The sequence below is a fragment of the Vibrio sp. KUL80 genome (assembly GCF_059725495.1).
Map to the genome: position 1 here is coordinate 519,044 of NZ_AP045841.1, position 115,343 is coordinate 634,386.

Genomic DNA, 115,343 nt, shown 5'->3' on the forward strand with positions numbered 1-115,343 from the left:
GTTGCGTAAGTCGAGAACTTGTAACCGCGACGGTATTCAAACTTATCTACCGCTTTCATCAGACCGATGTTACCTTCTTGGATCAGATCCAAGAACTGTAGGCCACGGTTGGTGTACTTCTTCGCAATAGAGATAACAAGACGTAAGTTCGCTTCAACCATCTCTTTCTTCGCACGGCGAGCTTTCGCTTCACCGATAGACATGCGGCGGCTGATATCTTTGATGTTTTGTACAGAAAGCGAAGTTTCTTCTTCGATGATGTCCAGCTTCTGGATAGAGCGGCGGATATCATCTTCGTAACGCTTGATTTTTTCTGCGTATGGCTTGTCAGAAGCAAGAACTTCGTCTAGCCACGCATCACTTGATTCGTTACCTGTGAACAGTGCGATGAACGATTTCTTCGGCATTTTGCCGTACTCAACCGCTTGACGCATGATCAGGCGCTCTTGAGTACGTACGCGGTCCATAGACGTGCGCAGTTCGTTTACCAGGTGATCGAATTGCTTAGGCGTTAGACGGAACTCACGGAATACTTCTTGTACTAGCTCGTGCGACTTAGCCACTTGTGGGCTGTCGTAACCGAATTCGTTTACAGCTAGTTGAAGATCTTGGTAGGTGTTACGAAGCGCAGTGAATTTTTCAAGAGCAAGCTCAGGATCGATACCTGTATCCTCCTCTTCCTCATCTTCTGAGTCGTCATCACTCTCTGCGTCTTCTTCATCTTCGTCTTCAAGATCTGCTTCAGACAGTTCAGAACCGATGTGCGTAGCAGTAGGTGCCGCGGTTTCTTCTTCGTTTGGATCAACAAAGCCAGTGATAACGTCAGTTAAGCGAAGTTCTTCCGCCTGCACCTTATCAAACTGTTCAAGAATGTATGGGATGGTACCAGGGTATTCTGCCACTGAGCTTTGAACTTGGTTGATACCGTCTTCAATGCGCTTAGCAATGTCAATCTCGCCTTCGCGAGTCAATAGCTCAACAGTACCCATCTCACGCATGTACATGCGGACAGGGTCGGTAGTACGACCGATTTCACTTTCAACGCTGGAAAGTGCAGCTGCAGCGGCTTCAGCTGCATCTTCATCAGTAATGTTGTTGTCATCATTCAGAGCAAGATCATCAGCATCAGGAGCAGTCTCTACTACCTTAATACCCATGTCATTAATCATCTGAATAATATCTTCTACCTGTTCTGAATCGACGATTTCTTCAGGTAGGTGGTCATTTACTTCTGCGTAGGTCAGATAGCCTTGTTCCTTGCCCTTAATGACAAGTAGCTTCAGCTGTGACTGCGGATTTTGGTCCATAGACGATATCCAACTTAAGATCTGGTGAAGGAATTTTAGTATGCGAAATGCAAACCACTAATATTAACAAATTTATTCGTTGCTGACTAACTGAATTGGGTTACGCTTTTAAGTCTAGCATCAAGGCTAGCAGCTCCCGTTTTTCTTCGACTGATAAGCCGACACTTCTTTCTTTGGCCTGCAGGTTTTCAATTTGCTTTTCAATGCATTGGGATAAAATTTTGTCCAATGAATCGATAAATACGTCTTCTTGGTTGTCGTCGTCAAGTGGAATGACCCAACTTGCGAGACGAGACAGAAGTGCCTCATTACTACTTCCACGCCATTGTTCTAATAGCTGGCCTGTAGTCATATGGGGATGTGCTTGACATTTATCAACCACTTCCACAAATAAATTCAGCCCAGGCAGTGACAAATCTCTCACTGTGGACAAATCAGGTACCATTTCAGCATAGCTCGGATTTTGTAAAAGGAGAGCTATGACTTCACGCATTGGTGTGCGTTTAATTTCTTTATGAGGCTGAGCTCGCGTTTCTTGCTGACCTTGCTTATCGATCAGCTGTTGCAGTTGCCTTTCATCGACAAGGCCCAGTTTACGTCCTAGAAGCTCCCTCAAGTATAGTCGCAATGTGCCGCCGGGCACTTTGTCGATCAATGGAACCGCTAGAGTGCTAAGCTTTGCCATTCCTTCTTTCGTGCGGGCGTCGACCTGCTGCATGAGTGAAGAAAACATAAACTCAGACAATGGCATGGCATTTTGTACTTCGGCTTCGAACGCCTCTTTGCCGTTTTGGCGAATGAATGAATCAGGGTCTTCGCCGTCTGGCAAGAACATGAATTTAAGCTGCCTACCATCATTCAAGTAAGGCAGGGCATTCTCCATGGCGCGCCAAGCAGCATCTCGACCCGCACGGTCACCATCGTAACAGCACACGACAGTACTGGTTTGGCGAAACAGCACCTGAAGGTGATCGCCCGTCGTTGAGGTGCCCAAAGAGGCGACAGAGTAGTCAACGCCATATTGTGCCAGCGCCACGACGTCCATATAGCCTTCTACGACAAGTACCTGTGGTGGTTCACGATAGGCTTGCAGCACTTCGTAAAGGCCATAAAGCTCTTTGCCTTTATGGAAGATTGGCGTTTCAGGAGAGTTTAGGTACTTGGGCGTACCATCGCCTAAAACACGTCCACCAAAACCAATCACACGACCACGTCGGTCACGAATAGGGAACATGATACGACCTCTAAAGCGGTCATATCGGTTACCCTTGTCATTTTCTATCAACATACCACCAGACACCAACATGTCTTGGGTGGCTTTCTGTTGACCGAAGTTCTTACGCACGCTATCCCATTCATCAGGGACATAGCCAATGCCAAACTTCTGAACAATCTCTCCAGAGAGTCCACGGCCCTTTAGATACTCTATAGCGACTTTGTTTGCAGAAACTTTAAGCTGATCTCGGTAGTATTGACCTATGGTCCCCATGAGATCATAGAGAGATCGTTTCTGTTCGCTACTAGCGGTAGGTCCTTTGGAGAAATTACCCGATTGCCCACTGCGCTGTTCTCTTGGAACATCTAATCCTAATGACGAAGCTAACTCTTCAATCGCTTCAACAAACTCGAGGCGTTCATATTCCATGAGAAAGTCGATAGCATTACCGTGTACGCCACAGCCGAAGCAATGATAGAACTGCTTTTCTTGGCTTACGCTGAAAGAAGGGGTTTTTTCGTTATGGAATGGGCAGCAAGCACCGTAGTTCTTACCTTGTTTCTTCAGTTTTACGCGTGCGTCAATGACGTCGACAATATCAAGTCGAGCGAGTAGGTCATCGATAAAGCTACGAGGGATGATTCCTGCCATAAAACCTTTTTACAAGAGTTAGATACAAACAAGCCGTGCGTTCCAAAGGATAGCACGGCTTGTTGCAATTTTGGTTGAGTAATTAAGCGAGTTTAGAGCGAACTAAACCACTTACTTTACCCATATCTGCACGACCTTGAATTTGTGGCTTAAGCACACCCATTACCTTACCCATGTCTTGCATGCCCGCTGCACCAGATTCGGTAATGGCACTGTCAATCAGTGCTGCAACTTCATCATCGGTCAGTGGTTGAGGCATAAAATCCTCAAGTACGGCAATTTCAGCTTGCTCAGCTTCAGCAAGATCTTGACGACCCGCTGCTTCAAATTGCGTAACAGAATCGCGACGTTGTTTAACCATTTTAGTCAGCACGGCAAGAATGTCGTCTTCGCCCAGAGTAATCTGTTCGTCTACTTCACGTTGCTTGATGGCTGCTAAGGCTAAACGAATAGTACCAAGGCGCAATTTGTCCTTGGCTTTCATCGCTAATTTTTGCTCTTCTTTGAGTTTATCAATCAGAGCCATAACTAAAATCCTATCTGGACCTAGTTATTAGTACAGGCGAACGCGACGAGCGTTTTCGCGAGCTAGCTTCTTAGCGTGACGCTTTTGAGCTGCTGCTTTAGCGCGTTTGCGAACTGTAGTTGGTTTTTCATAGTGCTCACGACGACGCACTTCAGAAAGGATACCTGCTTTTTCGCAAGAGCGCTTGAAACGACGTAGTGCAACGTCGAACGGTTCGTTTTCACGTACTTTAACTACTGGCATATGCCTTTCACCTCAGGGGTTAACTGTTCATTAATGCTGGCGCTTGTTGGTTAGTACTAAGAACTCTCAATGGAACTCTCTGTTCTAAGCGTAAAACCAGCTAGATCAAAAATGGTGCGGAATTTTAATCCGATCACATGCCCTTTGTAAAGTACTTTGTCGTCTATCTCTTGTACAAAATTTGTTTGCAAGCTCGTGACGAGGTAATATTGCGCCAATTTCGAAATATGTCGAGAACAATATGCGCATTCTAGGTATTGAAACCTCTTGTGATGAAACAGGCATCGCAATCTATGATGATGAAAAAGGACTGCTGTCCCATCAACTATATAGTCAGGTAAAACTGCACGCTGATTACGGCGGTGTTGTCCCTGAATTGGCGTCACGTGATCACGTGAAGAAAACGATCCCGTTGATCAAAGCAGCATTAGCAGAAGCAAATCTGACACCAAAAGATATTGACGGTGTGGCCTATACCGCTGGTCCAGGTCTGGTGGGTGCGCTGCTGGTTGGTACGACGATTGGACGTAGCATGGCTTACGCGTGGGGTGTGCCTGCTGTGCCCGTGCATCATATGGAAGGACACTTGCTGGCACCAATGCTGGAAGACAATCCACCACCATTCCCGTTTATTGCTCTGTTGGTCTCAGGCGGACACAGCATGATCGTTGAAGTAAAAGGCATTGGTGAGTATCAGATCCTTGGTGAGTCTATTGATGATGCCGCCGGGGAAGCATTCGATAAGACGGCGAAACTAATGGGCCTTGATTACCCAGGTGGGCCGCTGCTTTCTAAGCTTGCTGATAAAGGCACGCCGGGTCGCTTTAAGTTCCCACGTCCAATGACGGATCGTCCGGGTCTTGATATGAGCTTTTCGGGTCTTAAAACGTTTGCAGCGAATACCATCGCGGCGAACGATGATAGTGAGCAGACTCGCGCAGACATTGCTTACGCATTCCAAGAGGCGGTGTGTGAAACTCTAGCAATTAAATGTAAGCGTGCCCTAAAGCAAACGGGTATGAAGCGTATCGTTATCGCGGGTGGTGTGAGTGCTAACCGTTTCCTGCGTAAAGAGTTAGAGGCGCTGGCGAGCAAAATCGGTGGTGAGGTGTATTACCCACGCACTGAGTTTTGTACCGACAACGGGGCGATGATTGCATACGCGGGCATGCAGCGCCTTAAAAATGGTGAAGCGGCCGAACTTTCGGTTGAGGCGACACCACGCTGGCCAATTGATCAGCTAAGTCCGATAAAAGGTTAACAATGAAGGTCACGCAAGTGGCCTTTTTTAATGACATTTCTGCACAAAACTCCTAAAGTCCGAGACTGGCTTATCGTGCTACAGTCTTGAATAGCAAAGTAATGGTTATTAATTAGGGAATACGACAACATGAAGCAGTTTACCGTTGAAGGACAAGTCATGACGTATCAGGATGTCGGCGAAGGGCCGGTCGTCCTATTTGGTCACAGCTATTTGTGGGATAGCCAAATGTGGCAGCCGCAAGTAGAAGCGCTGAGTCAGCACTATCGTTGTATCGTTCCTGATTTGTGGGCTCATGGACAGTCGCAAGCTGCACCTGCATCAATGAGTAATCTTGCCGATTATGCCAAGCACTTGTTGGCGTTAATGGATGAGCTTGGGGTTGAGACGTTTTCAATCGTCGGCTTGTCGGTTGGCGGCATGTGGGGCTCGGAGTTAACGGCTCTGGCTCCAGCTCGAGTAAAAAGTTTAGTGTTGATGGATACCTTCGTTGGTTTAGAACCAGAGGTTGCGCATGCCAAGTACTTCTCAATGCTAGCGACGATCTCTGAGCTTAAGATGGTACCCGCACCCATTGTCGACGCGGTTGTGCCGTTGTTTTTTGCCAATAATGCCAAGCAAGACAATGCAGAGTTGGTTTCAGGTTTCGAAACCAAACTTGCCGCTTTGTCAGGTGAGCAGGCAGATCAAGTTGCTCGAATCGGTCGAATGGTGTTTGGTCGCCGTGACCTCTGTGATGAGATTGAAAAATTTGCATTGCCGACCTTGATTGCCGTTGGTGCAGAAGATAAGCCTCGCCCAGTGCTTGAGTCTTACCTAATGAATGATCTGATCACTGGAAGCTCGATCAACGTGATCCCTTCTGCAGGTCATATTAGTAACTTAGAGCAGCCAGAGTATGTGACGGGGATGCTGAGCGAGTTTTTATCTCAGCATGCGTAAGCAGCAAACATCGCGCGCACAAAAAAGGGCAGCTTAGGCTGCTCTTTTTTGTTAGGAAGATAGGTAACTAGGAGGTCTTTTTCTTACCTAGCTTTGGCTCTGTCCCTTCAAATAGCCTGCGAATATTTTGATGGTGCCTTAATAGGATAAGACAGCTAAGCATGGCAACTGGCAGGGTAAATAGTGGGCGTGCCATCCAGGTATATACAGGTGCCATGAGAACCGTCACAATCGCCGCTAAAGAAGAATAGCGAAACAGAGCGGCAACCAATAACCATGTCCCGGTGATTAATCCCGTTAAGTCCCAGCCAATGGGTGCGATGGCTCCCAGCGCTGTCGCCACTCCTTTTCCACCTTTAAAATGGAAAAACAGTGGGTACATGTGACCTAAACATGCAGCAATCGCAATGACACCCAACACGACAGCATCGATGCCGAGGTAATAGCCACTCCAGACAGGAATCGTCCCTTTCAGCATGTCACAAAGAAGCACAGCAACAGCAGCCCCTTTTCCGCCAGTACGTAAGACATTGGTCGCTCCGGGGTTGTTGGACCCGACCGTTCTTGGATCGGGCAGTCTGAGTAGACGACAGATCAGTACAGCACTCGACACAGAGCCAAGCAGGTAAGCTGCAATAATCATAGCGAGTGCTATTGGTGTCATTGGAACCCTTTTCGCAAGAAATTATCCATAGGGACTGATATCATAACGAAAATAGTACGTTTTTTCCCGATAAATGGGTATCCGACCTCTAATCAAAGGACAAATCATGGCATTGGATAAAGTATTCATTGAGCAGCTTGAAGTGATCACCACCATTGGTGTGTATGACTGGGAACAAGAGATTAAACAAAAGCTTATTCTTGATATTGAAATGGCTCATGATAATGCGCCAGCAGGAAAAAGTGATGATGTTGCTGATGCCTTGGATTATTCAAAAGTAAGTGAAGCAGTACTCAACCATATCCAGAATGGGCGCTTCCTCCTGGTAGAGCGTGTTGCCGAAGAGGTTGCCGCTATCATTCAAAATCAATTCAATGTGCCTTGGGTTAAGATACGTCTTGCTAAACCTGGCGCTGTTCCTCAAGCAAAAAGCGTTGGTGTCGTTATTGAGCGAGGCCAAGCATGATCACTACTTACATTGGCATCGGTACCAATGTGGAGCGTGAAAAGCACATCAGAGCGGCATTCGTAGAACTGACATCTCTAGGACGCAATCTTGCACTCTCGCCCGTTTATGCCTGTGAGTCATTCGGCTTCGATGGCAGTGAGTTTTATAACATGGTGGTGCGAGTTGATACCGATCTCAATTTGTTTGAGCTTTCCCAAGTGTTAAAACAGATTGAGATAAAGTGGGGCAGGGCGGCAGATGCGGCGAAGTTTCAGGATCGCACGCTTGATCTTGATATCTTGTTGTATGGAAATGAAATCTCACAAAAAAAGCCGTTAGTTCCGCGTGAAGATATCTTTAAGTATTCCTTTGTCACACAGCCACTGTATGATCTCGACCCGCAGCTTGTTATTCCTAATGATGGGCGAACGGTAGAACAGATTTTAGAGACTATGTCCGATGTAGACTCGCTGAAAAAAATCGATTTTCAATTTTAGTTGGTAGTTATTAATCATGAGTTATTTTGAAGCCTTTATACTGGCCTTGGTGCAAGGATTTACCGAATTTTTGCCAATCTCTAGCTCCGCGCACCTTATTTTGCCTTCGGCTATTTTGGGCTGGGAAGATCAAGGCCTGGCATTTGATGTTGCTGTACACGTAGGCACACTGGCTGCGGTGGTGATCTATTTCCGAAAAGAGGTGGTTACTCTTTTTAGTGCTCTATTTGGGTCCATTTTCAAGGGAGAGCGAAGCAAAGAGTCGAAACTGGCGTGGATGATCGTTCTAGCAACGATTCCGGCATGTATCTTCGGTTTGCTGATGAAGGACATTATTGAGCTTTATCTGCGCAGCGCTTATGTGATTGCGACGACAACAATCGTATTTGGTTTGTTGCTGTGGTGGGTGGATAAAAACGCTAAGCTGGCGGACGACGAATATCAAGCGGGCTGGAAGAAAGCGTTATTCATTGGCCTAGCTCAGGCAGCGGCAATCATTCCTGGTACTTCTCGCTCTGGTGCGACGATTACTGCAGCGTTATACCTTGGATTTACTCGAGAAGCGGCAGCGCGTTTCTCGTTCTTAATGTCGATTCCAATTATCACGCTTGCGGGGGCGTATCTTGGTCTAAAATTAGCCACTGGCAGCGAGCCGATTCACTTTGGTTTCTTGTTAACGGGCATCATTGTTTCGTTCGTTAGTGCGTATATCTGTATTCACTTCTTCTTGAAACTTATCTCACGTATGGGCATGACGCCGTTTGTGATTTATCGCTTGATCTTAGGTGTGGGTCTGTTTGCTTTTCTGCTAATGAGCTAATTTCACTTGATGGTGGCTCAGAGCTTTTCCTTTGAGCCACTATTCATCCTCACTCGCTTTAGTTTCCCTCAGCTAATGCCAATTCAACAGCTTTACTGCGGCGTTTATCCAGCTCTTCCTTTATCGCCTGTCCTTTAAATCCATCAGCAATAATGGTTTGGACATTAACACCAACTGCGGCTCGATATGCATTCATAAAGCGCTCTGCTTGGGGGTAAGGTTCCTTCTCCAATCCCTTTCGACCCTTATGGTCTGCCTCGCAGCATACTAATACCTGCTCAAGTTTTTCAGGTTTTCGCCAGACGTCGAGTTGGCCGAATATTTTCACAAAGGTGCTGGCGCGCAGTTCAAATGCGCGATGAACATTCGAATGCTGAGCGCACACGGCGATAGCAAGATCTCGGTAGTCATTGGGGACGCGTACACGTGCGCACAATGCCTTAATGATCTTCTGTCCTGTGTGCGTGTGTCGCTTGTGACTTGGCCACTCTTCTTTGGGGGTGACCGCTTTTCCTAAGTCATGAACTTGGGCTGCGAATCGTACGGTTGGCAGTGCGCTTAATCGTGAGACCTGTTTAGCCACCATTAAGGTATGGACGCCAGAATCAATTTCTGGGTGCCATTTTTCTGGTTGCGGGACGCCAAACAGCGCATCTATCTCTGGCAATACGACCTCTAGGGCACCGCAGTCTCTAAGAACTTGTAAGAAAACCTCAGGCGATTGTGTGGTTAACGACTTATGCCACTCTTGCCACACGCGCTCGGCCGTTAGGTATTCGAGCTCCCCTGCGTAGACCATAGTGCGCATGAGCGCCATTGTTTCGGGAGCTACCTGAAAACCAAGATGAGCAAGTTTTGCGGCAAATCTTGCAACGCGAAGGACACGAAGTGGATCTTCACTGAATGCTGGTGAGACATGCCTCAACACTCGCTGTTCGAGGTCTTGCTGCCCGTTGTAGGGGTCGATAAGTTTGCCTGTTTCATCTTGGGCAATAGCATTGATGGTGAGATCGCGGCGCATTAAGTCTTGCTCTAGCGTGACATCCGGCGATGAGAAACATTCGAAACCGGTATAACCCTTACCAGATTTTCGTTCAGTTCGAGCTAATGCGTGCTCTTCTTTAGAATCTGGATGCAAAAATACCGGGAAGTCTTTGCCCACGGCTTGAAAGCCGAGCTCAAGCATCGCCTCTGGTGTGGCTCCGACGACCACCCAATCTCTGTCGTAGACATCAATATTTAATAATTGGTCGCGTACTGCGCCTCCAACAAGAAAGACTTGCAAATTGGCTCCCCTTTTTACTACTTAGCCGTTGGCATTACTGAGCGCCAATGGTACTTTGCTTTGAGTGATATTGTAAGGTTAACCCATGTACAAGGATTATTTTGGTTTTCGCGAGGTACCGTTCTCGATAGTACCGAGTTCGCGCTACTTGTTTTTAAGTCAACGCCACCGAGAAGCGATGCAGCATTTGCAAGCTGGACTCGGTCAGGGTGGCGGCTTTGCCATGCTTACTGGTGAGGTGGGGACCGGGAAAACCACGGTTGCCAAAGCCATGCTGGCTTCGCTTGATGATAAGACGGCGTCAGGGCTCATTTTAAATCCAACGTTTTCAAGCCAGGATCTGCTTGAAGCGATTTGTGATGAATTCTCTATCTCTTATCCTGAGCAAGCCTCACTCAAGCAGTTAAGCCAAGCTATCTATCAGTATTTGCAACACAATGAGCAGCAAGGTATCAATACGCTGGTGGTCATTGATGAAGCTCAGCACCTTTCTGCAGAAGTGCTTGAGCAACTGCGCCTTTTAACCAATCTGGAAACCGATGACCGTAAGCTTCTGAAAGTACTTCTGATTGGCCAGCCTGAGTTGCAACAGAAGCTAAGAACGACGCAATTACGCCAGTTAGCACAGCGTATTACGGGTCGATATCATTTACTGCCACTATCAGAAGGTGAGGCTCGTCAGTATATCGAGTTTCGCTTATCGACAGCAGGTGGCGAGACTTCGTTATTTAACAAGTCGGCGGTAGCGGCGATTAACAATGCGAGTCAGGGTATTCCAAGGCTGATTAACCTAATTGGGGACAAAGCCTTGCAGTACGCTTACCATTCAGGTGAGAAGCGAGTGTCAAAATCTATCGCTCTCAAAGCGTGTGAAGATATTCTCTCGTTTCAGGCTCCCGGTGTTGGTAATACAGCCAAATCAACATCTAGCTCTTGGCGTCAAGCCATAGGTCAATATGCTCTGCCTGCCGTCCTGGGTGTGTGTGTCGCGGCGGGCTTGTATTGGAAGGGGGCTGATGCCTTGTCTTGGGTTCAGCACTCATGGGCGTCGCTGCAGGCGATTGATGTTCCCAATGAAACGGCACCTGTCGAGACACCCGTGGATGCGCTAGCGGTGATTGCCGAAGAGCCTCAGCCGCAACAGACTCTATACCCTGCCGAATTGATTCCGCAACTGCTAAATCGTGACGACAAAATTGCTGCGATCCAGGAGCTTTATGCCGTTTGGGGGTATAGAGCAAGCGTGTTAGATGGCATGTGCGATTCTGAGACTAATGGTTTGTTTCAATGCCAGAAGTACCTTGGTACGTTAGAGCAGATCACCGCACAAAACCTCCCTGTTGTTATGCCTTTGTATCATAAAGGGCGAGAAGGCTATGTGGTGCTCTACAGAGTGGCAGGTGATGAGGTTGAGGTGCTCAATGGTACTCAACGTATTGCCATGCCGAAAGCGTGGCTAGAGTCATTATGGACCGGTGAGTACTACTCGATTTGGCAACGTGAGATCTACTCGACACTGCGCTTGAATCAACAAGGCGAGCAGGTGTTGCTGCTGGATAGCAAACTGTCTCAAGTGTTGGGTGACCAGCCAACTGGCAGTGATGTGTTCGATAAAACACTAGAGCGTAAAGTTGAGATCTTCCAACGCTGGCAAAATATGGATGTCGATGGTATTGCTGGAAGAAACACACTCCGACAGCTAGAGCTTATGACTCAGACCGATGCACCTAGCCTTGTTTGGAATAACCCTGAGGAGGCTTTGCAATGAGTCAGGTTACGTCTATGAGCCTACTTCTGTTAGCGTTGACGAGCAGTGCAGCACTTGCTGAAAACCCATCTAATGGTCCAGTTGATAGCGAAGGATACTCAGTATTAACGTATCCGACGTTTTCTGAGTTAAAGCCGCTCCCTAAAAGAACTTATGTAGCGCCGCTGCCAATACCTGAACCAACGGCCGCTATACAAGCTTCATCAAACATCGATCGAGAGTTGCCTAGTGTTTCAGAGCCAGCTCTTAACGCCCCAAAACCAGCAAACACGTCTAATGAACCTTTTGGGTTGGATGATCTTGATTTGAGCGGCCTTGATCCAGATATCGCGAGAAAAGTGGCGGCGGCGATGAGTAATGAGCCGGAAAACCCTCTGCTCCGCAATGCTGACCATATCGCACTAGAGAGCAACGAGGCCCGCTATCGAGGCCGTTTGCCAGCCCTTAATTTACAGACCCACATGTACTCGTCGGATTCGAACCGAAGGTGGATCAAGGTAAATGGACAAGAGCTGAAAGAGGGTGATCGACTCAACTCGATTCAGTTACTGGCGATTGAGCCGCAGTCGATAACAATTCGATTCGACAATGACATTATCGATATCCCAGCGCTTTATGAATGGGGTGGGTAATAAACAAAAAGGAGGCTCGCCGATGTGGCGAGCCTCATTTTTTAACGAACGAATTCTATCGAGCCTACTCTTGCAAGGTCAGCTTTTTAGAGAGTGGTAGACGTAGAACTTACGGCCTCACTGGGACTGTTGGTTGGCGTGGAAATAGGTGCCAGTGCAAACGTGTGATCCGGGAATAGATATTGCGCCTCAGCGAGCACCTGCTGGGCCTTACTTACCTCACCACTACCTTGATACGCCAAAATCAAGTTTCGATAGAAGGCTGGTCTGGGTTTACTCTTAATCACCTCGACTGACCAATCAATATAAGGCTGAATATACTCTGGGTTTCCGGTTGCGAGTCCAAGTTTTAAGTAGGTGCTGTATAGATCCCAGTGATACCTGTCTTTCCAAACCACAGGATTCGTCACTTGCTCTAGTAGACTTGCGTCGACTGGTTGCGACTTTTCAAATTTGGTCAGTACATAGTTGGTGTGCAGCGCCGCGACCATATACACGCTGACCAAGATAGGGATGAGCAGCGACAGAACTCTAGAGAGCGTTTTGGTAAACGAAGTAAAAGAGAGCTGTTTGATCCTTGGCGTACGTTGATCGACCCAGTAGATAAGAATAATGAATGTGATCCAGTGGATCAGTGAATGGTAAAACGGGTACTCAAGTTGACTGTGCAAAGCGATGGGCAGAAACAGTGCAAATATAGCGAGTCGAGTCCCTTTTTTCGCGGTGTAGATTCGACTCAAGACAAATAGAGCAGCCAGTAGAATGCCGAGCATTGGGAGTAGACCACCTTCTATTCCCCAAAACAGCATTTCGTTGTGTGGATGATCAAGTGCTGGTATCCCCGGTGCAAAGCTTTCATTTAGCTGGTGCTGTCTCGCGGTATAAATCAGATACTCCGATTCAAACTTACCCAGTCCGTAGCCTGTGAATGGCTTTTCAATCAACATATCTAAAGACTGGCTATAGATGGTTGAACGCACATCTTCGAGACTCGACTTTTGCGTGATCAGATTCTGACTTCCTGAGTTACCGAACCCTAAAAGCAGTCCTAGAGCTAAACCAGCAAGAGTGGCGAGAGTCCAGCCTCTAAAGCGTTTTCTGGTCGAGTGGCGGTAAAGATATGGAACAAGAAATACAAACCCGAGCGCTGCGCCAAGCCAACCTGTTCGAGAGCCCAGTACTACAACTAAAGGTATGGTAATCATGGGGGTGACATAGAGGATAGAGACGTCACTGATTCGCCAGTTGTACTTATGCTTTTGCCTAGCGAGTAAGTAGCCAGAGAGCACGAAACCTGTAGCGAGAAAGCTTGCCATGACGTTGGGCTGCTGAAAAATGCCATAGGGACGGTTAGTCGATACATCGTAGCCGAACCAATTGTTAGGCGTGAGCAGCAGGACCTGAGCATAACCGATTGAGGCTTCAATGAGAGAAGCGAGTACGACGAGCCACAGCAAGCGCTGCTTCTGTTTGTTGGTAAATTGAAATTGCTGCAGCAATACAAAAAATAAAAAACCAAACCATAGGGCGACATATCGAGGTGCTACAGACGCGATATCTGGACCGCTGTAGAGTAACGGAAGCGTCATCAATACACAGGAAAGCCCAAGCCCTACGGTTAGTTTGCTAAATTTTAGCACTCGATTAGTGCCTAGCTGGTAAAGCCCTAAGCCAATGGCTATCGAGAAAACGACCCATGCAGTGTTATTGAACGACAGTGCAAGACCGGTTCCCCCAGGGTTCGGCCAAAATAGATGCGTCGCAATAAGGAATAGCACCGCCATGGCGGTCATAAACTTGCGATTAAGAGGAGGGCGAACCTTTACTGGTTCGAGTTCCGTTCCATTGGTATGAATGATTGCCATGTTCGCGACTAGTTAAACTCAAGAAAATCATAGGAGGTCAAACTGACCTCCTATGTATGATGCTCTAATTTAACCTTTTAGCATAGGTTTTAGGAAGCGTGCTGTGTGAGAACCTTCGACTTGGGACACAGTTTCTGGCGTGCCTTCTGCGATGATTTCACCGCCGCCTTGTCCGCCTTCTGGACCTAAATCGATGATCCAATCAGAGGTCTTGATGACATCAAGGTTGTGTTCAATGACTACAACGGTGTTACCGTGGTCGCGTAAACGGTGCAGTACTGACAGCAATAATTCGATATCGTGGAAGTGCAGACCCGTTGTCGGCTCATCCAAGATATACAAGGTTTTACCCGTATCGCGTTTAGACAGCTCTCTCGCTAGCTTCACACGTTGTGCTTCACCACCAGACAGCGTGGTTGCTGCTTGACCTAAACGGATGTACGACAGGCCCACATCCATCAAGGTTTGTAGTTTTCTGGCAATAACTGGAACAGGGTCGAAGAACTCTCTTGCGTCCTCGACGGTCATCTGTAGAACTTCGTCAATCGTTTTGCCTTTATAGCGAACTTCCAGTGTTTCACGGTTGTATCGCTTGCCTTTACACACATCACAAGGCACGTATACATCAGGAAGGAAGTGCATCTCTACCTTGATGACGCCATCACCCTGACATGCTTCGCAGCGGCCACCGCGCACGTTAAAGCTAAAGCGCCCTGGCTTATAGCCGCGTGAGCGAGCTTCTTGTGTGCCTGCAAACAGCTCACGGATTGGCGTGAAGATACCGGTGTAGGTTGCTGGGTTTGAACGTGGCGTTCGACCGATAGGGCTTTGGTCGATATCAATGACCTTGTCAAAATGCTCAAGCCCTTCAATTTTCTTGTATGGTGAAGGCTCTGCAGTCGTAGCACCATTGAGTTGGGTATGGGCGATCTTAAAGAAGGTATCGTTAATCAGCGTAGATTTACCTGAACCCGACACCCCAGTAATACAGCTAAACAGACCGACAGGTACCGTAAGGTCGACATTTTTCAGGTTGTTACCCGTCGCGCCTTGTAGCGTAACTACTTTTTTCGGGTCCATCGGGGTGCGATTTTCAGGGATAGCGATCTCGCGTTTACCACTCAGATATTGACCCGTAAGGGATTGCTCTGATGCAATGATGTCGTCAATCGTGCCTTCAGCAACCACTGAGCCGCCATGAACCCCAGCACCTGGACCGATATCAATCACGTGATCGGCTGTGCGAATGGCATCTTCATCATGCTCAACCACGAGAACTGTGTTTCCGAGATCCCTTAGGTGGGTTAGGGTATTAAGCAGGCGTTCGTTATCACGCTGGTGGAGACCAATGGAGGGTTCATCCAGTACATACATTACCCCAACCAGACCCGCACCAATTTGGCTGGCCAAACGAATACGCTGAGCTTCACCACCAGATAAGGTTTCAGCACTGCGAGATAGGTTAAGGTAGTTCAAGCCGACGTTGACAAGGAAGTGGAGTCTATCGTTAATCTCCTTCATCACCTTTTCGGCGATTTGAGCTCGCTGACCCTCTAACTTGAGTGACTGGAAGAAAGCCATCGCTTCACTGATGCTCATCTCAACGATTTCTGGCAGAGTCGTATCGTCGACAAAGACATTCCGCGCCTCTTCACGCAAGCGAGTTCCGCCACACGTTCCACAAGATTTGGTAGAGATGTACTTAGCCAGATCCTCACGAACCGAGTTCGATTCTGTATCGCGATAGCGACGCTCTAGGGTGTTCAAGATGCCTTCAAATGGATGACGTTTGACGCGAATATCACCGCGGTCATTGACGTAGTTGAACTCGATCTCAGTGCGTCCAGAGCCGGTTAATACGACGTCTTTAATTTTCTTTGGGAGTGATTTAAACGGCGCAAACAGGTCAAAGTCATAATGCTTTGCCAGCGAAGTTAACATTTGGAAATAGTAGTAGTTTTTCTGATCCCATCCACGGATTGCCCCATCTGCAATGCTGAGAGTTTCATCTACGATGACTCGGTCAGGATCGAAATACTGCTGTACACCGAGCCCGTCACAGGTGTGACAAGCGCCCGCTGGATTGTTGAACGAGAACAATCTAGGTTCTAGTTCTTGTAAGCTGTAGCCACAATATGGACATGCAAAGTTCGCTGAGAAGATGATGTCTTCTTTCTCCGGCTCATCCATCCAAGCGACGCCAACGATGCCACCAGAAAGCTCAAGTGCCGTCTCGAAAGATTCAGCCAGACGTTGCTGCAGGTTATCGCGTACCTTGAAGCGATCCACAACGACTTCGATGGTGTGCTTTTTATGGAGCTCTAGAGTCGGCGGATCGGAGAGATCGCAGGTTTCACCATCGATACGTGCACGAATAAAGCCCTGAGCGGCAAGGTTCTCTAAGGTTTTAATGTGTTCCCCTTTACGCTCCTTAACAATCGGAGCAAGCAACATCATCTTGGAGCCTTCAGGAAGCTCCAACACCTTATCAACCATCTGGCTTACAGTCTGAGCAGCCAGTGGTACCTTGTGGGTAGGACAACGCGGTTCGCCAACTCGAGCGTACAGCAATCGCAAATAGTCATAGACCTCAGTAATGGTACCCACGGTTGAGCGTGGATTATGAGAGGTGGACTTTTGCTCAATGGAAATAGCGGGTGATAGACCTTCGATGTGGTCAACATCCGGTTTTTCCATGAGCGAAAGGAACTGTCTTGCATAAGCGGACAAGGACTCTACATAGCGACGCTGACCTTCTGCATATAGGGTATCAAAAGCAAGAGATGATTTGCCTGAGCCAGAGAGGCCTGTGATAACGGTAAGTTTGTCGCGAGGAATTGTGAGATTGACGTTTTTAAGGTTATGGGTGCGAGCGCCCCTAACTTCGATCTTGTCCATTGTTGCCACTCATGTAATACGTAGTGTGACAAGTATTACATAGTGTGAAGTTTGTGCAAAGAAGTACTGGATAAAAAAACAGGATTTGAAAGAAAAATGGCCACTACTAAGCAGTGGCCATTTTCATGATTCAGTGAGCTTAAACGCGCTTAAGCTTTTTTGGTCGCGTGCTTACCCAGCTCTGAGGCTTTTTCGTCTTTTAGGTAAAGATTTTCGAAACAGTAGTTGGTTGCTTCGATATAACCTTCCACGCTTCCGCAGTCAAAACGCTTGCCCTTAAACTTGTAGGCGAGAACACAGCCCGCTTTGGCTTGTTTAAGAAGGGCGTCAGTGATTTGGATTTCACCGCCTTTGCCAGGTTCCGTTTGCTCAATAAGCTCAAAGATATCTGGGGTTAGGATGTAGCGACCGATGATCGCTAGGTTGCTTGGCGCTGTGCCTTGCTCTGGTTTTTCAACCATGTCGTCAACACGGAATAAATCGTCTTTGATCATCTCACCAGAGATAACGCCGTACTTGTGTGTTTCATCTTCTGGCACTTCTTGCACGGCAACAATAGAGCAGCGGAACTGCTTATATAGCGCAACCATTTGTGCGAGTACGCCTTGGTCCTCATTAACACATAAGTCATCGGCAAGGACTACAGCAAACGGTTCGTCACCAACCAGTTCACGACCTGTAAGGATCGCGTGACCAAGGCCTTTCATTTCGCGTTGGCGAATGTAGGTGAAATGCGCAGAGTCGATGATGTCGCGAATATCGACCAGCAGTTCTTCTTTATTGGTACCACTGATCTGGTGTTCAAGCTCGTAGTTCTTGTCAAAGTGATCCATGATCGAGTGTTTGCCACGTCCAGTAACGATACACATACCGTCCATACCAGCTTGAATGGCTTCTTCCACACCATATTCAATCAAAGGTTTGTTAACGACTGGCATCATTTCCTTAGGCATCGATTTAGTTGCCGGTAGGAAGCGTGTTCCATAGCCCGCTGCTGGGAATAGGCACTTTTTGATCATGATAAGACCCTTTATCTTTATAAGTTTTAATTCACTGCCAACGATGGCGAATACGTCATAGTCTACAGAGTAACGTTGGGTTATGACAGTAGAAATATTGTGAAGTTCGATTCACATGCAAGTGATAAAGATGCTTGTAAAATAAAGAGTAATGGGTCTGATTTTTGTAGAAGAGAGATTGCTTATGACAGCAAGTGTTGGTTTGCCCACGCAATAGCTTGGAGCCTGTTTTTGACCGATAGCTTTCTAAAAACCTGATACAAATGAGACTTTACCGTCGACTCCGTTATGTATAAATCTTCAGAAATTTCGAGATTACTCGCACCTGATTGCAAGCAGCGTAATATTTCTATCTCTCGTGAGGTTAAGTCTACCACTGTGGTAGAGGTATTCGCCGAAACAACATAGCGATAGTGATGCAAAAGCTGGCTCGCAACGTCTCTTGGTAGCCAATTTTTTCCATTGATGATCTCGCCAAACCCATAGGTAATCTTACTCGCATCCTCATGGGTATAAAAAAGTCCTTTGATGTGACCATATCTGAGAATCTCTTCAGTCGTTAGCCTGTGAGGAACGTTGATGAGAATCGTCTCAAAATTTTTGCTAGCAAGGGGCAGATTTAGCACTTGTTTGAATAGGTCTAGGGATTCTTCATAATCAAAGAGAAGGATGCGATTTCTGGGGCCCGACGCGACATTGAGCAAGTCGTTTGGAGTGATGGTTTCGATACTGTTGATGCATAGGTTGGATAGCTCACTCACACGCTGCGTGACTTCTAGGTCTTTCCCAAAACTGACGTGTTGTATGGTTCGCTTATAGCTATTTTTTCTCATAATCATTATTAATTTTGCCACTGAACTAGCGTGCATATTGAAGTTTATAAAATTTGGCTTCCAGCGTTTACAACGTAAAATGGGAGAGAGTTAAAGCAAATCAAGTAACTGATATGTATATAAGGTGGGCGCATTTTGTAGAAGGTCTGAAGTTTCAACGCTAGACTTATATTCAGACACGTGCGCTGGATTGTAGGATAGTTCACATAAGCGCTGTTGCTGTCTGGTTGGTTCGTGGTATCCTACTGGGCTATTTTAAAACACACTGTGGTTACGGAGCAAAACATGGCAAGCCGTGGAGTAAACAAAGTCATTCTAGTGGGTAACTTAGGTAACGACCCAGAAATTCGTTACATGCCAAACGGCGGTGCCGTGGCGAATATTACAATCGCGACTTCTGAATCGTGGCGTGATAAGGCGACTGGCGAACAGCGCGAAAAAACTGAGTGGCACCGTGTTGCACTATTCGGCAAGCTGGCAGAAGTGGCTGGCGAGTACTTGAGAAAAGGTTCTCAAGTGTACATCGAAGGTCAACTTCAGACTCGTAAGTGGCAAGACCAAAATGGTCAAGACCGCTACACAACAGAGGTTGTGGTTCAAGGCTTTAACGGTGTTATGCAGATGCTAGGCGGCCGTCAAGGTGGCGGTGCTCCAATGCAGGGTGGTATGAACCAAGGTGGTATGCAGCAGCAAGCTCCACAACAACAAGGTTGGGGCCAGCCACAGCAGCCTGCAGTTCAGCAGCCAGCACAGCAAAAACCTGCTCAACAGCAGCCACAATACAATGAACCACCAATGGATTTCGACGACGACATCCCGTTCTAGCCACCCCAATAATTAAAAAACTTGATTTATAATTGAGTAGCTAGTTTAAGGCCCCGTTTTTACGGGGCTTTTTTGTTTTCTGATTAAAAAATAAACTTGATTTAAGTTTGCCACCTAACTACAATAAATAAAACTTGATTTATGGTGGTGGTATGGAACTTCATCGAGAACAACTCATTTTTCAAAACGGAGAGCGTTTCTCCTGTTTATCGGATGTTAATGGTGTACCTGATTTCTGGACGACTTTGTTCCTTACAACTCACTATAGAGGGTCAACTCAAGAGACAATGAGGAACATTTCGAATGTTCTCGTTCATTTCCTACTTTGGGATGAAATGCAGGAGCAACCTTTCTTTGAAAAGGTTGTTAGTATTGCGGATGCAGATGAAACGGCTCCAGCAAGCCAATTTTCACTGCCTGAATTCCTTTCAACGCTTGAAGCTAGATCTCTAGCTCACCATTGCAAACTTCAGACGAAAGCTGTACGGCGTAAGCATACGCAGAAAACTGAAAGCAACGTAATTTCTATGAGAGCACAGTTACCTTCATCTGTGGTTCCAGATGAGGTAGTAGGAGTGAAGCTACACCGCCATCGCCTGAAGGTCGTAGCTGAATTTCTCCACTTTATCGTAGATGTAGGTCTACGCCATTACCCCCATTACGCTTATTACCTAGATGCTGCTGAAAAAGTTAAGCAAGTGATAATTAAACAGCGGCCAAAACGACAAGGCGCTCGTGCAAAACGAAATGATCCTGACAAGAAGGCACCACCGCCCGAAGTTTTTGAAGAGATTATGCGAATTGCTGAGCCTGAATGTATCGATAACCCTTTTACAGCTTTAGTTCGCGAAAGAAACTATCTAATTATCAGAGTGCTGTATGACACTGGTATGCGTGTGGGAGAACTACTTCAGTTAAAAGTTGCTGATGTAAATTTCGCGGCGCAAACCATTTCAATAGTTCGTCGTCATGATGATCCTGAGGACATTTGGAGGGGGCTTGAACCAAATGCCAAAACACTGGAACGCGATCTACCAATATCTCTGGAGCTGACCGATTTGTTGCGCGATTACGTGACAAGAGAAAGGAGACATATGGTACAAGCGCTTCCCGCAAGTCAAAGCCATGGTTTCTTGTTTGTTTCTAGTAAGAATACTGTCGGGCAACCGTTGAGTATCAAGCAATGCTCCAAGCTACTATTGAAGATTGCTCGTGATAAAGGTCTGGCTTCGTTTATAGAAGCGGAAGGTATCAAGGTAGATAAGTTGGCTGGTGCTCACGCATATCGACATAACCGAAACAATTTAATTTCCAGAATTATCGATATAAATAACCGTTTAGCGCGTGAGGAAGGTCGAATGGATGACATTATATCTGAAAAGAAAGAGATACAGATACGCATGTACCTAATGGGGCATAGTAATCAGAAATCTGCTGAAGTTTACAACCTTCGGCATACAAAAGAGTCCGCCGAAAAAATTAGTATGGCTTTGATGAAGGATGAGGCGGCGAAGATGCGGAAATCTATTGGTAAAGGCGAGTCGGAGATTTCAGAAGAAGAGCTTAAGAGGCTTATCCCTAGTGTTTTGGGAGTTGCTTATGAGCTTACTGATAATGTAGAAAAGGACAAAAAACTATGAGCGCTGCTGTCGCATTTAAACTCCCTAAACATGAAAAACAAGTGCGCGTGTCTAAGGAAGGTTATCCGTTCAATGTCTCATCCGACAAATGGAAAGTCAGCCATGAAATTGAAATGACTTTTCACCTCTTGCCAGATTCAGTGTCAAGTGATGTTGAAATGGGTTTGCGGTTAACTCTAGCTAGAATGGCGGAAGAAGTATCACCATATTATGCTAGAAACTGTCTTCACTATATTCGCTCGTTTTTCTTGCAATCAGAGCACTACACAGGTGGTGAAATCACTGAAATTCAGATTTTGAACTTGAAAGGAAGTCTTTCTAGAGAAGACGAGTATAAGTTGGGCACTATTCGTGCGTTACTCCGCAACTGGATTGACTGGGAGTATCCTGGCGTTCAAAAAGGCATAACGCCATTCTTAGATAGTCTCAAGCTTCATGGGAATGTTAAAGGTAAGGCTGTCTTACATAGCTGTCCCCACTCTGGGCCTTGGACTGTTACCGAGCAGCAATTACTTATGAGTTGGGCAGCTAATGCATTCTTAACTGAGCAGCTAACCCTACGTGAATACGCATGGTTCATGATTTGCTATCAGACGGCACGACGTCCGATTCAACTTCGCCAGTTACGGATCCGTGATCTCAATGTTGAAGTCGTCAAAGGAAAACAAATCTACTCTGTTTCTGTGCCTAGAGCCAAAAAACGTGGTGAAGATGGTGGCTTTCGTAAGAGCTTTCGCTCACTCAATATTACTGAAGATTTGTTTCTAATTTTGATTAACTTAGCAGAGCAAGTTCAGAGTCTGGCGAAGAAAAAATTGCCCAAATTGACGAAAGCAGATCTTACAGAATTGCCTCTTTTTGTTGGTAAAGAAGAGCAATTCGATGAGATTTGTACTGTAGATGAGTTTCGTAGTTCTCTAAAAGATGAGCCTGCGAAACTTCACATGAATGTACAGGGTTCATCAGATTTAACCAGAGTTGTTAGCAGAAAATGCAGTGCAATCTCAGAGCGAACTGGTGACACTATTCACTTCACACCCACTCGTTGTCGCCGCACTCGCGCAACCAATTTAGTTCGTCACGGTATTAGTGGGGTTCAGCTTGCTTACCTGTTAGATCACGAAGATACCCAGAATATAGGTGTTTATACTGGGTATACCCCAGAACTAGCTCTTCGAATTTTTGCCAAAATGAATGAAGCTATGAGCTTTTTAGCTGCAATGTTTGAAGACCGTCTGATAACTGATGAGTCAGAAGCTGTTCATTCGGGGGATCCTGCGAGCAGAAGACACATTAGTGGAATGAAGCATGTCGGAAACTGTGCTGGTAGTGCTTGTGATAGTGGCGTCAAAATATGTGTGTCATGTGCTCGTTTTCAGCCGCTTTTACATGCGCCATGGGATGAGCTTTTGGTTGATTTAACTGAGGAAATGGAAGACCGCCGAGAGAATGGTGCTAGTGATTTAGTTCTTCAGTCCTATGACCTAGCGATTGTTCATGTCGCTGCAATTATGAAAGCTTGTGATAATAAAATTCAAGCGATGAATGAGGGGGCTGCATGAGTGTCATTCCTTTTAAATCCAGAAAAGAACTCACCTGTGAACAGAACCTCAAAGCTTTTACAGACCGAGCTAAATTCGAGCTAACACTGTATGAAGAGCAAGGTGGTTTTAAGTCAGTTAACTGGAAAACAGCTAAGAACCTTGGTATGCAATTTACAGAATATGAGTCTTCTGCTGGAAAGGGTGATGGCAAACCATTTGAACAGCCTTTCTTAGATTTTGCTCGTGCATATGTTCGAGAGCAACAGAGTATAAAGGAAATTGCTCCTAGTCATATGATGCGGGCGCTCAAAGCAACATATTGTGGATTGAAGGAAGTTCATGGCATTGCTGACATACTGTTACTTGATGAACCTACAATTACTAAGGCTAGAGAATCTGTAGAAGCTCGACTGACGCCACAGGCTCGCTATGGCACTGGCGGTCATATGAAAAAGCTCTTTAAATGGTTAAAAGATAATAGAATATGTTTGCGCCACACCCCTTGGAAGAAAAGTCCGTGGCCTAGGCAAAAAGATCGTGCCGAAGGAACGTCAAAAGATGATCGGGATTGGCAAGAAGAGCGCTTACTCGAAAGTCATGAATTGGCTGCTTTAGCTGATGCGTTTACCAAGGCAAAGAAGCCCTATGAAGTTTATTGGTCGAGCTGTGCTGTTTTACTTATGTTTGCGCCAAGCCGCGCTGGTGAGCTGTATTTTCTGACCACGGACTGTCTATTCGAGACCACTGCTATTGAGACCACTCAAAATCCAGATACGGGTGAAGTCGAAGAGAAAGAAACTGTAGTTTTAAACCTACGATGGAAAGCAGCTAAGGGCGGAGGGACAATCCCCAAGCCAGTTCATCCTAAGTTAGAGCAGACCGTGAGAGAGGCCGTTGCTCGACTCACAGAGCTTGGTAAGCCAGCGCGAGAGGCAGCGGCTTGGGCAATTGAACATCCCAACAAATTCTTTCGTCATTCAGAGTGCATTACCAGTTTGAACCACGGAGAAAACGATCCTCTGAGTTATGCAGAACTATGTGCAGCCATGGGACTGACTCCAAGCAATCGGTTCTCATCTGATACGATGGATGTTCAGGAAATGGCACTTGCGTTGAGTAGTCCTAAATGGTTCTTGAACTTGATAAAAGATAAGACTCAAATCACCTATAGCGATCTTGCTGAATATTCAGTGAAAAAGTATTCCAAGCAGTACCCTAAATGGCCAAATATAGAAGAGGTTGACGCTCACGTTAGCAAAGCACTATGTCTTTTGAGAGATAATGAATTTCATAAAGATTTCATGGCTAAAGAGTATAGCTGGGTTACTCCGAGCGTAAATGAGTTCAATACTGCTTTAGGATCTTCTGATAGCCGAATAGAAGTTAAAGATTCAATATTTGAAAAATTGAATATCCGCAATGAAGATGGATCTCCAATCGCTATTTCTACTCACCAAATTCGAACATGGTTATCTACAATGGCTGAGCGCGGAGAAATGGACTCTCTGGATCTCGCGATGTTTGCAGGTCGCATACGAATTCAAGACAACAAAGCATATGATTTGCGTACACCTGAAGAGAGGGAAACGACTGCTCGTGCAGTTCTCAATATCCCTAAAGATAGTGTTCTGAGTCTCTCTAAAGACAATGGATTAAGAGCCATTGAAGCAGTGAAGGTGGGTGTACCAATTACGTATGAAATGTTAGGGAATAGGAATCGTGTTGGAGCAGCGCAACCTACAGGGTGGGGAGTATGTGAGCACGATTGGACGATGGCTCCATGTACAAAAGCGGGTGATTGCGTGGCCTGTAAAGATCATGCCTGCATTAAAGGGCTGCCTAAAAGCTTGGAACGACTTCGAAAACTAGAAGTAGCCCAAACCAAAGAGTTTGAAATATCGGTAGACGCTTGCCGTCGCGGTGAATATGGAGCTGAAGCTTGGCTGAAATTCAATGGTAGACGATTAGCGATCACACGCACTGTGATCAAAATGTATGAAGACGGAAATATTCCAGAAGGAACCGTAATTCGAATTCCGAAAGAGTTAGATCCCACTGAGACACAAATAGCTCTCATCGAAAACGGTTTGAAAGTCGATATTAATGTTCAGGATTCCGTTAGCCAAAGTGTGATTGATCGTACTCAGAACGAACTACTAGCACTGTTTGGAGGTGAGGCATGAAAAAGAAGATTATTACAGACAAAGAGCTTCCAATCGTAGAGGACGTGCTAGCAAAATGGTCGGGTAAACTCACTTGGCCTGCGTTTGCAGATACGCTTGCCAAGCGCCTAAATCGCGACTCAATATCGACATTTACTCTTATGGGAGACGATGGGATCAAGCAGGCTTTTAAGCGTCGAAAGCAGGCGCTGAAAGATAAACCTCAAGTGATGACTGAGACTGGGGACGTCACCATTGATGCTCTTCTTAAGGAAAATGCTGAACTCAAGGGGCAAATTGAGCACCTGAAAGCAGAGCATTCCGTGAAAGAAAAAATCTGGAAAGAGACATTTATTCGCTGGCAATACAACCTATCTCAAATGCCCAATGTAGATATGTCCAAGCTACAGCAAAAGATTAATGAACCCCTTCCTCAAACAGACAGGGATGCTTGAGGAAGGCCGCTATGAGTCAATTGAAAGCACAAGAAACGATTAACCGCCTTATAAGCTGGATTGCTGAACGGGACGAGTTGAATGACTTCGGAGAGTACCGTAATGGAGATAAGGTTAACCGAGCAAATCTTATTGATGAAGGTGTGTTGAAGCGGTCTCAACTAAGTGTCAATGGAAACCCTAAGCTCAGAGAGCTTCTAGTTGAAGCAGAGAGGCGTTGGTATGGGGAGTCTAATGAATCCATTGCTTCTCATAAAGATGCGCGTGAGAGAGCGGAGAGGCGCTCTAATCAGAATTCAGCGGAAGTGAGTAGGTTGAGGAAAGAATTGGCTGAAGTTAAGGCTGAATTAAGTCCTCTTAAATCTGAACTTGCTTCGCTCAGGTCTGAGAACCAAGAGTTACGTCAAGAACTAGGTATTCAGAAGTCGCGAGAAGCTGCGGTGGTTCGTAATTATGGGGAGTTGTCTGGATGGGATTGATGACAGTCCAAGTAACGAACATTCGTCAATTTCATCAGGCGACAGCGATAGCTGTCTCGCCTGATGGCTCCCAAGTGCCGAGAACTAGAACTTTAGCCATTAGTTTTCCCAAAAACGTTTTTTCTGAGGTGAAAGTTGGCACTCTTTGGGAGGTTCAAGGAGAGTTGACCAGTCAGACGTATGAAATTGAAGGATGGCGTCATACAGAAGATCTGCTAGTCGCTAAAAGTGCTTTGTTTAAAAGGCTTTCTGGAGAAGTGTTGGCTTTCTATTTGGCTAAGAACGTCGAAGGTGTAGGCAGTGTCATAGCAAGTAGAGTCGCTCGTACCGAGAATATTGAGCAAATTATCCTCGACAAAGACATCGAACGGCTTTGTTTGATAAAAGGCGTGGATAAACAACGGGCCTATTCACTTGTCCACCACTGGCCTGATCGTCAAATGATGGAAGCGATTGAATGGGTTCAGAAGGCAAATATGAATCCGCACCTTGGCCGAAGAATGATCGAAGTGTTTGGGCCTAAAGCTATTCAAACGGTCAAACAAAACCCTTTTCTACTATTGGCGCTGGGCGCAACATGGAAAGAAGCTCTGGCTTTGGCTGAGTCGTTGGATATGAGCCTCGATAGCCCCCAAGTGCTTTGTGCTGTTGCTGAACAGGCTGCTGCAAATTTGACTCTTAAAACGGGAGATATTGTTGTTCACGAAGAAGCCTTGGGGGCTGCTGCTTTTAAGCTCATAAGACGCAAGAAAGCTTTGAAATCCATCGTTGATGTCGCCTTAGAACACAACATGTTAGTCAGAGTGGGCGATAAAGGATTAGTTCCGATAGGAAGCGCACTAATCGAAGACAAAGTTGCTCGAACGATCACTGACAAAATTAATAGAAAACGGGGCGAAGGGTCACTCTTAGCTATATGGGAACGATTAGTTACTGAAACAAATGTTCGCGACGCTTTATCTCAATTCGAGAATACTCTGCCGTTTGAGCTGACAGAAGAGCAACGAGAGGCGGTAATTGGTGCAGTTTTTGCCCCAGTTACTTGTATTTCAGGTGGAGCTGGTACTGGAAAAACGACGATTCTTCAGGCTGTTCTGGCTGTTTATCGAGCCGTCGCTGATGGGATTACCATAAAGCAGGTTGCTCTAAGTGGGCGAGCTTCTCAGCGTATGTCCGAGAGTACAGGGTATGAAGCTTGCACTATTGCGAAATTGATTTCTGACCACTTGGGAGAAGGTAAGAAGCGATTGCCAGAGCATATTCTTCTTATTATCGATGAAGCATCAATGATCGATATTTTCTCAATGTATCGGCTGTGTGGAATCTTGCCTGAAGCTACGCGCATTTTATTTGTCGGTGATGTAGCGCAGCTACCACCTATTGGTGCTGGGTTAGTGTTTCATAGTTTAACTAAGTCTCATATGCCCTTGCCAACATTTAAGCTTTCGCAAGTGAAGAGACAGGCTTCGGAGTCAGGTATTTATCGCTTTGCGACTGCAATCAGGAATAGTGAAATCTTTCAATTGCCACTAACAAACAGGCTATTGTCAGAGAGTGAAGATGCAAGTCTGGAAACAGAGATGACTCTGGATAGGGCTTATGACCTTTGGTGTCAGGCGGGAGGAAGAGATAATACTGTTCTGTTATCGCCAGTGCGTAAGGGAATACTCGGTATAGACAGCATTAACTCTGATTTCCAGGAACGTGTAGGTGGGAATCGTAAGTTAGTGAAGAATCCGCTTATTCCTCATTTTGAGTGGCGTAATACTAAGGGACAGTGGCTGTTAGAAGGTGATCCTGTGATGGTTAATCAAAATGACTATGCATTGGACGTTCGCAATGGAGACTTGGGCTACATTAGCGAAGTGTTCGACACGGTTTTTGAAGACGGCTCAGTGGGTTCTTTGATGTTAGATAGCGGCTTGATACCACTCACAATCGAACTCTTAGAAAAGCTTGAATTAGCGTATGCAATTACTGTTCATAAAAGCCAAGGGTCACAGTGGACAACCACGATTATGACCTTACCTGAAGAAGCCAGTCATATGATCGATCAAACTCTTCTCTACACAGGAGCTACTCGCCCAAAACAACAACTCGTGGTTATGGGAACACAGGCTTCAGTCGAGACAGCAGTGCGCAAAGGGAATATCGCTCTCAAGCGGAAGGTTTGCCTTGGTGGTTTAATTAAAAATTTGCTAAAAGATAACTGAAGAAAAGCCTCACCGACTCAATTACGCTAAAGGAAGAATTGGACAGAATGGCTTTCTAATCAATAAAAGGAATAACAATGGCAAAAACAGAGATTTACGATTTTATCGGTGAGCTGGCAATTGCTCTTTACTCAAAGAAAATCACGATTAGCCTTACTGCGCTGAATGCTATTTTAGATGATAAAGGCGCAGCGTATGGTAATAATAGAGGTTTAGCATCTGGTGTAGCTGCTGCATACCGTCATTGGGAACTAAAAGATCCTGTCATTTATCACGCTATTGCTTTCACTTTCAGAGATAAACACGGAAATATACCTTGGGAATAGTTGTATCGTGTGATTAAAGTCAAGATTTCATCCGCCCCAGACTAGGTTCCCAACCCCTATAGGGAGTATTTTGTAAAATCAGTAGGGAAATATAATGGGATATATCGTTTTTAAACCTTGGGTTGGACGTAACTACACGACAAACAACTTCGGTGCAAGAATCTTAGTTCTTGGTGAATCTCACTATGGTTCACCAGAAGATGAGTATGAAGATTACACTATTGATGTAGTGAAAATGTGGGGACAGGAAAACCGATTAGCCTTTTTTACAAAAATCGCTAAAACATTGCTCAACTATGATTGCTCAGACTATCTTAACGAACATGAGCGATATGCTTTGTGGGAAAACGTTAGTTTTTACAACTATGTACAAGCTATTGTTGGTGAAGAAGCAAGAATTAGACCTTCTAGTGAAATGTGGAAGAAGTCAGAGATGGCATTTCAAGAAGTAATTCAAAGGCTTGAACCGCAAATCATCATAGTTCTTGGTAAGGAATTGGCTGATAATTTGCCAATAATCCCAGAAGAAATTGAAGTTTGTTTTCTGAATCATCCCTCTTCTGGCAGTTATAGTTATGCGGTAAACAATCAGTTGGTACAGAACTCAATTGAAACGGTTAAGAGTAATGACGACTTACTGCTTGTAGAGCTTCTGCAAGAGAATAAATTGAGCAAATATTTTAATGTAGCAAACGTTCAGCGAAATTTACTGTGGGGAAGCTGGAGAGCGAGAAAGGTTTGTTCAAGGGCTGTTTCAAAAGGTTTACTTTCCTTCAGTGAGAATGATGGTGAGATTGTATATACAGTGAAGTAATCTCATAAAGAAAGGTCAGGTCTTTACTTTTTCCCTATCTAACCTTATCCGAAAGTGAACCAATACCGTGAAGTTGTAAGAAGCTTTTGTCCAAATTTTTTTCAGCAGAAATAGTGCTTACACCCCAAAAAGTGACAAAAATTATTGTCAGAGTTTCGATCTTAGTTGTTCCACCGACAATAACATTACAGTTGGATCTCACGCTTAGTAATCTAAGTATCCCATCAGTGTCTATTCCTGCCACCTCACACTTAAGTTAGCGGGCTTTGACAAGCTTATGCTTCAAGGGTAATTATTGTATCAATAGTCCTTGGTTAACCAACATCTTATGAGCTTAAGAATATCAACTCAAAATGTAGATACGTGGAAAAAACGGATTCAGAAAGATGAACTCAATGGTTCAACTTATTTTTGTCAACAGAGTGGTAAGGTCTGGGTATCTGCATCTGCGGATCATCAAATTATTTGTAGGGCGGTGTTAGGAAAGGATTCTGGTACTAGTTCGTTAGATAGCTACCTGCGGTGGGATGATGTTTCTGCTGTCAATCTTGTTGAGCTACTACATCGATTAGAACAAGGTAAATGAAAATGAATGATTTTGATTCTATAGATTGGCTAGTTGAAAAAGGGTCAAGTGCAAATCTTCGAGTGGCGAAACAAATAATCGATGCTGCACTACGTCGCAAGCTTGAATCAGAAGCTAAAGCCAGTAGATGCTTCGAATATGGGGTTGCCATAAAAAACAAAGGTTTCGGTTACGTAACGCTTGAAGTTCCTGCATTAGCCATTAAGAAAGGTGTTCAGCTTAGTGATAGTGACAATATCGAAGAGATAGCCATAGAGCTTATACAGCAACACTTTGAGGAGGATGTATTTAATCTTTATGACGAAAATTACGAGCCTCCAAGCCCTAAATGGGCGATTGATTTCCCTGAGTATGTAGAACATGCGTGGAAGTTTGTAACCGTTTATACCCCAGTATCTTCAAAGATTGAAGACATGTGGGAAGATGAAACAAAGTAACAGATTTAACATAGTTACCCCTCTAGCTTATATGAACTTAAAATACTTGATTTACTAACAGTAGATGTTTAGATAACGCTTTAAATAAAGTTTTTTGTCTTTTTGCTTGATTTTTAAAAGGGTGACCATTGATGCTTTTATTCTGTGGGCCTTGTTATTGGTGGTTTTTACTCACCCACCCATCATCAACGGCTTGGATTATTGTCGCGGTTTCCGTTCTAAATCGAGGTTTGGTGAGATCAGTATGTAGCACTGATGGTATTGAACATAAGAAGCCGCGATGATCATCGCGGTTTTTTTGTGTTTCTTAGAACCTTGCCATAGCCTGTTACTTAAAGGTTTTGGTTAAATTTGATATAACAAACATTAATATAGCTGGCTATTTCTCTGTTCAAAAAGGACTTTGACAACCTATGAGGCAAACTCCCACTCTCAAGCTGAGCACGCGCTTGGTCGCTTTTGTCACGGTGATCGTGATGAGTGCGGTTTTTATTCTCTTTGTCGGTGGCACTTTGTCGATTAAGCGAATGGGACAAGAGTACTTAAATCACCACTTAGCAGGGATTGTTAAGGTGATAGATAAAGAGCTTGAAGACCCAGATGCTGCGTACATGATGCAGCGCTGGATGCCCAAAATGCTTCAGGCAAGTAATATCATAGAGATGCAGCTACTCTCATCAGCCGGTATTGTCTACCGATATAAGAACACCTCACCAACCATAGACAGAACCATTGTCTACAAACAAAGCTTTGAACTCGAGAGAAATGAAGGCTACCGCGTAGAATTTGTCGCCTTACCCCCTTATTTAGATGTTCGCTATTCGATAGAAGCCATGTGGTCGGTGACGCTGGCATTTGGCTTGATTGTATTTTGCTTAATGCAAGGCGTGAAATGGCTGCGGCAGCAGTTAGTCGGCTCTGAGCTTCTCGAAGAGCGCGGGCGTATGATCCTCGGTGGGCGTGTTGAACAATACGCTAAAGGTGATGAGCGAGAGTGGCCATACACCGCCAGTGAAGCGCTGGATATCTTAATTGAAGAGCTTCAGGATGCGCGCCAAGAGCGTAGTCGTTTTGATACCTTCATCAGGACTCAAACCTTCCTCGACCCATTGACTGGCAGCGCCAATCGGATGCTTTTTGATAGCAAGCTAGAGTCAGCTTTGCAAGAAAGTGGCGCCCAGGGTGGTGTCATCTTATTCCGTATTGAGGACTGGGAACAGGCGCAGGAAAAGTTGAGTAAGTCCGCTGCCGATGACTTCTTAATTGAGGTCGGCGAGGTATTGTCTCAGTCGATTCAAAAATACCCAGATGCCATATTCTCTCGTTACTACGATGCAGACTTTGCCATATTTATTCCACATCAAAGCAGTAAAGACGTTGCGAATTTGGCGAGCCAGTGTATTCGCCAAATGGAGAAGGCACCGCCGCCTGCGCCTCTTGATGAAGATAATTGGTGTCATATCGGGGTGAGCATGTACTCCGAAGGGGAGCGTCGAGGACGCATCATGGAAGAGGCGGAAACGGCTCTTAAGAGCGCTCAACTGCAGCGAGTCAATAACTGGAGTCGATTCCAAAAGCAGGCTCAACCGTTTGATGAGCGTGGTAGCGTCCGCTGGAGAACCTTATTCGATAAAGCCTTGTTGCCAGAGAACTTGTTGATCTATGCTCAGCCTTGCTATCTGTACGAGAAAGGCAAAGAGCTGAATACGATTCACAAGGAGCTGTTTGCCAGAATCGATGATCCAGAGAGAGGAACGGTGAAGGCATCCCGGTTCCACTCGGCTCTGCTTCAAGTCGGTTATGAGGCAAACTTTGATAGAGCAGTACTGGGCAAGCTATTTAGAAGTATCAAGCAAGGCCAGATTACGTTACCCGTTTCGATTAATGTCTACGTGGTGCCGTTTGCCAACAAGAACTACTTCAAGTGGTTCAGAGATGAATTGCTGCAACTACCGGTTGGCGTCAGAAAGCAATTGAGCTTTGAGTTCTCAGAGGCTCGCTTAGTGCAGCATCTCGACTATATTCGCCCTGTGGTTAAAATGCTCTCTGGTCTCGGGTGCACCGTGATCGTAGGGCAGGCCGGACGTTCAATTGTCAGCACGCACTACATAAAAGATTTAAAAGTCGATTACCTCAAATTGCATCGCAGCCTAGTGAAACGCATTGATCAGCGAGATGAAAACCAGCTCTTCGTGCGAAGTATGGTTGGTGCGTGTGGTGATGCCCCAACCAAGGTGATTGCGGTTGGTGTGGAAACTAAGAAAGAGTGGCACACATTGATAGATCTGGGCGTTACTGGGGGGCAGGGGCGTTATTTCGCTGCTGAGACTCAGTTGCTGCCAGAAGCGCAAGCGAAAGCAACACAGATCAAGCCAGGACGACGTAATCGCTGGAAGCGAACTTAACTATAAGTAATGGCAATTGATTTGGTAACTAGCCTGTTGGTTTGAAAGCGTGTTTAAGCCTCATCACTCTAGCTGGGTTTTATGTAAGAAATTGACTACAGTGTCCTTACTTCTTTAATTTGACAGTAGTAAATGCTAAAGCCACTATAAATATGTGATCCGCAGCTAAAAGCTCGGCTTGTTAAGAGGTGTTAGCTAAGAGGTGCTCGCTCTCTTGCATAGCTAGGTTTCGAAAAGCCTATTAAAGCATCTCTTCGCATACTAAACTGCCTCTCGCGATCGTTACACTGGGTGAGAACGATCGGTTGTTAGCAAGAACGGTGATATATGACTATTCAGATAATCGGTAATGTTCCAGAAATATTAAGGGACGCGAAAATTGAGACAGAGCTAGTAAATCTAGATGATGTTCTTCTGTCTCAGCTCGGGGTTGTCGTAGTTATTAACAAATATGGTGAAGAGTTAGATGAGCTGCTAAAAAAAATACATCAGTCAGATGTGGGGTGGAGTTGGCGTATCTTTGTCTGCAATGAGTCAACTCTTAGCGTTAGCTTATCTGATGGTACAGTCGATTCTGACTGGATTGAAGATGATAGCAAACACACCCAGTTTGCAAAGCTGCATCGAGTTGCCGAAAACCCTAAAGATAAATTGCTTGCTTACTTATGGTTAGATGAATCACGTCAAATTCGGCCAATCAAATTCATAAACCATCATGACATATACCGCTATCCTTTGCTCGATATCTACCACAATCAAGAGCATACCCCCTTTCGCTATATTCATCGTTTACTGGAAGCGGATTTAATTGAAAAGAAAAGATGTATTGATAGAGTCCGTTACTGTCAGTCATGTCATTCTGGTCACTTAAACTTCGTTGATACCTGCCCCTCTTGTCGCTCTATTGATATAGAGACATTTGACGCCTTGCATTGCTTTACCTGTGGCCACGTCGATGATTCGAAGGCGTTTTTATCAAGACGCTCAATGAGTTGTCCAAAGTGTCACACTGAGCTTAAGCACATTGGTGTTGATTATGATCGACCATTAGAGTTATACAACTGCAACAGCTGCTATCAAGAGTTTGTTGAGCCTGAAGTTGTTGCCAGTTGCATGTCATGCGATCATGTTAATGCGACCAGCGACTTAAGCGCTAAAAGCTTTTACAGCTTCAAATCTGGAGAAAATCTCCAGCGCTACCTTCTTGACCAAAACATTGAGTCCAGGCGAAGCGTGTTACTCAGTGGTACAGTAACATCAGAAGTATTCGAAGCAGCACTTGGTTGGAAGAACCAATTGTCGATTCGACACAAACACCAAGACCTATTAATTGGGATCAAGATACATAACGTACCTTCTTATATTGAAAAGCATGGAGACATCGCTTTTATAGAGTTTGTTAGCAACTTTTCTGAACAGCTAGATTCCTTATTTCGCACGACGGATCTTAGCTGTCAGTTCTCCGATGATGTGGTTTTTGTTTTACTGCCTCATTGTGATTCAAACTTCGTATCTATTATTCAGAATAGAGTTCAGGGCTTTGCAGATAAGATTGATACTGAGCTACTAGCATTAACTGTAAATAGTTGGATATTGCCTAGTCATAATATGAAAGAAGTATCAAGGTGGCTTCGAGAAAGGGTGTCAGAACTCAATGATTGAGTCGATAATTATTATAAGTAAGTCTATAGTCTCGCAGGTTCTCGCCAATACCGGACTACTAGTGGCCTTTCTTCCCGTTATTTTAACAATAGAGCTGCCACTTATACTATTGGTTGTCATTGGTATTTTTAGGTGGCACTGGAAGAATAAAAAGCCGATTACTACGCATACTCCCAATATCAGTTTTATCATTACCTGTTATGGAGAGGGAAAAGGAATAGAGGTCACGGTCAGTACACTGGTAGAGCAGATCTACCCGGGTAATATAGAAATTTTGGTTGTCGTTGATGGGGCAGTTCAAAATTCAGATACTTATAAAGCGGCCATGGATTCACAAAAGCGTTACGCTCATACAAGAGGACGGGTTGTACGTGTAATACCCAAATGGCAGAGAGGCGGGAGGGTGTCAACACTAAACTCCGGCTTGTACAAAGCGAAGCATGATATTGTCATTAATGTGGATGGAGATACCTCTTTTGATAATGACATGGCACTGAAGATGATGAGGGAGTTTGTTGACCCCAGAGTTATCGCTAGTGGTGGTGCATTACGCGTAAGAAACTGGGATAAAAATATCCTAACTAGGATGCAGGCACTCGAATATATGATGTCTATGCAAGGAGGTAAAACCGGAACTAGTGAGTTTGGATTGCTTAATAATATCTCTGGTGCATTTGGCGCATTTAGAAAGGCACAGTTAAAGCGCGTTGGTGGATGGGATACTCATACTGCAGAGGACCTTGATCTAACTATGCGACTTAAGCAGTACAAGAGTAGATATAAACAAACTAGGTTGGCTTTTACACCACTTGCAGTTGGGCACACTGATGCTCCAGATACGATGAGAAACTTTGTACTTCAACGTTTACGATGGGATGGTGATCTGCTGTTTCTTTACATGAGGAAACATATTAAAGGCCTGACCCCTTCTCTTCTAGGTTGGAAAGTGTTCTTTTATACCCTCATATATGGCGTGCTTCAAAATGTTGTGCTGCCACTGTTCATTACTATGTTTACGATTTATATGTTCGTGTCGTATCCGATTCTATTTTCCATTTCGGTATCTGTTATCGTCTATGGTATATATCTCATGTTTGTTGTATTGAAATTCTCTGTGTATGTTGCCTTAATTTCTGAACGTAAAAAAACTGATTTAGCATTGTGTGGTTGGTTGTTGCTTTATCCACTGTATGCAATATTTGCTCGTTTCGTTACAGCATTTTCGATTCTCAATGAAACTGTGCGGCGCTCGCATGAGGAATCAAGCATGGCACCTTGGTGGGTATTGAAGAGAGGAAGGAAGTTTTGAAAGTTAAGTTTCAAATGAGTAAACAAAAAGAGCCTCAAAAAGAAAAAGGTATCCAGGTAGCCTACGGAGAGGCAAAGCGCAGCGGCTATAGACTTCGCTGGTTTGCATTGTTGATGGTAGTGACGTTACCCATTGTACTGGTTGGCTACTATTTACTCAAACCCCGAGTATTTACCATAGCCCAAGGAATCGTGACTTATGAGCCTATATCGTTAAATGTGCCCAGAGATAGCGTTCTTGAAGGCATGTTGCTCAATGTCGGTGATTCGTTCTTTCAAGGGCAATTTATCGTCCAGCTCCGAAACACCGTTTTGGAGGATGAAATCGCGTTTTTGCAGAAAGAAATAAGGGGGCTTGAGGCTTACTCAGCGCAGCGAGGGTTCGGTATAAGTAGCACCTACGCCGAAACTGAAAGGCAAGCTGAACGTAACCTTCAAGAGATTGCCAAAATAAAAGCAGAGTTTGAAAAGCTTAACAAAGAGGGATTGGTGAGTACCGGAGACTATGCCTCAATTTTAAATAACTATTACTCAGCGCAGACTATGAAATCAAGGGCCTCGCTAGATTTTGAGTTAGCGAGAAGAGATGCTGAAGATGAAACCCATGTTGGTGACGTTGCCAACATCATCCGAAGTTTAAAGCAGGATTTGAGCTTAAAATTGAGTCATCAACGAGAGTTGTTAATATCTGCGCCGTTTGACGGTTATGTTATCGATGTATTGGCCGAGAGAGGGCAAAGGTTGGTATCGAACATGCCTGTAGTAACAATTGCTCCAAATACAGGTCAGGTTAAGGTGGTAGCGTATTTGGACGCTAAGCACAGTGATAAGGCCCTATTGGATCGGAAAGTAACTATTAAGCTACCTAATGGGATTAAATTGAACGCTCATGTCTCTAGCCCTACTGAACTTGCCTCTAAGCTTCCTATTCAATTAAGCAAACCTTTTGAGGGACAAAAAGCATTGCTAGAAGTGTTTCTGACTATTGATGCTCCTGTTCCACCTCGTGAAAAGCTGATCCAGGGGATGCCAGTTGAAGTGTACTTTTGAACGGCTCTCGATTAGCGGGTTTTTTCAAAGTGTTTGGGCATGAGGTTTTAGCGATCAATCGAAGTAATCGAGTCGTTCGCAAGCTGCTAGTTCGACCAAGTAGAAATATGAAGGAACCTTGTGGGAGCCGACAGAACACTTCCAAAAGGATTACTACCACCACCTGATGGGTGGTAAACATGGTTAACTCGCCAATAAATCCTGTGAATTTTTTGCGTTAAGTAAGGAAACTGTAAGAAAATGGGGGTTTCCTCCAATGTTTCTGCTTCAATGCCTTGCTGTGATGGCGCGGCATTGGTACATTTAGTGCAATTTTTGTCTTCTAATTCTTGCAGGACGAGCGAAGAATATGTTTAAAAAACTGCGTGGCATGTTTTCTAACGACCTATCGATTGATTTAGGTACTGCCAACACACTGATTTATGTAAAAGGACAGGGTATCGTCCTAGACGAGCCTTCTGTTGTAGCGATCCGTCAAGACCGTGCGGGTTCAGCAAAGAGCGTTGCGGCCGTCGGTCATGCAGCGAAACAGATGCTAGGTCGTACACCTGGTAACATTTCTGCCATTCGTCCGATGAAAGATGGCGTAATCGCTGACTTCTACGTGACTGAGAAAATGCTTCAGCACTTCATCAAGCAAGTGCATGACAACAGCGTACTTAAGCCAAGCCCGCGTGTACTTGTCTGTGTCCCTTGTGGTTCTACTCAAGTTGAACGTCGTGCGATTCGCGAATCGGCACTGGGTGCGGGTGCGCGTGAAGTTTACCTAATTGATGAGCCAATGGCGGCGGCAATTGGTGCTGGTCTTCGCGTTTCTGAGCCGACGGGTTCAATGGTGGTCGATATCGGTGGTGGTACGACTGAAGTTGCGGTTATCTCGCTAAACGGCGTTGTTTATTCATCGTCTGTTCGTATCGGTGGTGACCGTTTCGACGAAGCGATCATCAACTACGTTCGCCGTAACTACGGTAGCTTGATTGGTGAAGCTACGGCTGAAAAGATCAAACACGAGATTGGCTCTGCGTATCCAGGTGATACTGTTGAAGAGATCGAGGTTCGTGGTCGTAACCTTGCAGAGGGTGTGCCACGTAGCTTTAGCTTAAACTCAAACGAGATCCTAGAGGCGCTTCAAGAGCCACTAACGGGTATCGTATCTGCTGTGATGGTTGCGCTAGAGCAATGTCCACCAGAGCTAGCATCGGACATCTCTGAAAATGGTATGGTACTAACAGGTGGCGGTGCATTGCTTCGTGACCTTGACCGCCTGCTGACAGAAGAGACGGGTATCCCAGTTGTTATCGCTGAAGATCCACTAACGTGTGTGGCTCGTGGTGGCGGTAAAGCGCTAGAAATGATCGACATGCACGGTGGCGATCTATTTACAGAAGAATAATGGTTTCTCTCTAGTTTTGGTGTGGCACTAAAACTAGAGTCCACATCAAGGTTATGCGTACATGAAACCAATATTTGGTCGAGGTCCTTCTTTACAACTTCGGTTATTTCTTGCTGTTACATTGTCAGCCGGCTTAATGCTGGCTGATAGTCGTTTAGACACATTCTCAAATTTTCGCTACTTGTTGAACAGTGCCGTGGCACCGATTCAATATGCAGCTAACCTTCCTCGTTCGATGTTTGACGGCGTTTATGAACGCTTAAACACTCGTCAGGGCTTGGCAGAGCAAAACATTAACCTCAAACGAGAGGTGCTTCGCTTGAAAAGCGATTTGATTTTGCTTGACCAATATCGTGAAGAAAACCAACGCTTTAGAGAGCTTCTGGGCTCATCATTTGTCCGAGACGAGAAGAAGGTGGTGACCGAAGTAATGGCAGTCGATACCTCTCCGTATCGCCATCAAGTGGTGATCGATAAAGGTCGCATTGACGGCGTTTATGAAGGTCAGCCGGTGATCAATGAGAACGGTATTGTCGGTCAGGTCACCTTTGTCGGTGCTCACAACAGCCGAATTATGTTGCTCACGGATTCGAACAGCGCGATTCCAGTTCAAGTTATCCGAAATGACATTCGTGTTATTGGTTCAGGTAACGGATCCATTGACGAAATCCAGTTGGAACACATTCCAACCAGTACGGATATTCAGCCTGACGATCTACTCGTCACCTCTGGTCTTGGTGGCATCTATCCTGAAGGGTACCCAGTAGCGCATGTCAAATCGGTTCAACGTGACAATCGCCGAGAGTTCGCCAATATCGTCGCGGAGCCTGTAGTAGATTTTGACCGCTTACGTTACCTACTGCTGATCTGGCCAAATAACGACAGGCAGCAGCAAGAAGTGGAAGATATCCTCAATGCAGAATAAAGGATTAACACACAATCATGGCTAACAGTTCTTTTCGCAGTCATATGGTGATTGGCACATCGTTGTTGGTCGCACTCGTTCTGCAAACTATCCCTTGGCCTGGCGTATTGGATTTCATTCGTCCTTCATGGCTGTTTTTAGTACTTGGATATTGGGTGCTGGCCTTGCCGCATCGTGTCAATGTAGGTACCGCACTGTTTGTCGGGTTAGTCTGGGATCTGCTTGTCGGTTCTACGCTAGGTATCCGCGGTATGATGATGTCGATAGTCGTCTACGTCATAGCGTTAAACTTCTTAGTACTCAGAAACATGGCGCTATGGCAGCAGGCCACCATCATGGCATTGCTTTCTATGGTGCTCGAGGTGTGCATCTTTTTCGGTGAGTATTTGATCCAAGACGTGACTTTTAATCCGATGTCGCTGTGGAGCGGTCTGATTAACTGTATACTTTGGCCATGGATGTTTTTACTGCTGCGCCGTGTAAGAAGGCATTGGCATGTTAGATAGGGCTCTCTCTTTGAATATTGTATTGGCGTCGACGTCACCAAGGCGCCGTGAATTACTGACTCAGTTGGGTTACGATTTTTCGATTGTCAGCCCAGACATTGAAGAGCAAAAGCAGGTGAGTGAGTCACCTGAGCAATATGTTGAGCGCCTATCACTAGAAAAAGCGCAAGCCGGGTTAGCATTAAGCAAGCCCAATAGTGTTGTTGTGGGCTCAGATACGGTCGTCGTGCTTGACGAGACGGTATTAGAGAAACCGAGTGATTTCAGTCACTCTAGAGCTATGCTCAGCAGCATGTCTGGCCGAAAACACCAAGTACTGACAGCGGTCAGTGTAGTAAACAAATTAAAGCAAGCATCGGTGGTTGTGACGACCGATGTGTGGTTCAAACCCCTTAGCGAACAAGAAATAGAACAATACTGGCAAAGCGGCGAACCAAAAGATAAAGCTGGCAGTTATGGTATCCAAGGATTAGGTGGGCGTTTTGTCACTCGTATCGAGGGCAGTTATTACGCTGTTATGGGACTGCCACTGTATGAAACTGACCAGCTCTTGCAAGAATTTATAAATAATTAAAAATATTGAGGTGCGCTCATGAGTGCAGAGCTGTTGATAAACGTAACTCCTAGTGAAACAAGAGTTGCGATGATTGAAAGTGGAATTCTACAAGAAGTCCATATTGAGCGTGAAGCAAAGCGTGGCATCGTTGGTAATATCTACAAGGGTAAAGTAAGTCGCGTTTTACCGGGTATGCAGGCGGCGTTCGTCGACATTGGCCTAGAAAAAGCGGCTTTCTTGCACGCCTCTGATATCGTTCCTCACACTGAGTGTGTTGCCGAGAACGAGAAAAAACAATTCCAAGTTCGCGATATTTCTGAGCTGGTTCGCCAGGGGCAGGATATTGTTGTGCAAGTCGTTAAAGACCCGCTGGGTACCAAAGGCGCACGTCTCACTACCGACATTACCCTACCATCTCGTTATTTAGTCTTTATGCCGGGAGCCAGTCATGTTGGCGTATCTCAGCGTATTGAGAGTGAAGAAGAGCGTTTACGTCTCAAGCAGGTTGTCGCCGAGTATTGCGATGAAAATGGTGGCTTTATTATCCGCACAGCAGCAGAGGGTGCTAATGAAAAAGAGCTTGCCCAAGATGCTGCTTTTCTAAAGCGACTTTGGCTCAAAATTAACGAGCGCCGCACTAAATACAAAACACGCTCGACGTTATATGGTGAATTGGGCTTAGCTCATCGTATCTTGCGTGATTTTGTCGGCACAGAGATCACCCGCATTCAAGTCGACTCTCGCCTTATCTACGAGAGCCTAAAAGAGTTCACTAGTGAGTTCGTACCTGAGCTGGAATCTTTGCTCGAGCTGTACGAAGGTGATAAGCCTATCTTCGATATGTTTGACACTGAGAATGAGATTCAGCGCTCACTGGAACGCAAAGTCGATCTTAAATCTGGTGGCTACCTGATCATCGACCAGACCGAAGCCATGACCACGGTGGATATCAACACGGGTGCATTTGTAGGAAGGCGCAATCTAGAAGAGACCATCTTCAATACTAATGTTGAAGCGACGCAAGCCATTGCTCGTCAGCTGCGACTTCGCAACCTTGGTGGCATCATTATTATCGATTTCATTGATATGGGGCTTGATGAGCACCGTCAGCGTGTTTTGACGTCATTGGAAGCCGCACTAGCCAAAGACCGAGTAAAGACCAACATCAATGGCTTTACTCAGCTTGGTTTAGTTGAGATGACTCGTAAGCGCACACGCGAAAGTATTGAACATGTCCTGTGCAGTGGTTGTCCAACATGTGAGGGGCGTGGTTCAGTGAAGACGGTCGAGACAGTCTGTTACGAGATCCTAAGAGAAATCACGCGCGTTAACCGTGCTTACGATGCTGACAACTTTGTGGTTTATGCCGCGCCAGCTGTGGCGGATGCGCTTGAGGGTGATGAGTCACATGCGCTAGCTGAGCTTGAAGTCTTTATTGGTAAGCAAGTGCGTATTCAAGCAGAGCCTTTGTATATTCAAGAACAATTTGACGTTGTTATGATGTGATGAGAAGTTTGTGAGTCCTCGCGTTAATCAAATCGTGCGCCTATTTCTTTGGCTTTTACTGACCGTGTTGGTGCTGCTTGCCTCCACGGTCACAGTGCTGCGTGTGGGCTTGCCACAACTCAATAAAATCCAGCCTGAGATTGTCACTTGGATCAATCAAGGGACCGGACTTAACGTCTCGCTTAAAGATGTTCGCGGTTTTTGGCGAAATACCCACCCCTCCATCTCACTTCAAGGGGTCTCCGTTGGCCTGCCTGATAGCCCTGAAACTGAGTTCAAGGTGGCGAACCTAGAACTAGAATTTGACCTCATACAAACCCTATTGCAGCAGCAACCTGTACTTGCCGACATGGTCATCAATGACATGGTGCTTGATGTTCGTTCGGTGGATTTGCTAAAAGCAACGGAGAGTACGGATTCAGAGCAAGATAAAACGCCAGCCAAAAGTGGCGAGCAGTTAATTCAGCGACTCGACAACTTGTTGCTACGTCAATTGGACCGCTTTACCGTCGCTAACTCAAGCATTCATTACACCTCGATCTCGGGCGAAGCGCGTCAACTTGAAATCGAAAATCTTCAATGGCGCAATGAACAGCGTCGCCACCTTGCGCAGGGGGTGGTATCGATTGCCGATGTGAACCTCAATGCGCTCGAGGTGCGTGCCGACTTTGTTGATAATGGTTCTTTAACGAGTGTCAGTGGCGATTTTTATGTCTCTGTCGAGCAGATGTCATTGACGCCATGGTTGTCAAAAGAGCAAAGAGAGCAAACTGGCATCGAAACGGGGTCAGTCAGTTCACGAGCTTGGTTAAAGCTTGAGGGGAGCAAAGCAAAAGAAGCGTATCTTGAAGTATTGCCCTCAGAACTCTCGTGGTCAAAAGCTAACACGCAGCATGATCTCATTGTCGAGTCGGCGGTATTGCACCTATTGCCCTCTGAATCTGGTTGGCAACTGAATGTTCACCAAGTCAACGCTCGAACCGATGATATTGCTTGGCCAGAGCTCGATGTCGCGGTGGATTGGAATCGTGATAATCAGTGGCAGGTGAATGTCTCTCAATTGGACGTTAATGCACTTAAGCCATTAACCACATTGAGTAACAATGAAGCTCTAAATGACTGGCTAACTAAGCTGAACCCTGGTGGTCGTATTGAGGACATACGTGTCTCCCAACTTGATGGTGAGGGTTCACTGAAATACTCGGCCAAGTTGCAGCAAGTATCCATGTCACAATGGGCTCTGTTGCCTGGCTTTTCGCAGGTTTCTGGTCAGGTTCGCGGTAATACTGAGCGAGCTTATGCTCGCGTATCAGTGATTGATGACAGATTCCCATACGGTGATGTGTTCCAAGCGCCGCTGAATATCAAACAAGGTCTTGTTGATATCCATTGGGAGAACCATGGTGAGCAAGGTTGGTCACTCTGGTCAGATAAAGTGACGGCGGCAACGCCCGATCTTCAGGTGCTTGGTGCATTTAGGCTCGACTTTCCGAAAGACGACAGCCCATTTCTATCTTTTTACGCTGAAGCAGACTTGTACAATGCCGGTGAAGTCTGGCGTTATCTCCCAACGCTGGCGATGGGGCAAAGCCTGACGGATTACTTGTCTGCTGCCATTCAAGCGGGTCGCGTAAACACCTCAAAACTGCTTTGGTATGGCAGATTGTCTGATTTCCCGTACCGAGAAAACAACGGTATGTTCCAAGCTTTTGTCGGCTTGAGAGATGCGAAGTTTAGTTTTGATACCAATTGGCCGCCGCTTACAGACTTGCAACTCGATCTGCTGTTCCAAAATGAAAGCATGCACCTAGATTCTCGTGCTGCAACTCTAATGAACGTTAAGGGGCAACGCATCACAGGTCGTATTCCTGTGCTTAGCGGAGATGGCCACCTAGAGATTGAAGCGAAAGCGAAAGGCAAAGGCAGTGCGGTACGCGATTATATGACGGCATCGCCATTAGTCGACTCAGTCGGTGCGGCGCTGACGGCCGTGCAGGTGAGTGGTGATGTCAATGCCGATTTCCAGCTTTACATTCCGTTTTCAGGCGATAGCACGCCATCACGAGCGTGGGGTTTTGCTGAGCTGAGTAATAACCATGTCGAAATCGATGCACCACCCATGACGTTAGAACAGGTGTCTGGTCGAGTTGAGTTCGATAATGATGTGGTCAAAGCAACAGGATTGTCGGCAAACTTACTCGATCAGCCAATCAACCTTGATTTCCAAGGTCAGAATGCGGGCAAGGGCTATGCGGTGAACATTGATGCCGTGGGTGATTGGAAAACGGCGCCATTAGAGCCATATATCGGTGATAAAGTGGTTAGCCGATTAGCAGGACACTCACCTTGGCATTTGGATGTTGATATTCAGCTCAATGACGTTGGCTTTACTTATCAATTGGATCTCGATGCCAACCTAACGACCATTGCTAGCCAGTATCCCTATCCGCTTAGCAAGGCTTTCGGAGAAAAGGGTAAGGCACGACTTCAGGCATCGGGAAATCAAGAAAGCATCTCTGCTCGACTGCAGTTGCCGTCCGTTAAGTATCAGACAGAAATTGATATCACTAAAGACGTCCCTGTTTTAGAAGCGACGAATTTAGTACTTGGTGAGGGCGGCTTTAAGATTAGCCCGATTGTTGGTCACTACGTGCAAGTACGCTCGGATAAATTGAATCTCGACCAATGGAGTGAAGTGTTCAAAGAGCCGCCGAGCGATAAAAAAGCGGTACTTGATGATTTACCTAAGCCAGAACTTCCGTTGCCAAGAAGAGCAACCGTTGAGGCGAAGGAACTGACTTTAGGTGGCATCGAATGGCACGATGTGGACTTCGATGCTAGATATAAGAAAGGGGGCTGGCAGTTCTCTTTAGATAGCCAAGAGGCGAAAGGGGAAGCGAGTTATAGCGACAATAACGAGCTGCACTTAGCGCTTAATCGTCTGCACGTCTATGTTCCAGAGCTCGATGTGCTTGCTGAAGAAGATGAATCGATCATCACGCAAGATAACCCACAAGCACCATTAGTGACCGACTTTGAGCGCTCACTATTTGACGTATTGCCTGATACACAACTAACGATCGATAACTTTTGGTTCCAAGGCTATAAAGTGGGCAAAGTGGATATGGATGTGGAACGCTCCGGCAACAAGCTCGTTTGGAACAAGCTCAACCTATCTAGCGGAACCAACCAGGTTAATATCGACGGCAGTTGGCTGGTGTCCGGTGACCAGAATAAGACTAAGGTGAACTTTAAGGTCAAGGGTGAGAACAACAGCGACCTAATGGAGCGATTTGGCATCACCTCTGGTATTCAGCGTGCACCATTTGAGATGGACGCTAAGTTAGATTGGGAAGGTGCGCCTTGGTCAATGCGCCTTAGTACCGTGAACGGCGAGATGGACACCAAACTTGGGAAAGGGGTTATCTCAGATGTCAGTGGCGCTGCTCGATTATTAGGCCTGTTCAGTTTAGACTCAATCATACGCAAGATGCAGCTCGATTTTACCGATGTGTTTGATAAAGGTATGGCATTCAACTCCATCACAGGTACCGGTAAGGTTCGTGACGGTGTGTTTGTGACCAATGACATCATGATGGATGCCGTTGCAGGTGAAATGACGATCAAAGGCTTGGCTGAGCTGCCGACACAAACTGTGGATGCAGAAGTGAGTTTCACACCGGATATGACCTCGGGTATTCCAATTATCACCGCCTTTGCTGTGACACCCCAAACCGCGTTGGTCGTTTTGGCAGTGACGACGGTTATCTCTCCGGTTGTTGAGGTTGTTACGCAGGTTAATTATTCGGTCAAAGGACCACTAGATTCGCCAACGGTTAGCGAGATCTCCCGAAGTAAAGGGGAATACAAGCTGCCAGAGGATCTAAAGCAGGAGAAATAGGAATTCGATGAGCAAGGAACGCTTTGGAATCATTCAAATGACCTCTGGGCCCGATCCTGAGAGCAACTTTCAACATATTAAGGAGAAAGTCGCTTTTTTGGTCGGTAAAGGGATGCGTTGGATATTAACGCCTGAAAATGCTCTGGTGTTTGGGCAAAGAGAAGACTATCACCAGCACGCAGAGTATTTAGGTCAAGGGACGTATCAAACAAAATTGGCTGAGCTTGCTAAGCAATACAAAGTGAATCTGATCATCGGCAGTTTCCCTATTCGGGTGTCTGATGAAGAAGTCTCTACTACAACATTAGTTTTTGATGTGAACGGTCAGCGAATGAATCACTATGACAAGCTGCATATGTTTGATGTTGACGTCGACGACGGTCATAGAAAATATCGAGAATCCGAGACGTTTAAGGCGGGAGGTAACATTGCCATGGTACCCACCGATTTTGGCGCGATAGGTCTATCTATTTGTTATGATTTGCGTTTTCCTCACCTATACTGTGCGTTGAGAGCACAAGGTGCAAACGTCATCGTCGTGCCCGCCGCCTTCACAGCGGTGACGGGCAAAGCACACTGGGAAGTGCTTTTACGTGCAAGAGCGATAGAAAACCAGTGCTGGATCATTGCCGCCAACCAATGTGGTACGCACCCTTGTGGAAGAGAAACCTGGGGGCGCTCTATGGTGATATCTCCATGGGGGGAGATTCAAGGCCAACTTGAACAGCAAGCCGGCACCATTACCGCCGAACTGAATTTTGATGTGGTCGAAGAAGTGAGACAGAGTATGCCTGTCGCAAAACATATCCGCTTCGAACAGCATCTACACTAATTATACTTACAAAAGAGTAATCAAATATGGAACGCATAGAAGACGCGCTATTGGGCCCAACTGGTCTTTCTGAGCAAGACATTGAAGCGACACTGGCAAGTATTGCGACCCGCCAAATAGACTATGCGGATATCTACTTTCAATCCAGCTGGCACGAATCACTCGTTCTGGAAGACAGCATCATTAAAGATGGTTCGTTCAACATCGACCGAGGTGTGGGTGTTCGAGCTGTAACGGGAGAGAAAACTGGATTTGCCTATTCCGACCAAATTACACTCGAAGGTTTGAAGCAAAGCGCGATTGCCGCTCGTGGCATCGCACAGCAAGGTCAAAGCGCGCATGTGAAAGCACTGACGCGTAGCGATAACCAAGCTTACTATGCCGCGGTAAACCCGCTAGAGAGCTGGGAGAAACAGCAGAAGACAGAACTGTTGAAACAGCTCGATGCCTATATCCGAACCAAAGAGCCGTTGGTAAAAGAAGTGTCTGTGAGCCTCAGTGGCGTCTACGAGCAGATGCTAGTCGCTGCAACAGATGGCACGTTTGCTGGTGACGTTCGCCCGCTTGTTCGCTTATCTATTAGCGTATTAGCGCAAAAGGGTGAGCGACGTGAGCGCGGTAGCGCTGGTGGTGGCGGTCGATATGGCTATGATTTCTTCCTATCTACGGAAGAAGGCCAGCAGGTTGCCTACAACTATGCAGACGAGGCGATTCGTCAGGCCTTGGTTAATCTAGAAGCGATTGATGCTCCTGCTGGCACGATGCCGGTTGTACTGGGCTCGGGCTGGCCGGGTGTGCTGCTTCATGAGGCGGTGGGCCATGGCTTGGAAGGCGATTTCAACCGTAAAGAGTCCTCGGTATTCTCTGGTAAGCTTGGTGAGCAGGTGACTTCTAATCTTTGCACTATTGTCGATGACGGCACACTGCAAGATCTTCGCGGCTCACTCAATGTCGATGATGAAGGTGTTCATGGGCAGTACAATACGCTTATCGAGAACGGCGTACTTAAGGGCTACATGCAGGACAAGCTTAATGCTCGCTTAATGGGTGTGAACCCAACTGGTAATGCACGTCGTGAATCATACGCACACTTGCCAATGCCGCGCATGACCAATACCTATATGTTGCCAGGTGAGCACTCGCCAGAAGAGATTATCTCAACGGTTAAAAAAGGTCTTTATGCACCTAACTTTGGCGGTGGCCAGGTCGATATTACGTCTGGCAAGTTCGTATTCTCGGCTTCAGAAGCTTATCTTATTGAAGATGGTAAGATCACGGCCCCAGTAAAAGGCGCTACCTTGATTGGCTCGGGTATTGAAGCCATGCAGCAGGTTTCCATGGTTGGTAATGACCTGAGCATTGACCGTGGCGTTGGTGTTTGTGGTAAAGCTGGTCAGAGTGTACCTGTTGGCGTTGGTCAGCCAAGCTTGAAGTTGGATGCACTAACCGTGGGTGGCACGGACTAGCTTTCCTCGTTCTACAACAAATACATTCGATAACCCGTCATCCTCGCGAAAGCGAGGATCTCCCACAGCGCGTTATACGCTTAAAGAGATCCCCTTTTTCAAGGGGATGACGAATATTCCTATGACGAAGCATTGCCATTCTGCGAAATATTTACAAATTCTCCTCAGCAAACTCTGCTAAGCGACTGCGTACTACACCGTTGAGGTGGATGTTGGCACTGCCGCCAAAGTTCTTAAAGCGTTCTACCATATAAGTCAGCCCTGATGTGACAGGGGTTAAGTAGGGGGAGTCAATCTGCGCTAAGTTACCAGAGCAGACAATCTTAGTGCCTTCACCACAGCGCGTGATAATGGTCTTGATCTGTGATGCCGTTAGGTTTTGACATTCATCAAGCAGTACAAACGCGTTTTGAATCGAACGACCTCGCATAAAGTTAATCGATTTGAACTGAATATTGGCTTTATCACAAATGTACTTCAGAGAACCTTCTGTACAGTGATCATTTTTATGCAGCGCCTCTAAGGTATCGGTGATCGCAGCAAGCCAAGGCATCATCTTCTCTTCTTCTGTGCCCGGTAAGAAGCCGATGGATTCACCTATGTCTGGCGTGTTTCGGGTGACGATGATCTTATCGAACATACCTCGCTCAATCGTCATCTCCAACGCCGCCGCCATGGCAAGTAGCGTTTTACCACTACCGGCTGCACCAGTCAGGATAACCAGATCGATGTCGGGATCGAGTAGCGCATCCATCGCCATGCCTTGATAAATGTTTTTAGGTCGAATATCCCAGGCTTGGCGACACAGCATCCGTTCTTGGCTCAAGTCGCGGATTGTGACTTTTTCGCCATCAATATCGGCAACACGGCCTGCAAAATCACTCGATTCATCAATTAAGTATTGGTTAATAAAGGTTGGGTCGATAGCCTCTCGGTCGAAGGTGTGATACGTCTTGCTCGCTAAGGTTTTCGTTTCCACTTCATCGATGTTCTCCCAAAAAGCCCCTTCTGATTTTTGGAAACCTTTGGTGAGGTATTGAACATCGTCGATCAATTGGTCGGTTCGGTAGTCTTCGACAAAACGTACGCCCGCCCCTTTGGCACGTAAGCGCATGTTGATGTCTTTGGTCACCAACACGACTTCACGTGGTGAGCGCTTGTTCTGTAGATACAATACGGCATTAAGAATGCGGTTATCACCCTCTTTGTCGGCAAACGCTTTGACCGTTTCTTGCAAGACATAGTCTGCCAAGATAGAGATGGTTCCAGTTGCATCTAGGTTGCTCGAAAAAGGAATCCCCTCAGAAATTTCATCTGGAGTGGCGTCTTTGAAAATATCTTCAAGTGCTCGTATGGCGACCCGAGCATCTCGCGCTACGTCTCGCTTACTGTCTTTTATGCGATCGAGCTCTTCGAGTACCGTCATTGGAATGACGACGTCGTGTTCTTTGAATGAAAAAATGGCGTGAGGTTCGTGGAGAAGAATATTGGTGTCGAGAACGAAAATTTTACGGTCGGTATCGCCCATAGAGTCTCCTTGCCGCAACTGGCGCTGGTCCTTTGCGGTTAACTCGGATGGGGATCGAGTCAGACTGTCCTTCCGTGTTGCATTCGTTTACTGCGCTAATCGCTCGTAAATGATGCTGGGGATCTACGCTGGCTCTGATTTCCTATCCTAGTGAGTCAACCGTGATGCGTTCAATCTGACAAAGCCGATTGAACCTGATTCCCTGTAAACCATGCGAGAGATGCCACTATCAGGGCTTGGCGAGTAGTGGCATATCGCTCAGGTTCACAATCTGAGTATAAGTGAAAAATCTCACTTAGGTTCTCAGAAATGACACTCTTTTTTTGCAGTTTGATGTCAACCACGACAATTCAAAAAAAACTCAGGTTTTCCTTGTAATTGGCGTGACCTGTATCACGCCTTCGAGTAAGATTAGCGACCTTTCATCCAAGGGATGGCGCGAGCAAAATTTGCGCGATCACCTACTATTATTTGGGCGGAGTTTGGAGCGCAGTTTGTAGGCAATTGCAAGCTGAGCTACCGCCGAAATAAAAAAGAAATCGATACGAATTGAGGTAGTCTCTCTATGACATTTGCTTTAGGGCAGCGCTGGATTAGCGATACGGAAAGTGATTTAGGTTTAGGTACGGTCGTCGCATTGGATGCGAGAACAGTATCACTTATGTTTGCAGCATCAGAAGAGAATCGCGTCTACGCACGTAATGATGCGCCTGTTACCCGAGTTACGTTTAATGTCGGTGATGTCATAGAGTGCCAAGAAGGTTGGTCACTAGAGGTTGAAGAGGTCATTGAAGACCAGGGTGTGTTTACTTATATAGGTACACGTCAGGATACTGAAGAGACCAATGTCGCGCTGCGCGAGATTTTCTTAAGCCACCAAATTCGTTTTAACAAACCTCAGGACAAGTTGTTCGCTGGTCAGATTGATCGTATGGACAACTTTGTGCTGCGTTATCGAGCCCTCAGTAACCAGTATGAGCAGCACAAGAGTCCAATGCGTGGACTATGTGGTATGCGTGCTGGTCTGATTCCGCATCAGTTATTCATCGCACACGAAGTCGGTCGCCGTTTTGCGCCTCGCGTACTGCTAGCGGATGAAGTGGGTCTGGGTAAGACCATTGAAGCGGGTATGATCATTCACCAACAAGTACTTTCAGGACGTGCTCAGCGCATTTTGATTGTGTTACCAGAGACGCTTCAGCACCAATGGTTAGTTGAGATGATGCGTCGCTTTAACCTGCACTTCTCTATCTTTGATGAAGAGCGCTGTATTGAAGCCTACGCCGAGTCAGATAACCCATTTGATACTCAACAACTTGTATTGTGTTCTCTGGACTTCCTGCGTAAGAGCCGCAAGCGTTTCGAGCAAGCACTAGAAGGGGAATGGGATCTATTGGTTGTCGATGAAGCTCACCACCTAGAATGGAGCCAAGAGCAGCCAAGCCGACAATATCAAGTTGTTGAAGCGCTAGCGGAAAAGACACCAGGTGTCCTTCTACTGACTGCAACGCCAGAGCAGCTTGGTCGCGAAAGTCACTTTGCCCGCTTGCGTCTTCTCGATGCTGACCGATTCTTTGATTACGAAGCTTTTGTTAAAGAAGAAGACCAGTACGCCCCCGTCGCAGATGCAGTAACGGCTTTGTTCTCTGGTCAAGCCTTGGCTGATGATGCGAAAAACCAGATCACTGAACTTCTTTCAGAGCAAGACGTTGAGCCACTGTTCAATGTACTTGAGAGCAACGCAAGTGATGAAGAGAGGGCGACGGCGCGCCAAGAGCTTATCGATAACCTGATGGACCGCCACGGTACGGGGCGTGTTTTGTTCAGAAACACCCGAGCAGCAATCAAAGGGTTTCCTACCCGTAACGTAAATCTGATTCCGATGCCGATCCCTCAGCAGTACACTACATCAATGCGTGTCTCTGGCATGATCGGTGGCAAGATGACGCCTGAAGCGCGCGCGATGAAAATGCTCTATCCAGAGGAGATCTTCCAAGAATTTGAAGGGGAAGATTCAAGCTGGTGGCAATTCGATTCTCGTGTGAATTGGTTGATTGAAAAGATTACCGCGAAGCGCAGTGAAAAGGTGTTGGTGATTGCTTCACGCGCCAGTACTGCCTTGCAACTCGAACAGGCTCTACGTGAGCGTGAAGGTATTCGTGCCACTGTGTTCCACGAAGGCATGTCGATTCTTGAACGTGATAAAGCCGCGGCTTACTTTGCGCAGGAAGAGGGCGGTGCTCAGGTGCTGATCTGTAGTGAAATTGGCTCTGAAGGTCGTAACTTCCAATTTGCTAACCAGTTGGTCATGTTCGATCTCCCATTTAACCCAGATCTACTGGAGCAGCGCATTGGTCGTTTGGACCGTATTGGTCAAAAACGTGATATTGATGTGCATGTTCCTTATCTTGAAGGCACCTCTCAGGGCATTCTTGCGCGCTGGTTCAATGAGGGTCTCAATGCGTTCGCAGAAACCTGCCCAACGGGGCGTATGGTGTATGACCGTTATGAAGAGAGCATCATTAACATGCTGGCAAGCGGTGATACGAGCGAGCTCGATGATGTCATTGAGGGCTCACGACAGTACAACCAAGAACTCAAGCATGAGTTGGAGCAAGGTCGTGACCGTCTGCTCGAAATGCATTCTAACGGTGGTGAGGCCGCACAAGAAATTGTTGAGAAGATCTCGGCAACGGATGGCGACACTAACCTAGTGACGTTTGCCCTTAGCTTATTTGACACCATAGGTCTTAACCAAGACGACAAAGGTGAGAATGCCCTCGTCGTGACGCCATCTGAGCATATGATGGTACCAAGCTATCCAGGTCTCCCATATGAAGGGGCAACCATCACCTTTGACCGTGATACCGCGCTATCTCGCGAAGATATGAACTTTATCAGCTGGGAACACCCAATGATTCAAGGTGGTATCGACTTGGTGATGAGCGAAGGCGTTGGAACCTGTGCCGTGTCACTTCTAAAGAATAAAGCACTACCAGTAGGAACCATCTTGCTTGAGTTGGTTTACGTTGTCGATGCTCAGGCACCAAAGAAGAGTGGTATTAGTCGCTTCCTGCCACCAACACCAATTCGCATGATGATGGACGGGCGTGGCAATGACCTCTCAGCACAGGTCGAGTTTGAAGGCTTTAATCGCCAGCTAAGCCCAGTAAACCGCCATCTAGCAAGTAAGCTCGTTACCTCGGTTCAAGCGGATGTACATCGTTTGATTGAAGCGGGTAATGGTGCTGTAGAAGAGAAGCTAACCGTAGTTCGTGAAGAGGCTCATAAAGCCATGTATGCGAGCCTAAATGGTGAGCTTGAGCGTCTACAAGCCCTCAAGGCGGTTAACCCAAATATTCGTGATGAAGAGATTGATGCCATTGAATCTCAAATCTCTGAGCTAGATGAGTACATCAACAAGGCTCAGGTTCAGTTGGATTCGCTTCGCTTGATTGTGGTCAGTCATAATTAAGCGTTTCGCTGACACATTATTTAACTGATAGAATGGCGCAGCGAAAGTTGCGCCTTTTGTTTTTCTCACTTTTTACCCAGCTATACAGCGCGAGACCTATATATGGCCATGCTAAGTTACACTCCGCCAACTGATCCTTGGATTGATATCGTCTATGAGGATGAGACCATCCTTGCGGTTAACAAGCCATCAGGGCTGTTGTCCGTTCCAGGGAAAGCGGCTGAGCATTACGACAGTATGTGGAGTCGACTGGTTGTCGACTATCCGGAGATTCAGGTGGTACATAGATTAGACATGTCGACCTCTGGACTTATGCTTTTAGCAAAGACGAAGGAAGCCGAGCGTTCACTCAAGAAGCAGTTCCAATACCGTCTGACTCATAAGATCTACTACGCGCGAGTGTGGGGGACGCCTTCCGAGCGCGAAGGGCTTATCGATTTGCCCTTGATCTGTGATTGGCCAAACCGTCCACGTCAAAAGGTATGTTACGAGCATGGCAAACCCTCGCAGACTTATTATCAGGTCGTTAAGCAAGAAGAGCAAACCAGTGTTGTTCGATTGTTTCCTATCACGGGGCGCTCACATCAACTGCGAGTGCATTTGCTTGAGTTAGGGCACCCTATTGTTGGCGATGAATTTTACGCTCATGAAGACGCGATGAATTACGCTCAGCGACTTGAGCTGCACGCTTCAGAGCTGTGTTTCTATCATCCGCAATCAGAGCAGTTACAATCGATTTTTGTTCCTTGTGATTTCTACGAACAGACTGAACAACTTGTGATTGAGCACTTTGACCCCGCGCCACATTTACCCGATTATAAGAGCCTGCCTCGGCCATAAATTGTTTGTCGGCCGTGAATATCAAAGGAGACATCATGGCCGCCAAAAAGATTGTGTTTTTAGACCGAGACACGATTCCTGCACATATTCTTATTCCCCAACCGGCTTTTGACCACCAATGGGTCAATTACTCTGAGACAGCGCCGCACGAGGTCGCGCAACGGATCTCCGATGCCGATATTGTGATTAGCAATAAGGTGTACCTTGGAGAAGAAGCGCTAAATACAGCATCTCGACTGGAGCACATCGCCGTGGCTGCGACGGGAGTCAATAATATTGATTTAGACTACTGCCGCAAACATCAGATCCGAGTCACTAATATTCAAGGTTACGCGACCCAGTCGGTCCCGGAGCACATCATCGGGCTGCTATTTGCCCTTAAACGAAACCTGTTTGCTTATCACAAAGACATTGCTGATGGGGAATGGCAGCGTCAGAACAAGTTTTGCTTCTTTACTCACCCTATTCAAGATATGGCGGGTTCGACCCTCGGCATCATTGGCAGTGGCACACTAGGTCAAGCTACCGCCGCGCTAGCACGCGCTATTGGTGTTAAGGTGCAGTTTGCCGAGCGTCGGGGCGTAAGCGAGTGCAGATCAGGGTACGTTTCATTTGAGGACTGCCTCGAGACGAGTGATGCGATAGCTCTGCTGTGTCCGTTAACGGATGAAACCCGCAACCTTATTGATGCGAATGCACTCAGCAAGATGAAGTCGACGGCTTTACTCATCAACACGGGTCGAGGTGGCTTGGTTGATGAGAGCGCATTAGTCAGTGCGTTGGAACGTGGTGAAATTGCTGGTGCTGGTGTCGATGTATTTACAAAAGAGCCGGCACCGATGGATAACCCATTGGTAGCGAATCAACACCTGCCAAACTTGATTCTAACACCTCATGTTGCGTGGGGGAGTGACTCATCGATTACTAGACTGTGTGAGATATTGGTCAGTAATCTAGAGGCTACCAGCCAAGGTGTTGAGCAGAATCGAGTCGTGTAGAACATTCCAAGCGAGTGCATTAAAAGTAAAAAGTCCCACGCAGGGTGGGACTTGTCTAACAGAGCTAATTCGAAACAGGCAGAGGTAGCCGCGGTGTCTAATTGGCTTGTGGTTTCACCACCAGTACATTGATTGGGGAATTCTGCACTACCTTACTTGCCACTGAACCCAAGACCACTTTATCGATCTTCGAACGTTTATGGCTTGGCATGACAATAAGATCAGCGCCAAGACGCTCAGCGTAGTCTAGGATGGTCGCGTACGGCTTGCCTTCTGCGACATGCACCTTATACACCACGTCATCGGAGATATGTTGCTCAGCGAACGCTTTAAGCTGCGCCTTAACATCATTCTTCATTTGCGCAGCAGCGTCCTTAGGAAAGTAGGTCGCGACCATAGACATGTGAATGCCAGGAAGCACATTCAGTAGATGGACTTCTGCGTTTGAGTGTTTGGCGTGCCAAACCGCAATTTCGACGGCTTTGTCAGAAAAGCCTTTGTCATTCAGATCGACAGGAACAAGGATTTGCTTGTACATGTTATTTCTCTTTTTGGTTCCTACCCTACTAGCATAGGGTAAAGCATAAGCTTGGCTAGTATTATCCGTTCCGTTTTAAGGTAGAGGGCCCCAAGCTTAAATACTTGGGGCCAAAATTACCTTAGGCGCTCAAATTCTCACGACGAGCGCGGCGCTTTTGATTCATCGCCATAACGAGAAGCAAAAGTAGGGCAGGTACAAAGACCCACTCTTTCATTGGTCTATCTGCTTCCTGCACGATAGATTTGATTTCCCAGTCGAAGTCCAGACCAGATGCTTCAGCAGGGCTACCAAACTCCACCATATCGACAATCATCTTGCCGTCGGTCTCGTTAAGCATTAGACCCATAGAAGCAATACGGTCGTCTGCGCTGACAGCATCATCCTCAAATGGTAGGCGAACTGTCTTCTCAACGTATTTGCCTTCAAGGGTTTCGCCCGCGACTCTCAACTCGAGGGATTGTCCAACATTTAAGTTTTCAGTAACTTGAGCTATCTCAACCCCAGGTGAAAGAACTTTCGCTGGATAGACCATATCCCACCAGAAACCTGGTCGGAAGAAGGTGAACGTTAGCGCGAGTAGCAGCACGGTTTCCCACCATTTGTTCTTAGTGAACCACCACCCTTGCGTCGCTGCAGAGAAGATCAACATTGCGATGACCGCAGAGATAACGGTGAGGGCTAAGTGCCACCATGAGTCGATGCCCATCATCAATAGCTGCGTATTGAAGATAAACATAAACGGCAGAATCGCGGTACGAATATCGTAGGTGAAGCCTTGGATACCGGTACGGATAGGGTCTGACTTAGCAATGGCTGCCGCAGCGAAGGCTGCAAGACCTACCGGTGGCGTATCATCAGCCAGAATACCGAAATAGAATACGAACAGGTGAACCGCAATCAGAGGAATAATCAGACCGTGTGCTGCGCCAAGTGTCACAATAACAGGTGCCATCAAGGTTGATACCACGATGTAGTTCGCTGTCGTCGGCAGGCCCATACCTAAGATAAGCGAGATAACAGCGGTAAATAGCAGCATCAAGATGATGCTTCCGCCTGAGATGAACTCAACAAAGTCGGTCATTACAAGACCGATACCTGTTAGGGTAACAACACCCACAACCGTGCCCGCTGCAGCAGTAGCTACACCGATACCAATCATGTTTCGAGCGCCGGAAACAAGACTTTCGGCTAGGTCCACAAACCCCGCTTTGAGCTCCTCAGTGACGTCACTGGTTTTTGCCATCAAGGCAATGAGCGGACGTTGGGTGATTAGGATGAAGATCATAAACACCGTTGCCCAGAATGCAGATAGGCCTGGAGAGAAGCGCTCAACAGTCAAACACCAAACAAGGACGACGATAGGCAGTAGGAAGTGCAGACCAGATTTAATGGTTGGACCTGGATCAGGGACTTCATTGAGTTCAGCATCGATCTCCATACCACCTTCTTTGGCGTATTTAGCGGAGACGCGTAATAAACCAATGTATGAAAGGAGTAGAGCGACACCAACGATTGGGGTGGCGGCATCACCAAACACATCTTTAGTCCAACCGATACCGTAGTAAACCACAGCACTAATCACGCAAAGCCCTAAGATGGTGCCTGTAAACGACAGCAGACTTTGTACTAGCGTTGGGTTATGGCGACGCGGTAGTCCCGTCATGCCCGCTTTACAGGCTTCAAGGTGCACGATGTAAATAAGCGCAATGTATGAGATAAGCGCAGGCAGCAAGGCTGCTTTGATAACCTCAACATAAGAGATACCCACGTACTCAACCATCAAGAAGGCCGCGGCACCCATGATTGGTGGAGTGAGCTGACCATTAGTTGATGCTGCGACCTCTACCGCACCAGCCTTGGTGCCAGGGAAGCCGACTCGTTTCATCAGCGGGATTGTAAATGTACCGGTCGTTACTACGTTAGCGATGGAAGAACCAGAAACAAGACCAGACAGGCCGGATGCGACAACGGCCGCTTTTGCTGGGCCGCCACGCATGTGACCAAGCAGTGAAAACGCAACTTTAATGAAGTATGCACCCGCACCAGCACGTTCAAGCATGGCGCCGAATAGTACGAACAGGAATACAAACGACGTCGATACGCCAAGAGCCACACCAAACACACCTTCAGTGGTTAGCCACAGGTGTGACATCGCTTTATTTAGGCTCGCACCTTTATGCGCGATGACGTCCGGCATGTATGGGCCGCCAAAGGTATACAACAAGAATACCGCAGCAACCACCATCAGCGGTGGACCGAGTGCACGGCGTGTTGCTTCTAGTAAAAGAATCATACCCGTTACGGCAGCGACGATATCCATTGTCGTTGGTGCGCCAGATCGACCAGCGAGCTGGGTATAGAATAGATAGATATAAGCGGCAGAAAAACTGCCCGCAAGCGCTAAAATCCAGTCAATGGCAGGAATTCGGTCACGAGGAGAATTCTTCATTGCTGGGTAAGCAGTAAACGCTAAAAAGATAGCAAATGTCAGGTGGATAGAACGCGCTTCAGTGTCGTTCAGTACGCCAAAATTGAACACAAATGGTAGTGGTGATGCGTACCAAAGTTGAAATAGCGACCAACAAAGCGGAACAAACCAAAGGATCTTGGCGGGTATCCCTTTCGGGCTTCTTGCTCCAGTATCGGCTTGTGCGACCATGTCTTGCACATCTTGCGACGGTTGTGTTGTCTGCGTCATGTACGTTGTCCTTTATTATTTTTAGGTCTGTGACTTTAGAACAAAGGCACAGAACCGTATTTCGCATTTAACATTGTAGTCAATGGATGCAAACGTGTAGTTTTCGTTGTGTTTTTTTAGGGCTCTAAATGACGGGCTTGGAAAGAGAGCCCAAATAGCCACACCAGTTGGGTGTACTAGTGTTTGTTGTTCTGAGTGTTACTCATGATAGAAAGAGGCAGGGGAAGCGGTGCTTCCCCTGCGAAGTGGTCTTATTTTAGAAGGCCAACTTCTTTGTAGTACTTCTCAGCACCTGGGTGAAGAGGGATAGAAAGACCAGCTTTCACCATGTCTTCTTTCTTCAGGTTTGCAAATGCTGGGTGTAGGCGTTTGAATGTGTCGAAGTTTTCAAACACAGCCTTAGCAACGTTGTAAGCTGTTTCGTCAGAAACGTCTGACGTGGTTACCATAGTTGCCGCTACACCGAAGCTGTTTACGTCACCCTCTGTACCACGGTACATGCCAGCAGGTACTGTGCTGTAAGCGTAGTATGGGTTTGCTGATACGATGCCATCAATTTTCTCACCAGTCGCTGAGATTAGCTTCGCGTCACAAGACGTTGTTGCTTCTTTGATTGATCCGTTTGGATGACCAACAACATACACAAATGCGTCAATTTTGTTGTCACAAAGTGCTTGAGAACGCTCAGAACCTTTTAGCTCAGAAGCCAGTTTGAAGTCGTCGTTGGTCCAACCCATTGCATCCATAACCACGCCCATAGTTGCGCGGTCACCAGAGCCTGGGTTACCGATATTGACGCGCTTACCTTTAAGGTCTGTTACGTTTTCAATACCTGCATCAGCACGAGCGATGATGTTGAACGGTTCGGTGTGTAGAGAGAACATTGCACGAAGCTTTTTGTAAGGGCCTTGCTCTTCAAATTTGCTTGTGCCGTTGTAGCCGTGATATTGCCAGTCAGATTGAACGATACCGAAATCTAACTCACCAGCACGGATAGTGTTGACATTGTAGATAGAACCACCAGTGGACTCTACTGAACAACGAATGTTGTGTTCCTTACGGCCTTTATTCACAAGTTTACAGATTGCGCCACCTGTTGGGTAATAAACACCCGTAACAGAACCAGTACCAATTGTGATGAACTCTTGAGCATTAACAGCGCCCGCGCCCATTACTGCAGCGGCAATAGCACCGATTTTAACAAGTTTCTTAAATGCCATGAATTTCCCTTCCTTATTCATTATTAGCCCTGAATAACTATAGTTGTCTTCAGAGGTTTCCTATGTGGAAACGGCATCTTTTTCAATCCATATGTTGAAAAAGTGGCGCAATCATACCAAATAATTTGGAAGAAAATTACTGGATTGTTAATAGAAATAGGGGAATTGTCTGTGCTAGAGATGAAAGGGGATGTATATATTTTGGAATATAAATCAACAAAAACAAACAATTAAGGTTTATTTTTGGTCAATTCTTTGATTTTTCAAGATGTGATTCAAATCACGGAACACCGAGGTTCCGTGATAGATTGTTCTAAATGTTAATGTTTAAAACTTAACCAGCGTATTCAAATAGGTCGCACACCGAATCAAACAGCTGCTTGGTCGAAACGGTTAACGTTGGAGTGATGAAGATAGTGTCATCACCAGCTACGACCCCAAGGATGCCCTCAGCCTTACCTAGGGAGTCCAACAGTCGAGCAATGAGCTGTGCGGCGCCTGGGCCCGTGTGAATCACAACGAGCGCATTATTATGGTCAATATCAAGAACCAACTCTCGAAGTGAGCTTGAGACAGTTGGGACGCCAAGTTCTGCTGGTAAGCAGTAAACCATCTCCATTTTGGCGTTGCGGGTTCTCACTGCGCCAAACTTAGTCAACATACGTGACACTTTGGATTGGTTAATATTTTCAAACCCTTCGTGTTTTAATGCATCGACAATCTCACCTTGAGAACCAAATCGTTCTTCTTTTAATAGCGCTTTAAAGGCGCGAACCAGATTGTCTTGTTTGTCGTTATTGCGCATATACGCCTCTTATTCTTCGTTCTACTCGCAGTGATCGCCGTATTGTGGCACAGAACCCGTATCTTAACCAACTTATCCATGGTTTCTGCCAACGATATCACTTTAAACCATACTTGTTGTAGGTGCTATAACCTCATAATTACCAAGGGGAAAAGTGGGTTTTATCGGCGGACTTTACGTGCTAGTTTAGTGGCACGTATTTGGCGAGTTGCGCGAGCTCGCAAAGCTGAGGTTAATTGATTGTAATCGATTAGTGATTACTATAGCTTTTTACTAACTGATGAAAAATTACCCTACAAGACTATTAATAAGAGATACCAATCTCAAGGAGAACTACCATGAAAGTAGCTGTTATTGGTGCCGCGGGTGGCATCGGTCAAGCCCTAGCTCTACTACTTAAAAACCGTCTTCCTGCCGGTTCTGATTTAGCCCTATATGATATTGCCCCTGTGACTCCTGGTGTTGCTGCTGATCTAAGTCACATCCCGACACCTGTCTCTATTAAGGGATATGCAGGTGAAGACCCAACACCGGCACTAGAAGGTGCAGATGTTGTGCTTATCTCTGCTGGCGTTGCTCGTAAGCCTGGTATGGATCGTTCAGATCTATTTAATGTTAACGCGGGTATCGTAAAATCATTAGCAGAGAGAATCGCGGTAGTTTGTCCAACAGCGTGTATCGGTATCATCACTAACCCAGTAAATACGACTGTGCCAATTGCAGCTGAAGTTCTGAAAAAAGCAGGTGTTTATGACAAGCGCAAGCTATTCGGTGTCACTACACTGGATGTTATCCGTTCAGAAACGTTCGTTGCTGACCTAAAAGCAAAAGATCCAGGTGACATTCGTGTACCCGTGATCGGTGGTCACTCAGGTGTGACAATTCTTCCACTACTATCTCAAGTTGAAGGTGTTGAGTTCACTGCTGAAGAAGTTGAAGCTCTGACTAAACGTATTCAAAATGCTGGTACAGAAGTCGTTGAAGCGAAAGCGGGTGGCGGCTCAGCAACGTTATCTATGGGACAAGCAGCTTGCCGCTTTGGTCTTGCTCTTGTTAAGGGCCTACAAGGCGAAGAGAGCGTTATTGAATGTGCTTACGTGGAAGGTGACGGTGAACATGCCCCATTCTTCGCTCAGCCTGTGAAACTGGGTAAAGATGGCGCAGAAGCTATTCTTAGCTACGGTGAGTTAAGCGACTACGAGAAAGCAGCGCTTGATGGCATGCTAGAGACGCTAAACAAAGATATCGAAATCGGTGTCGAGTTCGCTAAATAATTTCGCTTAGACGCATTAAGCGTCGTTAGAACGTGATTAAAAGATAAACCCAGCTTTCATAAGCTGGGTTTTTTGATCTATACCCTATATAAGCGCGTAAGCATTGGCGTTAGGGGAGGGGATAAAATGGAAATTAAAAACGTTCGTAAGGGCATGTGGGTTGAGTCCCAGCATGGCGTAGGAAAAGTGTTGGTGATTGACGAAGTGTCAAACTCTGTGCTTGTGGAGCCGCTAGGCAGCGACATTCAGTGGGCGCTCGGCGCTGAGGAAATTGAGGAAGACCAGCAACTGCATAATGGATGCGAACAATATTACTGAGTCGCATCCAAGGGTTAACTGCAAAAAGGGGTAGCAACTCGAGCCGCTACCTCTTTTTTATGCCGTACGTTTAACAGCCATGTAAGCAAGCGCTACCAGCGCTTCTTTATACTCACTCTCCGGAAGGACAGAAATCGCCTCTACAGCCTTGTCCGCTTCTCTAAATGCGATGTCTTCAGTGTATTTCAGTGAGCCGACACGCGTCATTGTGGCCATGATGTCTTCTATCTTATCGAGACCATTGCCTTTCTCAATCGCTTCACGAATCATTTCAGCTTCGTGGGCTTCACCATGTTGCATCGCGTGGATAAGCGGAAGTGTTGGTTTACCTTCTGCCAAATCATCACCGACGTTTTTGCCCATGTCCTCACCTGATGAGGTGTAGTCCATCACGTCGTCGATGAGCTGGAACGCGGTGCCTAAGAACTTGCCGTAGTTTTGTAGTGCGGCTTCTACTTCTGGCTCGGCATCATTGAGAATGGCACCTACCTGAGTTGCCGCTTCAAACAGGCGGGCGGTCTTAGAGTAGATGACCTGCATGTAACTCTCTTCAGTGGTGTTTGGATCATTACAGTTCATTAACTGCTGAACTTCACCTTCTGCGATTACGTTAACGGCGTCACTCATGAGCTCTAAAATGCGTAAAGAGCCAAGACCAGTCATCATTTGGAAGGAACGAGTATAGATGTAATCTCCGACCAGAACGCTCGCGGCATTGCCAAATGCTGCGTTTGCGGTGGCTTTACCACGGCGCATGTCAGACTCATCAACGACGTCATCGTGCAGTAGGGTTGCCGTGTGAATAAACTCAATAAAGGCTGCAGCAGTCGTATGAGCGTTTCCTTGGTAGCCGAGCGCTTTGGCCGACAATAGAGCAAGCAGTGGTCTTATGCGCTTTCCACCACTGTTCACGATATAAAAACCAAGTTGATTGATTAGACTAACTTCTGAGTTTAATTGTGCTTGTATTGTTTCATTCACTTTTGCCATATCGTCGGCAGTCAGTGCTTGGATAGCTTTAAAATCCATTACATACCCGGTTGAGCTTAGAGCCAGTAAGGCTTAGTCATTAGTTATAATCTGTGAATAATACACTAAAAAACGTTGATTAATACATGGTGAAAGGGCATTATTGCCGCACTTTTCATTGGCGATTAGTGTTTCGCCAATTTTTTCAAAATATGGCTTGTCATAGGGTAATCATTCGCGTAGAATCTGCGCCCTATTGATGATTAGTTTAGCGCACACCCTATTTGTTGAAATAACAATCAAAAGGCTGTGCGGAAAAAGCGGAGTAAAATATGTACGCTGTTTTCCAATCTGGTGGTAAACAACACCGTGTAAGCGAAGGTCAAACTCTTCGTTTAGAGAAATTAGACGTTGAAACTGGTGCAACTGTTGAATTTGATAAAGTTCTTCTTGTTGCTAACGGTGAAGACATTCAAGTTGGCGCTCCTCTAGTAGAGGGCGGCAAGGTAGTTGCTGAAGTAGTACAACACGGTCGTGGCGATAAAGTTAAAATCGTTAAGTTCCGTCGTCGTAAGCACTCTCGTAAGCAACAAGGTCACCGTCAGTGGTTCACGGAAGTGAAAATCACTGGCATCAACGCTTAATTCGATTAGGAGAGTTTAACAATGGCACACAAAAAAGCTGGTGGTTCTACTCGTAACGGCCGCGATTCAGAAAGCAAACGTCTAGGTGTTAAGCGTTTCGGTGGTGAGTCTGTTCTTGCAGGTAACATCATCGTACGTCAACGTGGTACTAAGTTCCACGCTGGTACTAACGTTGGTATCGGTAAAGACCATACTCTTTTCGCTCTTACTGAAGGTAAAGTGAAATTCGAAGTTAAAGGTCCTAAGAACCGTAAATTCGTTAGCATCGAAGCTGAGTAATTAAGCGTCTCGCTAAATTACACAATGCTTTCAAGCTGAATTCAAAAGCCCTGCCGAGTCGGCGGGGTTTTTTATTTGTATTGAAATGAAGGCAGTCGATAGAGACGAATCTCTAGGTTTAGATAAGGTCTAGCTTGGTGGGGAGTCGTCTCTGTCATCTGCTAAAATGTAGTGATAATCGAATGAAGCCATAAGGCGCGTCGTGATGACGCTTTATCCTTTTGGTGGGTAAGCGAAGAAGTAGTCGGAGTAAGAGATGAAGTTCGTTGATGAAGCGGTAGTAAAAGTCCAAGCGGGCGACGGCGGTAACGGTGTTGTTAGCTTTTGGCGTGAGAAATTTGTAGCGAAAGGTGGTCCAGATGGTGGCGACGGCGGCGACGGCGGCGATATCTATATCGAGGCAGATGAAAACCTAAATACACTAATCGACTACCGTTTCCAGCGTTTCTACGAAGCGGAACGTGGCGAAAATGGCCGTGGTGGTAACTGTACTGGTAAGCGTGGCAAAGACAAAGTCATGAAGGTGCCAGTGGGTACTCGCGCGGTTGATATTCACACCAATGAAATCGTGGCAGAAGTGGCTGAGCATGGCAAAAAGGTCATGGTTGCCAAAGGCGGTTGGCACGGTCTTGGTAACACACGTTTTAAATCATCGGTTAACCGTGCACCTCGTCAAAAGACACTCGGTACAAAAGGTGAGGTTCGTGAGCTTCGCCTAGAGCTACTTCTTCTTGCAGATGTTGGTATGCTTGGTTTGCCAAACGCGGGTAAATCTACCTTTATTCGCGCGGTATCAGCGGCGAAACCTAAGGTTGCGGACTATCCGTTTACCACTCTGATCCCAAGTCTTGGTGTTGTGAGTGTAGTACCTGAGAAGAGTTTCGTCGTGGCTGACATCCCAGGTCTAATTGAAGGTGCTGCGGATGGTGCCGGTCTAGGTATTCGCTTCTTGAAGCACCTAGAACGTTGTCGCGTGCTACTACACATGATCGATATCATGCCTATTGATCAATCTAGTCCAATTGAAAATGCACTGACTATCATTGATGAGCTTGAGCAGTACAGTGAAAAGCTTGCTGATAAGCCTCGCTGGTTGGTATTCAACAAAGTGGATCTGATGCCAGAAGACGAAGCGAATGAAGTGATCCAAGAGATCCTTGATGCGCTGGGTTGGGAAGATGAATACTTTAAGATCTCTGCAGTCAACAAGAACGGCACCAAAGAGCTTTGCTACAAGCTAGCAGACTTTATGGAGACCTTACCGCGTGCTGAAGAAGAGATCTCTGAAGAAGAAAAAGTCGACTTCATGTGGGATGACTACCATAAAGACGCTATGTCAGGTAAAGACGTTATCACTGAAGATGATGACTGGGATGATTGGGACGACGAAGAAGATGACGGTCACGTTGTCTACGTTCGCGACTAAATCGCCATTGATTTTGAAAAACCGCAATTGTTATTGCGGTTTTTTTGTGCCTAAATCATTTCTCTGATACGTAATCTGAGGCAAACTAACCCGCTTAAACGTTTGCATTATTGTGATACAGAACCTTACAGGTACTAAGCACTGCAAGATACCAAGCAGTGCGATAAGAATTATTGCTAGGAAGGAAACATGGCACCAAATCAAAGAGCGGTCTCTCGACTGATTGCTCAAGCAGGTCAGATGCTTCTAGCCCATGGCGCTGAAAGCACCTTAGTTGGACACATTACTCACCGCATAGGGAAAGCGGCGGGGATGGATGAGGTTGAAGTCTCGCTGTCAGCCAGTTCGCTAGTCGTGACCACAGTTTACAAAGAACATTGTGTGACTACCGCGAGACGAAGCCCAGATCGTGGCTTGAATATGCGTGTTGTGACGCAGATACAGCGTATCTGTATCATGATGGAGAAGGGCATTCTAGACTATCAACTCGCTCAAAAGAAGATCGATCAAATTAGCCCCGAAAGATATAACCGCTGGCTAGTGGTGGTGATGATCGGACTGTCTTGTGCGGCATTTAGCCGGTTAGCAGGTGGTGATTGGGCGGTATTCGCCATGACCTTTCTTGCATCAGCGTGTGGCATGATCGTTAGGCAAGAGTTTGGTCACCGTCATTTCAACCCTTTACTGAACTTTGCGATTACCGCGTTTGTGACAACGCTAATCTCCGCTCAAGCCGTGATTTATGGTATTGGTGCACAGCCGCAGCTTGTAATGGCCTCTTCGGTCCTTATGCTGGTTCCGGGCTTTCCGCTCATCAACTCTGTAGCAGATATGATCAAAGGTTACGTCAATATGGGTATCGCTCGCTTTGTTATGGCGAGTCTGCTGACGCTCGCAACCTGTTTAGGGATCGTTGGCGCAATGAGTATTACCAATGTACTAGGGTGGGTGCAATGATATCCGTATTTGAACTTTTACTTGCACTGCTAAACGATATGTTTTTTGCGGCGATTCCTGCCGTGGGTTTTGCTTTGGTATTCAATGTTCCCCAGAATGCGTTAGCGTATTGTGCTATCGGCGGTGCAATTGGTCATGGCTCTCGCTTTCTCATGATGCATTATGGCGTGCCTATCGAGTGGGCGACCTTTTTTGCCGCAACCATAGTAGGGATGATTGGCGTGCATTGGTCTCATAAGTTTTTGGCGCATCCTAAGGTGTTTACCGTGGCCGCTTTAATCCCTATGGTGCCGGGTGTATTTGCCTTTAAAGCCATGATTGCTATGGTGGAAATCAACCATTTAGGCTTCACGCCAGAGCTTTTGGCCACTCTTATGGAAAACTTTTTAAAGGCCATGTTCATTATCGCTGGTCTTGCCGTTGGTCTTGCCATGCCTGGGCTGTTATTCTACCGCCGACGACCAATTGTTTAACTAGGAATACATTTTCATGATCATCAGTATGATAGCCGCGATGGCAAACAATCGAATTATTGGCAAAGACAATCAGATGCCTTGGCATTTGCCCGCGGATTTCGCTTGGTTCAAACGTTGTACCATGGGAAAGCCAGTTATCATGGGCCGTAAAACCTATGAGTCGATTGGTCGCCCATTACCTGGTCGTCGTAATATCGTGGTAAGTCGTAATGCAGAGCTTGAGATCGAAGGCGTCGATGCTGTGACTTCATTGGATGAGGCACTATCGCTGGTTAGTGATGCTGAAGAGGCCATGATCATTGGTGGTGGGAGCTTCTATACCCATTGTCTACCGATGGCACACAAACTCTATCTAACCCATATTAATGCTGAGATCGATGGTGACACTCAGTTCCCTGAATGGGGAGAGGGCTGGAAACAGACTCATAACGAGCACTATAGCTCTGATGAGAAAAACGCTTATGACATGGAGTTTGTCATTTTAGAGCGTTAACGCTGATATTGACTCCAAAGCTAGCAGGCTTTGGAGTCATTGGTTTTATATTCTATCGAAAGATTAAAGAGCTTGTTGGCTGAATAGCTTTTTGTCTTCCCAACGAATCATGGTCAGTGCGCCACCCCAAACACATCCGGTATCTAGACCTATGACCTCATCGCTCACGTATCCTCCGAGCGCTGCCCAATGACCGAATAAAACCGCTTTGCTGAGCGGTTGTCGCTCGGGCAATTGAAACCAAGGAACATACTCATTTGCGTTGACATCGTTTGGTGGCAGTTTACAACCCATATCCAAACGCCCGTCAGGGAAGCAAAATCGCATTCTAGTGAATGCATTAATGGTGTAACGAAACCGCTCTATGCCGGAGAGTGACTCTGACCACAGATCCGGTTCATTGCTGTACATCTTTTTGATCAGCTTTTTCCAGTTAGCGCCTTTCAGTACCGTTTCAACCTCTGCTGCACAGGCTCTCGCTTGCTCTAGCGTCCATTGTGGTGAGACACCAGCATGGCACACAACAAACTCATCGTGTTCAAGCAGGAGTGGTTGATGCCTCAACCAATCAAGCAGTTCGTCACGGTCGCGTGCATCTAGAATGGGGGAGGTTTTGTCTTTTGGCTTCGCTTTGTGAATACCTAATGATACCGCTAAAAGGTGAAGGTCGTGGTTTCCCAGGCATACCTTTGCTGATAACCCTAACGAGCGCACAAACCTTAAAGTCTCCAGTGACTTTGGTCCTCTAGCAACAAGGTCACCAGCGAACCAAACAGTGTCGTGCTCTGGGTTGAATTGAGCGCTCGATAAAAGAAGTTGCAGTTCATCAAGACAGCCTTGAATGTCTCCGACAATATAATTTGCCACAGTGTTCCTTAATTCAAAATATTGGGGATAGCGAGGCGAAAGGGCTCGATCTCTGCGATAAACTCTTTGCCTGCTTCGTCAAGCATGATGTAGTGACCTTGCATGACGCCTAGCGGTGTTTCGATGGCTGTGCCACTGGTATAGGTGTATTCGTCATTTTTTTCGATCACAGGCTGCTGACCAACAACACCTTCACCTTCTACGGTAAGTTGTTTGCCGTTGGCGTCGGTAATGAGCCAGCGACGACTGATGAGTTGCACGGTTTCTTGGCTGAGGTTTTTGATGGTAATGATGTAGGCAAACACATAACGATTGTTGTCTGGATCGGATTGCTCTTCTACGTACTTAGTATGTACTTGGCATTTTACGCATGGCGTAGTCGACTCCATGTCTCTCTCCTGGCAGCTTATGGTGTTCATCCATCAGATATGACAAAAAAAACGCTCAATAGCAAGCTAGTGAGCGTTTTTTCTATTATTGGTGATTGGCGTCGAGCCAGTTCGCCATGTCGACAAACTGTTGCAGTGTCAGGTTCTCTGGTCGCATTGATGGATTCACACCAAGCTCTTCCAAGGTTTCTGCGGACATCAGTGCTTTATAACAGTTGCGCACGGTCTTACGACGTTGGTTAAAACCTTCGCGACACACACGATCAAGCCACTTAAGACTGGTTGCTGGGTAAGGCAGTTCTTCGTAAGGAACGAGACGCACAACCGCAGAGTCTACTTTTGGCGGCGGTACGAATGCCGTTGGTGGCACTTCAAGTACGGGTACCACTTTGCAGTAGTATTGTGCCATGACCGTCAGACGTCCATACGCTTTGCTACCAGGCCCTGCTGCTAGACGGTTAACCACTTCTTTTTGAAGCATAAAGTGCATATCTTGAATGTCTTTATGAAATTCAAACAAGTGGAACATCAAAGGTGTAGAGATGTTATATGGCAGGTTGCCAAAGATACGCAGTTTGTTGTTTGGCTTCACCAGTTGAGTGAAGTCAAAACGCATTGCGTCGCCTTCGTGAATCGTTAATTTATCGGCTAGATCTGGGTGATTACGCAGACGCTCCGCCAAGTCACGGTCTAGCTCGATTACCGTGAACTTATCGACTTCCTTGCCCACTGGCTCAGTGATAGCACCAAGACCCGGGCCGATCTCAACGAGGTTTTGACCCGGTTTTGGGTTAATCGAGGATACGATGCCATCGATAATGTAAGGATCGTTCAGGAAGTTCTGACCAAAGCGTTTTCTGGCCTTGTGCCCTAAATGGACATCATTTCTCATTGTCTGCTCTCTACTAAGTCTATTGCGTACGCCAGCGCTGTCTCAAAGCTGCCAAAGTCTGCTTGGCCTGTGCCAGCAAGATCAATCGCGGTGCCATGATCAACCGATGTCCTTATAAAAGGTAGACCAAGTGTGATGTTTACTGAACGACCAAAGCCTTTGTATTTCAATACAGGGAGTACTTGATCGTGATACATGCCTAAGACAGCATCCGCTTCGCGTAAGTATTTGTCATTAAATATCGTGTCGGCGGGTAATGGGCCAACAAGCTGATAATTTTTCTCTGTGCGAAGTTTTTCTAGGGTAGGAGTGATGGTTTCAATCTCTTCCATTCCTAGGCAGCCATCTTCACCCGCGTGAGGGTTTAGGCCGCAGACATAGATGTTTGGTGTCTTGATACCAAACTTGGTGACCAAATCATGATGCAGTATGTCGACGATTCGCGTTACGCGATCTTCGGTGATGGCATTAGGCACTTCCGATAAGGGAAGGTGAGTCGTAACCAGTGCAGTTCTTAACCCTTCCGTTGCGAGCATCATCACCACAAGTGGTGTATTTGATACCTCGGCAAAGAACTCTGTATGACCACTAAAGCTAACGCCTGCGCGATTGATCACCCCTTTGTGCACAGGGCCGGTGACAATAGCATCAAATTCACCTTTCATACAGCCTTTTGCGGCTTTTTCTAGGGTATTTAATACGTATTGCCCGTTTCGCTCATCCAGAACACCAGCTTTAGCAGGCACTGTAAGTGGTTCATGCAAAATAACCAATCGACCAGGTGTATGAGAATCGAAATTCTGTGGATCGAAATCAGTGAGTTCGACGCTTTTACCGAGCTGCTGTGCTCGTTCTGCGATCAAAGATTTGTCGGCGCAAATGACCACTTGATGTGGCCATTCCTTTTGCGATAGTGCGACCGCTAAGTCAGGGCCTATTCCCGCAGGCTCGCCTGCCGTAACAATAACGCGCTTAATTGGTTGCATTCTCTTCGTCCTCATCGATCACCATTTCGACGAAGGCACTTGCTCGCAGTTCTTGGATCCAAGCAGACGCTTCCTCGTTAAACTTACGATTGAACAAGATACGATAAGCACGGTTTTGCATTGCAGAACCTGTCTTATCCACATCGCGTCGATCTAGGACTTCGACGATGTGCCAGCCGTGTACGGTCTTAAACGGTTCGCTGATCTGGTTAACTGGCAGTGTTTCGACCTGATGTTTAAACTCAGGAACGTAAAGCTCTGGCGTTTGATAACCAAGTTCGCCGCCTTGCACTGCAGAACCCGGGTCTTGACTGAGCTGCTCGGCCATTTCAGCAAAGCTTGCCTCACCAGACTGAACCTTTTGAATGATTTCGTTAAGTTGGCGCTTCACCCCTTCGTCACTAAGAATGACAGTAGGCTTGATCAGGATATGGCGAGCGTTAACTTCAGTGACAGAAACTGTCTCTAATCCTTTAACATCTTCAATTTTCAGAATGTGGAAACCAACACCACTTCTGAATGGACCGATCACAGTGCCTTTGGTTTGCATATTGATTTGATCAGCGAAAATGGTTGGCATTTCCTCTTTACGCATCCAGCCCCAGTCACCACCTTCCAGTGCTTTAGGGCCTTTCGAGAAGGTATAAGCCAATGTTGCGAAGTCTTCACCTTTGTTCAGGCGATCGATAATCGTTTCGGCTTGCTTCTCTTGGACGCTCTTGTCTTCACCATCATTGAAGCGAAGCTGAATGTGGCGGATTTTGTAGGTCACCGTAGCGTCGCTCTCTTTAGCGAGAAGCTCAGATAGGTTGTTTACTTCTGCTGGTAGAATATTGATGCGCTGTCTTACCATGGCGTTGCGAGCTTCGCTGGCGGCAATTTCGTCACGAATCTGTTCACGGAACGCTTCCCAAGACAGCCCTTCAGCAGCAACCGTTTGACGAAGCTGATCTAGAGTTTGTTCATTGTTTGCTGCGATATCAGAAAGAGATTGAGAGAGACGGTTATCGTCGATACGAACACCAATACGATCAGCCTCTTGAAGCTGAAGTTTCTCTAGGATGAGTTTATCTAGAATTTGCTCTAGCAAGATATCATCCGACGGCAGCTCTTGATTGTTCTTACGAGCGTTCGCGGTCAGAGTTTTGGTCGCTGAGTCGATATCGCTCTGCAAAATCACCCCGTCATTAACGATAACGCGCACGCGATCGAGCTCAACAGGCTCGGCTGTGACTTGAAACGACAGTACGGCCAATAAACAGGTTGAAAAAAGTGTACTAATAAATTTCATTGATATTCCCAGTGAAAAACTTCACAGACTGAGAGTCTGTGAAGTGAATTAAGTTCCTTGCGTGATGTCTTGGTGTGAGCCACGTACGTTCTATTCGTTAAGTATAAACGGTCGACCGTATTTCAGCGCATTGCCATTTGGCGGCTCAGGTGCTTTCGAGCTGCCACCTAGCCCCGTAATACCAAAGCTAAATCGAACATTGTCCTCAAAGTTGGCACCACCGATGCCGACGATCCCTGATTCCCAGCTTCGCAGTTGGCGGCTGTAGTCGAGCCCAAAATACCAACAATCGGAGTGGTACTCCAGTTTTGCCAGCCATTCGATCGATACTCTTTCGGTCATATCGTAATAGTATTGACCTGTGGCGATCCAGTTTCGGTTGATTTGATACCCACCCATTAGACCAACTTGGTTGATACCATTTCTTGTCAGCTTAGAAAGTTCATCATTGCTGTAGGCATTGATGCTCTCAATGTATTCCTTTGTGACGTAGCGATAGTTGGCTTGAATGAAGTCATCGTCGACTCGATATTCAATGGCACTGTTTGATAATGACACTGACGAGGAGTCGATATCGTACTGGATTCCGCCGTGATAAAAGACGCGATCGTCGTAGTTAAAGTCGGTCTCAATGGCCCATGAAGAGTAATTTGACGAATCTGCGTCAGATACGTTGTTTGGATTCTTACTCGCCGGATCTAGGTAGTAAATTTGACCGAATGAGATTGCTAGGCGTTCTTTTTGTCCACCATCATAGAAACGAGACGTCGCACCGTAGCTTATTTGGTTGGCAGCAGCGATTTTATCTACACCACTAAAACGACGACTTCGGAACAAACCGTAGTAATCGGTCTGAAGTAGGGTTGTATCATAATTATAGATGTTGCTTTGATCGACTTCTGGAACGTATAGATACTGAACCTGTGGCTCGAGAGTTTGAGTGTAACCGCTGAAAAGCGCAGTATCACGTTCAAATACCATACCCGCATGAGTTCTAAATTCAGGCAGCGTCCTAGTGACGCGCTCCTCGAGTGGGCCGAGCTCAGTGAGGTTTAATCCATCAATATTTTGCTCGTACTGCGTTAGCATATAACGCGCTTCTGTCGTCCAGGTACCCCAAGTATTTGAGAGTGGCAAGACCACACCAGGCTCTAAATGAAGGCGCGTTGCCGATGGTTTATCTTGGTCTTCGGTCTCAAAGCGCGAGACATGACTGATAAAGTCAAAGTTGAGGTGCTTATATATCTCTGGTCGATAGTAGTTGAACTCAAACTGAGGCATCAACTGATATGGGTTGGTATCGTCAACTAAGATCTGGAAGTCTTGCACAGTAAGGGATGCATCCCAAAACTCTTCACGATAGGCAACCGTTCCCTTTTGAGAAAGTTGACCTTCCGAACGACTACCAATGCTTGAGTCAAGATCTTGGAAGTAGTCATTATCACTGACTTGGGAGTAATCTAAATCTAGCTTCCAGTGCTGGTTGAAGTTACTGCTATTTTTGTATTGAAATGCCCAGCGTTGTCCTTTTTCCGGGTATTTCTGGTCGTCAGCTAGATATTCGGCATTGAAATTACCATTGCTGGTACCAGTTAAATAGCGGAAATCGCCTTTTAGCTGCAAGCCACGTGATTGCATATAGTGAAACGTGGTCAGCAAGTCATAGTTTGGGGCGAGATTCCAATAAACAGGAATTTGTAGTTCTAAACCGTTTTTTGAACCAAGAGATAGAGAAGGGAACAACACACCAGTTTTTCGTTTGTTGCTGGTCGGCATGGTCATATACGGCATATAAAAAATCGGCACGTCTTTGACTTCTACACGGCTTCCGTAAAGTGTCGCGGTTTCTTTTTCTTGATCAACTTTGATGTCATCGGCTAGGAAGCGCCAAGAGTTATCATCTTCAGGACAAGTGGTAATCGAACCATCACTAATCTGGTACATGGATTTGCCAGTCTTAGAAATATACACCGCATCACCACGTCCGCCACCGCAAAGCATCTTATACTGGGTATTTTCGGCGGTGATCTCGTCTTTGTTTAGATCGTTGGTGATTTTGTCAGACACAGCATTAAACTGACCGTCATCCAAGGTGACGTTACCTTCTGCGACGACGACATTGTCGTCTTGGTGCAAAGTAACACTGTCAGCTGTAATGGTTTTGTTGCCCTGAATAACAACAACATCGCCTTTGTACGTGGCTCTTTGTCCATTGATCGCCTCTAAAGAGTCCGCTTCAATGTTGATTGGCTCTTGATTGGAATCTGAACTTTGTGCAGTATCAACGGAGCATTGCTCTGCTGGTGGCATAGGTTGCCCACTGTTTTTCGATGTTTCTTCGGCATGTGCGTAAGACGCTAGCAGCGCAGCACCAATAGAGGCCGCTAGATAGGTGCGGGAAAAACGTGACATCGAGTTGTACTATCCTGTTTAACTTGATTCATTCAGTTGAATTCGATTGATATTGAATCGTTTATAAGACGGTCTCTATCATAAAGGAAATTGACCTCAACGACACTAGTAGACTGCGAATCAGCGCAAAAATTCATAAATAAAGAGCACATACATCACATGATAGGTAAAATTTTAGGCGTATTTTTCGGCATGTTGTTTGGCGGACCGTTAGGGGCGCTGTTTGGGTTGTTTTTAGGGCATCAGTTTGACAAAGCTCGACGTTTAAATCAGTCCGGTTTTGCACGTGGCGGTTTTGGTGGCGCAGATCAGGCGCAGCGCCAAGAAGAGTTTCTCAATGCGGCGTATGCTGTTATGGGCCATGTGGCGAAGGCGAAAGGTCAGGTAACACGCGAAGAGATCCAGCTTGCGACCATCATGATGGATCGCATGAACCTTAACAGCGAGCAAAAACGTGCCGCACAAGAGGCCTTCCGTGAGGGTAAGTCTGCAGATTTTCCGCTTGAGCGAGTCCTAGATAAAGTACGTATTTCATCTGGCGGTCGCCATGACCTTTTGCAGTTCTTCCTTGAGCTTCAAATCTCAGCTGCGTTCGCAGATGGCAGTGTTCACCCAACAGAGCGCGAAGTACTGCACCGCATAGCACAAGGCCTTGGTTTTTCGGCGCAACAACTCGAGCAGCGCCTGCGTATGCAAGAAGCCGCGTTTCGATTCCAACAGGGCGGTGGCAACTTTGGTGGGGGTCACTATCAAGGTGGACAGCAAAGTGGTGGCAGTTGGCAACAAGCAAGCAGTGCGTCACAGCTCTCTGATGCCTATGATGTTCTCGGGATTTCTGAAGATGCGGATGCCAAAGCTGTTAAACGCGCTTATCGTAAGTTAATGAACGAGCACCACCCAGATAAACTCATGGCGAAAGGTCTGCCGCCAGAGATGATGAACATGGCGAAAGAGAAATCTCAAGAGATCCAAAACGCTTATGATCTCATTAAAAAAGTGAAAGGATTCAAGTAATACTAGCGGACAAGGATGTACTCGATTTTTGGTTTCAAGAGTTATCGCCAAAGGATTGGTTTTCTGGGGACAAAGCACTGGATGAGGTGATTACTCAAAGGTTTGGTGCGCTTCATGAACAAGCGCGCCAAGGGGAGCTCTATCATTGGCGCTCATCGGCTGAAGGCAGGCTTGCAGAAGTGATTGTGCTCGATCAGTTTTCTCGAAACCTGCATAGAGGCACGCCCGAGTCTTTTGCTTCGGATCCTATGGCTTTGGCATTGGCACAAGAGGCTGTCTTGAGCGGCGCTGACGAAATACTTTCAGCTGAACAGCGCACCTTTCTTTATATGCCCTACATGCACAGCGAATCGTTGAAAATACATGAGGAAGCGGTGCGCCTGTTTAAAAGTAATGGAATCGAAAACAACCTGGAATTTGAGTATCGCCACAAAGCGATTATTGAACGCTTTGGACGATACCCTCACCGAAATGAGATTTTAGATAGAAAGTCTACCGCAGAAGAGATTGAGTTCTTAAAACAGCCCGGCTCAAGCTTTTAACCCTTACTTCTTGTTCAAGTCCCAATCGTAATCGTATTTGATCTTGCCATCGAAACCGGCAAGATCAGGGCGATACTTCGCCATATGCTTCAATGCTCCACCATCTTGCACAAAGTCTGCCTCAAACCATTCATAAATCGACGACAAAGTGATGGTATTTCCTGAAATGCTCGCGCCTTTCGATGAGTTCACAAATGCACTAGCAGCACCTTCTAGCAGTGCTTTGGTGTTATCGGCCGTGAATGCCTGGGTTTGCAGATTCGGGCAACCTAGGCTGGCACAGTTGACCGCATAATGCGTTCTAGGATCGTTCCAAATCGGGCGCAGGATGCGGTGCTCGATATCGTTCAAGGTAAGAGTTTGCCCTGTAATAGTAATTACCTCATCACCCCATGGGCCAAAGCTAAATAAGCCGCCAAGCTTAGTGATGGATTTCACAGGGTACTCATCTAGGATCAAATCAACCGTGATGGCGTTATAGAGGTTCACCCAGTAGGCGTACTGCTCAGCGCGGCTAAGTTGTCTTGGATCGATTCGAGCTAGATCATTAATGTAGGTTTTAAGCGCTTGCTTATCGTTGGGAGATACGCGGACATAGCGCACTAGGGTATTCTCGCCTTCAGTGACCAAGTATCGGTCTAGAAAGCTCTGCCACGCTTGGTGCGAAACACTTTGCGTGTTGCTGTCATTACTTTTATCCCAATACGACCAAAGCTCAGATTTTGGTGCCGCAAAAGCACTGGTGGCAAAGATGAGAAAAACCAAAGAGAGAACACGTAGCATAGCGAATATCCATTCCGTTAAGTGATTAATCCAACAGACCCGACTCAGAGCCGAGTTCTTTCAGTGTAGTGACAAACGATATAAAAAAATCCCAGCCTTACTTAAGAAAGTAGGGCTGGGATTGGATAGTTCAAATAAATCGTGAACAGATTATTTTAAGAAGCTTGGGATCTTCGCTTCGTAAGCCGCGATCTTCTCTTCGTGCTGAAGCGTTAGACCGATGTTGTCCAGGCCGTTCAGTAGGCAATGACGACGGAATTCATCGATCTCAAAGCTATAAGATTGACCATTTGCAGTCACTTTCATCGCTTCTAGATCAACGGTGATCTCAGCACCCTCATTGGCTTCAACATAGCTAAATAGCTCATCAACTTCTTGTTCTGTCAGACGAACTGGCACCATCTGGTTATTGATAGAGTTACCGTAGAAGATGTCTGCGAAACTTGGTGCAATCATGACTTGGATGCCGTAATCCGCCAGTGCCCAAGGGGCGTGCTCACGAGATGAACCACAACCGAAGTTTTCGCGAGCAAGCAGAATGCTGGCACCTTGGTAACGAGGCGCGTTCATGACAAATTCTGGGTTATCTTGTTTGCCCGCATCGTCTAGGAAGCGCCAGTCGTGAAATAGGTGCTGACCAAAACCCGTACGAGTGACCTTTTGCAGAAACTGCTTAGGGATAATCGCATCGGTATCGACGTTGGCTGCATCAAGAGGGACGACTAAGCCGGTGTGTTGTTTAAATCCTGACATGGTATGTTCCTTCTTAGTCTAACTCTCTGATATCAACGAAATGTCCAGCAATAGCGGCTGCAGCGGCCATCGCAGGGCTTACTAGGTGCGTACGACCATCACGACCTTGGCGACCTTCGAAGTTACGGTTACTGGTCGATGCACAGCGCTCTTGTGGACCTAAACGGTCATTGTTCATAGCGAGACACATTGAGCAGCCCGGTAGGCGCCATTCAAAGCCAGCATCCTTGAAGATAGCGTCCAAACCTTCCGCTTCTGCCTGAGCTTTAACCTGCTCAGAACCAGGTACGATCAGCGCTTGAACGTGAGAAGCAACCTGACGGCCTTTGGCAATCTCCGCCGCCGCACGCATGTCTTCGATACGAGAGTTAGTACAAGAGCCAACAAATACCTTGTCTACCTTGTAATCTTTTAGTGATTTGCCCGCTTCTAGACCCATGTAAGCCAGCGCTTTTTCGGCTGATGCTTTTTCAACTGGGTCGGCGAAGCTTTCTGGCGCTGGAATTGGCTGATCAACCGCGATAACTTGACCTGGGTTAGTACCCCAAGTGACTTGAGGTTTGATGTCAGCACCGTTTAGTGTGACTACTGCATCGAAGGTCGCGTCAGCATCGGTCTTGAACGTTTTCCAGTACTCAACCGCAGCATCCCATTCAGCACCTTGAGGTGCGAATTTACGGCCTTTTAGGTACTCAAAAGTGGTCTCATCGGGTGCGATAAGGCCTGCTTTCGCGCCCAACTCGATAGCCATGTTACATACCGTCATGCGACCTTCCATGGAAAGGTCAGTGATGGCTTCACCACAGAACTCAACGACGTATCCAGTGCCGCCCGCAGCTGTTGTTTCGCCGATGATCGCGAGAACGATGTCTTTCGCTGTCACGCCCGGTGCCACTTTGCCTTGCACTTCGATTTTCATGGTTTTCGCGCGCGACTGTTTTAGAGTTTGCGTCGCTAGAACATGCTCAACCTCTGAAGTACCGATACCGAAGGCTAGTGAGCCAAATGCACCGTGAGTCGCGGTATGAGAGTCACCACATACGATCGTCATTGCTGGCAGCGTAATGCCCAGCTCTGGCCCCATAACGTGCACGATACCTTGGTATTTGTGGTTGATGTCATAAAGTGTCACACCAAACTCTTCACAGTTTTTCGATAGTGTTTCCATCTGGATACGTGCCATCTCACCAGAGGCGTTGATGTCTTTGGTCGTGGTTGACACGTTGTGATCCATAGTGGCAAATGTTTTGCCTACTTGGCGCACTTTGCGGCCTTTTTCACGCAGGCCATCGAAAGCCTGTGGTGAAGTCACTTCGTGAACCAAGTGACGGTCGATATAAAGGATTGGGTTTTCGCCCTCAGCTTCGACGGCAACATGAGCGTCGTAGACTTTTTCGTATAGAGTTTTAGACATTGCTTAATTCCTTGCTTCCCCTAGCCGAATTGAACGGCCATCGGCTAGGGCAGTGTTTTAGTTATGAATTCAGTACGTACGCTGCGATCTTGTCACCCATCTCAGAGGTGCTCAGTGCTGGCTTGTCACCGGCTAGGTCGGCAGTAAGCTCACCTGCTGCTAGGGCTTTGCTCACTGCTGCTTCAATATCTTGCGCTGCCGCTTCTTCACCTAAGCTGTAACGTAGCATTAGTGCCGCCGAAAGGATTTGAGCAACCGGGTTAGCGATGTTCTTGCCTGCGATATCGGGTGCACTGCCGCCAGCTGGCTCGTAAAGGCCGAACTGGCTTTCGTTTAGGCTTGCTGATGGCAGCATGCCCATAGAACCTGTGATCATCGCACATTCATCAGAGATGATATCGCCGAAGATGTTTGAGCAAAGCATGATGTCGAACTGTGCAGGGTCTTTGATAAGCTGCATCGTCGCGTTATCAATGTACATGTGGTTAAGCGTGACATCTGGATAGTCCTTCGCTACTTCTTCAACCACTTCACGCCATAGAATAGAGCTCTGTAGAACGTTCGCCTTGTCGATTGAGTAAACGTTCTTGTTACGAAGGCGTGCAGATTCAAACGCGATCTTAGCGATACGCTCGATCTCGTAGCGGTGGTAAACCTCAGTATCAAATGCTTTCTCTGTTGGGCCTTCGCCTTCACGACCTTTTGGCTGACCAAAGTAGATGCCGCCAGTGAGCTCGCGAACGACCACGATGTCGAAACCTTTTGCAGAGATATCAGCACGCAGTGGAGAGAAGTCCTCTAGACCTGCGTGAATCTGTGCAGGGCGTAGGTTACAGAACAGTTGGAAGTGTTTACGAAGTGGAAGTAGCGCGCCACGTTCAGGTTGATCGTTTGGTGGAAGGTGTTCCCATTTAGGGCCGCCAACCGAACCAAATAGAATTGCATTGGACTCTTCACAGCCTTTAACTGTGCTTTCTGGGAGCGGGCAGCCGTGGTTATCAATGGCAATACCACCTACATCAAACTCTTCACGCTCTAGGGTAATGTTGTGCTTCTCTGAAATTGCATCAAGCACTTTATGAGCCTGAGCCATTACTTCTGGACCAATACCGTCACCTGGTAGAACCGCAATCTTGTAAGTACCTGCCATGGGGCTAATTTCCTTAAATGTTGTATTTGCTTATATTTTTAGGTTTGCTCGCGGTTGTGCGAGCAAACGAATTTTTGGCTTGGCTCCGCCGAGAAGTGGAGCCAAGTAATCTGTCTTATACCGTTTCGACTTTCTTCTGCTTCATCACTTCGATTTGATCAGCGCGATGGATACTATTGATAACATGAAGTAGTGCCTGACCTGAAGCCTCAACGATGTCGGTTGAGACACCCGTACCGTGATATTTGCGACCTTTGTAGTTCGCGATGATATCCGCTTGACCTAAACCATCTTCACCTTCGCCTTTCGCCGTCAAATCAAACTTGTCTAGTACAATGTCATAACCGGTTACGCGATAGATACATTGGTAAAGTGCGTCAACTGGACCATTGCCCACAGCCGCTTCGCATTTCTCTTCGTCACCGCATTGGATCTTGATACTAGTCGTCGCCATGATGCTGCCTGACTGAACGCTTAAGTAGTTCAACTTAAAGAAGTCGTCTTCTTCGCGCAAGTTAGCAAAGTGCATCAATGCTTCTAGGTCGTAGTCGAATACCTGACCTTTACGATCCGCAAGCTTCAAGAAATCTTGGTACAAGGTATCTAGGTTGTACTCATGCTCACTGTAACCCATTGAATCCATGTGGCTCTTAACGGCCGCGCGGCCAGAACGGCTGGTTAGGTTCAATGCTTTGTTCTTCAGACCAATAGACTCCGGGGTCATGATCTCGTAAGTGTTCTTGTTCTTCAGCATGCCATCTTGGTGGATGCCTGAGGAGTGGCTGAACGCGTTGGCACCAACGATCGCCTTGTTGTCTTGAATCGGCATATTACATAGCTGAGAGACTAGCTTACTGGTGCGGTGGATCTCTTGATGCTGAAGACCGGTGTGAACGCCTAAAAACTCTTGACGCGTCTTGATGATCATCGCAATTTCTTCTAGCGAGCAGTTACCTGCACGCTCACCGATACCATTAATAGTCCCTTCGATTTGTCGAGCACCAGCTTGTACGGCTGCGATAGAGTTTGCCACTGACATACCCAAGTCATCGTGACAGTGCACAGAGATGATGGCTTTGTCGATGTTTGGAACGCGATTGAAAAGTGTCTGGATGATGCCACCGAACTCATTCGGGACGGTGTAGCCTACTGTGTCTGGGATGTTGATAGTACGAGCGCCAGCATCGATAGCCGCTTCTACCATACGACACAAGTTATCAATAGGAGTACGACCTGCATCTTCACATGAGAATTCAACGTCGTCGGTGTAGTTACGCGCATGCTTAACCGCTTTAACGCCCATCTCAACCACATCGTCGTAGCTGCGGCGCAATTTGTCTTGAACGTGGACGGTCGAGGTTGAAATGAAGGTATGGATACGGAACGCATCTGCCACTTTCAACGCTTCAGCTGCCGCATCAATGTCTTTGGCTACCGCGCGAGACAAGGCACATACGCGACTATCTTTAATGTGTTTCGCTATGGTCTGCACCGATTCAAAATCACCCGGAGAGGAGATAGGGAAACCAGCTTCGATAACATCAACACCTAGACGCTCGAGCGCATAAGCAATTTGCAGCTTCTCTTTCACTGTTAGGCTTGCTGAAAGTGCTTGTTCGCCGTCACGCAATGTGGTGTCGAATATAATCACCTGATCGTTCATATTTGCTTCCTCTTTTTCCAGGTTAATCGTTTACGTCCAGTTCAATCGATATAAAAAAACCCGCTTGTGTAAGCGGGTCTTTTGGAATTCTTTATGTGGTGTTTTTCGTCCACAACCTACCCGCGCGATGTTTTCACGATAAGGAGGAGGTTCAGGAGTAGAGAAAAACGTAATGACACTGTTATGCGTTCCACAAAAATAAGTTACAAGATTAGTACCGCACTCAGCTTCATGCGTCAAGGATTAATCTGAATTTTTATTGATATCGGAGCAGTTCGCTTTCTATCCGAGGTAAGGGGAGAGCTTAATTAATCACATGATTAATATTTGATGAATTTAACTGTTCGCCGATTGAGCAAGCTTTACTCTACAATTAATCAATGATTAATAAAAGCAAGGATTGGTATGACGAACGCTACTGAGACCACGCGTAAAGTCGGTCGTCCCAAAGAGCGTACGGATGCGAGGCACAAGCTCCTTACCCATGCGAGAGAACTGTTTGTCGTCATGCCTTATGACAAAGTCTCAACACGTCTGATTGCTCAAAAGGCGGGCGTCAATATTGCCATGATTCGCTACTACTTTGGTAACAAAGAAGGTCTTTTTGAGACTATGGTTCGCGAAACCATGATGCCGATGAAAAAGAAGATGGATGACATATTCAACGAGAGCGATCATCGTAATCTGTTTGAGTTCATGCGTATTTACTACCATGAAATGAATAAAGTCCCTCAGTTTCCGAGATTGGTCGCTCAAGTCATGCACATGCCGCCTTCAGCGACGCAGCGACGATTGTTTGAAAAGGTGTTCACCGATATGGGAAGACCAGACCATGATTTGATGTTTGGTAAGCTCAAAAAAGCGGGATATCTGCACAGCGATGTCAATCCAAAGCTCTGTAAAGTCTCTTTTATTGCTCTAATGGTGTTTCCGTTTGTGGCACCGCCCGCCATGCTGCAACTGCACGGTATTGAGCTAACCGAATCTTTTCTTGATGAACTGTTAGAACACAACATTCGTCTGCTCTCACGTGGTTTACTGCGTGACCAAACCTAATTAATTCAGAATGTAACCCTATGAAGTCTATAAACAAAAAACTCTTGTTCTTTCCTGCACTCGCAGTAGGCATCGTGGCGTTAATCGCCGCTGTTAACCTACGTCCTGACGTGCCAACCAAACCTGCAGGCGACCGCTCGCGAGTGGTTGATATCTTGCCGCTTCAACCACAGATGTCAGCGCCAGTAGCGATTGGTTTTGGCCGTGCTGAGCCGAAGGTACAGTGGCAAGCCATTGCTGAAGTGACGGGCGCGGTTATCTATAAGCATCCGAATCTTGAAAAAGGCACAGTGATAGCGGCGGGTACAGAAATTCTCCGTATTGATCCTTTAGATTATGAGCTCAAGCTATCTCAAGCCATTGCCGACCTGAAATCGAGCCAAACCCAATTGGCGCGTCTTGATCAAGAAGAGACCAATCTAAAGCAAACCCTTTCGATTGAGATGAATCGTTTGAAACTGGCAGAAAACGAGTATCAGCGCCGCGTGGATCTGAATAAGCGGGGGCTCACCTCACAGTCTGATGTTGATACTCAGCAGCAAAACATGTTGTCACAGAAGAAGCTAGTACAAGAGATTGAGAACCAATTGGCGCTGATGCCAGATGAGCGTGGCGTGTCTGAAGCATTGGTTAAGGTGAACCAAGCAAAAGCGGATGAAGCGCAGCGTTCACTGGAGAAAACTCGTATAACGCTGCCGATGACGATGCGCATCTCAGAGGTCGATGCTGAGATCAATCAGGTGGTCAACTTACAGCAAACCATGGTCACTGCGCACCTTAACGATGTCATGGAAGTGGAAGCGCAATTGTCCATTCATGACCTACAGCTGCTATCGGACACACTCTCATGGGATGAAAACCAAGCAGAGCGCGGCGAGCTCGATAAACTGCAAGCGACGGTTGAGCTCAGTAGCGGCAACCTAACCGCGACTTGGCCTGCAAAAGTTGCGCGCGTTAGTGAAACGGTTGATGCCAACCAAGCCACCGCTGGGGTGATCCTAGAGGTGTCTCAACTACCAAGCAGCAACGGCTTAGCCGGTACACCTGTGCTGGTGAATGGCATGTTTGTGAAGGCAACAATTGAAGGACAAAAACAGCAATCTTGGTCTGTCCCAGAGCGTGCTTTGCATGGCGACAAGATCTACTTGATGAATGCCGAAAATCGATTGGAAATGCGCGATGTGAATGTCGAATATCGCCGTGACAACCAAGTGATCATTTCTGGCGACCTCGAAGCGGGTGAGAAAGTGATCCTCAACGATATCTTGCCTGCCATTGAGGGGATGCTACTGCGCGATAGTCAAAGTGATGAACACAGTGTTGGAGAGGTCACCCAATGATCCGATTTTTCTCCAAACACCCAACAGCCGCAAACCTATTGATGCTCGCGCTGCTGATACTGGGTATCAGCTCGCTGTCGACCATCAAGCGAGAGACCTTTCCTGAGTTCGACCCTCCCTACATTATGGCTGCGATCACTTACCCTGGCGCCTCTCCACAAGAAGTGGAAGAGAGCTTGTGTGTGCGTATGGAAGATGCCGTTGACGGCCTTTCGAACATCGTCGAGACCAAATGTGAAGCGATTGAAGGCTCCGCAAGACTGACTCTCAAGCTTGATGAAAAAGCCGACATTGGCCGAATGCTGGTGGATGTTCAAACCCAAATCAACGCGATTAATGACTTTCCTGATGAGATTGAGTCACCTGTCGTACAAGAGCTGGATTGGAACGAACCTGTTGTCGATGTGGCGATCACCGCTGAGACCAGTTGGCCAGAATTAAAAGCCTATGCGGAGCAGCTAAAACGCACGCTCAAGCTTGACTACGGTGTTTCACTCGTTGATGTCAGTGGCTTTTCTGATCACCAGTACCGCGTTGAGCTGAATACTCAAATCATGCGTCAGCTTGGGTTAAGTATCGGTGATATCGCGACCCAGATTGGTAATCAAAACATTAAGCTGCCAAGCGGTAATGTCGAAACGGAAGATAAGAACTTTCTGATTCGCTTTGATGAGAGGCGTATTACCCCTCAAGAGTTAGAGTCGATTGTGGTGGGCTCTAGCCCGAGCGGTGCGTTGATTCGTCTCAAAGATGTCGCGACCATTACCGACCGATTCGAACTGGATGAGCAAAAAGTCCTGTTTAACGGCAAGCCCTCTGCCGTACTTAAAATCAGCAAGAACAAAGAAGACGACGCGCTGCGTGTGAAAGAGAAGGTGACGGAGTTTGTTGAAGCGCAGCGCCTGATCGCCCCTGAAGGGGTCACGCTTGAGATGACCAATGATATGTCGTCCATACTGTGGGATCGTCTGACCATGATGGTGAAAAATGGTTGGCAAGGTATCTTGCTGGTGTTTGCGACCATGTGGCTGTTCTTTAGTTTCCGTTACTCATTCTGGGTGGCCGCGGGCTTGCCAGTGGCGTTCTTGGGTGGCCTATTCTTGATGGCGAACCTTGGGCTCTCCATCAACATCATGTCTTTGGTGGGGCTACTAATGGCGATTGGTATCATGATGGATGATGCCATCGTGATCGCAGAGTCGATACAGGCGCACCTAGACCGTGGGCAGAAAATTGATGATGCGGTGATCAATGGCGTTAAGAAGGTGCTACCTGGTGTTATTTCATCTTTCTTAACTACAGTATGTATCTTCGGTAGCTTGCTGTTCTTGCAGGGTGAGATGGGCGCGGTGCTCAGAGCTGTGCCTCAGGTGCTGATACTTGTCTTGTCACTGAGCTTGGTTGAAGCATTCCTTATTCTGCCAAATCACCTGTCTCACTCACTGCATAAGCACAACCGTGACAAGCAGCCTGTGAAGTTTAAACGAGTACTGCTGGAGCGTTTTGAGCACTTCAGAAACACCACGTTAGTAAATGCGGTAGATAAAGTCGTCTCTTATCGCTACGCCTTCATGGGCAGTGTGTTTGCAGCGCTGCTTATCTCTGTCAGCTTACTTGCTGGTGGTGTGGTGAAGTTCAATCCATTCCCTGCATTGGACGGTGATATTGCCGAAGCTCGTATTATTCTGCCGCCGGGGGCATCTTTGTCTCAGACCGAGCGAGTGGTCGATAAAATCGTTCTATCCGCTGAAAAGCTCAATAAGCAGTGGAGTGAAGAGGTAGAAGGTGGTGAAACCTTGGTGAAGCAGATCACCAGTCAGTTCAACACTAACCAAGATGCCAACGAGTCGGGCCCCCATATAGCGACGGTCAGGCTGGATCTGCTGAGTGCAGAGATCCGCAATACGCTCATCGATGAGTTTATCGACGCTTGGCGTGAGGATGTGGGAGAGCTTGCTGACCCAATCTCTATGGTATTCAAGCAGCCTACGATGGGGCCGGGTGGTCGTGCGATTGAAGTGCGCATCGCACATGACGATCTGGATATGCTGAAAGCGGCGTCGGTGGAGATCCAACAATACCTGAATGAATTTGATGGTGTGAGCGGCGTGCTCGATGACATGCGCCTCGGTAAAGAAGAGATCTTAGTTAAACTGCGTCCGGGAGCTGAGAGCTTTGGGGTTAATGGTCAGATGATCGCAAGTCAGTTGCGTGCAGCATTCTTTGGTCAAACCGCCGATGAGATCCAAGTGGGCGTTGAGAACATCAAGATTGAAGTGAAGCTCGACAAGCAAGATATCGGCGACATTCAGCAGTTGTCGAACTTCCCGATTTTCTTAGCAGACGGCTCGCAAGTACCGCTGGCATCGGTCGCGACACTCGATTTTCAGCGTAACTACGTTCGCATCCAGCGCGTCAATGGCCTGAGAACGGTCAGCGTGTTTGGTGATGTTGATACCAGCAAGGCGAGCTCCACCGATATCATTAGACAGTTCCAAGCCGAAGAAGTCGCTAAGCTCCAGAAAGAGTATCCTGGATTGCGTTTTGATTTTGAGGGTGAAACCAAAGACAGCGCAGAGACGGGCGCGTCGATGGCTAAAGGGTTTTTGTTAGGGCTATTTGGCGTCTTCACCATTCTTAGCTACCAGTTCAGAAGCTACCTAGAGCCGTTTGTGGTGATGCTGGCAATACCGCTTGCGTTTATCGGCGTGGTTTGGGGACACTTACTTCTAGGGCACTCGATGAGTATGCCAAGTATTATGGGCTTTGTGTCTTTGGCGGGGATTGTTGTGAATGACTCAATCTTGCTGGTGCAGTACATACGTCACCACGTTGATGAAGGCGATTCTGTACATGACTCAGTGGTGAAAGCGAGTCGTGAGCGCTTCAGAGCCGTGTTCTTAACATCGATGACCACAGCTGCCGGTTTGCTGCCTTTGTTAACCGAGACCAGCCTGCAGGCTCAGGTTATTCAGCCTCTGGTTATCTCCATTGTGTTTGGTATTTTTGCTTCCACAGCTTTGGTGCTATTCATGATTCCTTCGGCCTACGCCATCCTCGCGGATTGGGGATTGGTTCATAAGCATGAAGAGCTTTAACACGCCATAAATCCTCTCTCAATCAAATGAAAGTTAGTGACTAGGGTTCCTCTAGCGCTAACTTTCATCATTTCTCCAATAAACCGTCACCGAATTGTCATTGTTGCTGACTACTTTTTGATCATGAACTGCGCGTCTAACAAGGAGTAGGTTGTGCGAACGATTGAACCGATTGCAAGAATGGATTTGGCATTTTCATTGTTTTGTTTGGGGCACCGATTTAACGCTCAGGTAGCTCGAGTGAGTCGCTGGGTATCCCGCACCGGCGATGGGCACTTATACCTCTTACTCGGCGTTTCGGTTTGGCTCTTTGACGACACTGTCGGTAAGCTGTTTTTTGCCGCTGCTCTGCTGGCATTCGCGATTGAACTACCGATTTATTGGTTAGCCAAAAATAGCTTCAAGCGCCGCAGACCCGAAGAGTTCTCCAACCTTTTACATGCCTTTATTACACCATCGGATCGCTACAGCTTGCCATCCGGGCACACGGCGGCAGCATTTTTAATGGCGACCATCATTGGTCATTTCTATCCAGGTTGGCACGATGCTGCATTGATGTGGGCTGCCTTCATCGGAGCGTCACGCATCTTACTCGGGGTTCACTTTCTTACCGATGTCGTCATTGGCGCAGCGCTTGGTCTTTCGTCGGCTCAGATCGCGCTTAACTACGTTCTAGACAAGTTTTAAAAGGAACCGCATTAATGAAAATACTTTACGGTGTTCAGGGGACGGGCAATGGGCATATTGCACGTGCGAGGGCGATGTGTCATGCGCTGAAGTCTCATGATGTAGACGTCGATTTTCTTTTTTCTGGGCGAGCGAAAGACAAATACTTCTCGATGGAACAGTTTGGTGACTATCAAACCCGCAGAGGTTTTAGCTTTGTCACAGAAAACGGTCGGGTGAATTACATGAAAACCGCGCTAGAAAACAGTTTGCCTTCGTTTCTTGGCGAGGTGCGAGAGTTAGATGTCAGTGGTTATGACCTTGTCGTGAACGATTTTGAGCCTGTTTCTGCATGGGCGGCGAAAAGGCAAAAAGTCCCCACAGTCAGTATTAGTCATCAGAACGCGTTTCTTTTCGACGTTCCTCAAAAAGGAGCGAACTGGCTAGATGATTCTGTGATACAGCATTTCGCACCGTCGCAATATCAACTGGGACTTCACTGGTATCATTTTGGTCAGCCGATTTTGCCTCCCATCGTTCACACCCTTGAGCAGGATGTTACCTCGGAAGATTTTATTTTGGTCTACCTGCCATTTGAAAACACCGATGCCATCATTGACCTTCTTCTTCGCTTTGCGAGGCATAACTTTGTTTGTTATCACCCTGACAATATCGAACACGCGCAAGTTGAGAATATCTTGATGAAGCCGCTTAGCCATGAAAGCTTTCAATGCGATTTGCATCGCTGCTCTGGTGTGATTGCTAACGGAGGCTTTGAACTGCCTTCAGAAGCACTTAGCTTGGGTAAAAAGCTGTTGGTGAAACCGTTAGATGGTCAGTTTGAGCAGCAAAGTAATGCGGCGACGTTAGAAAGTTTAGGGTTGGCTCAGTCTATGGACTTCTTAGATGCCGGAGTTATCCGAGACTGGTTGGATGAAAAGCAGGCGGAGCGCGTGTTCTACCCCGACGTCGCAGAAGGTATTGCTAACTGGCTCGTTAGCGGCAATTGGTCATGCAGTGCGAATTTGCGTGAGAGTTTGTGGGAGAAAGTCGATTTCCCAAGTTACGCTTCTATCTGACCATTACCATCCTTACCGATTTACAACGAAGCCCAACCTGACTCTAGGTTGGGCTTTGTTGTTATTGTCATACAGTTCATCCGGTTACATACATCGAGCTCTCTATATTGGATTTTCGTCCGTGTAGGGTATGGCGATGATGAATACTAACTATATACAATGCGAATAGTAGTGACTGAAATTTAATCGTGTATCAAATAGACTATAAGGGACAGCTTTACACCTTGTTATAGTGCCTAGTTATGATTTGGCATGCTAACTTGGACAAAAGTTATTAAAAATGTAATTTATCTTTTTTTATATATGATTTAAATTATTGTTATTAAAGGTTATTGTAATTAACCTGATAAAATTTGATGATTCTTTGTCAATCTTGTTGGTGTTGAGTTAATTATTGGTGGATAGTTGGTTTCGTCCTCGAAGTATGCAGAGGATTAATAGAATGATGTAGGGTACCCCTGAGGCGATGACGCTGTTCTCATTGCTCTCTTTTATTGGTTACCTGTTCCCCATAGTCGAGATTGAAATTACACGAGGCTTACTAAATGTTAGACAAAAAAGATGCTATGAGCGCAATCGCTAGTTACCGCATGGAAAGCACATTACGCGGCGTAGATCTAAACCTATTGACTGTTTTCGACGCAGTGATGCAAGAGCAGAATATCACTCGCGCGGCGCACAATTTGGGTATGTCGCAACCTGCAGTAAGTAACGCAGTAGCGCGTCTAAAAGTGATGTTTAATGACGAGCTATTTATGCGTCAGGGCCGTGGTATTCAACCTACACAACGAGCACGTCAATTGTTTGGTCCTGTTCGTCAAGCGCTACAATTGATCCGCAACGAGCTTCCAAGCTCTATCTTCACACCAGAGACATCAACTCGTCTATTTAAGATGGCGATTTGCTCTCCATGTGACATGCGTTTTGCTCCAAAAATCATGCAAACTATCTCTGAGCAAGCGCCGCACGTGCAGCTTCACTTAGACGCAGAAGCGGATCGTCAGCTCGCTGATCGTATGCGCTACCAAGAGATCGATTTTGTTATCGACTACGCTCGTTACGATGCGCAAGGTTTCTCAAGCACAGAGATCTTCCAAGATGAGTTGGTTGTGGTTGCAGCGAAAAACCACCCGCGTATCCATGGTGCAGTAAGCACAGCGCAGCTAGCCAATGAAAAGCACGCTAAGCTGTCTAAAGTTCACGGTGTACGCAGCTTCTCAGAGCAGGCTTATCGCGACCTTGAGTGTCAAGCGTCTTACGAAGGTACTAGCCTTAGCAATGTGCTGTATGTGGTAGGTCAGTCGGAGCTAGTGACGATCGCTCCACGTTGGTTAGTTGAAAACGCTGTTAATAAAGAGCAGCTACAAGTACTTACTCTGCCAACAGAAAACAACAAAATCAGCGGTTTCCTAAGCTGGCACGAGTCGAGCGAAAAAGACAAAGGTCACATCTGGCTACGTGATCAGCTAATGGTTATCTGCGGCGAAGTTGTTGCTTTGTCATAATCCATTACAACTTTAGTCATCGAGCCCCAAGCACGCTGTGCTTGGGGCTTTTTTATTGGTTTCAGCGCTTTATTATCATCGCACGGTAAATCGGGTAGGAATTATTGATAACTTTGATATGGGTCTGTTGCCTTTTTCAGCGGCAGATGTACACTTGTGCGCTCAAAAGGCTTACATGTGTAAGCTAAAAGGTAAAGATAGAACATGGCTAATTTAGATTTCCATATTGTAAAGAAGATTCGTGACCGAATCGCACAAGGTGGCGACAAGATCGCCTTACGACATAAAATCAACAATGTGTGGCAAGGGATTAGCTGGAAGGAGTTTGGAGTCAACATTGATGCGTTGTCTCTGGCTCTGATTGGAAAAGGAATCCAACCTCAAGATAAGATTGGTATCATTTCGAACAACATGCCGAAATGGACCATTGCTGATTTGGCTGCATTACAAGTGCGCGCAGTGACTGTGCCGCTATACCCTACCAATACGCCAGCTCAAACCAGTTATATCGTTCAAAATGCGGATGTACGTATTCTCTTTGTTGGTGAACAGGAGCAATACGATGCAGCGCTATCTATTTTTCATGAATGTGAGCAGCTAGAACTCATCGTTGCGATGAGTGAAGAGATCGTTCTAGAAGACAACAGTTTCTCGGTAAGCTGGCAGCAGTTTATTGCTGATGCCAGTATCGAGAACCAGTCAGAACTCACAGAGCGTTTGTCACAAGCTAACTACGACGATCTACTGACGCTGATCTATACCTCTGGAACAACGGGTCAGCCAAAAGGTGTCATGCTTGACTATGCAAACATTTCAGCACAGCTTCGCGGACACGATGAGAGACTGAGCTTAAGCGAGAGCGATGTGTCTCTTTGTTTCCTTCCGCTCTCTCATGTGTTTGAGCGCGCGTGGACATTCTACGTCTTGTATAAAGGTGGCACGAACTGCTACTTGCAAGACACAATGCAGGTACGTGACGCGTTAGGCGAAATTCGCCCAACGGTAATGAGTGCGGTGCCACGCTTCTACGAGAAGATTTTCTCTGCAATTCATGAACGCGTATCTAAAGCGCCAATTCATCGCAAGATCCTGTTTACCTGGGCGGTGAACATGGGAGCGAAAATGGCGCAATGCCGCCAGGATAATGTAGAACCATCCTTCTTGCTTAAGAAAAGCTACGCACTGGCAGACAAGATTGTGCTTGCTAAACTGCGTGAGCTGCTTGGTGGCCGCATTAACTTTATGCCATGTGGCGGCGCTAAACTTGACGAGACCATTGGTCGTTTTTTCCAAGCGATTGGTATCAACGTCAAGCTAGGCTACGGCATGACAGAAACCACAGCGACGGTTTCTTGCTGGGATGATACCTGCTATAACCCAGGCTCTATCGGGATGCCAATGCCAGGTGCTGAGGTTAAGATCGGCGACAACAATGAGATCCTCGTCCGTGGTCCTATGGTCATGCGCGGCTATTACAAGCTGCCGGAAGAAACAGCGAAGACCTTTGATGCTGACGGCTTCTTGAAGACAGGTGATGCGGGTGAGTTTGATGCACAGGGCAATCTGTTTATCACTGATCGCATCAAGGAGCTAATGAAGACCTCAAATGGTAAGTACATTGCGCCGCAAGCTATTGAAGGCGCTATCGGTAAAGACCATTACATTGAGCAGATTGCGGTTATCGCTGATACTCGTAAGTTCGTTTCTGCCTTGATCGTGCCGTGCTTTGACACGCTAGAAGAGTATGCCAAAGAGCTCAATATCAAGTATCAAGACCGTCTGGAGCTGATTAAGCATCATGAAGTGGTTGAGATGTTTGAGAAACGCATTACCGAGCTGCAAAAAGAGCTGGCTAAGTTTGAGCAGGTCAAGAAGTTCAAACTGCTACCGACCGGCTTTTCGATGGATAAGGGTGAGCTGACACCAACGCAGAAACTGCGCCGTAAAGTCATCAACGACCGTTACCAAGACGAAATTGAAGAGATGTATCGCGACGCACCAAGCAAGTAATACACTCTAAGTAAACGAAAGCCCCGAGCAATGCTCGGGGCTTTTTTTGTTGCTGTGATTTTTTAGTTGTTGGCGTAAAGCAGTTCGCTGTATCGGTCTAAAGTATTGAGGCGGTTCTGCGCATTAGCCAAGAAGGTTTGCTTCGCTTTGCCTGTTAAAGACTTAGATTGTGGAAGCTTGACCGTTCTTGGATTCTTATGAACGCCATTAACCAAGAATTCATAATGGAGGTGCGGACCGGTCACTCGACCTGTGCCGCCAAGTGTACCCACTGTCTGTCCTTGCTTTACACGCTGCCCGGTTTTTACCTTACGTTTTTGTAGGTGCAAGTACTTGGTAATAAAGGTGTTACTGTGTTTGATAAACACATAATTACCATTGAACTGGTTATAGCTAGATTTGATTACCGTACCATCGCCTGCTGCCCAAATCGGTGTACCAACTGGAGCGGCATAATCGGTGCCTCGGTGAGCTCGAACTTTACCTGTGACTGGGTGGCGACGGTTCGGATTGAAGTTTGACGTTACACGCCTAAAGTCGAGTGGTGCTCGCAAGAACGCCTTTTTCATCGCTCGACCGTTCTCGTCGTAATAGTTACCTGTTTTGTCATCAAAGATGGCGGTAAACGTGTCATTTTGGTTTTTAAAGATAGCGGCGATGATTTTACCGCGGCCAATCACTTCGCCTTCGACGACTTTCTCTTGATACAGTAGTTTAAAGTAGTCGCCAGAGCGGATATCTAACGCAAAGTCTATATCCCAACCAAAAATACCGGCTAGCTCCATGATTTGGTTGGCGGTCAATCCTGCACCAATTCCCGCATTCCAGAAGTTTGAGCTGATCTCTGCTTGCGCATAATTGTATTGGTAGTCGACCTGTTTTTTGTCCCAACTAGAGGCAAAGCCTTTATCGGTTTTGGTAACCTTGAAAGTCTCATAGTCATTGATGCGGCGCTTTAGCTGCACGAAGTCGCTGTTCTCGTCAAAACCAAAGGTCAGCTTGTCACCGGGGCGCAAACGCGATAGCTGCTGCTTAATATCGTCGTTGGTATAGATAAGATCGTGAAGTAGGCGAGGAGAAAGACCAAGACGTTGAAATAGAATTGCCGCACTCTCACCGGAGCGAACGGTATGCTCTTCCCACTTTAATACCACGGTCGGTGGTGCAGCATTACCAATTGGGAATGCATCGCTATCTATGGAGAGCGAGTAGTGCTTGCCAATTTCGAGTCGGTCGTTTCTATCATCCAGCTCTGAGATATCTGGCAGAAACAGTGCAACGACGATAATGGCACTAAAAAAGGCGATGAGCGCGCGATGGAGCCAAGGCAAGCGCTTAAAAACAGAGACCATGAGCGTTTAATTCAACATTATTTTGAAATTTCCTAAACCAAATAGTCTAACTGGTTTCAAAAAACATCGCTATTCAAGTAAGATGTCCAACTATTATATTTTTGCCAAATCTGTGGGAGTGAACAAGAATGGCGAACCTTGAAGCAGCGTTGGCTGAAATCAAACGCGGTGTTGACGAGCTAATTCCAGAAGAAGAACTGATTGCGAAGCTAAAAGAGAACCGTCCTCTTCGCATTAAACTGGGTGCCGATCCAACTGCGCCAGATATTCACCTAGGCCATACCGTAATTTTGAACAAACTACGTGCATTCCAAGACCTAGGCCACGACGTGACGTTCCTGATCGGTGACTTCACCGGTATGGTTGGCGACCCAACGGGTAAAAACACGACTCGCCCACCGCTAACTCGTGAAGACGTACTGCGTAACGCAGAAACGTATAAAGAGCAGGTATTCAAAATCCTAGATCCTGCAAAGACTAAGATTGCATTTAACTCTGAGTGGCTATCTGAGCTTGGTGCTGAGGGCATGATTCGCCTTGCTGCAAACCAAACTGTTGCTCGTATGCTTGAGCGTGATGACTTTAAAAAGCGTTACGGCAACAACCAGCCAATCGCAATCCACGAATTTATGTATCCACTGCTTCAAGGTTACGACTCAGTAGCGATGGAAACGGATGTAGAGCTTGGTGGTACAGACCAGAAGTTCAACCTGCTTATGGGTCGTGAACTGCAAAAGTCGCACGGTCAAAAGCCACAAGTTGTGCTTACTATGCCACTACTAGTTGGTCTAGACGGCGTGAAGAAGATGTCTAAGTCTGCTCACAACTACATCGGTGTAAGTGAAGCGCCATCAGAAATGTTCGGTAAGATCATGTCTATCTCTGATGATTTGATGTGGAGCTACTACGAGCTGCTTTCATTCCGTCCACTAGGCGAGATTGCCCAGTTCAAGGCAGACGTTGAAGGTGGTGCAAACCCTCGTGACGTTAAGATCTTGCTAGCGAAAGAAATCATCGCTCGTTTCCACTCAGAAGCCGATGCTGACGCGGCGGAAAAAGAGTTCATCAACCGTTTCCAAAAAGGTGCGATGCCAGAAGAGATGCCTGAGTTCGACTTCGACGCGGGCCTTCCAATCGGTAACCTACTAAAAGAAGCGGGCCTTGTGAGCTCAACGTCTGACGCTATGCGTATGATCCGCCAAGGTGCGGTGAAGATCGATGGCGAAAAAGTTGAAGACACTAAGCTAGTACCAGCAGCAGGCCAAGCGGTTTACCAAGTGGGTAAACGTAAGTTTGCTCGCGTGACGCTGAAGTAATACTTCGATGCTGTGAGGGCGCTTTGAGAAGATCCCTGCCTGCACAGGGACGACACAGTACAGACTACAGTGACTATTCAATGCGCATCAAAAACCTCCTTCGGGAGGTTTTTTTGTATCGGCTGAATACCGATTTACAGGCATAAAAAAACAGACGCTTGCGCGTCTGTTTTTTAGTATCTGTTTACTTAGCGTCTCTAATTATAGAGACTCAGTAAAGGTACGAGCGATAACGTCACGTTGCTGTTCTGGTGTTAGTGAGTTGAAACGCACTGCGTAACCAGAAACACGGATTGTTAGCTGTGGGTAGTTCTCTGGGTGAGCTACTGCGTCTTCTAGAGTTTCGCGCTTAAGAACGTTCACGTTTAGGTGCTGACCGCCTTCGATCTTTGGAGCAGCTTCGATAGCAACTTCACGGCTTTCGTACTCACCTAGATCGCTAACTGCGATAACTTGGTCAGCTTCAAAACCAGCGTTTGCTGCAACACAACGTGCTTCGTTTTTCTCGCCGTCGATCAACCAGATTGAGTTCAGTAGATCGTCGTTTGCTGCTTTAGTAATTTGGATACCTTGAATCATCACTATCTCCTAATCCACTTTCAGAGTGGCATTTATATGGTGTTAATTTTCAAATCTTGTTGAGCTGGCTTATGTATAACTCGTTGTGGGTATTTTAGTATTGATTTAGATCAAAATACAACAAAAAACATTAAAAACTTCATGGTTAAATTTTTGATTAAGGTCAACTAAACCTTTAAAAATGGTGCTTTAAAATGATATTTTAATATTTAAAATTTATTTGAATGCTTATTTTGTTGTAATAAAACTACAAAATACGTTTATTTGTTCATCGCTATACCTAAAATCAAGGGTTTCCATAGCTCAAACTGAAAGTATAAGATCGCTAAATAACAGTTCTAAAAATGTGATCTCGATCGGGTATCAAACGACATGAAAAAATTTATTGGAGCGCATGTTTCGGCAGCGGGTGGTGTGGATAATGTGCCACAAAGAGCAAGTGAGATTGGCGCCAATGCCTTTGCACTTTTTACCAAGAATCAACGTCAGTGGGTGGCAAAGCCACTGGATGAAAAAGTGATTCAAAACTTTAAAGCGGAATGTCGAAAATACGGCTTCCGAGCGGAACAAATTCTTCCGCATGACTCTTATTTGATAAACCTAGGCGCACCAGAGCAAGAGAAACTTGAAAAGTCACGCGCCGCGTTTATTGATGAAATGGAACGCTGTCATCAGCTCGGGCTGACCTTATTGAACTTCCATCCTGGTAGTCACTTGAAGAAGATCTCAGAACAAGAGTGTCTGGACAGGATTGCAGAATCGATCAATCTTGCTCACCAAGCGGTGCCTGAGGTGATTGCCGTGATTGAAAATACGGCGGGGCAGGGTACGAATCTAGGTTGGCGCTTTGAGCATCTCGCACACATTATCAATAAGGTAGATGATAAATCGCGGGTTGGTGTCTGCATTGATACGTGCCACACGTTTACGGCGGGTTATGACCTTAGAACCAAAGAGGCGTGTGAGGCGACGTTTGCTGAGTTCGATCGTGTTGTAGGTATGCACTATTTAAGGGCTATGCACCTAAACGACTCAAAGATACCTTTAGCAGGTAAGGTCGATCGCCATCAATCGCTGGGTAAAGGTGAGATTGGATGGGACTGTTTTGAGTATATTGCAAAAGATCCTAGGTTTGACGCTATCCCGTTGATTTTAGAGACAATCGAGCCTGAGATCTGGTGCGATGAGATCCAGCAATTGAGACTATTTGCAATTAATTGATCTTTTTTTGCTGTTCTATTAAGCATTTTGGCATCTTTCTTTCATAATGAATTACATGCATGTTGCATAATTCTGTGACTTTATAAGGTAGGTGCCATATGACTCGTCCAGCTGCTCCAAGACCAAGTACAACACGTTCATCACGTTATCCAAGTCCTAACCGTCATATTCATTGTCACGGGCACTACCGAACGCCACAGATGAAGAATCAGCACCATTGATAAACTGACGCATTAGATAACAGCACCGACGTTCAAAAAACGCGTCAAAGGTGCGTGGCATAAAGCCAAATGACAGTAGTGGTGACCCTCCATTGAGTGATAGACTACGCCCCAGATTTCACCATCTTGGGGACGATAATGACAACACTCACCTGGCAAGACGTCATCGGTAAAGAGAAACAGCAAGCATACCTTCAACAAACCCTTGAGTTTGTGGAGCAGCAGCGCGGCGCGGGTAAAATCATCTATCCACCAGCAAGCGATGTGTTCAATGCATTTCAATTTACTGAATTTGCCGATGTGAATGTGGTGATTCTTGGTCAAGATCCTTATCACGGTCCCAATCAGGCGCATGGTCTCTGTTTCTCGGTCCTTCCGGGTGTGAAGACGCCGCCGTCGCTCGTCAATATGTACAAGGAACTCGCTCAAGATATTCCTGAGTTCGAGATCCCAGGGCATGGTTATCTCAAAAGCTGGGCCGACCAGGGCGTACTGCTTCTAAACACTGTGCTCACGGTCGAGCAGGGGCAGGCACACTCTCACGCCAAGTTGGGTTGGGAAACCTTCACCGACAGAGTGATTGAAGCGCTAAATCAAAACAGTGAGAATGTCATATTCTTGCTTTGGGGTGCGCATGCTCAAAAGAAAGGAGCGATGATCGATCGTCAAAGGCATCATGTATTGACGGCGCCGCATCCATCGCCGTTGTCGGCGCGTCGAGGTTTCTTTGGTTGTGGTCATTTTTCCAAGACGAACCAATTGCTAAAAGAGCTTGGTAAGCCTGCTATCAATTGGCAGCCAGTACTCGACTAGCTTTCTCTTTAAGTTGGCGATTTTTCGAGCACCATCAAAACACGTCGCCTGATTCTCTTATACACTTATAAAGAGTATGGAAATTGGGAGCAGGACTATGATGATCGAAAGGATTAGGCGCGAGCACGGCTATATGGTGCGATTGCTCGCGATTTTAAATCGAAAATTGCACTTACTTGAAAAAGAGCAACCTATCAATTACGGGGTGATCAAAGAGATTGTCGATTACCTCGCAAATCACTCTGAAAAAATCCACCACCCGAAAGAAGACATTCTCTATCATTACTTTATCGAAAAGTATGGCTCGCAGGAGCAGATCGATAACTTAGAGTCAGACCATCAAGCTTTATCAGCCAAGACCCACTCGTTTCTCGATATTGTCGAGATGATTCTGCACGATGCGGTGGTGCCTCAAGAGCTGTTTATTGGTAGGTTGTCTGAGTTTATTCAAGATCAAAAGCAGCATTTAGACCTTGAAGAGCAATCTGTTTTACCTTTGATAGAGAAGCGATTTACCACTCATGATTGGCAAGCAGTAGAGAGCCAGTGGACGATAGTGGAAGATGACCCCGTGTTTGGTGAGACGATTGCCGACCGATATAAACAGCTGGCTCAGCGAGTAAGACAAAACGAATTCGAGAGTGTTTAGCTGCTCTAAAAAACGACGATTCCCTCATAAAGAGGGAATCGAGCATCGCAAGGTGTATTTTAGCGGCTTAGTTTCGCTATTATCAGTGAGCTTGGCTCATCTGTTGCAGGTATTGCAGCCAATCTGCACTCTGTGTCGTTGGCTTGACTCTGTGTGCCTGTTCGGCAACCTTGATCGCTTTCGCGTAGTCTTTCAAGCCCACATAGGCACGCGCTTCTAAGAGTAATCTTTCCTGTTCAGGCATGCCCTGAACTTTCGCTAGTGAGCTCAAAGCTTGCTTAAAGTCCCCTTGTTGCAACTCAAGACGTGACACTTCTTCGTAGTATTTGGCATTGAGTCTCGCCGCAGCGAGCCAAGCTGTTTGAGCGCTTGACCACTCACGAGCCATCTGCCAATGTCTCGCCTGTTTGATAATGGTATCGATGTCCGTCTCTTTCACCTGCAGGTTCGCATAAGACTGCGCCGCTTTCTCTGGAATACCTTGCTGAGAATAAAGCTGTGCCTTGCTCAATTGCAGGTTATCAGGTATTTCAATGCCAGCGCGTTCTGCCGATACGAGTGTTGCGAGCGCCAGCTTGTACTGTTTAGTCTGCATGTAAAGAGAGCTAAGTTGCTGCCACCACATTAGATTATCTGGCTGTAGCGCGAGTAGCTTCTGGGTGGTTAAGATTGCACTCTTTAGATGGTTCAACTGCATTTCTGCAGTCAGCTGCAGACTCAGTGGTTGCAGTTTCGGTGTGCTGTCTAACTGGTGGTAATGTTTGATAGCGGCAAGCAGCGTTCTCCACTGTTGGAGCAGGTAGTGAGCGCGAGCTTTGTTTAACCATACTCCCGTTATCTGCTCTTTCGATAGCTTTTCGTAGTTCTCAGCTGTCTTAGTGAGATTGTCAAAATGAACTAACGCCTTTTCTGGCATATCTTCTGACAGCATAAGCTCAGCAAGCATACGCTCTGTTTGCCAGCCTTGTTCGTCTTTAAAGGCTTTGGTGTCGACGGCTATTTGTAGCTGAGTGATGGCTTTGTCTGGTTGCTCTGCTTGCCAGTAGTAGATACCGAGCATACGAGCAACGTAAGCGCGGTCGAAGCTTGCGTTTGGCTGCAAACCTTCAAGTAAGGTGATTGCCTCGCCAAGCTTCTCTTCTTGCTCTAATTCATACGCTTTAGATACCTGAGTAGCAGTTCGCATACCGAGCTCTTGGTTGGCGAATGCGTTGCCACTTATCACACTAAGAAATACGGCTGAGAGCGCCAATAAACGTTTACTCATTGATTTAACTTAAACTCTAGTTTCACAGTCTGACCAACACGAGGCGTCGCCTCGCCATTGACCACCATAGGCTGGTATTTCCATTGCTTAAGAGCAACCATAGCTTCACGCTCAAACATACGTTTCGGATTGGCTTCCACCACTTCAATATCCGTTGGGCGACCGCGTTCATCGATAGTGAATGACATCACGACGTAGCCTTGAATGTTACGCTGCAAAGCTCGACGTGGATAACGTGGCTCTTTACGGTGTAGCGGCATGACCTGTTGGTTCTGACCAATGTCAGGGACGGTTGGCGCATTCAAGGAAACACCGGCAACCGAGGTTGATACCGAGATGTTTGGTAGCTGCGGCGTGCTTGGCGTTTGTACACTGGATACCTGCGAGCTTTGTTCTACGACAGCTGCTGAAGGCGGCGTCGATGGCATTTTTGGCGGCTCAGGCAATGTACGTTGGCGTCTCGCGGTTTCACTGTCGGGTTCTACCATGACCAAGTCATAGCTTAGTCTTGGCTTTTCATCAGGCTTGGACTTGGGACCGATATCGATCATCCAGCTCATAAACGAGAATAGGGCAATCGCGAGCGCCGCTGCGAGCGGTATGCTCGCAAGAACTCGAATCATCTATGGACTCTCCGTTGCCAAGGCGATCTTAGTGACACCTGCACCTTTCGCGCTATCCATCACTTCGACGACTGTACCGTTGAAGGCGTGTTTGTCAGCTTGAATCACCATTGAGGCATTCGGCTGCTCGAGTAGTAGCTTCTCGATAGTCGCTTGGACACGTTCTACATCCACACGACGTTTGTCGATGTAGATGTCATTGGCAGAGGTAATAGCAACGAATATACCGGCGTCTTTCTGGCTCACAGCGTGGCTTGCTTGTGGGCGATTAACATCAACACCCGACTCGCGAACAAATGAGCTTGTTACGATAAAGAAGATCAGCATGATAAAGACGATATCCAGCATGGACGTCATATCGATATTGGCTTCTTCATTTTGTTTTCTTCGGTGACCTAATCTCATTGTGAGTCTCCATCCGCAGCCTTGCTAGCGTGAACATGGCTATTTTGGCGTTCACTTCTCAGCAACTGCTCAAGTTGAAGCAGGCTTTTGCTGCTCCATTTTTGAATACGGGAAAAGGCAAGCATACCTGACAGTGCTGCAACCATACCTGCCATAGTAGGGATGGTTGCCATTGAAATGCCTGCAGCCATTAGTCTTGGTTGCGCGCTGCCCTGTGCTGCGAGCGTATCAAACACAGTGATCATGCCGGTTACAGTACCAAGCAGACCTAACATCGGGCAGAGACTGAGTAAGCACTTCAGCAGGTTTATGTTTTGCTTGAGTTTGTTTTCTGCCTCGCTGAGCATGGAATTACGCTGTGATTGTGCGTACCAAGAGTAATGATCTTGGCGCGCAGCCCATTGATTAACCCAGAGCTTGCGCTCTGACGGGAAAATCTTGGTAAAGTAAATCACGCGCTCAATCGCGACCACCCAGAATATGAACACTACGGCGGCCAGCCACCATAATACTGGCCCACCTTGCGTCATAAATTGGTTTAAGTGTTCGCTTCCTGGCAACCAACTGAAGAGGTTATGCGGCATACGCTTGCTTGCTCTCCATGGTTTGTGCTTCAGCTTGCTGTGCAACTAGACCCATACTTTGTCTTTCAAGAACGTTGCGAATGGCTTCTGCTTTTGAGCTCAGTAGGTTGTGAGCAAGTAGCAGTGGCATTGCCGTGATTAGACCCAGTACCGTAGTTACCAGCGCCATTGAGATGCCGCCTGCCATGACTCTCGGCTCGGCGTTACCAAACTGAGTGATCACCTGGAAGGTTTCAATCATGCCCGTTACTGTACCTAGCAGACCTAGCATTGGCGCGAGGGCCGCGAGAAGTTTTAGCATGCTCAAACCGCGTTCTAAGTGCTGCTGCTCATCCATGATGGATTCAAGCAGCCTTAGCTCAAGTGCTTCAACGTGCAGTTGTTTCTCGCTGTTGTAGACGCCTAGTACACGACCTAGCGGGTTATCAGTTGGCACTTCTGGTGACTTAAGCTGTTTCTTGATTTTCTGTTCTGTCGTAGTGAGAACCACAGCACGATACAGTGCGATGATCATACCAATCGCGAACAGGCCAGCGATGATTTTGCCGACGATACCACCGTGAGCGAATCGCTCACTAAGTGTCGGGTTATCAGCAAGTTGCTTGTAAATATCGCCGCGACTAGGGTCGATAACAGCGGGTGCTTGACCTGTTACTATGCCCGCTGTATCCGCTGAAGTCGGGACTTCTTTAGGTAAGCGAGGGAAATCACTGGCAAGTTTGCCATCCCAATCAACCGGACCGTGCTCTGCAAGTAGAGTAAAATTACCCAATCGAGTGGCGTTAATCGCGGTAATTTCACCGGCGCCGTTAACAAATGGGACTTTCACGTCAGCGTAGGTTGCACTTGAGGCGATTTGCGCTTGGTAAGCATTCCAAAGCCCCGTCAGCTCTTGAATTGAAGGAAGCTTTTTAGCGGCAACAATATCGTCGATCGCTTTGATTTGTTCAGGCTGTTCGGTATTAGCGACAGATTGCTCTAGCTCAACTTGAAGTTCTTTCGCTGATTGGCGAACGACGCCGAATAGTTCACCCAAGCTGCCGGTTTCAAGGTGCAGTTTCTTTTGCTGCTCAGCCAGCGTGCGCTCATTGTCAGAAAACGCATTGCTAAGTGATTCAATGCTTGCTTCAAGTTGCGCTTTACGGCTTTCTAGCTCCGCTTTGCGTGCCGCTAGCGTTTGTTCTTCTTGTTTGAACTTGGCTTCACGTTCGCTGTTGTGGGCTTTTTCTTGTTGCTGTGCGGTTTGTGCTTTCGACGTCAGTGAGTCGGCAGCAATACTTGGTTGAGAGAAGCCAAATGCGATCAGCGCGGCCATCAATACTGTCTTACGCATTAGCTTGGATCCTTCTGTAGAGAAACCGGTAGCTCAATCAGAGCTGGCGAGGCTTGTTTGTTTGCAATCGCAAAGGCTTTATCGATTTGCGGAGCAAGCGCAGCGTCAACCACAACCCAACTGTTTTGATTGCTGTCCCATGTCCAGTATTGGTTTCTATCAAGGCTGCGAGCAACCAGTGACAGTCTGCCTAGGTATAGCTGCTCAGCTTCAATTTCACTGCCTACATTAATAAGCGAACGGTAGCTGCCTAACTTGATGCCGTAGTCCATTTCAATTTGGTAGGCTTCAAGGATGCGACGATATTTTTCTGCATCGCTGACATCAGCTTGAGGCATCAGTGCTTTTAGTTCTTCCAGTCTTGCAAGGCGTACATCTAGGCGAATTGGCTTGTCGCTTGAAATGTGCTGCTCAAGCCCTTCAAGCATTTGATACATCAAAGGCACGACGCCTTGGCGTGTGTCGCTGATTTGCTCGAGCTGAACATTGATGCTCGTCATCTCTTCTTCTTGGTTACCAACGACGGCTTTTAGGTGACGCTCGTAGACTTCTAGGTTGGCAACTTCTTGCTCAAGCATGGCAATGTCAGACTTCAGTTCGAATGCCTTATCGCTGCTTTTGTTGATACGAGCTTGGCTTTGCGCGCTCTGTGTAATGGTTTGTGCTTCGACATTGCGAGCACTATTGAGATCGTTCGCGCTCGTCATATGGCTGATGGTCAGCAATGGTAGCGAGCATAAAGTGAGACGAAGAGCCGTCTTGTTCATTTCTATAGCCTTCTGCTGTTACTAGAAAGTACCGATAATGTGTTGGGGTGATGTCCAAAGCGAAGCGATGCTGTCGTTCGAAACGAGGGCGTATTGTAGGTCAATAGCGAGCAGAAATACAGAGTAAATGATATTGATATGAGTTATCATTTGACTTTCGTCAATTAGTTCTCTTTTTTACGTAAGAAAAAGATGACCTGTATAAAAGACAAAACCCTCGCTAAGGAGGGCTTTGGTTGTCATCAGCAGCGACGTTTCAGGCTCGTCGTTACCGAAAATTCTATGTTGAATGTGGGATAGGTTAAAGGTCTACATCATCCAATGAGAAGTCCAAACCGATATCCATATCGTTGAGCTCTTTTTGCAGACGCTGCCTGTCTTTTATGGCTTCAATTTCGCGCCACTTTCTTTTGACAGGTTTCGAGCGACCCGCGCGGGCTCTCGGTGCATCCATTTCCGCAATGTCTTCCAGTTCAAAGCCGTCCATAAGCTACCTCTACTTTTGTTGTTCTCCCTACGGAGACCTTTAAGTACCATATTCTTACGCAGATTAACTTTGATATGTTTCTCATTTGTTTCGTGATTATGAATCTTTTATGCCATTTTGAACGCAATCTCACACTTTTGAGCCAAACGGTTGCGCAAAAAATAACCGCTTGAATCACAAAACGAAAAAGAGTTGGTGGTGCTATGTTGTTAAAACCGTGTGCAAGTGGAGCCGTAGGGTAGAGAGTTCGTGCTACGAGAAACGTTCTCATTGCCTGAGAGTGAGTAAAAAGTATTCCGTTTTGTAAAATAAGCGCTAGCCGTTGTGCTAACAAGGTTTGCTCGCGTTTTCTCGGCAGAGTGACTTGTCGCTGACTATGCTTGTTAGTTGTTGGTGAAATGTTGTGGTTTTGGAACGGCTTTGAAAGTTAATTGCTTTGCTAACTGTTAACTTTTCGTGATTTTATGGTGAAAAATAACAAATATATACATATCATTGCGTATTGATTTTTACGTGGCATGCCTGCAAAATCCGCCCCGTCAAAAAATACGCCGACTTGTATGCCGTTCTCAAGTGGTAAGAAATACAAGCTAAGTTGCCGTGAAAAACAGAGAAACTAACAAAACTTCACGGATGGAGATAACCATGGCACTTAGGACGCACTTGGAAGTGCAGCTCGGACTCTAACTTTAAGTGAGGTTTAAAGTGACAGACGTTATCAATTTAATGAACGATCTACTTTGGGGATCGATTCTGGTTTATCTACTCGTGGGTGTGGGGATTTACTTTACAGTACGCCTCGGGTTTATTCAGTTCCGCCATTTCGGTCACATGTTCAGTGTGCTGAAAAACAGCCGTAAAGCTGACACAGCAGGCATCTCTTCTTTCCAAGCTCTTTGTACAAGCCTAGCTGCGCGTGTTGGTACTGGTAATATGGCTGGTGTTGCAGTCGCATTAACCGCTGGTGGTCCGGGTGCTATTTTCTGGATGTGGCTAATTGCTATGCTGGGTATGGCAACCTCGTTTGCTGAGAGTACCCTAGCACAGCTATACAAAACCAAAGACGATGATGGTAACTACCGTGGTGGTCCTGCTTACTACATGGAAAAGGGTCTGGGCATGCGCTGGATGGGCGTGCTGTTCTCTATCTTCCTAATCATCGCTTTTGGTTTGGTATTTAACGCAGTACAAGCCAATGCTATCGCCAATGCGATGAACACTGCATTTGGTTTTGACCCAATGATTGTCGGTGTGGTGATTGTACTTATCTCTGCATTCGTCATCTTTGGTGGTGTACGTAAGATCGCTCGCACGGCAGAGCTTATTGTTCCTGTGATGGCTTTGGCATACCTTGTTCTTGCTTTCGTAGTGATGTTTATGAACATCGAGAAGGTGCCTGAAGTCCTTGCCTACATCTTCAAGAGTGCATTCGGTCTGCAAGAAGCAGCGGCTGGTGGTCTGGGTTACGCAATTGCTCAAGCTATGATTCAAGGTATCAAGCGCGGTCTATTCTCGAACGAAGCGGGTATGGGTTCTGCGCCCAACGCAGCAGCATCTGCAACGCCATATCCGCCGCACCCTGCATCTCAAGGTTACGTTCAGATGCTAGGCGTATTCACGGATACCATTGTTATCTGTACCGCAACTGTGGCGATTATCCTGATGTCAGGCGAGTATGTACCACATGGTGAGGTGACGGGTATCGAGCTGACCCAGCGAGCGCTGAGCTCTCAGGTTGGTGATTGGGGCGGCATCTTTGTTGCGGTTGCGATTTTCTTCTTCGCATTTACCTCTATCATTGCTAACTACTCTTACGCAGAAACCAACCTGATTTTCCTAGAGCACAACCACAAAGCGGGTCTTGGTGTGTTCCGCATTATTGTATTGGGTATGGTGATGTTCGGTTCGATGGCTACGCTGCCAATGGTTTGGGCGCTAGCCGATGTGTCGATGGGTCTGATGGCGATTGTCAACTTGATTGCGATTATCTTGCTGTCGGGCATCGTGATTAAGCTGGCGAAAGACTACAATCAGCAGCTGAAAGCAGGTAAGGTTCCGACCTTTGATGCGAATGACTACCCAGAGCTGAAATCTCAGCTTGAAGAAGGTATTTGGGATAACACTAAGGAAACGGCGAACAAGTAATCGCTTTTACCTATCTCAAAAATAGATTAAGCCATGCACTATTTCGTTGATGAAAGTGCATGGCTTTTTTTATACTGAAGCAAACCAATATTAAAAGAGTAAAGTCATGCTTATTGTTGTTTCACCTGCTAAGACCCTTGATTACGAGTCACCACTTGCGACTGAGCGATTCACTCAACCAGAGTTGATTGAACATTCTGCTGAGCTTATTAAAGAGTGTCGCAAGCTCACCCCTGCCGATGTCTCTGCATTGATGAAGGTGAGCGATAAAATTGCAGGCTTGAACGTGGCGCGTTTTGAAGAGTGGTCCGAAACGTTTACGACAGAGAATGCTCGTCCGGCTATCCTTGCATTTAAAGGCGATGTTTACACTGGACTGGAAGCAGAAAGCTTGTCTGAAGATGACTTTGATTATGCTCAGCAGCACTTACGCATGCTTTCTGGCCTTTATGGTCTGCTTAAGCCATTGGACTTGATGCAGCCTTATCGTTTAGAAATGGGCACTAAGCTTGCCAACGAGCGTGGCACTAACCTGTACCAATTCTGGGGCGACATTATCACCAATAAACTCAATGATGCACTTAATGCACAGGGTGACAATGTACTGATCAACCTAGCATCGAATGAGTACTTCAAGGCAGTTAAGCCAAAGCAGCTCGATGGCAAGGTGATCACGCCGGTATTCAAAGACTGTAAGAACGGCCAATACAAGGTTATCAGTTTTTACGCTAAAAAAGCGCGCGGTATGATGGCACGTTACATTATCGAGAACCGTGTTGATTCGATTGATAAACTGACGGCATTCGATGTTGCGGGCTACTACTTTGTTGAAGAAGAATCGACGGCGACGGAACTGGTGTTTAAGCGCGAAGAGCAGTGATTAGTGGAGTCGAGATAAAGCAGAAGTAACTAGCTAATGCTCGCGGTATATCTCGTCATGCTCAAATTATACTTCGTCATCCTCACGAAAGTGAGGATCTCTGGCCGCGAGTGTCGCTCTCAAATTAAGTGAGTCACTTGCGGTGAACGATCCCCTTTTTCAAGGGGATGACGCATATTAGGGACTACAACATACCTAGTTGTGTAGTTATTATTTGATAGAGCTATATCTAGAGTAGCGCGCTCGTTATTTCTTCTTAGCGCTTTTCTTTTTCTTCACCGCTTTTTTCTTATCGTCTTTTTTCGGCTTTTTCTTCTTAAAGACTGGCTTTTTATGCGTTGGGCGCATGCCGTCGATGAAGCGCTCTTTGATGGTCTCTTTGGTATAACGGCCGACACGATCCATCATTGGCTGGTCATGTGCTTCGACGATAGAGATCGCGATGCCTTTCTTACCCGCACGAGCCGTACGACCGATGCGGTGCAGATAGATATCAGCACTGCGTGGTAAGTCGTAGTTAATCACGTGCGAAACATCCGGCAGGTCGATACCGCGAGCAGCAACGTCGGTTGCAAGCAGTACGTTAACACTGCCATCGCGGAAACGGCTGATGGCGTTGTTACGGCGATCTTGCGGCATCTCACCTTGGATCCAAGAACATGGGATCTGAGCACTATCGAGTTGCTGGCGCAGTTCACCAAGGCGCTCACGGGTTTTGACGAACACTATGGTGCGCTGAGCTTGCTCGGTCAGGATGTGTTTGAGCAGGTTAAGCTTGTGCGCGGCATCATCGGCACGGTGATACCACTGGGTGATCTTCTTGCGCTCACGCGTCGATGGCTGTGCTTCGAGTTCAGCAGGCTCTTTTAGAAGATCAGCTGTAAAGCCTTCGACACCGCGTCCCTCTAGCGTCGCTGAGAAAAGCAGTGTTTGTTTACGCCAGCGACATTCTGCTGATAGTCGATCAACCGTTGGGCCAAAGCCCAGATCTAGCATGCGGTCTGCTTCATCCAATACTAACCATTCAATGGCACGACAATCAAAGCGCTCTGCTTCGATATACTCCATCAAACGACCTGGCGTCGCTACGACGATATCTTGAGTCTCGGCAAGTGTGGAGGCGTGTGAGTCATAGGTAACACCGCCCGTGATGGTTGCGACTTTAAGTCGAGTGTATTTCGCCAGCGCTGTTGCCTGCTCTGCTACCTGCATCGCAAGTTCACGAGTGGGAGTCAGAATCAAAATACGTGCAGGGCCGGCTTTTTTACGAGGGAAGTCGAGCAAGTATTGAATTGCAGGAATAGCAAACGAGGCCGTTTTACCTGTGCCTGTTGGCGCTGAAGCGAGAATGTCACGTGCATCCAATGCTTGTGGAATAGCCTGAGCCTGGATCTCGGTAGGGCGGCTAAAGCCCATTTCTTCAATCGCTTCTAAAAGGATTGGATCTAAATCTAGTTCGGCAAAGGTTCTGATCACGGTAGTGTCTCCACAAGACGTAGGTTGCCCCTGAGCAAAAAAACATCGATCAGGGAAAAAGTAGGGCGGCTATTATACTCAAACCGAGGCGCGGCGCACTTACATTTTAAGGTAAAAATCTTTGGTTAGGGCAATAAAGTCCTCTGAGTATCCGCCAGATGCGCTGTGAATAATCAGGTGTTCTTCATCATAGGCTTCAGAGTGCTTTTTCAGCGTAAACAGTAATCGGTTACATGGCTTGTTGATGGTTGCCTGTACATAGCAAATTCGATTCAAGTGCCAGCCTTTGCGCTTGGCAAGCGTGATGAATTGCTCCCCCTCGACTTTAGGTAGCACAAAACTCGCACTTCCTTCTTTACTGAGGAGCTTGTCACAACGATCAAGCAAGTGCTCATGGGAGAGGGTATGTGTGTGTCTGGCGGTTGCTCTCTGGCTATTTTTCGCAGTCTCTCCGCTATTGAAGTACGGCGGATTGCAGATGATGCCATCGAAACGGTGTTCAAATGGTTGCGCCAATATATCGCAGTGGAGCACAGTGATGCGTTTGTGCCATGGTGACTGCTGAATGTTATAGGTTGCATCGACAATGGCAGTCTCATCGATATCGACAGCAGTGATTACTGAATCGATAAATCGCTGGGCGAGCATCAAGGTCAGTAGTCCGGTGCCGGTACCAATATCCAATAGGGTGTCAGATGAATGAAACCTTGCCCATGCCCCCAGTAAAACACCATCAGTGCTAACAGGCATTCCTGAGTTGCCATCGTGTATAGAGAACTGCTTGAATTGAAAGCCTTTGGTTTTTGTCGTGCTACAAGTCATAGTTTATTTTGTTAATCGTTTGCTTTTAAGGGTTTGTCACTATTGTTAAATTATTGAGTAGTGAAATGCTCTGTATGTAAGCAATGTGTGTGAGAAAATGATCAAGATAAAAATTTACCTTTTAGTTTAAAACTAGTGGATCAAACTGCCAATTAACTGTAACAACAAATTAATGTGGTGTTTATTGCCGCTTCTATTGCTTATTAATCATCGATTGTTCATCATGCCAGCCTAATTTTACGTGGCAACTAAGAGTGCTGCGGCAGACACAACATAACAAGTAAGGGCATATCTGTGAAACAGACGTTAAAAACAACAGATATTATAGCAGTCGGCTTTATGCTGTTTGCTTTTTTCCTAGGCGCGGGCAACATCATTTTCCCACCTCTAGCGGGTCAATTGGCGGGTGAAAACCTGCTACCAGCCATGACTGGCTTTCTTCTCACTGCAGTAGGTCTTCCTCTTATTACCATTATTGCTGTTGCAGTGGCAGGGGGCTCTTGGGAGCACCTTACGAAAGATCTGCCGAAGAAAGCAGCAACGCTAATCGCTGTCCTTATCTTTATTATTATTGGTCCAGCTTTCGCAGCTCCGCGTACAGGTCTTGTGGCCTATGAAATGGCCATTCGTCCATTCTTTGCTGATGCGGCGCAAATGCACCTCACGATTTTCTCAATCTTGTTCTTTGCAGTAGCGATGTCATTTGCATGGTCACAGGGTAAGTTGATCGATGTAATCGGTAAGGTGTTAACTCCGGTATTGTTTATCGGTTTGATTGTTTTGGCGGGGGCGGTGTTTATTGACCCACAAGGCGAGATGATTGCGCCGGTTGGCGAGTACCTAAGTCAGCCTCTAACAAAAGGTTTCCTTGAGGGTTACAACACAATGGACACGTTTGGTTCGTTGATGTTTGGTATGTTGATTGTCGATGCGCTGCGCAAGAAAGGCATTACTGAGCAAGCTGCGACCACTAAGTACCTTATCAGCTCTGCACTCATCGCAGCTGCGGGTCTGGCATTTGTTTACATCTCTTTGTTCTACTTGGGCGCAACCAGTGCAACGGTTGCAGCGGGTGCGGATAATGGCGGCGCTATCTTAAGTCAGTATGTGCAGGCTCTGTTTGGTCCATATGGTCAGATTGTTCTGTCTGTTATTGTTCTATTGGCCTGTTTGACGACGGCGATTGGTCTTATCTCTGCATGTTCAGATTACTTTAGCTCGCTAACGTCAATCAGCTATCAGAAATGGGTCGTTATCATTGGCGTGGCGTGTGCGGTTGTAGCAAACATCGGTCTAGCTCAGCTGATTTCTCTGTCTGTACCAGTACTGTTCGCACTCTATCCGGTTGCCATTGCCCTAGTGGCATTGACATTTGCTCGCAAGTACCTAGCAAACCCGAAATTGGCTTACCGCGTGGTTATTCTTGTGTCTCTGTCGTTCGCTATGATTGATGCAGCAAAAGTAACGGGTATTGATGTGTCATTCTTTAATGCATTGCCACTCTTTAGCGTTGGTATGGGCTGGGTAATGCCAACGGTTGCCGCTATCATCTGTATGTGCTTTGTAGGTCGTAACGATGAAAAGCTAGAACAAGAAGCAGCTTAATCTACGATGTATCAATATAAAAACGGCGCCTTGATAGGCGCCGTTTTTTTGTCATTCAAATTTAAAGGGTTTGCTGATACTCGACGAGGATCTGTTCGCACCAAGTGGCGATACGCTCATCACTCAGCTCATATTGTGAGTCCTCGTCTAGAGCGAGACCGACAAACTGGCTACCATCTTCGGTCAGTGCTTTAGACGCCTCGAACTCATAGCCTTGGTTATCCCAGTAGCCAATGAACTGCGCACCTGTTGGCTTAAGCTCTTCATGAAGCATTCCCATTGCATCCAGATACCATTCGCCATAGCCTTCTTGATCGCCTAAGCCGAATAATGCCACGACCTTGCCGCTTAGTGACACGCCACCGATTTGATCCCATATCCCGCCCCAGTCTTCTTGGAGTTCGCCGAAATCCCATGTAGAGATCCCTAAGATAAGTAGATCGTAGTCGCTCATCTTGGAAATAGGTGTGTCTTTTACGTTAAATATGTCCACGATATCTGGACCAATGATCTCGCGTATTTTTTCTGACGCCATCTCGGTGTAGCAGGTTGATGAACCGTAAAATAGACCTATTTTCATAACTTCACTGTATCGCTGTTGTAATGAGTGGCAGTGATTCTACTCTGAATTCGCCCATCTTTGCAGCGCTTATTGAGTTGCTTGCTGTTTTTTATAGCATTCTTGTTTTTTCTCGCTTACTCTGTTGAAAGTACTGTATAAACATCCAAGAGGTAGTCGTGAGCGACGTGAATATCCAAGATCAGGGGCTAGTGGAACAATTCTTAGATTCCATGTGGATGGAGCGAGGATTGTCAGAAAACACCCTGGCATCTTATCGAAATGACCTGGTTAAGTTATTGAAGTGGATGTATGAACACAACTACAAGTTGGATTTCATCAGTTTATCTGGCTTGCAGGAGTACCAAACGTGGCTGACGGATCAGAACTACCAACAAAGCTCACGAGCTAGGATGCTGTCTGCGATTCGTCGCCTGTTCCAATATCTTCATAGGGAAAAGCTTCGCTCCGATGATCCCACCGCTCTATTGGTTAGCCCGAAGCTCCCGAAGCGTCTGCCTAAAGACCTCACCGAGGAGCAAGTTACCGCTCTGTTGGAGTCGCCAGATCCTAACGACCCGATTGAGCTTCGCGACAAAGCCATGCTAGAGCTTCTTTACGCGACGGGACTTCGTGTCACCGAGTTAGTCAGTCTGACCATGGAAAACATCAGTCTGAGACAAGGTGTGGTGCGTGTGGTCGGTAAGGGCAACAAGGAGCGTTTGGTCCCAATGGGAGAAAATGCAGTCGATTGGATCTCGGAGTTTATTGAAAAAGGACGTCCGTTACTTCTTGGCGAGAAAACGTCAGACGTGGTCTTTCCGAGCAAGCGCGCCAAACAAATGACCCGGCAAACTTTCTGGCATCGTATTAAGTTCTATGCTGTGCTGGCGGATATTGATACCGAATTGTTGTCGCCTCACGTGTTGCGACACGCTTTTGCGACGCATCTTTTGAACTATGGCGCAGATCTGCGTGTCGTACAGATGTTATTGGGGCATAGTGACTTATCTACGACACAAATTTATACTCATGTAGCAACAGAGCGATTGAAGAACATTCATAGCCAGCATCATCCAAGGGCTTAATTTAACGTTTTCTATACAAAGGTGATTTTAATGAGCGTACTACGCCGCTTAACTCTACTCTCTCTGCCATTTTTCGTAACAGCTTGCGGAGCTGAAGAGACGCAAGCTACTCAAGCCGCGCCAGTGCCAGCGGCGGTCGCAGCAGAGGTGAGCACTCAGGCAGATGAAGCGGCGATTCGAGATCGTTTTGCCAAAATTGGTATTGAGATTTCCGAGATCGTCCCGTCTGATATCCCAGGTTTAATGGAAGTGAGAACCCCAGGAGGCATTCTGTTTGCTTCCCCTACAGGTGACCATTTTATTGCGGGTACGCTTTATTCCATTGATGCAGAAGGTAATTACAAAGACGTGATTGCTGAGCGCCAAGCGCCAATCAACGCAGAGAAAATCGCTGCGTTTTCTGACAGTGTGATTGAGTATAAAGCCAAAGACGAAAAGTACGTGGTGACTATCTTCACCGACATTACGTGTGGATACTGCGTTCGCCTGCATAGTCAAATGGAAGGCTATAACGATCTAGGCATCACAGTCCGTTACCTAGCTTACCCTCGCCAAGGTGCAACGGGTTCAGTGGCAGAGCAAATGGCTAAGATATGGTGTTCAGACGACCCAGCTGCGGCGATGCACGATGCAAAAGTGAATCGCAAAGAAGCGACATTCGATGGTGATCTTAAACAGTGCCAAGATACGGTTACAAAGCACTACAACCTTGGCCGTGAACTGGGCATTAGCGGTACGCCAGCGATCTTCTTGCCAAACGGCGAAATGGTGGGTGGCTACCTTCCACCGGCAGACCTGATTAAACGTCTAGAACAAATCAAATAAGAACTAGGATAAGGGCTCCGATTACGGGGCCCAATACACTTTATGATAGAAATCCAACGTCGTCCTGAAGTCGATATTTCTGCACTTCCAGATTCCATTCCTGCTTTGCTGCGCCGCTTATACATCAGTCGCGGAGTCTCTGATGCTTCTCAACTAGAAAAAGCCGCCAAAGGGTTACACTCCTACCAACAATTGGCGGGTATTGACGCCGCCGTTGCACTGTTATTTGAGGCGATTGAGCAGCAAAAGCGCATTATTGTGGTTGGAGACTTTGATGCTGACGGTGCGACAAGTTCGGCGCTTTCAGTACTGGCTTTGCGTATGCTCGGGAGTCGCAATGTTGACTATTTGGTACCTAACCGATTTGAGGACGGCTATGGTTTGAGCCCGGAGGTCGTCGATCAGGCGATTGAGATTGGTGCTGAAGTGATCATGACGGTCGATAATGGTGTGTCTTCTATCTCAGGTGTTCAATATGCCAAAGATAATAACATCAAGGTGTTGGTTACGGATCATCACTTACCTGGCTCTGAGTTACCTAACGTTGATGCGATGGTAAACCCAAACCTCAATGAGTGTGGTTTCCCATCCAAAGCGCTGGCAGGCGTTGGGGTGGCATTTTATCTGATGATGGCACTGTGCGTTTATATGCGAAAGCGCAACTGGTTTGCTGAGCAGGGTATGGCTGAGCCTAAACTCATGGAGCTTATCGATTTGGTGGCACTTGGCACGGTCGCTGACGTTGTTCCTTTGGATGAGAATAACCGTATCTTGGTGCACCAAGGACTACAACGTATTCGTGCGGGCAAGGCCAGACCGGGTATTCAAGCTCTGATTGAGATTGCAAAACGTGATGCGCGAAAACTGGTGGCGGCTGATTTCGGTTTTGCGCTGGGGCCGCGTATTAACGCAGCGGGTCGCTTGGACGATATGTCGTTTGGCGTCGAGCTACTCATGTCGGATAACATCCATGCCGCGCGCCGTATGGCGAGTGAACTCGATGGTCTTAACCAAACCCGAAAAGATATCGAAGAAGGAATGAAGCAAGAGGCTCTGGCTTTTTGTGAGCGTTTGCAAATCAGTGACAAATCAGAGCTGCCTTATGGTTTAGCGCTGTTTCAGCGAGATTGGCATCAGGGCGTGATTGGTATCCTAGCATCTCGAATCAAAGATAAATTTCACCGCCCCGTGATTGCGTTTGCAGATGGCGGCGAGGGCACCATCAAAGGCTCATGTCGCTCGATTCAAGGTTTGCACATGCGCGATGCACTCGACAGAATTGATACGCAAAACCCAGGGTTAATTTTGAAGTTCGGTGGCCATGCGATGGCAGCGGGTCTTACCATTATGGAGAAAGACTTTGAGCGCTTTAGCCAGCTGTTTGATCAAGTGGTGCGAGAAGAGCTTGGTGATACCGCGTTAAAAGGTATTATTTTGTCAGACGGTGAGTTAACACCAGAAGAGTTTTCTATGCACACCGCAGAACAGATTCGCGCTGGTGGTCCATGGGGACAAGCCTTCCCAGATCCTGTTTTCGATGGTGAGTTTAAGGTGCTGCATCAAAAACTGGTTGGTGAGAAGCATCTTAAGCTGATGGTCGAGCCCATGCACAAAGGGTTTGGCACCAATATTATGCTGGATGCTATCGCCTTTAATGTGGATTTGCGACGCTGGCCAGATGCCTCAGTAAAAACCGTCACCCTTGCCTATAAACTGGATATCAACGAGTTTCGTGGAAACCAGTCATTACAACTGATGGTCGACCATATTGAGCCTCGCTAGGGGCTCATGAAATAGGTCAAGGAAAATCGATATTTTCCTGTATCTTCGTCACATTTTTGAGTAGAATTCTGCGGTTAAATTCTACTCATAAATGCTGAGCAAATATGTTTGAAATCAATCCTATCAAAAACCGCCTACAGGATGTGTCTGAACGCACGAATATCCTGAGGGGGTATCTTTGACTATGACGCTAAGAAAGAGCGTCTAGAAGAAGTCAACGCAGAACTTGAACAACCGGATGTATGGAACGAGCCTGAGCGTGCGCAAGCACTAGGTAAAGAGCGTGCCTCATTGGAAGCGGTTGTTGAAACCATCGACCTTCTTGACCAAGGTGTAGAAGACGTAGACGGTCTTCTAGAGCTTGCGGTTGAAGAAGAAGATCAAGAAACCTTCGATGAAATTGAACCAGAACTTGCTGAACTGGAAGCCAAGCTAGAGAAGCTTGAGTTCCGTCGTATGTTCGCCGGTGATCACGATGCGTCAGATTGCTACATCGACTTGCAATCGGGCTCTGGTGGTACGGAAGCGCAAGACTGGACCAACATGATGCTACGTATGTATCTTCGTTGGGCAGAAGCGAAAGGCTTCAAGACAGAAATCATCGAAGTATCAGAAGGTGAAGTTGCTGGCCTTAAAGGCGCAACTGTGAAGGTATCAGGCGAGTACGCTTATGGCTGGCTGCGCACTGAAACGGGTGTTCACCGCCTGGTTCGTAAGTCACCATTTGACTCAAGCGGCCGTCGTCACACTTCATTTGCGTCTGCGTTTGTTTATCCAGAGATTGATGACAACATTGATATCGAGATCAACCCGTCTGATCTTCGTAT

General features: G+C 46.7%; 99 protein-coding genes (2 of these 99 running past the window's edge). 60 read left to right on the forward strand and 39 right to left on the reverse strand.

The window, feature by feature from the left end:
• From rpoD to rpsU, 4 genes are all read right to left on the reverse strand, one after another.
• Positions 1-1,307 carry the 5' portion of an RNA polymerase sigma factor RpoD gene (gene rpoD, locus AC6I8U_RS02385; RefSeq protein WP_498017651.1) on the reverse strand. 547 nt of this gene lie to the left of the window's left edge, so only the first 1,307 of its 1,854 coding nucleotides appear in the window; the start codon lies at positions 1,305-1,307; the stop codon falls past the left edge of the window.
• 100 nt (positions 1,308-1,407) lie between these two features.
• Positions 1,408-3,174: a DNA primase gene (gene dnaG / locus AC6I8U_RS02390; RefSeq protein ID WP_498017652.1), complete on the reverse strand. Its 1,767-nt coding sequence runs from the start codon at positions 3,172-3,174 to the stop codon at positions 1,408-1,410.
• Positions 3,175-3,256: 82 nt separating this feature from the next.
• Complete coding sequence (locus AC6I8U_RS02395) at positions 3,257-3,700, reverse strand: GatB/YqeY domain-containing protein (protein ID WP_252012528.1); 444 nt, start codon at positions 3,698-3,700, stop codon at positions 3,257-3,259.
• A 27-nt stretch (positions 3,701-3,727) separates the two neighbouring features.
• Positions 3,728-3,943 (reverse strand): 30S ribosomal protein S21, encoded by a 216-nt coding sequence (gene rpsU / locus AC6I8U_RS02400; protein ID WP_001145625.1) that lies wholly within the window; start codon positions 3,941-3,943, stop codon positions 3,728-3,730.
• A 241-nt stretch (positions 3,944-4,184) separates the two neighbouring features.
• On the opposite strand from rpsU, the gene tsaD reads away from it, so the two are divergent.
• A complete protein-coding gene (gene tsaD, locus AC6I8U_RS02405) occupies positions 4,185-5,204 on the forward strand; it encodes a tRNA (adenosine(37)-N6)-threonylcarbamoyltransferase complex transferase subunit TsaD (protein WP_042473362.1) in 1,020 nt (339 codons plus the stop codon).
• A gap of 129 nt (positions 5,205-5,333) precedes the next feature.
• On the forward strand, positions 5,334-6,146 hold the full coding sequence (locus AC6I8U_RS02410) for an alpha/beta fold hydrolase (RefSeq protein WP_498017653.1): 813 nt from the start codon (positions 5,334-5,336) through the stop codon (positions 6,144-6,146).
• 67 nt (positions 6,147-6,213) lie between these two features.
• Here the strand turns inward: AC6I8U_RS02410 and plsY are convergent, their stop codons facing one another.
• Positions 6,214-6,810, reverse strand: a complete 597-nt coding sequence (plsY, locus tag AC6I8U_RS02415) for a glycerol-3-phosphate 1-O-acyltransferase PlsY (protein WP_234495166.1) — start codon at positions 6,808-6,810, stop codon at positions 6,214-6,216.
• A gap of 106 nt (positions 6,811-6,916) precedes the next feature.
• Here plsY and folB point away from each other — a divergent pair, with 106 nt between their 5' ends.
• From folB to AC6I8U_RS02430, 3 genes are read left to right on the forward strand one after another with little or no spacing between them, the layout of a single operon-like run.
• Complete coding sequence (folB, locus tag AC6I8U_RS02420) at positions 6,917-7,276, forward strand: dihydroneopterin aldolase (RefSeq protein ID WP_042473853.1); 360 nt, start codon at positions 6,917-6,919, stop codon at positions 7,274-7,276.
• On the forward strand, positions 7,273-7,755 hold the full coding sequence (gene folK, locus AC6I8U_RS02425) for a 2-amino-4-hydroxy-6-hydroxymethyldihydropteridine diphosphokinase (protein WP_234495168.1): 483 nt from the start codon (positions 7,273-7,275) through the stop codon (positions 7,753-7,755). The genes folB and folK overlap by 4 nt, the downstream gene beginning before the upstream one ends.
• A gap of 16 nt (positions 7,756-7,771) precedes the next feature.
• Positions 7,772-8,575 carry an undecaprenyl-diphosphate phosphatase gene (locus AC6I8U_RS02430; protein WP_042473366.1) on the forward strand — a complete coding sequence of 268 codons (804 nt, stop codon included), beginning with the start codon at positions 7,772-7,774 and terminating at the stop codon, positions 8,573-8,575.
• 58 nt (positions 8,576-8,633) lie between these two features.
• Here the strand turns inward: AC6I8U_RS02430 and AC6I8U_RS02435 are convergent, their stop codons facing one another.
• Positions 8,634-9,860: a multifunctional CCA addition/repair protein gene (locus AC6I8U_RS02435; RefSeq protein WP_498017654.1), complete on the reverse strand. Its 1,227-nt coding sequence runs from the start codon at positions 9,858-9,860 to the stop codon at positions 8,634-8,636.
• A gap of 85 nt (positions 9,861-9,945) precedes the next feature.
• Here AC6I8U_RS02435 and AC6I8U_RS02440 point away from each other — a divergent pair, with 85 nt between their 5' ends.
• Both AC6I8U_RS02440 and AC6I8U_RS02445 read left to right on the forward strand, forming a co-directional pair.
• Positions 9,946-11,628, forward strand: a complete 1,683-nt coding sequence (locus AC6I8U_RS02440; protein ID WP_498017655.1) for an ExeA family protein — start codon at positions 9,946-9,948, stop codon at positions 11,626-11,628.
• Positions 11,625-12,260 (forward strand): general secretion pathway protein GspB, encoded by a 636-nt coding sequence (locus AC6I8U_RS02445; RefSeq protein ID WP_498017656.1) that lies wholly within the window; start codon positions 11,625-11,627, stop codon positions 12,258-12,260. The genes AC6I8U_RS02440 and AC6I8U_RS02445 overlap by 4 nt, the downstream gene beginning before the upstream one ends.
• An 86-nt stretch (positions 12,261-12,346) precedes the next feature.
• Here the strand turns inward: AC6I8U_RS02445 and AC6I8U_RS02450 are convergent, their stop codons facing one another.
• The 4 genes from AC6I8U_RS02450 to AC6I8U_RS02465 form a co-directional block, all read right to left on the reverse strand.
• On the reverse strand, positions 12,347-14,125 hold the full coding sequence (locus AC6I8U_RS02450) for a PglL family O-oligosaccharyltransferase (RefSeq protein WP_498017657.1): 1,779 nt from the start codon (positions 14,123-14,125) through the stop codon (positions 12,347-12,349).
• A gap of 69 nt (positions 14,126-14,194) precedes the next feature.
• Complete coding sequence (gene uvrA, locus AC6I8U_RS02455) at positions 14,195-17,023, reverse strand: excinuclease ABC subunit UvrA (protein ID WP_498017658.1); 2,829 nt, start codon at positions 17,021-17,023, stop codon at positions 14,195-14,197.
• A 149-nt stretch (positions 17,024-17,172) separates the two neighbouring features.
• Positions 17,173-18,042 (reverse strand): UTP--glucose-1-phosphate uridylyltransferase GalU, encoded by an 870-nt coding sequence (galU, locus tag AC6I8U_RS02460; RefSeq protein WP_042473378.1) that lies wholly within the window; start codon positions 18,040-18,042, stop codon positions 17,173-17,175.
• Between the two features lie 182 nt (positions 18,043-18,224).
• Positions 18,225-18,875: a LuxR C-terminal-related transcriptional regulator gene (locus AC6I8U_RS02465; protein WP_498018304.1), complete on the reverse strand. Its 651-nt coding sequence runs from the start codon at positions 18,873-18,875 to the stop codon at positions 18,225-18,227.
• 285 nt (positions 18,876-19,160) lie between these two features.
• Here AC6I8U_RS02465 and AC6I8U_RS02470 point away from each other — a divergent pair, with 285 nt between their 5' ends.
• The 22 genes from AC6I8U_RS02470 (at position 19,161) to tldD (ending at position 47,866) form a co-directional block, all read left to right on the forward strand.
• Positions 19,161-19,700, forward strand: coding sequence for a single-stranded DNA-binding protein (locus tag AC6I8U_RS02470; protein WP_042473381.1), 540 nt, complete (start codon positions 19,161-19,163; stop codon positions 19,698-19,700).
• 152 nt (positions 19,701-19,852) lie between these two features.
• A complete protein-coding gene (locus AC6I8U_RS02475; protein ID WP_498017659.1) occupies positions 19,853-21,340 on the forward strand; it encodes a tyrosine-type recombinase/integrase in 1,488 nt (495 codons plus the stop codon).
• Positions 21,337-22,902 (forward strand): site-specific integrase, encoded by a 1,566-nt coding sequence (locus tag AC6I8U_RS02480; RefSeq protein ID WP_498017660.1) that lies wholly within the window; start codon positions 21,337-21,339, stop codon positions 22,900-22,902. Before AC6I8U_RS02475 ends, AC6I8U_RS02480 begins: the two co-directional genes overlap by 4 nt.
• Positions 22,899-25,067 (forward strand): hypothetical protein, encoded by a 2,169-nt coding sequence (locus tag AC6I8U_RS02485; RefSeq protein ID WP_498017661.1) that lies wholly within the window; start codon positions 22,899-22,901, stop codon positions 25,065-25,067. The genes AC6I8U_RS02480 and AC6I8U_RS02485 overlap by 4 nt, the downstream gene beginning before the upstream one ends.
• Positions 25,064-25,501, forward strand: coding sequence for a hypothetical protein (locus AC6I8U_RS02490; protein ID WP_498017662.1), 438 nt, complete (start codon positions 25,064-25,066; stop codon positions 25,499-25,501). Before AC6I8U_RS02485 ends, AC6I8U_RS02490 begins: the two co-directional genes overlap by 4 nt.
• Positions 25,502-25,512: 11 nt before the next feature.
• On the forward strand, positions 25,513-25,980 hold the full coding sequence (locus AC6I8U_RS02495) for an MreC domain-containing protein (RefSeq protein ID WP_301875715.1): 468 nt from the start codon (positions 25,513-25,515) through the stop codon (positions 25,978-25,980).
• The gene (locus tag AC6I8U_RS02500) at positions 25,971-28,193 is read left to right on the forward strand and encodes an AAA family ATPase (RefSeq protein ID WP_498017663.1); all 2,223 of its coding nucleotides are present in this window, start codon (positions 25,971-25,973) and stop codon (positions 28,191-28,193) included. The genes AC6I8U_RS02495 and AC6I8U_RS02500 overlap by 10 nt, the downstream gene beginning before the upstream one ends.
• Before the next feature lie 77 nt (positions 28,194-28,270).
• The gene (locus tag AC6I8U_RS02505; RefSeq protein WP_498017664.1) at positions 28,271-28,519 is read left to right on the forward strand and encodes a hypothetical protein; all 249 of its coding nucleotides are present in this window, start codon (positions 28,271-28,273) and stop codon (positions 28,517-28,519) included.
• A 94-nt stretch (positions 28,520-28,613) separates the two neighbouring features.
• Positions 28,614-29,333, forward strand: a complete 720-nt coding sequence (locus AC6I8U_RS02510) for a hypothetical protein (protein ID WP_498017665.1) — start codon at positions 28,614-28,616, stop codon at positions 29,331-29,333.
• 588 nt (positions 29,334-29,921) lie between these two features.
• Positions 29,922-30,356, forward strand: a complete 435-nt coding sequence (locus tag AC6I8U_RS02515) for a hypothetical protein (RefSeq protein WP_498017666.1) — start codon at positions 29,922-29,924, stop codon at positions 30,354-30,356.
• Between the two features lie 413 nt (positions 30,357-30,769).
• A complete protein-coding gene (gene csrD, locus AC6I8U_RS02520) occupies positions 30,770-32,761 on the forward strand; it encodes an RNase E specificity factor CsrD (protein ID WP_498017667.1) in 1,992 nt (663 codons plus the stop codon).
• 327 nt (positions 32,762-33,088) lie between these two features.
• Positions 33,089-34,423: a TackOD1 domain-containing metal-binding protein gene (locus AC6I8U_RS02525; protein ID WP_498017668.1), complete on the forward strand. Its 1,335-nt coding sequence runs from the start codon at positions 33,089-33,091 to the stop codon at positions 34,421-34,423.
• Positions 34,416-35,732, forward strand: a complete 1,317-nt coding sequence (locus tag AC6I8U_RS02530; RefSeq protein ID WP_498017669.1) for a glycosyltransferase family 2 protein — start codon at positions 34,416-34,418, stop codon at positions 35,730-35,732. The genes AC6I8U_RS02525 and AC6I8U_RS02530 overlap by 8 nt, the downstream gene beginning before the upstream one ends.
• Positions 35,729-36,781, forward strand: coding sequence for an HlyD family secretion protein (locus tag AC6I8U_RS02535; RefSeq protein ID WP_498017670.1), 1,053 nt, complete (start codon positions 35,729-35,731; stop codon positions 36,779-36,781). Before AC6I8U_RS02530 ends, AC6I8U_RS02535 begins: the two co-directional genes overlap by 4 nt.
• 349 nt (positions 36,782-37,130) lie before the next feature.
• Complete coding sequence (locus tag AC6I8U_RS02540) at positions 37,131-38,174, forward strand: rod shape-determining protein (RefSeq protein ID WP_042473407.1); 1,044 nt, start codon at positions 37,131-37,133, stop codon at positions 38,172-38,174.
• Between the two features lie 61 nt (positions 38,175-38,235).
• Positions 38,236-39,099, forward strand: coding sequence for a rod shape-determining protein MreC (gene mreC, locus AC6I8U_RS02545; protein ID WP_042473408.1), 864 nt, complete (start codon positions 38,236-38,238; stop codon positions 39,097-39,099).
• A 17-nt stretch (positions 39,100-39,116) separates the two neighbouring features.
• The gene (gene mreD / locus AC6I8U_RS02550) at positions 39,117-39,605 is read left to right on the forward strand and encodes a rod shape-determining protein MreD (RefSeq protein ID WP_042496399.1); all 489 of its coding nucleotides are present in this window, start codon (positions 39,117-39,119) and stop codon (positions 39,603-39,605) included.
• Positions 39,595-40,179 carry a Maf family protein gene (locus tag AC6I8U_RS02555; RefSeq protein WP_498017671.1) on the forward strand — a complete coding sequence of 195 codons (585 nt, stop codon included), beginning with the start codon at positions 39,595-39,597 and terminating at the stop codon, positions 40,177-40,179. The genes mreD and AC6I8U_RS02555 overlap by 11 nt, the downstream gene beginning before the upstream one ends.
• An 18-nt stretch (positions 40,180-40,197) precedes the next feature.
• Positions 40,198-41,667 carry a ribonuclease G gene (gene rng, locus AC6I8U_RS02560; RefSeq protein WP_252012485.1) on the forward strand — a complete coding sequence of 490 codons (1,470 nt, stop codon included), beginning with the start codon at positions 40,198-40,200 and terminating at the stop codon, positions 41,665-41,667.
• 10 nt (positions 41,668-41,677) lie between these two features.
• Complete coding sequence (locus AC6I8U_RS02565; RefSeq protein WP_498017672.1) at positions 41,678-45,568, forward strand: YhdP family protein; 3,891 nt, start codon at positions 41,678-41,680, stop codon at positions 45,566-45,568.
• Between the two features lie 7 nt (positions 45,569-45,575).
• Positions 45,576-46,400, forward strand: coding sequence for a carbon-nitrogen hydrolase family protein (locus AC6I8U_RS02570; RefSeq protein WP_498017673.1), 825 nt, complete (start codon positions 45,576-45,578; stop codon positions 46,398-46,400).
• A 26-nt stretch (positions 46,401-46,426) separates the two neighbouring features.
• Complete coding sequence (gene tldD / locus AC6I8U_RS02575) at positions 46,427-47,866, forward strand: metalloprotease TldD (RefSeq protein ID WP_498017674.1); 1,440 nt, start codon at positions 46,427-46,429, stop codon at positions 47,864-47,866.
• A gap of 151 nt (positions 47,867-48,017) precedes the next feature.
• Here the strand turns inward: tldD and AC6I8U_RS02580 are convergent, their stop codons facing one another.
• On the reverse strand, positions 48,018-49,394 hold the full coding sequence (locus tag AC6I8U_RS02580; RefSeq protein ID WP_042473421.1) for a PhoH family protein: 1,377 nt from the start codon (positions 49,392-49,394) through the stop codon (positions 48,018-48,020).
• A gap of 565 nt (positions 49,395-49,959) precedes the next feature.
• On the opposite strand from AC6I8U_RS02580, the gene rapA reads away from it, so the two are divergent.
• The 3 genes from rapA (at position 49,960) to AC6I8U_RS02595 (ending at position 54,707) form a co-directional block, all read left to right on the forward strand.
• Positions 49,960-52,869 (forward strand): RNA polymerase-associated protein RapA, encoded by a 2,910-nt coding sequence (gene rapA / locus AC6I8U_RS02585; RefSeq protein WP_498017675.1) that lies wholly within the window; start codon positions 49,960-49,962, stop codon positions 52,867-52,869.
• Between the two features lie 102 nt (positions 52,870-52,971).
• The gene (gene rluA, locus AC6I8U_RS02590; protein ID WP_498017676.1) at positions 52,972-53,709 is read left to right on the forward strand and encodes a bifunctional tRNA pseudouridine(32) synthase/23S rRNA pseudouridine(746) synthase RluA; all 738 of its coding nucleotides are present in this window, start codon (positions 52,972-52,974) and stop codon (positions 53,707-53,709) included.
• A 35-nt stretch (positions 53,710-53,744) separates the two neighbouring features.
• Positions 53,745-54,707: a D-2-hydroxyacid dehydrogenase gene (locus AC6I8U_RS02595; RefSeq protein ID WP_498017677.1), complete on the forward strand. Its 963-nt coding sequence runs from the start codon at positions 53,745-53,747 to the stop codon at positions 54,705-54,707.
• 97 nt (positions 54,708-54,804) lie between these two features.
• Here AC6I8U_RS02595 and AC6I8U_RS02600 read toward each other — a convergent pair whose 3' ends face one another.
• From AC6I8U_RS02600 to argR, 4 genes are all read right to left on the reverse strand, one after another.
• Complete coding sequence (locus tag AC6I8U_RS02600; protein ID WP_042473429.1) at positions 54,805-55,245, reverse strand: universal stress protein; 441 nt, start codon at positions 55,243-55,245, stop codon at positions 54,805-54,807.
• 121 nt (positions 55,246-55,366) lie between these two features.
• On the reverse strand, positions 55,367-57,946 hold the full coding sequence (locus tag AC6I8U_RS02605) for a TRAP transporter permease (RefSeq protein ID WP_498017678.1): 2,580 nt from the start codon (positions 57,944-57,946) through the stop codon (positions 55,367-55,369).
• A 251-nt stretch (positions 57,947-58,197) separates the two neighbouring features.
• Positions 58,198-59,166, reverse strand: a complete 969-nt coding sequence (locus AC6I8U_RS02610) for a TAXI family TRAP transporter solute-binding subunit (RefSeq protein ID WP_042473432.1) — start codon at positions 59,164-59,166, stop codon at positions 58,198-58,200.
• Positions 59,167-59,500: 334 nt separating this feature from the next.
• Complete coding sequence (gene argR / locus AC6I8U_RS02615) at positions 59,501-59,971, reverse strand: transcriptional regulator ArgR (RefSeq protein WP_042473435.1); 471 nt, start codon at positions 59,969-59,971, stop codon at positions 59,501-59,503.
• Between the two features lie 338 nt (positions 59,972-60,309).
• On the opposite strand from argR, the gene mdh reads away from it, so the two are divergent.
• Positions 60,310-61,245: a malate dehydrogenase gene (gene mdh / locus AC6I8U_RS02620; RefSeq protein ID WP_042473438.1), complete on the forward strand. Its 936-nt coding sequence runs from the start codon at positions 60,310-60,312 to the stop codon at positions 61,243-61,245.
• Positions 61,246-61,371: 126 nt separating this feature from the next.
• Complete coding sequence (locus AC6I8U_RS02625; protein WP_498017679.1) at positions 61,372-61,563, forward strand: hypothetical protein; 192 nt, start codon at positions 61,372-61,374, stop codon at positions 61,561-61,563.
• A 57-nt stretch (positions 61,564-61,620) separates the two neighbouring features.
• Here AC6I8U_RS02625 and ispB read toward each other — a convergent pair whose 3' ends face one another.
• The gene (gene ispB, locus AC6I8U_RS02630) at positions 61,621-62,592 is read right to left on the reverse strand and encodes an octaprenyl diphosphate synthase (RefSeq protein WP_498017680.1); all 972 of its coding nucleotides are present in this window, start codon (positions 62,590-62,592) and stop codon (positions 61,621-61,623) included.
• 272 nt (positions 62,593-62,864) lie between these two features.
• On the opposite strand from ispB, the gene rplU reads away from it, so the two are divergent.
• The 6 genes from rplU (at position 62,865) to folA (ending at position 66,807) form a co-directional block, all read left to right on the forward strand.
• Positions 62,865-63,176 (forward strand): 50S ribosomal protein L21, encoded by a 312-nt coding sequence (gene rplU / locus AC6I8U_RS02635; protein ID WP_006074830.1) that lies wholly within the window; start codon positions 62,865-62,867, stop codon positions 63,174-63,176.
• A gap of 21 nt (positions 63,177-63,197) precedes the next feature.
• Complete coding sequence (rpmA, locus tag AC6I8U_RS02640) at positions 63,198-63,455, forward strand: 50S ribosomal protein L27 (RefSeq protein WP_004409945.1); 258 nt, start codon at positions 63,198-63,200, stop codon at positions 63,453-63,455.
• Positions 63,456-63,711: 256 nt separating this feature from the next.
• Positions 63,712-64,881, forward strand: a complete 1,170-nt coding sequence (cgtA, locus tag AC6I8U_RS02645; protein ID WP_498017681.1) for an Obg family GTPase CgtA — start codon at positions 63,712-63,714, stop codon at positions 64,879-64,881.
• A gap of 189 nt (positions 64,882-65,070) precedes the next feature.
• Positions 65,071-65,838 carry a threonine/serine exporter family protein gene (locus AC6I8U_RS02650; protein WP_252012466.1) on the forward strand — a complete coding sequence of 256 codons (768 nt, stop codon included), beginning with the start codon at positions 65,071-65,073 and terminating at the stop codon, positions 65,836-65,838.
• A complete protein-coding gene (locus AC6I8U_RS02655) occupies positions 65,835-66,311 on the forward strand; it encodes a threonine/serine exporter family protein (RefSeq protein ID WP_498017682.1) in 477 nt (158 codons plus the stop codon). The genes AC6I8U_RS02650 and AC6I8U_RS02655 overlap by 4 nt, the downstream gene beginning before the upstream one ends.
• Positions 66,312-66,327: 16 nt before the next feature.
• Complete coding sequence (gene folA, locus AC6I8U_RS02660) at positions 66,328-66,807, forward strand: type 3 dihydrofolate reductase (protein ID WP_498017683.1); 480 nt, start codon at positions 66,328-66,330, stop codon at positions 66,805-66,807.
• A 63-nt stretch (positions 66,808-66,870) separates the two neighbouring features.
• Here folA and AC6I8U_RS02665 read toward each other — a convergent pair whose 3' ends face one another.
• From AC6I8U_RS02665 to lptD, 6 genes are all read right to left on the reverse strand, one after another.
• Complete coding sequence (locus AC6I8U_RS02665) at positions 66,871-67,674, reverse strand: symmetrical bis(5'-nucleosyl)-tetraphosphatase (RefSeq protein WP_498017684.1); 804 nt, start codon at positions 67,672-67,674, stop codon at positions 66,871-66,873.
• Between the two features lie 8 nt (positions 67,675-67,682).
• Positions 67,683-68,063, reverse strand: coding sequence for a Co2+/Mg2+ efflux facilitator ApaG/CorD (gene apaG / locus AC6I8U_RS02670; protein WP_234495199.1), 381 nt, complete (start codon positions 68,061-68,063; stop codon positions 67,683-67,685).
• Between the two features lie 85 nt (positions 68,064-68,148).
• Positions 68,149-68,955 (reverse strand): 16S rRNA (adenine(1518)-N(6)/adenine(1519)-N(6))-dimethyltransferase RsmA, encoded by an 807-nt coding sequence (gene rsmA, locus AC6I8U_RS02675; RefSeq protein ID WP_498017685.1) that lies wholly within the window; start codon positions 68,953-68,955, stop codon positions 68,149-68,151.
• Positions 68,952-69,941 (reverse strand): 4-hydroxythreonine-4-phosphate dehydrogenase PdxA, encoded by a 990-nt coding sequence (pdxA, locus tag AC6I8U_RS02680; protein ID WP_498017686.1) that lies wholly within the window; start codon positions 69,939-69,941, stop codon positions 68,952-68,954. The genes rsmA and pdxA overlap by 4 nt, the downstream gene beginning before the upstream one ends.
• Entirely contained in the window at positions 69,928-71,232 is a 1,305-nt protein-coding gene (gene surA / locus AC6I8U_RS02685; RefSeq protein WP_498017687.1) for a peptidylprolyl isomerase SurA, read from the reverse strand. The genes pdxA and surA overlap by 14 nt, the downstream gene beginning before the upstream one ends.
• Positions 71,233-71,322: 90 nt before the next feature.
• Positions 71,323-73,644 (reverse strand): LPS assembly protein LptD, encoded by a 2,322-nt coding sequence (gene lptD, locus AC6I8U_RS02690; protein WP_498017688.1) that lies wholly within the window; start codon positions 73,642-73,644, stop codon positions 71,323-71,325.
• A gap of 159 nt (positions 73,645-73,803) precedes the next feature.
• Here lptD and djlA point away from each other — a divergent pair, with 159 nt between their 5' ends.
• Positions 73,804-74,658, forward strand: a complete 855-nt coding sequence (gene djlA, locus AC6I8U_RS02695; RefSeq protein WP_128648797.1) for a co-chaperone DjlA — start codon at positions 73,804-73,806, stop codon at positions 74,656-74,658.
• Positions 74,658-75,200 carry a DUF924 family protein gene (locus AC6I8U_RS02700; RefSeq protein WP_498018305.1) on the forward strand — a complete coding sequence of 181 codons (543 nt, stop codon included), beginning with the start codon at positions 74,658-74,660 and terminating at the stop codon, positions 75,198-75,200. Before djlA ends, AC6I8U_RS02700 begins: the two co-directional genes overlap by 1 nt.
• A gap of 3 nt (positions 75,201-75,203) precedes the next feature.
• Here AC6I8U_RS02700 and AC6I8U_RS02705 read toward each other — a convergent pair whose 3' ends face one another.
• From AC6I8U_RS02705 to leuA, 5 genes are all read right to left on the reverse strand, one after another.
• Positions 75,204-75,983: a DUF547 domain-containing protein gene (locus AC6I8U_RS02705; protein ID WP_498017689.1), complete on the reverse strand. Its 780-nt coding sequence runs from the start codon at positions 75,981-75,983 to the stop codon at positions 75,204-75,206.
• 150 nt (positions 75,984-76,133) lie between these two features.
• Positions 76,134-76,736 (reverse strand): 3-isopropylmalate dehydratase small subunit, encoded by a 603-nt coding sequence (leuD, locus tag AC6I8U_RS02710; RefSeq protein WP_042473468.1) that lies wholly within the window; start codon positions 76,734-76,736, stop codon positions 76,134-76,136.
• Positions 76,737-76,749: 13 nt separating this feature from the next.
• On the reverse strand, positions 76,750-78,150 hold the full coding sequence (gene leuC, locus AC6I8U_RS02715; protein WP_234495205.1) for a 3-isopropylmalate dehydratase large subunit: 1,401 nt from the start codon (positions 78,148-78,150) through the stop codon (positions 76,750-76,752).
• 61 nt (positions 78,151-78,211) lie between these two features.
• Positions 78,212-79,300, reverse strand: coding sequence for a 3-isopropylmalate dehydrogenase (leuB, locus tag AC6I8U_RS02720; protein ID WP_112459557.1), 1,089 nt, complete (start codon positions 79,298-79,300; stop codon positions 78,212-78,214).
• Positions 79,301-79,415: 115 nt separating this feature from the next.
• The gene (leuA, locus tag AC6I8U_RS02725) at positions 79,416-80,963 is read right to left on the reverse strand and encodes a 2-isopropylmalate synthase (protein ID WP_252012440.1); all 1,548 of its coding nucleotides are present in this window, start codon (positions 80,961-80,963) and stop codon (positions 79,416-79,418) included.
• Between the two features lie 405 nt (positions 80,964-81,368).
• Between leuA and AC6I8U_RS02730 the strand changes: the two genes are divergently transcribed.
• From AC6I8U_RS02730 to AC6I8U_RS02760, 7 genes are all read left to right on the forward strand, one after another.
• Positions 81,369-82,019 carry a TetR/AcrR family transcriptional regulator gene (locus AC6I8U_RS02730; protein WP_042473471.1) on the forward strand — a complete coding sequence of 217 codons (651 nt, stop codon included), beginning with the start codon at positions 81,369-81,371 and terminating at the stop codon, positions 82,017-82,019.
• Between the two features lie 20 nt (positions 82,020-82,039).
• Positions 82,040-83,359 carry an efflux RND transporter periplasmic adaptor subunit gene (locus tag AC6I8U_RS02735; protein ID WP_498017690.1) on the forward strand — a complete coding sequence of 440 codons (1,320 nt, stop codon included), beginning with the start codon at positions 82,040-82,042 and terminating at the stop codon, positions 83,357-83,359.
• Positions 83,356-86,457 carry an efflux RND transporter permease subunit gene (locus AC6I8U_RS02740; protein WP_394150832.1) on the forward strand — a complete coding sequence of 1,034 codons (3,102 nt, stop codon included), beginning with the start codon at positions 83,356-83,358 and terminating at the stop codon, positions 86,455-86,457. Before AC6I8U_RS02735 ends, AC6I8U_RS02740 begins: the two co-directional genes overlap by 4 nt.
• Positions 86,458-86,610: 153 nt before the next feature.
• A complete protein-coding gene (locus tag AC6I8U_RS02745; RefSeq protein ID WP_042473476.1) occupies positions 86,611-87,144 on the forward strand; it encodes a phosphatase PAP2 family protein in 534 nt (177 codons plus the stop codon).
• A 14-nt stretch (positions 87,145-87,158) separates the two neighbouring features.
• Positions 87,159-88,202, forward strand: coding sequence for an MJ1255/VC2487 family glycosyltransferase (locus tag AC6I8U_RS02750; RefSeq protein ID WP_446567771.1), 1,044 nt, complete (start codon positions 87,159-87,161; stop codon positions 88,200-88,202).
• Positions 88,203-88,747: 545 nt separating this feature from the next.
• Positions 88,748-89,707: a transcriptional regulator LeuO gene (gene leuO / locus AC6I8U_RS02755; RefSeq protein ID WP_042473481.1), complete on the forward strand. Its 960-nt coding sequence runs from the start codon at positions 88,748-88,750 to the stop codon at positions 89,705-89,707.
• 204 nt (positions 89,708-89,911) lie between these two features.
• Positions 89,912-91,717 carry an AMP-dependent synthetase/ligase gene (locus tag AC6I8U_RS02760; protein WP_498017691.1) on the forward strand — a complete coding sequence of 602 codons (1,806 nt, stop codon included), beginning with the start codon at positions 89,912-89,914 and terminating at the stop codon, positions 91,715-91,717.
• A gap of 62 nt (positions 91,718-91,779) precedes the next feature.
• Here the strand turns inward: AC6I8U_RS02760 and shyC are convergent, their stop codons facing one another.
• The gene (gene shyC, locus AC6I8U_RS02765; RefSeq protein ID WP_446567773.1) at positions 91,780-93,069 is read right to left on the reverse strand and encodes a peptidoglycan DD-endopeptidase ShyC; all 1,290 of its coding nucleotides are present in this window, start codon (positions 93,067-93,069) and stop codon (positions 91,780-91,782) included.
• 128 nt (positions 93,070-93,197) lie between these two features.
• On the opposite strand from shyC, the gene tyrS reads away from it, so the two are divergent.
• Complete coding sequence (gene tyrS, locus AC6I8U_RS02770; RefSeq protein ID WP_042473489.1) at positions 93,198-94,385, forward strand: tyrosine--tRNA ligase; 1,188 nt, start codon at positions 93,198-93,200, stop codon at positions 94,383-94,385.
• Between the two features lie 201 nt (positions 94,386-94,586).
• Here tyrS and grcA read toward each other — a convergent pair whose 3' ends face one another.
• Positions 94,587-94,964 carry an autonomous glycyl radical cofactor GrcA gene (gene grcA / locus AC6I8U_RS02775; RefSeq protein WP_042473492.1) on the reverse strand — a complete coding sequence of 126 codons (378 nt, stop codon included), beginning with the start codon at positions 94,962-94,964 and terminating at the stop codon, positions 94,587-94,589.
• A gap of 372 nt (positions 94,965-95,336) precedes the next feature.
• Between grcA and nfo the strand changes: the two genes are divergently transcribed.
• The 3 genes from nfo to AC6I8U_RS02790 all read left to right on the forward strand — a co-directional run bounded on the left by nfo (position 95,337) and on the right by AC6I8U_RS02790 (position 97,868).
• Positions 95,337-96,185 carry a deoxyribonuclease IV gene (nfo, locus tag AC6I8U_RS02780; protein ID WP_498017692.1) on the forward strand — a complete coding sequence of 283 codons (849 nt, stop codon included), beginning with the start codon at positions 95,337-95,339 and terminating at the stop codon, positions 96,183-96,185.
• Positions 96,186-96,541: 356 nt separating this feature from the next.
• Complete coding sequence (ung, locus tag AC6I8U_RS02785) at positions 96,542-97,219, forward strand: uracil-DNA glycosylase (RefSeq protein ID WP_498018306.1); 678 nt, start codon at positions 96,542-96,544, stop codon at positions 97,217-97,219.
• 97 nt (positions 97,220-97,316) lie between these two features.
• A complete protein-coding gene (locus AC6I8U_RS02790) occupies positions 97,317-97,868 on the forward strand; it encodes a hemerythrin domain-containing protein (RefSeq protein WP_498017693.1) in 552 nt (183 codons plus the stop codon).
• Positions 97,869-97,950: 82 nt separating this feature from the next.
• Here the strand turns inward: AC6I8U_RS02790 and AC6I8U_RS02795 are convergent, their stop codons facing one another.
• The 7 genes from AC6I8U_RS02795 to AC6I8U_RS02825 form a co-directional block, all read right to left on the reverse strand.
• Positions 97,951-99,135 carry a tetratricopeptide repeat protein gene (locus tag AC6I8U_RS02795; protein WP_498017694.1) on the reverse strand — a complete coding sequence of 395 codons (1,185 nt, stop codon included), beginning with the start codon at positions 99,133-99,135 and terminating at the stop codon, positions 97,951-97,953.
• Positions 99,132-99,758, reverse strand: coding sequence for an energy transducer TonB (locus AC6I8U_RS02800; RefSeq protein WP_128648266.1), 627 nt, complete (start codon positions 99,756-99,758; stop codon positions 99,132-99,134). The genes AC6I8U_RS02795 and AC6I8U_RS02800 overlap by 4 nt, the downstream gene beginning before the upstream one ends.
• Complete coding sequence (locus tag AC6I8U_RS02805; RefSeq protein ID WP_042473501.1) at positions 99,759-100,163, reverse strand: ExbD/TolR family protein; 405 nt, start codon at positions 100,161-100,163, stop codon at positions 99,759-99,761.
• Positions 100,160-100,747: a MotA/TolQ/ExbB proton channel family protein gene (locus AC6I8U_RS02810; protein WP_498017695.1), complete on the reverse strand. Its 588-nt coding sequence runs from the start codon at positions 100,745-100,747 to the stop codon at positions 100,160-100,162. The genes AC6I8U_RS02805 and AC6I8U_RS02810 overlap by 4 nt, the downstream gene beginning before the upstream one ends.
• Complete coding sequence (locus AC6I8U_RS02815; protein ID WP_498017696.1) at positions 100,737-102,080, reverse strand: MotA/TolQ/ExbB proton channel family protein; 1,344 nt, start codon at positions 102,078-102,080, stop codon at positions 100,737-100,739. The genes AC6I8U_RS02810 and AC6I8U_RS02815 overlap by 11 nt, the downstream gene beginning before the upstream one ends.
• On the reverse strand, positions 102,080-102,847 hold the full coding sequence (locus AC6I8U_RS02820; RefSeq protein ID WP_498017697.1) for a DUF3450 domain-containing protein: 768 nt from the start codon (positions 102,845-102,847) through the stop codon (positions 102,080-102,082). The genes AC6I8U_RS02815 and AC6I8U_RS02820 overlap by 1 nt, the downstream gene beginning before the upstream one ends.
• A 301-nt stretch (positions 102,848-103,148) precedes the next feature.
• Positions 103,149-103,334, reverse strand: a complete 186-nt coding sequence (locus AC6I8U_RS02825) for a DUF3545 family protein (protein ID WP_234495219.1) — start codon at positions 103,332-103,334, stop codon at positions 103,149-103,151.
• A gap of 705 nt (positions 103,335-104,039) precedes the next feature.
• On the opposite strand from AC6I8U_RS02825, the gene AC6I8U_RS02830 reads away from it, so the two are divergent.
• Both AC6I8U_RS02830 and yaaA read left to right on the forward strand, forming a co-directional pair.
• Positions 104,040-105,479, forward strand: coding sequence for an alanine/glycine:cation symporter family protein (locus AC6I8U_RS02830; RefSeq protein WP_498017698.1), 1,440 nt, complete (start codon positions 104,040-104,042; stop codon positions 105,477-105,479).
• Between the two features lie 106 nt (positions 105,480-105,585).
• Entirely contained in the window at positions 105,586-106,359 is a 774-nt protein-coding gene (gene yaaA / locus AC6I8U_RS02835; protein WP_498017699.1) for a peroxide stress protein YaaA, read from the forward strand.
• Between the two features lie 246 nt (positions 106,360-106,605).
• Here the strand turns inward: yaaA and srmB are convergent, their stop codons facing one another.
• Together srmB and AC6I8U_RS02845 are read right to left on the reverse strand one after the other, a co-directional pair.
• A complete protein-coding gene (gene srmB, locus AC6I8U_RS02840) occupies positions 106,606-107,835 on the reverse strand; it encodes an ATP-dependent RNA helicase SrmB (RefSeq protein WP_234495222.1) in 1,230 nt (409 codons plus the stop codon).
• A 99-nt stretch (positions 107,836-107,934) separates the two neighbouring features.
• On the reverse strand, positions 107,935-108,657 hold the full coding sequence (locus tag AC6I8U_RS02845; RefSeq protein WP_498017700.1) for a tRNA1(Val) (adenine(37)-N6)-methyltransferase: 723 nt from the start codon (positions 108,655-108,657) through the stop codon (positions 107,935-107,937).
• Positions 108,658-108,951: 294 nt separating this feature from the next.
• Between AC6I8U_RS02845 and brnQ the strand changes: the two genes are divergently transcribed.
• A complete protein-coding gene (brnQ, locus tag AC6I8U_RS02850; protein ID WP_042473523.1) occupies positions 108,952-110,262 on the forward strand; it encodes a branched-chain amino acid transport system II carrier protein in 1,311 nt (436 codons plus the stop codon).
• A gap of 61 nt (positions 110,263-110,323) precedes the next feature.
• On the opposite strand, the gene fldB is transcribed toward brnQ, so the two are convergent.
• Entirely contained in the window at positions 110,324-110,842 is a 519-nt protein-coding gene (gene fldB / locus AC6I8U_RS02855; protein ID WP_234495224.1) for a flavodoxin FldB, read from the reverse strand.
• Between the two features lie 212 nt (positions 110,843-111,054).
• Here fldB and xerD point away from each other — a divergent pair, with 212 nt between their 5' ends.
• From xerD to prfB, 4 genes are all read left to right on the forward strand, one after another.
• Positions 111,055-111,909 (forward strand): site-specific tyrosine recombinase XerD, encoded by an 855-nt coding sequence (xerD, locus tag AC6I8U_RS02860; protein ID WP_498018307.1) that lies wholly within the window; start codon positions 111,055-111,057, stop codon positions 111,907-111,909.
• 30 nt (positions 111,910-111,939) lie between these two features.
• Positions 111,940-112,734 carry a bifunctional protein-disulfide isomerase/oxidoreductase DsbC gene (dsbC, locus tag AC6I8U_RS02865; RefSeq protein WP_498017701.1) on the forward strand — a complete coding sequence of 265 codons (795 nt, stop codon included), beginning with the start codon at positions 111,940-111,942 and terminating at the stop codon, positions 112,732-112,734.
• 42 nt (positions 112,735-112,776) lie between these two features.
• Positions 112,777-114,516 (forward strand): single-stranded-DNA-specific exonuclease RecJ, encoded by a 1,740-nt coding sequence (gene recJ, locus AC6I8U_RS02870; protein WP_498017702.1) that lies wholly within the window; start codon positions 112,777-112,779, stop codon positions 114,514-114,516.
• A gap of 104 nt (positions 114,517-114,620) precedes the next feature.
• Positions 114,621-115,343, forward strand: a protein-coding gene (prfB, locus tag AC6I8U_RS02875; protein WP_156110994.1) for a peptide chain release factor 2 whose coding sequence is annotated in 2 segments (ribosomal slippage) — positions 114,621-114,695 and positions 114,697-115,343 — 1,098 coding nt in all; it runs 376 nt beyond the window's last position. Because the reading frame shifts where the segments join, the coding sequence is not laid out codon by codon here.

Bases quoted from the DNA above. Each gene is read 5' to 3' on its own strand.
- AC6I8U_RS02510 (WP_498017665.1), top strand. From the start codon at position 28,614: ATGGGATATATCGTTTTTAAACCTTGGGTTGGACGTAACTACACGACA.
- AC6I8U_RS02410 (WP_498017653.1), top strand. From the start codon at position 5,334: ATGAAGCAGTTTACCGTTGAAGGACAAGTCATGACGTATCAGGATGTC.
- AC6I8U_RS02795 (WP_498017694.1), bottom strand. From the start codon at position 99,135: ATGAGTAAACGTTTATTGGCGCTCTCAGCCGTATTTCTTAGTGTGATA.
- AC6I8U_RS02480 (WP_498017660.1), top strand. From the start codon at position 21,337: ATGAGCGCTGCTGTCGCATTTAAACTCCCTAAACATGAAAAACAAGTG.
- rpmA (WP_004409945.1), top strand. From the start codon at position 63,198: ATGGCACACAAAAAAGCTGGTGGTTCTACTCGTAACGGCCGCGATTCA.
- AC6I8U_RS02485 (WP_498017661.1), top strand. From the start codon at position 22,899: ATGAGTGTCATTCCTTTTAAATCCAGAAAAGAACTCACCTGTGAACAG.
- rplU (WP_006074830.1), top strand. From the start codon at position 62,865: ATGTACGCTGTTTTCCAATCTGGTGGTAAACAACACCGTGTAAGCGAA.
- AC6I8U_RS02580 (WP_042473421.1), bottom strand. From the start codon at position 49,394: ATGGGCGATACCGACCGTAAAATTTTCGTTCTCGACACCAATATTCTT.
- pdxA (WP_498017686.1), bottom strand. From the start codon at position 69,941: ATGCAACCAATTAAGCGCGTTATTGTTACGGCAGGCGAGCCTGCGGGA.
- plsY (WP_234495166.1), bottom strand. From the start codon at position 6,810: ATGACACCAATAGCACTCGCTATGATTATTGCAGCTTACCTGCTTGGC.
- fldB (WP_234495224.1), bottom strand. From the start codon at position 110,842: ATGAAAATAGGTCTATTTTACGGTTCATCAACCTGCTACACCGAGATG.
- AC6I8U_RS02605 (WP_498017678.1), bottom strand. From the start codon at position 57,946: ATGACGCAGACAACACAACCGTCGCAAGATGTGCAAGACATGGTCGCA.
- AC6I8U_RS02825 (WP_234495219.1), bottom strand. From the start codon at position 103,334: ATGGACGGCTTTGAACTGGAAGACATTGCGGAAATGGATGCACCGAGA.
- AC6I8U_RS02505 (WP_498017664.1), top strand. From the start codon at position 28,271: ATGGCAAAAACAGAGATTTACGATTTTATCGGTGAGCTGGCAATTGCT.
- grcA (WP_042473492.1), bottom strand. From the start codon at position 94,964: ATGATTCAAGGTATCCAAATTACTAAAGCAGCAAACGACGATCTACTG.
- AC6I8U_RS02735 (WP_498017690.1), top strand. From the start codon at position 82,040: ATGAAGTCTATAAACAAAAAACTCTTGTTCTTTCCTGCACTCGCAGTA.
- yaaA (WP_498017699.1), top strand. From the start codon at position 105,586: ATGCTTATTGTTGTTTCACCTGCTAAGACCCTTGATTACGAGTCACCA.
- AC6I8U_RS02655 (WP_498017682.1), top strand. From the start codon at position 65,835: ATGATATCCGTATTTGAACTTTTACTTGCACTGCTAAACGATATGTTT.
- tyrS (WP_042473489.1), top strand. From the start codon at position 93,198: ATGGCGAACCTTGAAGCAGCGTTGGCTGAAATCAAACGCGGTGTTGAC.
- folB (WP_042473853.1), top strand. From the start codon at position 6,917: ATGGCATTGGATAAAGTATTCATTGAGCAGCTTGAAGTGATCACCACC.
- AC6I8U_RS02475 (WP_498017659.1), top strand. From the start codon at position 19,853: ATGGAACTTCATCGAGAACAACTCATTTTTCAAAACGGAGAGCGTTTC.
- dsbC (WP_498017701.1), top strand. From the start codon at position 111,940: ATGAGCGTACTACGCCGCTTAACTCTACTCTCTCTGCCATTTTTCGTA.
- AC6I8U_RS02540 (WP_042473407.1), top strand. From the start codon at position 37,131: ATGTTTAAAAAACTGCGTGGCATGTTTTCTAACGACCTATCGATTGAT.
- AC6I8U_RS02730 (WP_042473471.1), top strand. From the start codon at position 81,369: ATGACGAACGCTACTGAGACCACGCGTAAAGTCGGTCGTCCCAAAGAG.
- AC6I8U_RS02810 (WP_498017695.1), bottom strand. From the start codon at position 100,747: ATGCCGCATAACCTCTTCAGTTGGTTGCCAGGAAGCGAACACTTAAAC.
- AC6I8U_RS02610 (WP_042473432.1), bottom strand. From the start codon at position 59,166: ATGGCATTTAAGAAACTTGTTAAAATCGGTGCTATTGCCGCTGCAGTA.
- AC6I8U_RS02600 (WP_042473429.1), bottom strand. From the start codon at position 55,245: ATGTACAAGCAAATCCTTGTTCCTGTCGATCTGAATGACAAAGGCTTT.
- leuA (WP_252012440.1), bottom strand. From the start codon at position 80,963: ATGAACGATCAGGTGATTATATTCGACACCACATTGCGTGACGGCGAA.
- AC6I8U_RS02815 (WP_498017696.1), bottom strand. From the start codon at position 102,080: ATGCGTAAGACAGTATTGATGGCCGCGCTGATCGCATTTGGCTTCTCT.
- AC6I8U_RS02595 (WP_498017677.1), top strand. From the start codon at position 53,745: ATGGCCGCCAAAAAGATTGTGTTTTTAGACCGAGACACGATTCCTGCA.
- AC6I8U_RS02750 (WP_446567771.1), top strand. From the start codon at position 87,159: ATGAAAATACTTTACGGTGTTCAGGGGACGGGCAATGGGCATATTGCA.
- galU (WP_042473378.1), bottom strand. From the start codon at position 18,042: ATGATCAAAAAGTGCCTATTCCCAGCAGCGGGCTATGGAACACGCTTC.
- AC6I8U_RS02760 (WP_498017691.1), top strand. From the start codon at position 89,912: ATGGCTAATTTAGATTTCCATATTGTAAAGAAGATTCGTGACCGAATC.
- AC6I8U_RS02430 (WP_042473366.1), top strand. From the start codon at position 7,772: ATGAGTTATTTTGAAGCCTTTATACTGGCCTTGGTGCAAGGATTTACC.
- leuC (WP_234495205.1), bottom strand. From the start codon at position 78,150: ATGTCTAAAACTCTATACGAAAAAGTCTACGACGCTCATGTTGCCGTC.
- AC6I8U_RS02740 (WP_394150832.1), top strand. From the start codon at position 83,356: ATGATCCGATTTTTCTCCAAACACCCAACAGCCGCAAACCTATTGATG.
- djlA (WP_128648797.1), top strand. From the start codon at position 73,804: ATGATAGGTAAAATTTTAGGCGTATTTTTCGGCATGTTGTTTGGCGGA.
- AC6I8U_RS02790 (WP_498017693.1), top strand. From the start codon at position 97,317: ATGATGATCGAAAGGATTAGGCGCGAGCACGGCTATATGGTGCGATTG.
- dnaG (WP_498017652.1), bottom strand. From the start codon at position 3,174: ATGGCAGGAATCATCCCTCGTAGCTTTATCGATGACCTACTCGCTCGA.
- rapA (WP_498017675.1), top strand. From the start codon at position 49,960: ATGACATTTGCTTTAGGGCAGCGCTGGATTAGCGATACGGAAAGTGAT.
- AC6I8U_RS02470 (WP_042473381.1), top strand. From the start codon at position 19,161: ATGGCAAGCCGTGGAGTAAACAAAGTCATTCTAGTGGGTAACTTAGGT.
- AC6I8U_RS02555 (WP_498017671.1), top strand. From the start codon at position 39,595: ATGTTAGATAGGGCTCTCTCTTTGAATATTGTATTGGCGTCGACGTCA.
- mreC (WP_042473408.1), top strand. From the start codon at position 38,236: ATGAAACCAATATTTGGTCGAGGTCCTTCTTTACAACTTCGGTTATTT.
- cgtA (WP_498017681.1), top strand. From the start codon at position 63,712: ATGAAGTTCGTTGATGAAGCGGTAGTAAAAGTCCAAGCGGGCGACGGC.
- csrD (WP_498017667.1), top strand. From the start codon at position 30,770: ATGAGGCAAACTCCCACTCTCAAGCTGAGCACGCGCTTGGTCGCTTTT.
- AC6I8U_RS02845 (WP_498017700.1), bottom strand. From the start codon at position 108,657: ATGACTTGTAGCACGACAAAAACCAAAGGCTTTCAATTCAAGCAGTTC.
- folA (WP_498017683.1), top strand. From the start codon at position 66,328: ATGATCATCAGTATGATAGCCGCGATGGCAAACAATCGAATTATTGGC.
- AC6I8U_RS02440 (WP_498017655.1), top strand. From the start codon at position 9,946: ATGTACAAGGATTATTTTGGTTTTCGCGAGGTACCGTTCTCGATAGTA.
- leuB (WP_112459557.1), bottom strand. From the start codon at position 79,300: ATGGCAGGTACTTACAAGATTGCGGTTCTACCAGGTGACGGTATTGGT.
- folK (WP_234495168.1), top strand. From the start codon at position 7,273: ATGATCACTACTTACATTGGCATCGGTACCAATGTGGAGCGTGAAAAG.
- argR (WP_042473435.1), bottom strand. From the start codon at position 59,971: ATGCGCAATAACGACAAACAAGACAATCTGGTTCGCGCCTTTAAAGCG.
- mreD (WP_042496399.1), top strand. From the start codon at position 39,117: ATGGCTAACAGTTCTTTTCGCAGTCATATGGTGATTGGCACATCGTTG.
- AC6I8U_RS02800 (WP_128648266.1), bottom strand. From the start codon at position 99,758: ATGATTCGAGTTCTTGCGAGCATACCGCTCGCAGCGGCGCTCGCGATT.
- leuD (WP_042473468.1), bottom strand. From the start codon at position 76,736: ATGTCAGGATTTAAACAACACACCGGCTTAGTCGTCCCTCTTGATGCA.
- AC6I8U_RS02395 (WP_252012528.1), bottom strand. From the start codon at position 3,700: ATGGCTCTGATTGATAAACTCAAAGAAGAGCAAAAATTAGCGATGAAA.
- AC6I8U_RS02525 (WP_498017668.1), top strand. From the start codon at position 33,089: ATGACTATTCAGATAATCGGTAATGTTCCAGAAATATTAAGGGACGCG.
- tsaD (WP_042473362.1), top strand. From the start codon at position 4,185: ATGCGCATTCTAGGTATTGAAACCTCTTGTGATGAAACAGGCATCGCA.
- AC6I8U_RS02445 (WP_498017656.1), top strand. From the start codon at position 11,625: ATGAGTCAGGTTACGTCTATGAGCCTACTTCTGTTAGCGTTGACGAGC.
- nfo (WP_498017692.1), top strand. From the start codon at position 95,337: ATGAAAAAATTTATTGGAGCGCATGTTTCGGCAGCGGGTGGTGTGGAT.
- mdh (WP_042473438.1), top strand. From the start codon at position 60,310: ATGAAAGTAGCTGTTATTGGTGCCGCGGGTGGCATCGGTCAAGCCCTA.
- ispB (WP_498017680.1), bottom strand. From the start codon at position 62,592: ATGGATTTTAAAGCTATCCAAGCACTGACTGCCGACGATATGGCAAAA.
- AC6I8U_RS02650 (WP_252012466.1), top strand. From the start codon at position 65,071: ATGGCACCAAATCAAAGAGCGGTCTCTCGACTGATTGCTCAAGCAGGT.
- AC6I8U_RS02530 (WP_498017669.1), top strand. From the start codon at position 34,416: ATGATTGAGTCGATAATTATTATAAGTAAGTCTATAGTCTCGCAGGTT.
- AC6I8U_RS02625 (WP_498017679.1), top strand. From the start codon at position 61,372: ATGGAAATTAAAAACGTTCGTAAGGGCATGTGGGTTGAGTCCCAGCAT.
- AC6I8U_RS02450 (WP_498017657.1), bottom strand. From the start codon at position 14,125: ATGGCAATCATTCATACCAATGGAACGGAACTCGAACCAGTAAAGGTT.
- AC6I8U_RS02495 (WP_301875715.1), top strand. From the start codon at position 25,513: ATGAGTCAATTGAAAGCACAAGAAACGATTAACCGCCTTATAAGCTGG.
- AC6I8U_RS02820 (WP_498017697.1), bottom strand. From the start codon at position 102,847: ATGAACAAGACGGCTCTTCGTCTCACTTTATGCTCGCTACCATTGCTG.
- rsmA (WP_498017685.1), bottom strand. From the start codon at position 68,955: ATGAGAAATGATGTCCATTTAGGGCACAAGGCCAGAAAACGCTTTGGT.
- apaG (WP_234495199.1), bottom strand. From the start codon at position 68,063: ATGGAGTCGACTACGCCATGCGTAAAATGCCAAGTACATACTAAGTAC.
- AC6I8U_RS02705 (WP_498017689.1), bottom strand. From the start codon at position 75,983: ATGCTACGTGTTCTCTCTTTGGTTTTTCTCATCTTTGCCACCAGTGCT.
- rng (WP_252012485.1), top strand. From the start codon at position 40,198: ATGAGTGCAGAGCTGTTGATAAACGTAACTCCTAGTGAAACAAGAGTT.
- recJ (WP_498017702.1), top strand. From the start codon at position 112,777: ATGATAGAAATCCAACGTCGTCCTGAAGTCGATATTTCTGCACTTCCA.
- surA (WP_498017687.1), bottom strand. From the start codon at position 71,232: ATGAAATTTATTAGTACACTTTTTTCAACCTGTTTATTGGCCGTACTG.
- tldD (WP_498017674.1), top strand. From the start codon at position 46,427: ATGGAACGCATAGAAGACGCGCTATTGGGCCCAACTGGTCTTTCTGAG.
- rpsU (WP_001145625.1), bottom strand. From the start codon at position 3,943: ATGCCAGTAGTTAAAGTACGTGAAAACGAACCGTTCGACGTTGCACTA.
- AC6I8U_RS02805 (WP_042473501.1), bottom strand. From the start codon at position 100,163: ATGAGATTAGGTCACCGAAGAAAACAAAATGAAGAAGCCAATATCGAT.
- rluA (WP_498017676.1), top strand. From the start codon at position 52,972: ATGGCCATGCTAAGTTACACTCCGCCAACTGATCCTTGGATTGATATC.
- AC6I8U_RS02500 (WP_498017663.1), top strand. From the start codon at position 25,971: ATGGGATTGATGACAGTCCAAGTAACGAACATTCGTCAATTTCATCAG.
- uvrA (WP_498017658.1), bottom strand. From the start codon at position 17,023: ATGGACAAGATCGAAGTTAGGGGCGCTCGCACCCATAACCTTAAAAAC.
- AC6I8U_RS02465 (WP_498018304.1), bottom strand. From the start codon at position 18,875: ATGAGAAAAAATAGCTATAAGCGAACCATACAACACGTCAGTTTTGGG.
- AC6I8U_RS02515 (WP_498017666.1), top strand. From the start codon at position 29,922: ATGAATGATTTTGATTCTATAGATTGGCTAGTTGAAAAAGGGTCAAGT.
- shyC (WP_446567773.1), bottom strand. From the start codon at position 93,069: ATGGTCTCTGTTTTTAAGCGCTTGCCTTGGCTCCATCGCGCGCTCATC.
- AC6I8U_RS02490 (WP_498017662.1), top strand. From the start codon at position 25,064: ATGAAAAAGAAGATTATTACAGACAAAGAGCTTCCAATCGTAGAGGAC.
- lptD (WP_498017688.1), bottom strand. From the start codon at position 73,644: ATGTCACGTTTTTCCCGCACCTATCTAGCGGCCTCTATTGGTGCTGCG.
- xerD (WP_498018307.1), top strand. From the start codon at position 111,055: ATGTGGATGGAGCGAGGATTGTCAGAAAACACCCTGGCATCTTATCGA.
- AC6I8U_RS02570 (WP_498017673.1), top strand. From the start codon at position 45,576: ATGAGCAAGGAACGCTTTGGAATCATTCAAATGACCTCTGGGCCCGAT.
- leuO (WP_042473481.1), top strand. From the start codon at position 88,748: ATGTTAGACAAAAAAGATGCTATGAGCGCAATCGCTAGTTACCGCATG.